The sequence below is a fragment of the Alcaligenes sp. EGD-AK7 genome (assembly GCF_000465875.3).
GTDB classification, from domain to species: Bacteria; Pseudomonadota; Gammaproteobacteria; order Burkholderiales; family Burkholderiaceae_B; genus Alcaligenes; species Alcaligenes phenolicus.
Genome location: NZ_AVOG02000056.1, coordinates 1 through 115343, shown reverse-complemented (window position 1 = coordinate 115343; position 115343 = coordinate 1). Strand labels below are relative to the sequence as shown.

Here is a 115343-nt window from a genome sequence, read left to right as displayed (position 1 = left end):
GCGCAAACAGACGCACCCAAAAACGGTACGCCCCCATCCAGGCCGCGGCCTTGTTGCCAAAGGTTCTGATCTTGAAATACAGCAACACCCAGGCCAGTCCCAGCTCCAGGGCCAGAAACAGCAGCATGAAGCCCAGGCTAAGGAAAAACTGGGCATGAGACAGAGAAAGGGCGGAGTGCGTCATAATGAGCGCTAGTGTAGGGTGAATTAGCCTGCAAACGCCACCATACTACCCCAAGTTCTTCCCTGATTTTTTAGAACCCGTTCATGGGGTAAATACCCCTCTAAAACAAGAACGTGGCAAAATGGTCGATTAGTCTGTCGGCTTCTTTATTTCAAACGTGTATGACCTCTGACACCACTCCCGCTCCCGTATCTAATTTTCTGCGCACGATCATCGACCAGGATCTGAGCGCTGGCCGTTACGCACAAAAATCCTGGGCCGGTCAGCCAGGCCCGGCCAGTACCCAGGAAGGGGCGGCTGTTGATGCCGCGCGTATCCGTACGCGCTTTCCCCCCGAGCCCAACGGCTATCTGCACATTGGGCACGCTAAAAGTATCTGTTTGAACTTCGGACTGGCCAGCGACTACCAAGGTGCCTGCCACCTGCGCTTTGACGACACCAATCCTGAAAAAGAAGAACAGGAGTACGTGGACGCCATTATCGACATGGTGAAATGGCTGGGCTTTGACTGGACCTTCAATAAAGAAGAGAACCTGTACTTTGCCAGCGACTACTTCGACTATATGTACCAGTTTGCCGAAGCCCTGGTGAACGCGGGCCATGCCTACGTTGACGAGCAAAGCGCTGAAGAAATGCGTGCCAATCGTGGCACCCTGACTGAAAAAGGCGTGAACTCGCCCTGGCGCGACCGCCCTGCCCAGGAGTCCATCAAGCTGCTGCGCGAAATGCGCGACGGCAAGCACCCCGATGGCAGCATGGCCCTGCGCGCCAAGATCGATATGGGCTCGCCCAATATCAATATGCGCGACCCGGTCATGTACCGTATCCGCCATGCCGAACACCATCGCACTGGCGACAAATGGTGCATCTACCCCATGTACAGCTGGGCGCACCCCGTGGAAGACGCGCTCGAGCGCATCACCCACAGTCTGTGTACCCTGGAATTTGAAGACCAGCGTCCCTTCTATAACTGGATTCTGGAACGCCTGGTCGAACTGGGTCAGTTGTCCGACCCGCTGCCCAGGCAGTACGAGTTCTCACGTCTGAACCTGTCCTACGTGGTCACCAGCAAGCGCAAGTTGCGCCAGCTGGTTCAGGAAAACCACGTATCGGGCTGGGACGATCCGCGCATGCCTACCCTGGCCGGTTTGCGCCGCCGTGGTTACAGCGCTGGTGCCATCCGCCTGTTCACCGACCGCCTGGGTGTGTCCAAGGCAGCCCAACACGTGGACTACAGCCTGCTGGAACAAGCCCTGCGCGATGATCTGGACCCGGTGGCCGACCGTAGCGTTGCCATTCTGGACCCGATCGAACTGATCATTACCAATTACCCGGAAGGCCAAAGCGAGCTGTGCCACGCACCGCGCAATCCGCACAATCCGGAAGCCGGTCAGCGCGAGTTCCCCTTCTCCGGGCGCCTGTACATCGAGCGCGAGGACTTCAAGGAAGAGCCACCCAAAAAGTACTTCCGCCTGTTCCCCGGCAATACCGTGCGTCTGAAATACGGCTATGTCGTGCGTTGCACCGGCTGCGTCAAGGACGAGCAAGGCAATGTCACCCAGGTTTTGGCGGAATACCTGCCCGACACCAAGAGCGGCACGCCCGGCGCAGACTCGGTCAAGGTCAAGGGCAATATCACCTGGATCAGCGCCGAGCACGCGATTGCCGCCGAGATTCGTCTGTATGACCGTCTCTTTGCCCACCCTCAGCCCGATGCAGCCGACCAGGACTTCCTGGAGCACATCAACCCGAACTCGCTGCGCGTGATTCAAGGTTGGCTGGAACCCGGCACCAAGGCCACGCCCGATGCCCGCTGGCAGTTTGAACGCCTGGGCTACTTTGTGGCGGACCGTGTGGACTCCACGCCAGAAAAACCCGTTCTTAACCGTACTACGACTCTGAAAGACACTTGGGTCTAAGGCTATTGACGTGAACGATCAGACTCATGCCAAAGGGCCGCAGGCCCTGGATTTCAAAAGCGCCACGCTGTACGCCGTACGGGTGGTGCTGCGTTCGGCTGACACGGCCGAGCAGTTAGCCGCTCTGTCTCAACGCATGAAAGACGCTGGCTCCTTCTTTGAGGACGAACCCGTCGTCATTGATGCCAGCGCGATTGATGCGCCGGTGGATTGGGCCACCCTGGTTGCCGCTTTGCGTGAGCACAAGCTGCACCCGGTGGGTATCATTGCCCACCCTGACCATGCCGATAACGCCATCGACAGCGGCTTGCCGCATGTGGAGTTGTCCAACCCACCAGCCCGCCCCCAAACCCAGGCCGCACCGGACAAGGAAGTGCCCGTGTTGTCGCAAGCCTCCCAGCAAGAAGCACCAGCGGCGGTCGCCCCGCCACCGCCCGCTATTGCTCCGGCTGCGCTCATCATCAACCGTCAGCTGCGTTCAGGCCAGCGCATCTACGCGCGCCACACGGATCTGATCGTGATCGGGGCGGTCAGCCAGGGTGCAGAAGTGGTAGCCGATGGCAATATCCACGTCTACGGTCCACTGCGCGGCAAGGCCATGGCTGGTGCCCGTGGCGATGCAAAAGCACGCATCTTCACCACCGAGCTGGACCCGGAACTGATTGCCATTGCCGGTGTGTATCGCATTATTGAAACGCGACTGGATGCACAGCTACGCAACAAGCCCGTTGTCGTCACGCTGGAAGAAGATACGCTCAGATTTGATCCTCTGAGCTCCTAACAGTACAAGGCGCCGGCTTTTGCCGGCGCTTTTTATAGAGGCTTGCACTGAGAGCCCGCATGAGAGCAAGCAAGTGCAAGCGCAACCGTGTAAGCTGACACGGAACAAAGCAATTGATATGTTTTGTTTCTAAGCAGTAGGCTAAGTGGCAGAACGGATGTCAAAATTAGGCCCGTTATGCTTTACGATTATGTGACTTGAAAAACAAAGGAATCCGATTGTCATGGCGCGTATAGTTGTAGTGACCTCCGGCAAGGGTGGTGTGGGCAAAACCACCACCAGTGCCAGTTTTGCATCTGGTCTTGCGATGCGCGGTCACAAGACCGTGGTCATCGACTTTGACGTTGGCTTGCGCAACCTGGACTTGATCATGGGTTGCGAGCGACGCGTGGTGTATGACTTCGTCAACGTGATCCAGGGCGAAGCCACATTGAACCAGGCCCTGATCCGTGACAAGCAGCTGGAAAATCTGTTCATCCTGCCCGCTTCCCAGACGCGTGACAAAGACGCGCTGACCCGCGAAGGTGTGGAGAAAGTACTGGAAGAGCTCAAGGGCATGGGTTTTGAATACATTGTGTGCGACTCGCCCGCAGGTATCGAAACCGGCGCCTTGATGGCCTCCTACTTCGCAGATGATGCGCTGGTTGTGACCAACCCCGAAGTGTCCTCGGTTCGTGACTCGGACCGCATCCTGGGCATTCTGGCCGCCAAATCGCGACGTGGTGAACAGGGCAAAGAGCCCATCAAAGAATATTTGTTGTTGACCCGTTATAGCCCCAAACGCGTGTCGGACGGCGAGATGCTGTCCTTGCAAGACGTTGAAGATATCTTGCGCATCAAGCTGATCGGTGTCACCCCCGAGTCGGAAACCGTGCTGCAAGCATCCAACCAAGGAGTACCCGTTATCCATATCAAGGAAAGTGATGTGTCCCAGGCCTATCAGGACATCGTAGATCGTTACCTGGGTGGCGAAAAACCATTGCGTTTTGTGGATTACGAAAAGCCAGGTCTGTTCAAGCGCCTGTTCGGAGGAAAGTAATATGTCTTTCCTGTCCTTCCTGCTCGGTCACAAGAAAACGTCGGCAACAGTTGCCAAGGACCGTCTGCAACTGATCCTTATTAACGAACGTGGCCAAGGGGGTGTTGCTCCGGACTACTTGCCCCGCTTGCAAAAAGAGCTGGTCGAAGTGATCTCGCGCTACGTGAAGATTAATCCCGATGACATCAAGGTGAACCTTGATCGCCAGGACTCGCTGGAAGTGCTGGAAGTTAAAATCGAAATGCCGCAAATTGATGCCAGCACGCTGGAAAACAAGTAAAGCGTTGCTGACAGAAAAAATTTGCTGCTTGAAATGGCCATCCGCAAGGGATGGCCATTTTCATGGCTACTCCCTATACCAAAAGCAAGCCGCAAAACACCTGCAACGAGCAGCGCAATGCGGCTAGGCGGCTAATAGATCAGGTACAATTTTCCCTTGGTAATCGGCCCGTTCCGATTTTTCTTCGCGCCAGAGATGGCAAGTAGTGCCATCGATGTCCCCTGAGGCCTGGCTTATTGACCCATGCGGAGGGAATCATGACCGAGCTCGGTCAGATGGCACGTCTTGTGCCCGCTCACCCCCAGCTTCCTGTTAGCGCCTATTTCGACCACGCTCTGTTCGAGCGCGAACAAGAGCGTATTTTTCAGCAGTCGGCCTTGTACGTCGGCAATGAAAAACTTGTTCCCGAACCCGGCGACTGGCGCACCTTGATCCAGGAAAACGCTGCCCGTACTCTGATACGCAGCCAACACGGCGTAGAACTGCTCTCGAACGTCTGCAGGCATCGTCAGGCCCTGATGCTTGGTGGCATGCCCGGCCAGCCCAATCAGGCCAACCACGGCTCCCTGAGCAGCACAGGCGGCAATATTGTCTGCCCCCTGCACAACTGGACTTATAACGCGCAAGGCGACTTGCTGGCGGCTCCCCGTTTCAAGGACAAGCCCTGTCTGAACCTGGAACGCTACCCCTTGCGCGATTGCCATGGCCTGCTGTTTGAAGGCCCGCGCGATCCAGCCCAGGATATGGCCGCCTTGTTCAGCCGCCCTGAATTCGACTTTCAGGACTATGTGCTTGATCACGTCGAAATCCACCAGTGCAACTACAACTGGAAAACCTTTATCGAGGTCTATCTGGAGGACTATCACGTCGCTCCCTTTCACCCTGGTCTGGGTCAGTTCGTAACCTGTGACGATCTGGAGTGGGAGTTCAGCGACTGGTATAGCCTGCAACGAGTCGGCGTGCATCAGGCCCTGGCCAATCCAGGCTCACCCACCTATCGCCAATGGCATGACAATCTGCTGGCCTACCGCCAGGGCGAAGCACCGGATTTCGGTGCCGTCTGGGTAACCTACTTCCCCACCCACATGATCGAGATCTACCCGCATGTGCTGGTGCTCTCCACGCTGTACCCCAAGGGGCCGCAGGAAACCATGAATGTGGTGGAGTTCTACTACCCGGAAGACATCGTGGCCTTCGAGCGTGACTTTGTGCAAGCACAACGCGCCGCCTATATGGAAACGGCCATAGAAGATGATGAGATTGCCGAACGTATGGATGCCGGCCGCCGCGCCTTGATGGAGCGTGGGGTCTGCGAGGTAGGCCCCTACCAGTCACCGCTGGAAGACGGCATGAAGCACTTTCACGAATGGTATCGCTCCATGATGGACGAGCGGCACCACCCGTAAGACATCACCGCAAGCCTGCTTACTGCCCTAAGCAAGAAAAAAGCCTCAAAGCCGGGAGGGATCTCCCAGGCTTTGAGGCTTTTAATCCGATGAGCGTTTCAGCTCAATCAGAGAATTTGAATTTAGCGGTTCTTGCCGATCTGATCGCCGATCACGCCACCAATCGCTGCGCCACCGACCGTACCCAGAACGCCACCATTAGTGATGACTGCACCAGCCACACCACCCAGACCAGCGCCGGTTACGGCACCCTTTTGACGTTTGCTCATACCATCCCAGGAAGAGCAGCCCGCCATCACGACGGCCAGAACCGTGGCCATACCCACTTTAGTGATAGTCGTCATTTTCATCCGTAAACCTCCGTGAAGTATCCGTGCTCAACACGGCATTAAAGTCTATCTTCACCCTACGGAGCCAATTAGTCCAGACCCTATTGTTAGGCAACGCAACAGATGTAATTCAGCTTTTGTTCAGTTTATTTGATCAGGGCCAGAACCTGCTTGAATACGGGGTTAGCCGGCGTTTCCAACCATTCAAACATGGCCATTTCGGCGCTAACGCGCTCCAATCCATGCATCGCCCAGCGATCCCAGGCAGCTTGTCGGGACTCGGGATGGCGCGAGCCTACGCAGTCCCCGACCAGCACAGGTTCATAACCACGCTCCATCAAACCCAGGCCAGTTTGTAACACACACACGTGAGACTCTGTACCCAGTAACAAGACTCGTGTGCGCCCTACCGGCAAGGCAGGCAAAAAATCGGCTTCGCGCGTGGCATCGAAGTGGGTTTTATGCAGCACTTTATCAATATGTGGTAACAAAGAAGCATCGGTTGGGCCGATTTTCTCGGCCCAATGCTCGGTTGCCAGCACCGGCACCCCTAAAAGACGCGCCGCCTGTGCCAGCTTCCCGGCCCGTTCGACCAAGGCTTGGTGGTCTGCAATGGCGGGCAGGAGCCCCGTTTGCATATCCACAATCAGGACGAAAGACTGGTGAGCATTGAGCACAGGCATGGCACTTTCCTTATTTCAGGGACTTGTAGCGGATACGACGAGGTTTGGCAGCATCTTCGCCCAGACGCTTCTTCTTGTCTGCTTCGTATTCCTGATAGTTGCCATCAAAGAATACGACCTGCGAATCACCCTCAAAAGCCAGAATGTGGGTGGCGATACGGTCCAGGAACCAGCGATCGTGACTGATCACCATGACCGAGCCGGCAAACTCCAGCAGGGCATCTTCCAGAGCACGCAGGGTTTCCACGTCCAGGTCGTTGGATGGTTCGTCCAGCAGCAAGACGTTGCCGCCTGCGATCAGGGTCTTGGCCAGGTGCAGACGACCACGCTCCCCGCCAGACAGATTGCCCACGATCTTGTTCTGATCCGCACCCTTGAAGTTGAAGCGGCCCAGGTACGCACGCGATGGCATTTCAAAGCGGCCCACGGTCAGCAGGTCTGCGCCATCGGCAATCGCGTCAAAGACGGTCTTTTCATTAGCCAGGGCATCGCGCGACTGATCCACATAAGCCAGCTTGACGGTTTGGCCCAGTTTGACCGTACCGGAATCAGGCTGCTCTTTACCGGCCAGCATGCGGAACAAGGTGGACTTACCTGCACCGTTAGGACCAATAATCCCGACGATGGCACCAGCTGGCACCTTGAAGCTCAAGTTGTCGATCAGCAGACGATCGCCATAGCCCTTGCTGACGTTTTCAAACTCAATAACTTCATTACCCAAACGCTCGGCCACAGGAATGAAGATTTCCTGGGTCTCGTTGCGCTTCTGGTATTCGTGCGAGGACAGTTCCTCGAAACGGGCCAGACGGGCCTTGGCTTTGGCCTGACGTCCCTTGGGGTTCTGGCGCACCCACTCCAGCTCTTTCTTGATGGTGCGCTGACGAGCACTTTCCGACGCCTCTTCCTGCTTCAGACGGTCGTCTTTCTGCTCCAGCCAGGAGCTGTAGTTGCCCTTCCAGGGAATACCGTGGCCACGGTCCAGTTCCAGAATCCACTCGGCGGCGTTGTCCAGGAAGTAACGGTCGTGAGTGACTGCTACGACGGTGCCGGGGAACTGGCGCAGGAACACTTCCAGCCAATCCACACTTTCCGCGTCCAGGTGGTTGGTGGGCTCATCCAGCAGCAACATATCAGGCTTGGACAGCAGCAACTGGCACAAGGCCACGCGACGCTTTTCACCACCGGACAGGTTGGCAATGGAGGCATCCCAAGGTGGCAGACGCAGCGCATCGGCCGCGATTTCCATTTGGGTTTCGATATCGTCCGCACCGCTGGTCGCGGCGGCGGCAATGATGGATTCCAGTTCGGCCTGTTCGGCGGCCAGAGCGTCAAAATCTGCGTCGGGCTCGGCGTATTCGGCGTAGACCTGTTCCAGACGCTGACGCGCCTCGAACACTTGGCCCAAACCGGCCTGCACGGCTTCGCGCACGCTGTGTTCGGGATTCAGCTGAGGTTCTTGTGGCAGGTAACCGATCTTGATCCCCGCCATGGGGACGGCTTCGCCCTCGATCTCGGTATCTACCCCGGCCATGATCTTGAGCAAGGTGGATTTACCCGAGCCGTTCAGGCCCAGCACACCAATCTTGGCACCTGGAAAAAAAGACAAGGAGATATTGCGCAGAATCTGCCGCTTGGGCGGCACAATCTTGCCCACGCGGTTCATCGAATAAACGTATTGAGCCATATAAACCTAAAAAGGAAAAACAGGTCGTGTTCGGAAAACTGGGATTGTAGGCGTTTGGCGCCCGAAAGGTGCGCTTCTGTCAGGTTCAGAACGAAACACCCGGCCTGAGTGCAGGCCTGTCTCAGGTAATATACTCACTTTTGCTGACAATCCAAAAACGCCATGCCCACACCTGACGCCCCTGAACTTGTATTTACCACCGAAGAGATCGAAACCCTGGGCCGCACCGCCGATGCGCTGAGTGCCTACCTGGGTCGTGCCGTCCTGGCCGAGATCGTGGGAGCGGAAGAAACCGGCTTTGAATGGGTCATCTTTGCCATGCCCCTGGACAAGAATGAAGACGAAAGCGAATTCACGATTGTGCAGGTAGGCGGCGAACAGGCCCGCATCGTGGGCAACCGCGGCGGCTTGGACCCCAAGGACACGGCGGTCTACGCCTGCCGTTACCTGTGGGCCATCCAGTTAAGTGATGCCGAGCCTGTGCGCTTTATCAAAGTGGACGAAGAAGGCGAGGAAGTCGCCTGGACCGAGACCCTGGAAGAATTGCTGCCCTTCGCCCTGAGCGAAGATGCCTTCGCCGTCGAGGATGATACGGATGAAGACGACGAGGACGATGATGATGACAGCCCGGAACCGGGCGTGCACGGCCACACCCTGCACTAATTGCGTTCAGGCCCGTCGCTTGTCCCGCAGATATAAAGCGACACCCACCGGCCACATCAAACCCACCAGCAGATAAGACGCCAGGCCTTTCAAGCCATAACCTGCTGGTGGCTTGCGCCCACTGGCACGCAGGTGCAGCCCAAAGCGGGTGTAACGCGCGGCAGCCATCAAGAACGCCTTGGGTTCGTAGCGGAACCAGGGCAGACACTTCACCACCGTATCCTGCGCCAGCAGCCACAAGCCCAGTGCATGTTGCTGGCTGGTTTTGCCTTGCACCGACAAGGAGTCCGGGCTGTCGTGGTAGACACGGAATACGGTGTTCACAAATCGGTTCTTGTAGCCCGCACGGGCAATCGCCCGCCACACCAGGCTTTCTGGCACAAAGCCGTCGATCTGATCGGGAAAGGGAAACTTGCGCAACACAACGGTACTCAAACAGCCGAACTTCTCGCCCCGCACGTGGTAGCGAAAACTCATGTCCAAAGAGCTGGCATCAAAAATATCCTGGGGGAACATATCACCGACGACCTTGCCATCCGGTCGCACACACAGGCCTGTAATGCCCGCATAGCCCGCTCGTTCTGATACGGGGATGTCGGCCCAGATCTGCGCCATATCGTAGAGCGCATTCACCAGCAGGGTGTCATCACTGTCCAAAGCAACGACCAGTTCACCTTGGGCCAGAGCCACGCCGTGATTGAACGCCGCCTTCTTGTGACGATTTTCCTGCCAGGCATAATGAATCGGAAAGGAGGCTTGCTGTTGCCAGCCTTGCACCAGTTCCCTTGTCCCGTCTGTGGAACCATCGTCAATGACAACCCACTCAAAGTCCTGACAGGTTTGCTCGCACAAGGAAAGATACACGCGCTCCAAGGTATGAGCACGGTTATAGCTAGGTGTCAGGACGGTGAACAAATGGCGCCATTCCATACGCGGGTGTCCCCATAAACCACTGTTTTGATTATTGTTACGGGCAGCTACTTAGATCTGCATCAGAATGACATCATCATAAAGCAAGCACGGCGCTGTGCAGCGCACTATCTGCAGGGCTCCAGACAAACCCGAAGCAAAATCAAACGCGCACAAAAAAACCACAGGCAAGCCTGTGGTTTTTTTGCTGCTGGGTGTGATTTCAAGCTGAAAAATCAGGTTTCTGCTTGTACACCGCTCAAGCCAGGCACTTAGACGCGCTTGACCTTTTCCAGCATTTTGAAAACGCCCTTGGGTGCGCGCACAAACAGACGTTTGAATGCTTTACCCAGGCAACGACGCTCCAGCGTGTTGCGGCGAGTGCGTTTGATTTCCGCCATGGTGATCTCCGATCTTAATGTAAGCCCTGCCGGATGATCCCGACAAAAGCGCAATAGCTAACCAGAAATTCTACCGTAATCCGCGTTAAGATACAAAGGCTAGAGTGTGCATCCCTGGCAACACCTTGCTGGCGTGTACCGCTCTCACTGGCGCATGGGGCCTGTTTGACAGGCCTTTTCGCTGCCGCTTCCCTACTCTGCCCTCTCCAGAAAGCCGACCTTGCCATGAGCTCAGAAATTCGCATTTTTGGCGCCCGCCAGAACACTCTGAAAAACCTGAATGTACGTATCAAAACGGGCGAGTTATTGGTTATTACCGGCGTTTCCGGCTCAGGCAAAAGTTCGCTGGCCTTTGACACTCTGTATGCAGAAGGCCAACGACGCTATGTAGAAACCTTCTCCCCCTATGCGCGCCAGTTCCTGGACCGCATGGACAAACCTCAGGTCGATCGCATTGAAGGCATCTTGCCCGCCATTGCCATTGATCAGGTGAACCCGGTACGCAACTCGCGCAGCACCGTGGGCACCATGACGGAGCTGAACGATTACATCAAGCTGCTGTACGCCCGCTTGGGCGAGTTGTATTGCCGCCAGTGCGCCCAGCCTGTGCGCCGCGACAATGCCGACAGCATCGCCAAGCAGATTCGCAAGCTGGCAGAGGACCACGATGACCCACGCCTGGTTCTGACCTTTGCCGTCAAGGTTCCGGCCAACTTCACGCAGCAAGAAATTGAAACCTTGCTGCATCAGCAGGGCTACACCCGCCTGCACCACGAAGAAACACAGACCGTCACAGCCAGCAGCAGCACGAAAAAGGGCAAAAGCAGCAAAGCCGCCCCCACGGAGCAAAAGCTTCTCTATGTGATTCAGGACCGCTTCCGTGCCAGCACGGTAGAGCCGGAACGTTTCATGGAAGCGATCGAAGCGGCCTTGCGCCACGGACAAGGCAAGTTGACGGTGTATGCTTCGGCCAGTGTCGATGGCCCGGAAACCGCCTGGCGTTTCAGCCAGGGCCTGCACTGTGCTCAGTGCGATATTGAATACAGCACGCCCGTAGCCAGCACCTTCTCCTTCAACTCGCCCCTGGGCGCGTGTGAATCCTGCCGTGGCTTTGGCCGCGTGATGGGTATTGATTACGGCCTGGTCGTTCCCGATCCCAGCAAAAGCCTGCTGGAAGGTGCAATCCGCCCTTGGCAGACAGCCAGCTACAAAGAATGTCAGGTCGAGATGGAGCGCTACGCTCCGGCAGCCGGTGTACGCCTGAGCGTGCCCTGGAAAGACTTGAGCCAGGAAGAGCGCGACTGGGTGATTAACGGCACCCCGGACTGGAAAGGCGGCAATCAGGCCTGGAAAACCCAGTGGTACGGCGCGCAACGCTTTTTCGACTGGCTGGAGTCGCGCGCCTACAAGATGCACGTGCGTGTGCTGCTGTCCAAATACCGCAGCTACAACACCTGCCCGGCCTGCGCCGGCTCGCGTCTGAAACCCGAAGGCAGCTTGTGGCGTGTGGGCGATCAGGCGGCCCCCGCCGATTCCCGCTACCCACGTTTCATGCCCGTGCATTCCAACTGGCTGCGCGAGCAACTGGATGCCATGCCCGGCCTGAGCGTTCCGGACCTGATGCGTTTGCCTATAGAGCACGTACGCAGCTTTTTCCAAGGCCTGCACTTTGGCGATGCACGCGATGCGGCCATTGATCTGCTCTTGAAGGAAACCCTGTCCCGCCTGAATTATCTGTGCGATGTGGGCCTGTCCTATTTGTCCCTGGACCGCCAAAGCCGCACCCTGTCTGGCGGAGAAGTGCAGCGTATCAACCTGACCACGGCACTGGGCACCTCGCTGGTGAACACCCTGTTCGTGCTGGACGAGCCCTCGATTGGCCTGCACCCACGCGACATGCACCGCATTATTGAAGTAATGCATCGTCTGCGCGGCAATGGCAACACCTTGGTGGTGGTCGAGCACGACCCGCAAGTGATGGTGGCTGCCGACCGTATTCTGGACATGGGCCCCGGCCCTGGCGAGCGTGGCGGTCAGATTCTGTTTGATGGTTCGCCCCAAGCCTTGCGCGGTGCAGAAACGCTGACAGGCCGCTACCTGAGTGGCGAGCTGAGCATCGAATCGCCCCGCCCTATGCCTGTGGCCGACAACACCCCGCGCCTGCTGCTGGAAGACGTGAGCGCACACAATCTGCGCCATATCTCCGTCTCCATTCCGCTGGGCCGTCTGGTCTGCGTAACGGGCGTCTCCGGCTCGGGTAAGTCCACGCTGATTCAGGACGTGCTCTACCCGGCCATCCTGAAACAACAAGGCAAACCAACGGAAGCCCCTGGCCCTTACGGTGCCTTGCTAGGCGCCGAGCAAATTGCCGAAGTAGTGATGGTGGATCAGACGCCTATCGGCAAAACGGCCCGCTCCAACCCGGCCAGCTATGTCGGTGCCTTTGACCCTATCCGCAAGCTGTTTGCCCAGGCTCCGCTGTCCAAAGAACGCAGCTACACGCCCGGCACCTTCAGCTTCAATAGTGGCGATGGCCGCTGTCCAACGTGCGGCGGCACGGGCTTTGAACATATCGAAATGCAGTTCCTGTCGGACGTGTACCTGCGCTGCCCGGATTGCGATGGCAAACGCTTCCGCCCCGAAGTGCTGGAAGTGCGTATCGAACACTTTGGTCGCAGTGCCTCGATTGACGAGGTGCTGGACATGACCGTGCATCAAGCCATGGAGTTCTTTGAAGGCCTGCGCGATGTGCAAACCGGCCTCGCGCCATTGGCCGATGTAGGTCTGGATTACCTGAAACTGGGCCAACCTGTGCCTACGCTCTCGGGCGGTGAGGCACAACGCTTGAAACTGGCAGCTTATTTGGCCCAGGCTTCGCGCACCCGTCTAAGCCAGGTGAAGGTCGCCAAGAAAGGCAATCTGTTCCTGTTCGACGAGCCCACCACCGGCCTGCACTTTGACGATATTGCCCGCCTGATGCGCGCCTTCCGCAAGCTGCTGGCCGCCGGTCATAGCCTGCTGATCATTGAGCACAATCTGGACCTGATCCGCGCGGCAGACTGGATTATTGATCTGGGTCCCGAAGGTGGCGAGCATGGCGGCCAATTGCTGGGCGCGGGTACGCCTGGCGACATCATGGCGCTGGAGCAGTCACACACTGGCCATGCCCTGAAAGAGTACGAACAAGCCATTCTGGGTAAAGGCTCGGCCCTGTTTCAGGAACCCGAGGTGGACTATCAGGCCAGCTCCGGCGGCAGCAACGATGGCCAGATCGCCATCCTGAATGCGCGCGAACACAACCTGAAGAACATCTCGGTGCACATCCCGCATAACACCTTCACCGTCGTGACGGGTGTATCCGGTTCGGGCAAATCCACCCTGGCCTTCGATATTCTGTTTAACGAAGGCCAACGCCGCTACCTGGAATCCCTGAACGCTTACGCCCGCGCGATTGTGCAGCCTGCCGGTCAGCCCGATGTGGACGCAATCTACGGTATTCCGCCTACCGTTGCCATTGAGCAGCGCACCAGCCGGGGCGGACGCAAGTCCACCGTCGCCACCATGACGGAAATCCACCATTTCCTGCGCTTGCTGTATGTGAAGCTGGCCACCCAATACTGCCCGGACTGCCATGTGCCTGTGGCCCCGCAAACGGCCGAGCAAATCGCCGCGCAATTGCTGCGTGATCATAAGGGTGAGCATATTGGTTTGCTGGCTCCCCTGGTCACCGCTCGCAAGGGCTACTACACCGACCTGGCCAAATGGGCGCAGGGCAAGGGCTACACCCATTTGCGTGTGGATGGCGAGTTCATCCCCGTCAACCCTTGGCCGCGCCTGGACCGTTACAGCGAACACACGCTGGAACTGCCGGTGGCCGACCTGATTATTGACCCTCGCCACGAACTGCAACTGCGCCAAGCCATACGCGAGGCGCTGGAGCTGGGTCACGGCTCCTTCAGTGTGCTGGCTCCCCTGACGCCATCGGGTTCCATGTCGCTGGAGCAACGCCGACAAGGTCAACCGCTGTCCACGGCCAGCCAGCAACACTTCTCCGTCAAGCGGGCTTGCCCGTGCTGCGGCACCAGCTTCCCCGAGCCGGACCCACGCATGTTCTCCTACAACTCCAAGCACGGCTGGTGCAAGGACTGCTTTGGTACGGGCTTGAAGCTGACCGGCTTCGACCAGGAACAAACGGGCGAAGAAAACAGCTGGAATAACGGCTACGAAGGCGAAGCCGTGGAATGCCCAAGCTGTCACGGCCAACGCTTGAACCCGGTCTCTCTGGCTTTTGAATGGCGCGACCAATCCATTGCCAAGCTGGCCGGTTTGCCCGTGGATGAAGCGCAGACCTTTTTTGGCAGCCTGAACATGAGTGGCCGCGAGGCCGATATTGCGCGCGACATTCTGAACGAAATCCGCAGCCGTCTGGACTTCATGCACGAAGTGGGCCTGGGATATCTGGCGCTGGATCGTGCCGCCCCCACCTTGTCGGGTGGGGAAGCCCAGCGTATCCGTCTGGCGGCCCAGTTAGGCTCAAACCTGCAGGGCGTGTGCTATGTGCTGGATGAACCCACGATCGGTCTGCACCCGCGCGACAACCAGATTCTGCTGAACGCCATGGCGCGTCTGGAAGGCAACGGTAATACGCTGGTGGTTGTCGAGCACGATGAAGACACCATACGCCGTGCCCAGCACATTATTGATATGGGCCCCGGTGCGGGCAAACGCGGCGGTGAAGTCATCGCCCAGGGCACACTGGCAGAAATCGAGGCCAACCCCAATTCGCTGACAGGCCGCTATCTGCGCGAGCCGCTCAAGCACCCCATGCAGGCACGCCGTCCCGTCCAGGCCGATGCACCCATGCTGACGGTGCACGATGCCAGCCTGCATAACCTGAACAAGGTCCAGGCCGGTATTCCGCTGGGCAAGCTCAGTCTGGTGACGGGCGTGTCAGGTTCCGGCAAGTCCACCTTTGCCCGCGATGTACTGCTGGATAATTTGCAGCGCGTGGTCGGCAGCAAAGAAAAACCGGTGTGGCAGGGTTGTTCCAGCATCAGCGGCTGGGAAAGCCTGGACCGCGTGCTGGAAGTAGACCAGACCCCCATTGGTAAAACCCCCCGCTCCTGCCCGGCCACCTATATCGGCTTCTGGGACGAGGTGCGCAAACTGTTTGCCAACACCAACGATGCCCGCCTGCGCGGCTGGAGCGCCTCACGCTTCTCCTTTAATACCGGCGATGGCCGTTGCCCCTTGTGCGAAGGCCAAGGCATGCGCACCCTGGAAATGAGCTTCCTGCCGGACGTGAAGGTGCCTTGTGACGCCTGCCACGGCCAGCGCTTCAATCCGGAAACCCTGGCGGTGACCTGGCGCGACGTCTCCGCCGGTCAGCTTTTGCAAATGGATGTAGACGAAGCGGTTGAATACTTTGCCGCACATCCTAAAATATTGCGCCCCCTGCAGCTGATGCAAAGCGTGGGCCTGGGTTATCTGACCCTGGGCCAACCCTCACCCACCCTGTCCGGTGGCGAGGCGCAGCGCGTCAAGCTGGTCAGCGAACTGGTCAAGGCCCGTCTGGACGAAGGTCTGACTCGCACAGGCCGCGCCTACAAGGCTCCGCACACCCTGTACGTGCTGGACGAACCCAGCGTAGGCCTGTCCATGGCGGATGTGGAAAAGCTGATTGTGGTGCTGCACCGACTGGTCGATGCCGGCCATACCGTGCTGGTGATTGAACATAATCTGGATTTGATTGCCGAAGCAGACTGGATTGTCGATCTGGGCCCCGAAGGCGGCTCGGGCGGCGGCAGACTGGTGGTGCAAGGCACGCCGGATCAAGTACAAGCCAACCATGCCTCGCATACCGGCATGGCCCTGGCGGAATTTTTAAAGGAACACGGCGCATGTATGGCCGATTTGAAGACAGACTAAAAGGCTATGCGCTGGAAATGCAGGGCTACCTGGGCCATATCCAGGCTCGTAGCCCTGAGGACTTAAGTACTGCTTTTGAAAAAATCGAACAGGCTCGCCAAGCCGGCCACTGGGTGGCCCTGGCACTGGACTACGAACTGGCCGAGTTGTTCGAACCCCGTCTGTCTGCGCGTGATGCAGCGTCCCATGCGCCCCTGAATGCGCTGGTGTTTGAGCAGGCTCAGGAAGTGGCTTTATGGGATAGTCAGGCAAAGCCCGAATTGAAGGTCAGCCTTCAAATCAGTCAGAAAGACTATCGGGATGCGCTGGCCCAGGTTCAGCAAGGTTTGCAGGCCGGGGATTTTTACCAGATCAACTACACCATGCCCCTGTGCATTCAATCCGGCATGGCACCGCGTGATCTCTATACCGCACTGGCCAGCCGCCACCCTGTAGCCTACGGTGCTTATCTGGATCTGGGTGATCGTCATATCCTGTCGCTGTCACCCGAGCTGTTTCTGGAAAAACGTGGCAACACTGTGCGGACCCGCCCCATGAAAGGCACGCGCCCGCGCGACACCGACCCTGTTCAAGATCAGAAAAACGCCCAGGATCTGCAAAACAGCCTGAAAGACCGGGCCGAGAACCTGATGATTGTGGATTTGCTACGCAATGATCTGGGTCAGGTGGCCCGCACGGGCACGGTGCACACCACCAGTCTGTTCGATGTCGAGCAATATGCCTCGGTCTGGACCATGACCTCCAGCATTCAGGCAGAGGTAGACCCGGACTGCAGCCTGGAGGCCCTGCTACGTGCCCTGTTTCCCTGTGGTTCGATTACCGGCGCCCCCAAGCTGGCCGCCATGCAATGCATACGCCAGCTGGAAACGCAGCGACGCGGTATTTACTGTGGCTCGGTGGGGTATCTCAGCCCCCAGGGCGACTTGTCCCTGAATGTCAGCATCCGCAGTCTGGAGCTGAACAATCATGGACAAGGAACATTTGGCGTGGGCGGTGGCATTGTGCTGGATTCGGACCCGGACCAGGAATGGTTGGAGTGCTTGTGGAAAGCACGTGTCTTGCAGACCCCTGTAACACTGACTTAAAGGCAGCATCATGAGCCAAAGCAAACCTGAATTGATAGAAACCTTGCGGGTAGATGCAGACGGCCAGATCCCCCTGCTGGAACTGCATCTGGAGCGCGTGGCACGCAGCTGCGCGGAACTGGGCTACGACTGGGATGCACAAACCTGGTTGCAGGCCATGCATACGGCGCTGGGCCAGGCTCCGGTCAACACACCCTTACGACTGCGTATCTTGTGGGGTGCCGACGCCAGCGCCCAGGCACAGGCGAACGCACTGCCAGCACTGGAAGGCCCCTTACAGCTATGCCTGTCCCGCACACCCCTGCCCGCTCAGGACCCGCTGCTCTCGCACAAGACGACGCATCGCCCCTGGTATCAAGAGGCCAGCGCCCTGCTGGAAAAGCATCCCCAAATCTTTGATGTGATCTATCTGGATACACAGAACCGGGTTTGTGAAGGCAGTCGCAGCAATATTTATATTCAGGACGAACAGGGCCAGTGGTGGACACCGCCCGCCCAAGGCTGGCTCTTGCCCGGCGTGCAACGGCAGGCGCTTCTCAATAGCAAGCTGGTTCGTGAAACCGAGATTTCCCTGGAGGATTTACTGAACGCCAAGGCAATCCGAGTCTCGAATGCCTTGCGTGGCTGGCAGGACGCCTTACTGGTTCAGTATCCGGTTTAAGGCGTAGTCGGCGGCCTGCATGCCCATGCTGGCCGTCACAGTGACCCCGGAGCCATAACCCGCGCAGGCCAGTCCTTGCAGCGCACCGTCTTCGGCCTGGGTCCAGTTCTGTGGCAGACGCGTTTCCTGCTCGAACCACAGGCAATCCACTCCCATGCGAGGCACACGCTTCAAGGCGCGGCCCTGAGCATCGCTGCCACGCGCAAAGCCATGCTGCTTGCGCAGGATCTGGCGCAGCTTGCCCAGCAAGGCATCATGGCATGCTACCGACAAGTCTCCCCGGCGCAACGTCAGCGGGTCGGTTTTGCCTCCTGCCCCGCCACAGCTCAGCAGGGGCACCTTGCAGCGCCTGGCCTGCAAGATCAGAGCAATCTTGGCACTAGCCTGGTCAGTGCAATCCAGAAACACGTCGGGGCGCTGCTCCATCAGGCTGGCCGCATTATCCTCAGTGACAAAATCTTCAATCAGCTGCAGCTGACACTGAGGATTGATCTGCGCAATGCGCTGGGCCATGGCTTCAATCTTGGCCATGCCCAAGGTGCTGTCCAGGGCAGGCAGTTGGCGGTTGATATTCGATTCGGCAATATTATCCAGATCAATCAGGGTAATCCGGCCCACAGCCGAACGGGCCAGCGCTTCCACCGCCCAGGTTCCCACGCCCCCGATACCCGCCACCATCACATGGGCGGCCGCCAGACGCTCGCGCGCTCCGGCTCCATACAAACGATCCAAACCGCCGAAACGGCGTTCGGCATCCATGTTGTGCTGCTCTGTCATGCAATCTGTCCATCACCGGCCCATGCGGCCAAACCCGTTAATTCTACGTCTAATTGCCCCTGACCAGCCTGTGAAACGGGCCTTATACCCTGGTGGCTTGACTGTGCCCTGCCAAATAGCAACACTCATATAAGCAAATTAGTATTTTTCCTTAGTTATCAGCATCAAAGCCCGCTACAGTGGACTGTGCTTGCTCTACAATTGTCATAGGTTTCAAGCATCTGTGATTTTGGCTTACCACCCCTTTTTGCCGTGAACATCGATTCTATTTCCGCCTCGCCTTCCGCCGTACCCACACCGTGCAGCTTTCGTGTCCTGACTGACGAAGAGCGCAACGCCTCTTTGCGTCAATCCTTGGAAGAGGTGCAGTGGTGTGAAAAACAGGACCTGTGGGTCTATGGTTACGGCTCTCTGATCTGGCGTCCCGATTTTGAATTTGCCGAGCAGCGCCAAGCCTTGCTGCGCGGTTACCACCGGGCGCTGTGCTTGTGGTCACGTATCAACCGCGGTACGCCCGAGCAGCCCGGTCTGGTTTTCGGGCTGGATGTAGGCGGTTCTTGCCGGGGCATGGCTTTTCGTATTCCCGCCGAAAGCGTACCCAAGGTATTTGACGCCCTATGGCTGCGCGAGATGCCCAGCGGTGCCTATATTCCTCGCTGGTTGCGCTGCCGCACCAGCCAGGGCGATATTCGTGCCCTGGTCTTTACCATGAACCGCAAGACCGACGCCTACGTCCCCCGTATGCCGGACGAACAGCTGCGACAAGTGGTGTACTCGGCCCAGGGAACCAACGGCCCTTGCATCGAATACGTCATGGAAACCGCCTCGGCGCTGCAACGCTCTAAAATTCTGGATAAACGCCTGCAATCAGTGGTTCAATTACTACAGAGCCAGACTGCACTGCTTAATCCTCAACAAGCCTGAGAGCGCCCCATGTCCCTTGCCGATTTGCGTAACGAATACGAACGCTTTTCCCTGAGCGAAAACGAACTCTGTGCCGATCCTAGCCAGCAATTTCAACGCTGGCTGGATCAGGCGATTGAGCTGAAGGAAGTCGAACCCACGGCGATGACGCTGGCCACCGTGAACCCGGAAGGTCGCCCATCGGCGCGCATTGTTCTGCTCAAAGGTTACGACGAACAAGGCCTGGTGTTCTTTACGAACTACCAATCTCGCAAGGGTACGGACCTGGACCATAACCCGTGGGCCAGCCTGTCCTTTTTCTGGGCCTCCATGCAACGCCAGGTGCGTTTTGAAGGCCGCATCAGCCGCATCAGTGCGGCCGAGTCCGACGAATACTTTCACAGCCGTCCTCTGGGCTCGCGCATTGGGGCCTGGGCCTCGCCGCAAAGCCAGCCCATCAGCCGCGCAGAGCTGGATGCCCGTGCCAAGCAGTACACTGAAAGCTTAGGTGAACATCCCGCCCGCCCTGAACACTGGGGTGGCTTCCGACTGACTCCAGACCATGTCGAATTCTGGCAAGGCCGTGCCTCGCGCCTGCACGACAGGCTGGTGTTCGACCGCAAGGACACATCTGACTGGCAGGTGAGCCGACTGGCTCCTTAAGCCGTTCCCTTGGGGACGCCTGCCCTCAGCATTGATGCAATGACTGTTTTTTCTTCTACCTTCGATAGCGACTTCTTCCGTTCGGCACTGGGCCGTTTCGCCACTGGCGTGACGGTCGTGACCGGTGCCAACAAAGACCACCCGGATCAGGCCATTGGCCTGACCGTCAGCTCCTTTAACTCTGTTTCCCTGGACCCACCTCTGGTGCTGTGGTCGCTGGCCAAGCGCTCCCAGTCCCTGCCACACTTTGTGGACGGCCAGGGCTACGTGATTCACGTTTTGGGAGCCAGCCAGCTATCGCTGGCCAAGCGCTTTGCCTGGGGCGATCAGGCCGAGCGTTTTCGCGATCACCCCATCAAGCGTTCCCCGCACGGCTTGCTCATGCTGGACGACGAGCGTTGCAGTGCCTGGTTCGAGTGCAAGCCTTATGCCGTGCATGAGGCAGGCGATCACCTGATCTTTATCGGTGAAGTCACCCACTGCGAACGTAGCGCCCATCAGCCCCTGATCTACCATGCGGGCGACTTTGACCTGACTCCCTCCCTGGCGTGACGGGGTGTTGCAACGCGGTCCTGACGACGACAGCATGGCGGGAGTACACTACGCCTTTTGCTCCAACGCGCCAATAAGGTCCTGATTCATGGCAAACGATGTCGATTGCATAGTGCTGGGAGCGGGAGTCGTAGGTTTGGCCTGCGCCCGACAAATGGCCCAGCAAGGCATGGAGGTTCTGCTGATCGAGCAAACCGCCAGCATTGGCAATGGCGTCAGTTCCCGCAATTCAGAGGTTATACACGCGGGCATTTACTACACACCGGGCAGCCTGAAGGCCCGCCTGTGTGTAGAAGGCAAGGCCCGGCTGTATGACTACTGCCAGGAACACCATATAGCCCACGCCCGTTGCGGCAAGCTGATTGTGGCGACCACGCCCGAACAGGAAGCCGATCTGCTCAAGCTGCAGGCCCAGGCGCGCGCTTGTGGCGTGGACGATTTGCAGTGGCTAAATGCCGCCCAGGCCCAGGCTCTGGAGCCGGCCTTGAATTGCAGCGCCGCCCTGCTTTCTCCTTCCACCGGCATTGTAGATACCCATGCCTTGATGCTGGCCTTGCAAGGCGATGCGGAGAACCACGGTGCCCAACTGGTATTCAATACGCCTTTTGTCAGTGCGCGTGTCCTGCCCGGACAAGGTTTTGAAGTGCATGTGGGTGGCGCAGAAGCGTTCAGCCTGACAAGCACCCATCTGATAAACGCGGCTGGTTTGGGCGCTGTGGCCGCTGCACGCCAGATCGAGGGGCTGGATGCCAGCCATATCCCGAACGCTTATCTGTGCAAAGGCAGCTATTTCTCTTTGACGGGTCGCTCGCCCTTCAAGCACCTGATCTACCCCATGCCCAATAAAGCCGGGCTGGGTGTGCATCTGACGCTGGATCTGGCCGGTCAGGCCCGCTTTGGCCCGGACACCGAATGGGTACAGGACGAGAACTACGATATGGACCCGCAACGAGGCCAATCTTTTTACGCCGCTGTGCGTGAATACTGGCCCGCTTTGCCCGATAACAGCCTGAACCCCGCCTATAGCGGTATCCGGCCTAAAATTGTGCCCGCAGGTCATGCGGCAGCCGACTTTGTCTTTTCAGGTCCCGCCGAGCACGGCATACCTGGATTGCTGAATCTGTTCGGCATCGAATCGCCCGGCCTGACCGCGTGTTTAGCGATTGCACAACACAGCCAAGAAACCCTGGCCCAGGCAGCTTAAAAACTTTTCTGAAATCTTTACAATACTGTCGATGAACGATTACATCTTGACCCTATCCTGCCCGGATCGTACCGGCATTGTCCACAGCGTATCGGGCTGGCTGCTTGAGCAGAACGGCAACATTCTTGAGGCACAGCAGTTCGGCGACGCCGCCACCAACCGCTTTTTCCTGCGCATCCAGTTTTCCCTGCCCGAAAAGCAGGACGTCAACGCGCTGCAAACCAGCTTCGCCCCCATTGCTGAAAAATTCAGCATGGACGCCAATATTTATGACGCCCAGCGTAAAGCCCGCCTGCTGATCCTGGTCAGCCGCCAAGGCCACTGCCTGAACGATCTGCTGTTCCGCGCCCATAGCGGCCAACTGCCGGTGGAAATTGCTGCTGTGGCCTCCAACCATACCGACCACGCCGGTCTGGCTTCTTCTTACGGCATCCCCTTCCATCACCTGCCCGTGACACCGGAAACTCGCCCCGAGCAAGAGCAGCAAATCATCGACTTGGCTCGTGATCTGAAGATTGATCTGGTTGTGCTGGCCCGCTACATGCAGATTCTGTCCACCAATCTGTGCCAATCCCTGTCTGGCCGCGCCATCAATATTCACCACAGCTTCCTGCCCAGCTTCAAGGGCGCACGCCCCTACCATCAGGCACATGCTCGCGGGGTGAAGATTATTGGTGCTACCGCCCACTACGTAACAGCTGACCTGGACGAAGGCCCGATCATCGAGCAGGACGTGGAACACGTGACCCACTCGGTCAGCCCAGCCGAACTGACCCAGATCGGTAGCGATGTGGAGTCTCTGGTTCTGGCCCGTGCCGTGCGCGCCCACGTGGAGCACCGTATCTTGCTGAACGATCAGCGCACGGTGGTATTCCGCTAAGCAGCGAGATCAGGCCTACCTTAAGCCTAAAAAAGCCCTCAATGCTGTGGATACAGATCCACGCATTGAGGGCTTTTTAATGGTCTCCCATTTTTCAAAATGCCAGACGATTTGAGCCTGCTAGCTACTTGGCAATCAGCTCTACCAGCCTCAGGCAACGATCGACTGCTGTCTCTGCCAATCTCTGACGAGTATCTGCTTCAAATCGCCAACAGCCTCTCCCGCATACTGACTGCTTCCCCAATTCCACCATACGCTTGCAGCATGTCTCGTCGGCAAGACCCATGTTTACCTCGGGTACACGGCTACAAGCTCTGCTTATTGCCCTAACGCCAAACCTTCACGCCGAGGGTCTACCCCGGCCTCCAGTCCCTCCTGAGTCCAGCGAATCACATGCGTACCGCTAGGAAAAGGCTGCTCACGCACCTCGTGCCCCATTGCCCTCAAGGCCTGCGCCTGTTCCGTCACCGTAGTCCCAGCTTCCAGCTCAGTCGCCCAATTGCGGCTGCCGTAGTGGGGCAGGCTGACTGCCTGTTGAGCATCCAGGTTCCACATCAACATGCCGGTCAGGGCTTGAGCCACGTAAGGAATAATGGCACTGCCACCGGGTGAACCCAGGGCAATGACAGGGCGGCCATCCTGCATCACCATCATCGGTGCCATGGAACTGCGTGGACGCTTGCCGGGTTCCACCCGATTCACGGACAGGCGTCCCATTTCGTCTTTGGGGCTCAAGGCAAAGTCAGTCAGCTGATTGTTCATCAAGAAACCATGCACCATGATCTTGCTACCAAAAGCTGACTCGACCGAAGTGGTCATGGACACCACTTGCCCCTTGGCATCCGCCACGGACAAATGCGTCGTGGAAGGCAGCTCGGGCGTGTTATCGCTGGCAGCTTGTGAGTCGGCCAAGGGCTTACCCGGTTGAGCGTGTCCCATGGATCGGTCTGGCTGAATCAAGGCAGCGCGGGATTTCAGATACTCCGGAGCCAGCAAAGCCTGCTGAGGGACAGACACAAATGCCGGATCGGCCACCCAGGCATCCCGATCCGCGAAGGCCAAACGCCCCGCTTCAGAGAAATAGTGAATCGCTTCCACAGATTGCGGCTTCGCCGCAGCAATGGGCGTGTGCTGCAAGATACCCAGCATCTGCATCACACTGATAGCCCCGGAACTGGGCGGTGCCATGCCACAGAGAGCCACTTGTTGCCAGTCCATACAGAGGGGTTCACGACGCAAGGCGCGGTACTGCGTCAAGTCAGACACGGCCAGATCACCCGCAATGGGGTCGGCGGCAACGGCAGCCACCATATCCTGGGCAAGTTCACCTTGATAAAAAGCCTGTGCGCCCTGTCTGGCCAAAAGGCGCAGCACTCGCGCGTATTCCTTGTTCTGCAAACGATGACCAACAGGCCAGGGCTTGCCTTGCTCGTCCAGAAAATAGGCACGTGTAGCCGCCTTGTCAGCCAGTTCAGGATTATCGGCAATCAAGGTATTCAAGCGTGGGCTGACTTCAAAACCGACCTCAGCAAGCTCAATCGCCGGGTCAAACAAATTCGCCCACGGCAGCACGCCACCGTCTTTATGCATCAACTCCAGGGCACGCAGCAAACCCGGTACGCCTACCGAGCGACCACTATTGACCGCCTGCTTGAAGGACATGGTTTTACCGTCCAGCTCGAAGCGATCCAGACTGCTGGCTGCGGGCACCGTTTCCCGTCCGTCATAGCTCATCAGGCCGGTCTTGGGCTGGAACATCAGCAAGAAGCCGCCACCGCCTATGCCGGAAGACTGTGGTTCCACCAGCCCCAGAACCAACTGAGCCGCAATGGCTGCATCCACCGCACTGCCTCCCTGATCCAGGATGCGCAAACCCGCTTGTGTCGCCAAAGGATGTGCCGTCACCACCATGCTTTTCTGGGTGACAAGCTTGTCCCGCTGCATGACACTGCTGGCGGTTTCCGGGTTCAAATGCTGGTTGGCTGCTTCCCGAGCGTGCGCAGGTAGCGCCAGAGCCAAGGTCAAGGCAGCCGACAACAGAGCCGGTTTCCAGTGCAATCTCATGTGTTCTCCTTTTGGTACTCAAGCAGCCATTGTTCCAGCAAAAGCACCGCTTCGCTGGGCTCATTGGCCGTAGGATAACTAAAAAAATAGGCCTCACTGACAGGCATGGCATGATCCAGCGGCATGATCAGCTCGCCCTGCTCCAGCGCCTGTTGCACCAGAAAACGCGGCATCAAGGCCACGCCCATGTCGGCATGCAATGCTGCCATCACCAGACTGAACAGCTCGTAACGCGGGCCGGAACTGACACGCAAATCAGGCTCCAGACCGGCAGATCGATACCAGTCCGACCAGCTATCGGGGCGCGTGGACATATGCAGGTGAACCAGCTTTTGCCAATCGCCACTGGCGGCCAGCTTGGGCGAGCAGACCGGCACCAGTTCGCCTTCGTCAAACAGCTTGATCCCTTCAGTTTGCGGCCACAACTGCCGTCCATGATAAATGGCAGCATCAAAGGGGTGGTCGCCAAACTGAAACGGAGTGGTACGCACGGACAGGCTGACGGTGATATCCGGATAGCGCTGGGAGAAACGAGCAAGACGCGGCATCAACCACACGGTCGACAAGGTAGGCAACACGGCCAGATGGATGCTGCGGCCCACACCGGCGCGTGCAATCAGGCTGAAAGTATCCTTGCCGATTTGCTCCAGATGGTGACGGATGCGAGCAGCATAATCGCGCCCTGCCGGAGTCAACACCAGACGCCGCCGCACCCGTGTCAGCAAGGTCACACCCAGCCGCTGCTCCAGGCCGCTTACCTGCCGGTACACCGCGCTATGCGTCAAGGACAATTCCTCGGCCGCACGGGAAAAAGTCCCCAAACGGGCCGTGGCCTCAAAGGCCTGTAATGCGCCCAAACTGGGTACGCCTTGTCTCATAGGTCTTCCTCTTAATCATGCCGCCTCAGCCCTCCTCATTCAGTGCAGAGCCGGATCGTTACGCCAGAACACGACATTGTGCAATTTTATCAATTGCCTTGTGCGCTTTATGCACACTATGCTGAGACTTTATATTGATCTCGCTGATCCACAGCCACCTGATGATGCGCTTGCTGCTCATAGTGGCGACTGTCAGCGATACTGAAGCAGCTCTTTTCTATTTTCCAGACTGATGGCGCCCATCCAGGCTCCACCTGACTGACCCTCTTTGATCTTCCCGGAGTACCTCTATGTCTGCCAATCCCTCTTTCCATTGGGACGACCCCCTGCTGTTGAATCAGCAGTTGAGCGATGAAGAGCGCATGGTGCGCGATGCCGCCCACGCCTATGCACAGGAAAAGCTGCTGCCACGCGTACTGGAGGCCTTTCGCCACGAACAGACTGACCCCGCCATCTTTGCCGAGATGGGCTCGCTGGGCCTGTTGGGGGCCACCATTCCCGAAGCCTACGGTGGCGCTGGTCTGAACTATGTCAGCTATGGTTTGATCGCCCGCGAAGTGGAGCGTGTGGATTCAGGCTACCGCTCCATGATGAGCGTGCAATCCTCTCTGGTCATGGTGCCGATTTTTGAATTTGGCAGCGAAGAACAAAAACAGAAATATCTGCCCAAGCTGGCCAGCGGCCAATGGATTGGCTGCTTTGGCCTGACTGAACCCAATCATGGCTCGGACCCCGGCGCCATGGAAAGCCGCGCTGTAAAAGTGGACGGTGGCTATCGTCTGAGCGGCAACAAGACCTGGATTACCAACTCCCCCATCGCCGATGTGCTGGTGGTCTGGGCCAAAGTCGTGGGTGGTGACGACGACGGCAAGATCCGCGGCTTCATTCTGGAAAAAGGCATGAAAGGTCTGTCCACCCCGGCCATTCACGGCAAAGTAGGCTTGCGTGCTTCCCTGACCGGCGAAATCGTCATGGCCGATGTGGAGATTGCAGACAGCCAGATGCTGCCCCATGTCTCGGGTTTGCGTGGCCCTTTCACCTGCCTGAACTCGGCCCGCTTCGGGATTGCCTGGGGTGCCTTGGGCGCCGCCGAATCCTGCTGGCATACCGCCCGCCAGTACACCCTGGACCGCAAGCAGTTTGGTCGCCCCTTGGCGGCCAATCAGCTGATCCAGAAAAAACTGGCTGATATGCAGACCGAAATTACACTGGCGCTGCAAGGCTGCCTGCGTCTGGGACGCATGAAAGACGAAGGAACAGCAGCGGTCGAAATCACCTCCATCATGAAGCGCAACTCCTGCGGCAAGGCACTGGATATTGCCCGACTGGCACGCGACATGCTGGGCGGCAATGGTATTTCTGACGAGTTCGGTATTGCCCGCCACCTGGTCAATCTGGAAGTGGTGAACACTTACGAAGGCACCCACGACGTACATGCCCTGATTCTGGGACGCGCACAAACCGGGATTCAGGCTTTCTTCTAAAGCAAACCAAACAGGGCAAAGCCAAAGGCTTTGCCCTTGTCCGTTTCAACCCGAACAAACTGGTGAATTACATGCTGTAAGGGGATTTCTCTCCCGTCTGCATTTGCGGTTATTACTACCGAAAGACTCGAGGTAAACAGCATCCCTTCATAAGCAGCGGGCAAAAGGTCTGGAATGAAGGCTCTTTCCAGTCGCAGGGCCGTCTCAAGAACAAAGTGGCCGCTGGAAAGTTGGTAAACCAAAACTATGCGGTGGGGGTCTTTTTATTCTTGTTCGGACTTCAACTCAAACATGCTGGTCGCTTCCATTTCCAGCACCAGCTCATCACGCTGATTGAACACATTCCAATTCCAGCGAATGATGCCCAGATCTGAACGGCTGCTGGACACACGCTTGGACACCACCGTGGCCTCCAGACGGATTGAATCACCGGCTCGCACAGGCAAGACCCAGCGCAGACGCTCCAGACCGGGCGAACCAAAGGACTCGGAATCGTGCAAGGCAGAATCCACGGCCATGCGCATGGTTTTGCCACAAGTGAGCCAACCGCTGGCGATCAAACCGCCCCAATGGCCTTCTTCGGCCTGCTTGTCGTCAATATGAAAGGACTGCGGATCGTATTTCTGGGCAAATTCCAGCATTTCTTCGCGAGTCACAGGGACAAGTGGGTGCTTGATGACCATACCCACTTCAAATTCAGCAAATTTCATGTTGTTGTACAACGAAAAAAGCCCCCACGCTGCGCCTTCGGCTTGCTGCCCCCCGAGGGGGAGTTTTTGCCTTGGGGCGGCCCGGCGACAAAAAAAGCCCCCACGCTACGCCTTCGGCTTGCTGCCCCAAGGGGGAGCTTTCACCTTGGGACGGCCCGGCGGCAAAAAAGATCGAGAGCGCCACTCTACCATCTCTGCCAGAATTTGCAGCCCCTGCCCCTACTGCGCCACAAACCGCAGCAAACTGTCCACATCCGGTATCAGGAGAAGCCAGCCTGTGCGTCTTATACCAATCTATGGCATAAAGAGAGTTTCCTAATCACTCGCACGCCCAGCCTGCCCAGGGCTTCTTGATTCAACACCGCTATGACAACACTAGATTCATCTTTGCAATTTGCGAGCCTGATTCAAGGCACACAAGCCATTGAACTGGAATATCAACGCATTTTCCCCGAGCGGGTCGCGGCCCCTTTGCTGGTGTTTCTGCATGAGGGTCTGGGTTCGATTGCCATGTGGAAAGACTGGCCGGCACGGTTATGCGAACAAACCGGCTGTAGCGGTCTGATGTACTCACGTTACGGATATGGCCGCAGTACCCCGCGCCCCGACAATAGCCCCAAAGAGCCCGACTATCTGCACGAACAGGCACTGGACGTACTGCCGCAATTGCTGGAACAAGTGGGCGAGGACGGCCAAAAGCGCCCGATTATGCTGGTCGGCCACAGCGATGGTGGCTCGATTGCCCTGCTGGCAGCCAGCGGCTTTGGCGACAAGCTGCAAGGCATTGTGGTGATGGCCCCGCACCTGTTTGTGGAAGACATTTCCTTGCGCGGCATTCTGGTCGCCCGCGAAGCCTACGAGCAAGGTTTTTTACGCGAGCGACTGGCACGCTATCACGATGATGTGGAGTCCGCCTTCTGGGGCTGGAACGCCACCTGGACGGAACCCCAATTCCGGGACTGGAATATCGAAGAGGACGTCAGCCGCATCACCTGCCCGATTCTGGCCATTCAGGGCGTGGATGATGAATACGGCACGCTGGAGCAAATCCGTCGCATCAAGAAGCTGGTGCCGCACACGGAGCTGCTGGAGCTGGAGCAATGCGGTCACCTGCCCTACCGGGATAAGGAAGCGCAGGTGAACCAGGCAATTGTGGACTTTCTGAAGCGAACAGCCCGCTAAACAGCGAACTCACCCAGTCTCTAAGCTCAGTCCCTAAAGCACACACGCCTACTAAACAGCAGCCTTACTCAAAGGCGGCGGCTGCTCGGCCCAGGCGGTCATTGACCGCCTGCCAGTCTGGCGTATCCGGGCAACGCTGCACCCAAATATGCTGATACTGGCCTTGGTCCAGACGACGCAACATGGCGTACAAATCCTGGGCATAAAGCTGCGCATCCGGGCTGCACACATACCAGTCGTGTACATCCGCCGAAAAAGGCGGCAAAGAGGCAAAGGCAACAATGGCCTGCTTGCCCCCTTCGGCCAAAGCAGCCTGCACCGTTGGCGCACTGCTTTCATCAAATAAGGACAAAGGCGTACGGGGCGCATAATGCGCTTTCAAGCTGCCCGACACTTGCGGGGCTTGTTGATCCGGGCTGGCGGGTTCGTAGCCGATAACCTCGGCAATCATGGCGGCGCTAATGTGGCCAGGCCGCAACAGCACCGCACCCACGCCTTGATGGGTACGCGAGACGTCCACAATGGTGGACTCTATACCCACTTCCGACGGGCCCGCCTCCACAATCAGCAGTTCCTCTGCACTCATGTCCGCAAATTCATCGCGCACATGCTTGGCGGCCGTAGGCGATACCTGACCAAACTTGTTGGCCGAAGGCGCCGCCACACCCGCCTGACCGCTGGGCTTGAGTTCCGCCATGCGCTTGAGCAAGGCTTGAGCCACCGGATGGGAAGGACAACGAATACCAATGCTGCTTTGTCCGCCACTGACCGTATCCGGAATAGCCGGATTGCGCGGCAAGATCAGCGTCAAGGGACCGGGCCAGAAGGCATCCATCAATTGCTGCGCCACGGGCGGAATATCCGTCACCCAGTAACGCAGGTCGGCACCCGGGGCCACGTGCACAATCAAGGGATGATTCGCAGGGCGGCCCTTGGCCTTGTAAATCAGTTGCACTGCAGCCGGGTTTTCTGCATCCGCGCCCAGACCATAGACCGTCTCGGTTGGAAAGGCCACCAGCCCCCCTTGTGCCAGCACACGGGCGGCTTGCTCTATCTGCTGCTCGGAAGGGCTACGGGTGGAATCACTCATGATCAAACGCGATACGCAAGGCAGCGGCGGCTCGGGCAGTGCGTTCACGCACTTGCTGATCCGACTCGCCCACAATATTGACGTGACCCATCTTGCGGCCAACACGGGCCTCGGCCTTGCCGTACAGGTGCAAGGACACGCCAGGCACAGCCAGCAAGGCAGCCCAATCAGGTTCACGCATCTGGCCCTGTTCATCAAACCAGATATCGCCCAGGATGTTGAGCATCATGGAAGGACACAAAGCGCCGGTGTCACCCAGGGGCAAAGCCGCCATCACACGAGCCTGCTGTTCGAACTGGCTAGTGACGCAAGCATTCATGGTGTAGTGACCGCTATTGTGCGGACGGGGAGCCACCTCATTAGCCAACAAACGGCCATCTTCCAGAATGAAGAACTCCACACACAAGACACCCACGTAGTCCAGCGTACGGGCGATAGCGGCAGCCGCCTGACGGGCCTGCTCGGACAAGGCATCATCCTGAAACTGGGCGCTGATGGTGGACACGGCCAAAATGCCATCACGGTGCTCATTACGGGCACATGGGAAGGTTTTGACCTGATCGTCCAGGCCACGAGCCAGGACAACCGAAATTTCGGACTTCAAGGGTTGCAGGGCTTCCAGCACACAGGCCTGAGAACCGAACTCCTTGAAAGCAGCCAGAGCCTGTTCACGGTCTGCTACACGAGCCTGGCCCTTGCCGTCGTAACCAAAGCGTGCCGTCTTCAAGATACCGGGGAACAAGGCGCTGTCAGCGGCTTGCAAATCGTCCAGACTTTCGATGGCCGCATAGGGGGCCACCGGCACACCGGCCTGCGCGATAAAGGCTTTTTCACGAATACGATCCTGCACAATGCCTACGGCATCACCAGACGGTGTGACTCGTGTGTGCTGGGCCAAGGTCAGCAAGGACTGCGCCGGGACGTTCTCGAACTCGGTACTGACGGCTTGGCACAAGTCCCCCAGACGGGAAAGCGCTTGTGCGTCATCGTAGGCCGCACAGATATGCAGATCCGCCACTGCGCCTGCAGGGCTAAGGGTGTCCGGGTCCAGCACGGCCACCTTGTAGCCCAGGCTTTGGGCGCTATGGCAGAACATGCGGCCCAGTTGGCCGCCTCCAATCATGCCCAGCCAGGAGCCAGGGACCAGAAGGGCAACATCAGTCATGGGGGTCATCATCACAAAATAAAATCAGGCAGTAGCAGGAGGAACACGCATAGCTCGGGCGGCCTCGGTCTGGCGGGCACGGTACGCAATCAGTTTTTCAGTCAGCACAGCATCGTTGACCGCCAGATTGGCAATCACGTGCAGCGCGGCATTGGCAGCACCAGCCTCGCCAATGGCGAAGGTGGCAACCGGCACGCCCTTGGGCATTTGCACAATCGACAGCAGGGAATCTTCACCGCGCAGGTAGCGCGAAGGTACAGGTACGCCAAACACGGGCAAGTGCGTCAGGGCAGCCAGCATGCCGGGCAAGTGAGCCGCGCCGCCTGCACCGGCAATAATGGCTTTCAGGCCACGGGCCGGAGCCTGGGCACCATAGTCCACCATATCAATCGGCATGCGGTGGGCAGAAACCACACGGCACTCATAGGACACGCCAAATTCGTCCAGAATGGCCACAGCCTGGCTCATGACATCCCAGTCGCTGGAGGAACCCATCACAATGCCCACTGTGGGGGCCGCAGGAGTTTGTACGCTCATTAGAGATACGCCCTAAAAGGAAGAAGGCGCCATGCTGCCGGGCGCCTTGGTAAATAGAAAAACAGCAGGGTCCATCCAATGATGGGTTTTCCGGCGAGGCAGACTTTGCTCTGCCCATCGCCCTCCCCCAAAGCCCGGCTCGCTGTGGCGAAGTCGTCCAAGGACATGCAGCCGCTTGGCACCCTGCGAAGGACGAGCAGGCAACTCGTTTACGGCGAGCGCCTGTCCGGGCTGTAAACCGTTCACGCTGTCAGGCGTTCCAGGGCTTCGCGGTATTTGTCAGCCGTACGCTCGGCCACCTCAGCAGGCAAGCGAGGAGCGGGTGGCGTCTTGTCCCAAACCTGGGTTTCCAGCCAATCGCGCACAAATTGCTTGTCGTAAGACGGTGGGCTGATGCCTTCAGCATAGCTGTCGGCTGGCCAGAAACGCGAGGAATCCGGGGTCAGCACTTCGTCCATCAAATGCAGCTGGCCTTGATCGTCCAGGCCAAACTCAAATTTGGTATCGGCAATCAGAATGCCACGGCTGGCCGCGTAGTCGGCAGCTTCGGTGTACAGACGCAAGGTCACGTCACGGATCTGCTCGGCCAGTTCCTGACCCACTTCCTTGACCACGTGGGCGAAATCCACGTTCTCGTCGTGCGAGCCCATTTCGGCTTTGGCAGCCGGGGTAAACAACACGTGGGGCAGCTTGGCCGCTTGCTTCAAACCAGCCGGCAAGGTGATGCCACATACCGCGCCGGTAGCCTGGTAGTCTTTCCAGCCCGAACCAATCAGATAACCACGAGCCACCGCTTCCACCATGATGGGCTTCAAGCGCTTGACCACCATGGAGCGGCCTTCCACTTGGGCGCGCTCTTCAGGCGCCACCACATCAACCGGGTTCACGCCAGTGGTGTGATTAGGGATGATGTGCGCCAGCTTGTTCAGCCAGAACTCGGTCATCTGCGTCAAGACAGCGCCCTTGCCGGGAATGGGGTCGTCCAGAATCACATCGAATGCCGAAATGCGATCACTGGCCACAATCAACAACTTGTCCTCACCCACCGCATACATGTCCCGAACTTTGCCGCGCGCGAGTAGCGGCAGGGAGCTCAGGCTGGATTGATGTAAGGGCTCTTGCACGATTTCATCCTTAAAACGAAAACATCCCGCTGACTATGGATGCAGGCGGGACGACAATCCCGGCGCCTGCGGCACCGGGCAAAGACGCGGAGACCGGGGCGGGCAGTCGTGCTGCCCACTCCTGCTCCGCCTGACAAAATTACTGAACGATCTGGGACAACTCGCCGGTGCTGTACTGGCGGGCGATTTCCTGCAAAGGAATGGCCTTGATCTTGGAGGCCTGACCGGCGGCACCAAACTGCTGGTAGCGGGCCACGCACACTTTCTTGGCAGCTTCGCGAGCAGGTTTCAGGTATTCGCGTGGGTCGAATTTCTCCGGGTTTTCGAACAGGAAACGACGGATGGCAGCGGTCATGGCCAAACGGATATCGGTGTCGATATTGACCTTGCGCACACCGTACTTGATGGCTTCCTGAATTTCTTCCACAGGCACGCCGTAGGTTTCTTTCATGTTGCCACCGAACTGGCGGATTTCAGCCAGCAGTTCCTGAGGCACGCTGGAGCTGCCGTGCATGACCAGGTGAGTATTGGGCAAACGACGGTGAATTTCTTTCACGCGCTCGATGGACAAAATGTCGCCGGTAGGCTTGCGGGTGAACTTGTAAGCACCGTGGCTGGTACCGATGGCGATGGCCAGTGCATCCAGTTGAGTGCGTGTCACAAACTCAGCGGCCTGCTCGGGGTCGGTCAACAATTGGTCCAGAGTCAGAACGCCGTCAGCACCGTGACCGTCTTCCTTGTCGCCCTGCATGGTTTCCAGGGAACCCAGGCAGCCCAGTTCGCCTTCAACGGTCACGCCCAGCTTGTGAGCCATTTCGACCACTTTGCGGGTAACTTCCACGTTGTATTCAAAATCGGCAATGGTCTTGCCGTCGGGCAGCAAGGAGCCGTCCATCATCACACTGGAGAAACCCAGTTCGATGGCGCCTTTGCAAATCTCGGGGGACTGGCCGTGGTCCTGGTGCATCACCACAGGGATGTTGGGGTAGGACTCGACAGCAGCTTCGATCAGGTGACGCAGAAACGCTTCGCCTGCGTATTTACGGGCGCCGGCCGATGCCTGCATGATGACGGGGCTATCCGTCTCCGAGGCGGCTTCCATAATAGCCTGGACCTGCTCCAGGTTATTGACGTTGAACGCTGGAATACCATAACCGTGCTCGGCCGCGTGATCGAGCAGCTGGCGCATGGAAACTAGGGCCATGAGAAGACCTCCTGAAGACTAAAATAATTGAAAAACTTGGCCGGGCACGGTTCCGTGCACAGCCGATTGTTTGTAAGCGTATTAACTGGCGGTCCGACGCGCCGACTTGGGGCGGAACGCATTGACCACATGCTCGTGAGTTTGTGCGTAAGGTCCACCAATCAGGTCGATGCAATACGGGACTGCTGCAAAAATACCCGGCACCAATACTTGTCCGGTTTCTGAATCCCGTAATCCTTCCAGAGTTTCCTGAATGGCTTTGGGCTGCCCAGGCAGATTGATAATCAGAGCAGCGTGGTCCTGAATTTCTCGGATGACCGCAACTTGCCGCGACAAAATCGCTGTTGGTACGAATTTTAAACTGATTTGACGCATCTGTTCACCGAAACCGGGCATTTCGCGCGTTCCAGCGTCCAGAGTGGCCTCCGGCGTCACGTCGCGACGCGCCGGACCAGTGCCACCGGTAGTCAAAATCAGGTCGCAACCCGCTTCCACCAAGTCGACCAGGGTGTCAGTAATCTGGGCACGCTCGTCGGGAATCAGCCGTTCCATATAGGCAGGCGCTACCGTCAAGGCGGAGTCCAGCCAGCGGCGCAGCGCCGGTATGCCTTGATCCTGGTACTGTCCGCTGGAGGCGCGATCTGAAACCGACACCAAGCCGATACGCAATTGATCCGGATGCTCGCGGGGAGACTGTCGATTGAATGTCATGCTTTTCCTTGGAAGCGAAATAAACTACAGGCCCTGAACGGGCCTGCCAATAGCACGATTGTAACGAATCGCAGTGGGGCTTAAATACAACGGCCGCCGTCTACTTCGATGCAAGTGCCTGTAATGAACTCGGCCTCGTCCGAGGCCAGATACAGCGCTGCCGCTGCCACGTCCTTGGGTGTGCAAAAACGTCCCAGCGGAATTCCCGCCAAGAAACGGCTGCGGTTTTCCGGCGTATCGGGCATGCCCATGAACTGTTCCAGCAACGCCGTGTCACCAATCACCGGATTAATGCAGTTCACCCGGATATTATCCGGCCCCAACTCGGCCGCCATACCCTTGCTGATCGTTACCACCGCGCCCTTGGTGCCGTTGTACCAGACCAGTCCGGGGCGCGGACGCAAGGCGGCGGTAGACGCAATATTGATGAAAGAGCCCGAGCCCTGGGCGCGCAGATACGGCACAAAGTGTTTGGCGGTCCAGTAAATGCTTTTCACGTTGACGGCATAGACCAGATCGAACTCGCTTTCGCTGACCTCCAGCAACGGTTTATTGCGATGCGTGGTGCCCGCATTGTTCACCACAATATGCAGCCCACCGCATTCGCGCAGGGCAATATCCAACAGGGCATGAACTTCGTCCCCTTGCGAGACATCGCAAGCGGCAAAAATGGCCTGACCACCCTGTGCCTGAATCTGGGCCGCTGCGGCCTGCCCTTGCTCTGCATTCAGGTCGGCAATCAGTACACGCGCTCCTTCGCGTGCAAAGCGCTGTGCAATGCCCAGGCCAAAACCCGATGCACCGCCCGTCACGATAGCCACTTTGTCTTGCAATCGCATGTTTGTCTCCTTCTGCTTTTTATATAGAAATGGCGGCATTGCGCCGCCATTGGTGAAACCTGTTTAGCGTTCAGCTGCCATGCTGCCAGAAAACCGGAGCCGCCACAGCCGCGCTAACCCCTAAATACCCTACGATCAGCTGGCCGCATGACGTAGCGCAACCGTTTTCAGGGAAGTCAGGGCGTACAAGGCTTCAAAGCCCTTCTCGCGGCCTATGCCGGACTGACCGGTTCCACCAAAAGGCAGTTCCACCCCACCTGCCGCACCGTAATTATTCACAAAGACCTGCCCGGCTCGCAGTTGTCGGGCCATACGCACTTGACGAGCCCCGTCGCGGGTCCAGACCCCGGCCACCAGACTGTAAGGCGTGCCATTGGCCATGGCGATGGCTTCTTCCTCTGTACCGAAGGGCTGGGCCACCAGAACAGGACCGAAGATTTCCTCCTGCGCCAGACGATGTTCAACAGGCACATGGCCCAATAAAACAGGCACTTGGTAAAAACCGCCTGCGGGGGCCTTGGAGTCCAGCTTGCCTTGCGCCAGCACCACAATGCCGTCCTGGTCCAGATTTTCCAGATAGGAACGCACCCGCGCTTGCTGCTGCGCGCTGATCAGGGGACCGCAATCCAGATTGTCGCTGGCCGCCCCGGTCAGCAGCGCCTTGAAGGCTTCGGCCAGACGCTCGGTAAAGTCGCCATAAATAGCGCGCTGAATCAGCACTCGACTCCCTGCCGAGCAGGTCTGCCCGGCGTTCTGCACAATCGCATTGACCACGACCGGCAAAGCGGCATCCAGATCCGCATCCGAGAACACGATTTGTGGAGACTTGCCGCCCAGCTCCAAGGTGACCGGCACAAAATTCTGCGCTGCTTGCAAGGCCACCTGACGGCCTGTGTCGGGAGAGCCAGTAAAGGAAATGTGATTGATATCCGGATGAGCAGACAAAGCCTGCCCGGCTTCACTACCCAGCCCCGTGCAGATATTCAGCACTCCCGCTGGCAAACCCGCTTCGTGCAACAACTCGGCCACGCGCAGCAAGGACAGGCTGGCATCCTCTGCCGGTTTCACCACGCAGGTATTACCCGCAGCCAGGGACGCGGCTACGCTGCGCCCGAAGATCTGCAAGGGGTAATTCCAGGGGATGATGTGCGCGGTAACTCCCAAGGGTTCACGCAAGGTGAACGCCGTCATCTCCCAGCCCAGCGGGATGGTTTGACCATGCAGCTTGTCCACCGCGCCCGCATAGAACTCAAAATAGCGGACAATGGCAGCAGCATCGGACTGGGCCTGACGCAAAGGCTTGCCGGTATCGCGAGATTCCAGCCGCGCCAGCTCCTCTCGGGCATCAGACAGAGTTCGAGCGCAACGCAGCAATAACTGGCTGCGTTGGGCGGCCGTCAGACGGCTCCACGGCCCCTGGCTGGCACGTCGGGCGGCCTGTACGGCCCAATCAATATCCACCTCGGACGATTGCGCCAAGCGGGCGAAGGTCTCGCCTGTGGAGGGGTCGATAACCGGTAGCAAACCACCGCCCTCCGCGCCAAGTTGCTGTCCGTCAATCCAATTGCGACACTCCATGACCGCCTCCAATGCTATTGTTATCTCAGCCAATCGAGCTTTGCTCGAGATCATTCTACTCAAGGACCTGCTGCTTTGGACTCTCGACAACGTACTTTGCTCTTAGCGGGCGCTGGCGATCTGGGCACCCGCACCGGGATGCTGGCCCGCCATCACGAATGGCCGGTGATCGGCCTGCGCCGTCATGTTCCCCTGGACGATCACAGCGGGATCGAATGGGTGGAAGCTGATCTGAGCGAGCCCACCTCCCTGCGCCTGAAGCACCGTAAAATCACCCACGTACTTTACGCCGTCTCTCCCGACCAGCGTAGCCAGGCTGCTTATGAGCGGGTATTTCTGCACGGTCTGGAAAACCTGCTCAACGAGCTGGACCTGAAAGCCCTGAAACGCTTTGTCTTTGTATCGTCCAGCGCCGTCTACGGGCCGAGCACTGAATGGGTGGACGAGAACTCGCCCACAGAGCCTACGCAATTCAATGGCCGAGTACTGCTGGAGGCCGAGCAGCTGCTGCACCACCGCATCCCGGCCCAAGCCGTCGTCATCCGCCCCAGCGGCCTGTACGGGCCAGGGCGTACCCAATTGCTGGACCGCCTGCGTGAAGGCCGTGCCACCGTGCCGGACGACCCGGAGCACTGGGCCAACCGCCTGCATATTGAAGACGCCGCGCGCGCCTGCTGGCACCTGCTGCGCACTCCCGCGCCCTTCCCTTGCTATATAGGTACGGACAGCCGACCTTACCGGATTACTGAGCTTTACGACGGACTGGCGGATCTGCTGGAAGTAGCCCACCCCGAACGGCGTCAGTCCAATGAAGGTGGCAAGCGCCTGAGCAACCAGCGACTGCTGGACAGCGGCTTTCAGCTGGACTGGCCCGACGCCCTACAGGGGTATGCACAGTTGATTAAAGATGGGGCGTAAACTTTCAGATCCAACAAAAAAGCCAGCCAACGTTCGTTGACTGGCTTTTTCTGACGAAGCAAAGACTGGCTTAAGCCTTGTCTTCCAACGCAGCCACGGCCGGCAAGCGCTTGCCTTCCAGGAATTCCAGGAAGGCACCGCCGCCCGTGGAGATGTAATCCACGTCTTCACCAATATTGAACTGGGCAATCGCTGCCAGGGTGTCACCACCGCCCGCAATCGAGAAAGCCTTGGAGCCTGCAATCGCACGCGACAGGGTTTCCGTGCCTTGTGCGAAGGCGGGGAATTCGAACACGCCCAGAGGGCCGTTCCAGACCACGGTGCCAGCCTTGGCAATGATGTCAGCGATCTGCTGAGCCGTTTGCGGGCCCACGTCCAGAATCATGTCATCGTCCTGGACCTGATCAGCAGCCTTGATTTCAGCCGCTGCATCGGCAGCAAAGGACTTGGCGCACACCACATCCACAGGGATAGGCACTTCTGCGCCGCGCTCTTTCATGATGCGGATCACTTCACGGGCTTCTTCCAACTGGCTTTCTTCCACCAGGGATTTGCCCACGGACAGGCCACTAGCCATCATGAAGGTATTGGCAATGCCGCCACCGACCACCAGTTGGTCAACTTTTTCAGCCAAAGCGCGCAGAATGGACAGTTTGGTGGACACCTTGGCACCACCCACAATCGCGACCAGAGGACGGGCAGGCTGGTTCAGGGCACGTCCCAGGGCCTTCAACTCGGCTTCCAGCAAAGGACCGGCACAAGCCACGGGAGCAAAGCGGGCGATACCTTCGGTAGTCGCTTCAGCACGGTGAGCCGTACCGAAGGCGTCGTTTACGTAAACGTCACACAAGGCTGCCATTTTGCGAGCCAACTCGGGATCGTTCTTCTTTTCCCCCACGTTGCAGCGGCAGTTCTCCAGCAAGACCACCTGACCGGGCGACACTTGCACGCCATCCAGCCAATTGCGACGCAGCTCAACGGGCATGCCCAGCAACTCGGACAAACGTTGCACCACGGGTTCCAGCGAATCCACAGGCTGGCACTCGCCTTCTTTGGGGCGACCCAGATGAGACGTGACCATTACTGCTGCGCCGGCATCCAGCGCCATGCGAATGGCAGGCACCGAGGCACGTACGCGCGTATCTTCGGTAATACGTCCGTCTTGCAGGGGGACATTCAGATCAGAGCGGATAAATACCCGCTTGCCTCGCAGCGCGTCCGTTTCGGCCAGCGCAGACAAGGTCTTGATGCTTGTAGACATGATTTTTTGTTCTGGGAATTAACGTGACAGGGGCGGGAAATCCCGCCCCTGCTATTCAGATCTTACTTGGCCGACATCAGTGCGATGGTGCTGTCGAGCATACGAATGGAGAAAGCCCATTCGTTGTCGTACCAGGCAGCCACTTTGACCATATTGCCGCCAGTCACTTTGGTCAGCAGGGAATCAACCGTGCTGGAAGCGGTGGTGTGGTTGAAGTCGATGGAAACCAGAGGTTCGGTGCAGTAATCCAGAATGCCCTTCATGGCGCCTTCCGAAGCGGCTTTCAGAATGCCATTCACTTCCTCAACGCTGGTGTTGCGGCTGGCCACAAAGGTCAGGTCAACCATGGACACGTTGATGGTGGGAACGCGCACGGCGTAACCGTCCAGCTTGCCATTCAGTTCTGGCAGCACCAGACCCACGGCAGCCGCTGCGCCGGTCTTGGTGGGGATCATGCTGCTGGTGGCCGAACGGGCACGGCGCATGTCCTTGTGACGCACGTCGGTCAGAACCTGGTCGTTGGTGTAAGCGTGGATGGTGGTCATCAGACCGCTGACCACACCCAGTTCCTTGTGCAAAGGAGCAACCAGGGGAGCCAAACAGTTGGTGGTGCACGATGCGTTGGAGATAACGGTATCGGTGCTCTTCAGAATGTCGTGGTTCACGCCGTACACGATGGTGGCGTCCACATCCTTGCCACCGGGGGCCGAGATGATGACTTTCTTGGCACCGGCTTGAATGTGCTCACCAGCCTTTTCCTTGGTGGTGAAAGCGCCGGTACATTCCAGCACTACGTCCACACCCAGCTCAGCCCAAGGCAGGGTCAGCGCATCGCGCTGGCTCAGCAGGCGGATACGGTCGCCGTTGACCACCAGATGATCGCCATCCAGCGACACATCAGCGTTGAAACGGCCATGCACGGAGTCATAGCGAGTCAGGTGTTCGTTGATCTCGGCACCGCCCGAGGCGTTGATGGCCACGATCTCGATATCGTGTTTTTTGCCGTACTCGTAGTGGGCACGCAAGATCATGCGGCCGATACGACCATAACCATTGATTGCGACGCGAATCGTCATGTCAGACTCCAATTACAAAATTTCTTGAACGGCCGCAGCGACCTTCTCTGCTGTCAGACCAAAATGCTTGAACAGGACGCCAGCCGGGGCGGATTCGCCGTAGGTATCGATACCCACTACAGCGCCTTCCAGGCCCACGTACTTGAACCACAGACCTGTGGTACCGGCTTCAACCGCAACACGCGGGATGCCGGGTGTCAGGACCTGATCACGCCACTGCTTGTCCTGCGCGTCGAACAGGTTGGTACAAGGCATGGACACCACACGGGTCGCAATACCTTGCTGAGCCAGCTGCTCCTGTGCTTGCAGCGCCAAACCCACTTCCGAGCCAGTTGCCATGATGATGGCGCGCGCATCTTGCGCATCACGCAGCACGTAGCCACCACGACGGATGTTCTGGATGGTTTGCGCATCGCGCTCGACGAAAGGCAGATTCTGGCGCGACAAGAGCAAGGCGCTAGGACCACCGTCCTGTACGTCCATACCGATGCTGGTAGGACGCTCGACCGAGCAAGCCCAGGCCACAGCCGTTTCCGTGGTGTCGCAAGGACGCCAGACGTGCAGGTTGGGGATCAAACGCAGGCTGTTGGCGTGCTCGATGGACTGGTGTGTCGGACCGTCTTCGCCCAGACCGATGGAGTCGTGGGTGAACACGTGCACAACACGCTGCTTCATCAAGGCAGCCATACGGATGGCGTTGCGCGAGTAGTCGGAGAAAGTCAGGAAGGTGCCGCCAAAAGGCAGGTAACCACCGTGCAGAGCCAGACCATTCATGATGGCGGCCATACCGAATTCACGTACACCGTAGTTGATGTGGCGACCGAAATGCACACCGTCGGCGTGGGCACGTACGGCTTCGGCACCCTTCCAGTCGGTGAAGTTCGAGCCGGTCAGGTCAGCCGAGCCACCCAGCATTTCTGGCAGCACATTGACCAAAGCGCTAATGGCCAATTGCGAGGCTTTACGCGACGCAATGGTTTCGGCTTTCTGAGCGGTTTCTTCAATAAAGGCCTGTACTTTGGCGCTGTAGCCGGCAGGCAGCTCGCCTTTCAGACGGCGAGCCAGTTCTGCGGCCAGTTCAGGGTAAGCCTGGCTGTAAGCGTCAAAGCGCTTTTGCCATTCCGCTTGCTGGGCGCCGCCTTTTTCGCGGCAATCCCAACCTTGGTAGACTTCCTGAGGAATTTCAAACGGTCCGTGGTTCCAGTCCAGTGCTGCACGGGTGGCGGCAATTTCATCAGCGCCCAGTGGGGCACCGTGAACCTTCTCGGAACCAGCGGCGTTAGGAGCACCCTTGCCGATCACGGTACGGCAGCAAATCAGGGTAGGACCCGTGCCCTCTTTCGCGTTGCGGCGAGCCTGTTCAATCGCGCTATTGATCGAAGCGGCATCGTGGCCGTCAACCGCGCGTATCACGTTCCAGCCGTAGCTTTCAAAACGGGCGGGCGTATCGTCACCAAACCAGTTCTCGACCTTACCGTCGATGGAGATGCCGTTATCGTCGTACATCACGACCAGCTTGGACAGTTTCCAGGTACCGGCCAAGGAGCAAGCCTCGTGCGAGATACCTTCCATCAAACAGCCGTCGCCAGCGAAAACCCAGGTCAGGTGGTCGACCACATCGTGGCCTTCGCGGTTGAACTCGCGCGCCAACAAGGCTTCAGCCAATGCGAAGCCAACAGCATTGCCCAAACCCTGGCCCAAAGGACCTGTGGTGGTTTCCACGCCCGCGGTAATACCCACTTCAGGGTGGCCGGGAGTGCGTGAATGCATCTGACGGAAGTTGCGCAGCTCGTCCATGGGCAGGTCGTAGCCACTAAGGTGCAACAAAGCGTAGATCAGCATGGAACCGTGGCCGTTTGACAACACAAAACGGTCGCGATCAAACCAGGCAGGGTCGGCAGGGTTGTGTTTCAGGTGCCGGGTCCAGAGAACCTGGGCGATATCGGCCATGCCCATGGGCGCACCGGGGTGGCCCGAATTAGCTTGTTGCACGGCATCCATAGACAAGGCACGGATGGCATTGGCTAGGGTTTTATCAGAGGCTGACGCAATATCCATTAGAAGCTCATTGGGGCAGCGGCGCGACAATTCCGACAGGCGGACGGCTCACGGCCCTGATTAGTTTATAAAACGCGCTATTTTAGCATTGCTGGCGCTAAATCGCCCCCACTTGAGCTGGGGCCTTGCGCTTTCTCCCCGAAGCCTGGGTACGGTATGCTTGTGCGGTTTTTTATGCTTGATGGTGTCTTGATATGGCAGCTCCCCGTTTCTACCACCCCCTGGACTTGACGGCCCAGACCGAGATCGCCCTGCCCGAGGCTCTGGCGCATCACGCTATCCGGGTGCTGCGTTTGAAGGACGGTCAGGACATTGTCCTGTTTGACGGGCGCGGAACCCAGTATCCCGCCACCTTGCGCATTGATGGCAAAAAGGGCTTTGCCAGCCTGGGCGATGCCCAAACACCTGTCCGCGAGCTGGCCGGTCGCATAACGGTGCTGCAAGGCATTGCCTCCAGCGACAAGATGGACTGGATTATTGAAAAAGCCGTGGAAATGGGCGTCAGCCGCTTTGTGCCGATTCGCGCGCAACGTAGCGTGCTGCAACTGAACGCGGAGCGGCAGGCCAAGCGCATGGGCCATTGGCAAAGAGTGATTGAGTCGGCCAGCGAGCAGTGTGGTCGCAACCGCTTGATGGAACTGTCAGCGCCGCTGACATTGGCCGAATACTTCCGCGAGGCGGAAACTGGCCTGCATCTGTTCTGTGATCCCGATGCGCCCCAGCAATTGGCGCAGGCCATTGGACCGCAAGATCAGGCCATGACTATCTTGATTGGCCCCGAAGGCGGGTGGTCGCCCGAAGAGCAGAAGGTGGCACTGGGAGCCCAGGCTCAGGCGATTCGTTTCGGGCACCGCGTGCTGCGAACCGAAACCGCCGCCTTGGCGCTGACAGCAGCGATCAGCGCCTTGCAAGGCTGGGAATAAGGCTTATTCTTCGTCCTGGCTGGAGTAGGAAGCAGGGGTCTCACCCGGTTCAGGGTCAGGATGCTTGCCAGCGTGCAGAACGACACATACAAAACGGCGCTCGTTATTCGAGGCCCAGGCATGCACATCTTCACACACGCCCAAAATAGCCTGGGCGTCTTTTTCCAATGCAGGATCACCACTGTGCAGATTGTCCAGCCACAGTGCCAGGCCTGCTTTCTGATCCAGCACGGTGTCACACAGGCAATCGTAGAGCGCATCCAGATTGCCACCAAAAAACTCAGGGTAATCGACAGCCTTGGCGACTGCTCGCAGCACAGCGGAACGATTGCGCGCACGATCGCAACTTACTTCCAGGGCGGTAAGCCCCTGGTCCTGTGCCTGCTCCAGAAAATCAGCAGCCGTCAGGCCCGTTGCGTCGAGCACACCGCCTTGTTGCAAAGCTTCTTGCAAAGTCAGGGATTGGCTCATCAGGACGCTTCCTTAAAAAACGCTAACACTTCTTCACGACGACTCATGGTATCGGTCTTTCCTAACTCGATCAGCTCTTGGGTGTAGCCGGACTCGAATAACAAATATGAAATTAATGCACCGCCTGTGGTCGGACCGGACTTTGAAGATACACCAAGTACTCGAAATAGGGTACGTGCAGCAGTTGGCATCTGATGAATATGCCGAGTGGCAATTTCATCCAGCGAGCGGCTGGGGGTGATGGCAAACGTGCTGACAGGACGCAGCGATTGGCTTTGTAATACATTTGCAGGCATATAGGCAAGCAATGTATTGATGCGTTCCATACGCTCAATATCCGTTGACACACTATCAAGGAATATGTTGGATAAAGCATAGCCACTGATCTGCGCCAAAGAGGGGTATGGCGGATCCCTGGATTCCTGCTCGTGATAGGTGTTGTCGGCGTATCCGGTACCCACAATCAGCACCTTGTGCGCTCCCAGATGAATGGCCGGACTGATGGGTGCCAACTGACGCATCGTCCCGTCCCCGCACCACTGGGTTTGCTTGCCCACTTGCAGAGACTGAGCCGGAAACATGAAGGGAATGGCGCTGGAAGCCATCAGGTGGTCCACCCCGATGACACCGGGGATGGCACGGCGCAGATTGCGCGTCCAGGGGCGAATACGCTCGTCAGACTGATAGAAAGTCAGGTGCTCACCGGTGGTGTAGGCCGCTGCCGTAATCGCCAGCGCGCCCACATGCTGCTGGGCCAGATTGCGCTGCAAACGGTCGAAGTCCAGGCTCTCTTCCAGCAGGTCGCGCAGGGGCGAATTATCCAGCATGGAGTGCGGCACATGGTCACGCAGACGCGGCGCCAGCCAGCCCAAGGCCAGCGTGGCCACCCAGTGCACACTGGTCGCCAGCAACTGCAAAGGGTCAGCATGAAAGATATCGTTGGTGCGCAACGAGCCCCACAGCTGTTGTATATGGTCTACAGCCTCATGAGGCCTGTCGGCGCGGCACGCCAATCCGGCAGCGTTGATGGAGCCTGCCGAAGAGCCACAAATAATATCGAAGGGATTGCGAAACTGAGGGTTGCGATCAGGATCCAGCAGCTCCAGCAAACCGGCCAGCACCCCGGCCTGATACGCACCGCGCGCCCCGCCCCCATTCAGGACCAATGCCACAGGAGCGGGAGAGCGCTGGATCATGGTAGGTATCAGCCTTCAGTAGCGACGTTGGCATCCACTACCGTGACCGCCGTCATATTGACGATACGGCGCACCGAAGAAGTGGACGTCATGATGTGAACCGGTGCTCGTGTCCCCAACAGGAAGGGGCCGATTGCCACGTTACCACCGGCAGCCGTCTTGAGCAGGTTGTAGGCAATATTGCCTGCCTCCACGTTCGGGCACACCAGCAAGTTCGCCTCGCCAGTCAGGGCCGAGGTGGGCAGGATTTGATGGCGGGCCTTTTCATCCAGCGCACAATCGCCGTGCATTTCCCCGTCCACTTCCAGACTGGGGTCCAGCTTGCGCACACGCTCCAGCGCACCCCGCATGGTGACGGCGGCAGGCGAATCATTGGTGCCGAAGTTGGAGCTGGACAGCAAGGCCACCTTGGGTTCGATATTGAACTGACGCATCTTGCGAGCTGCCGCCAAGGTGATCTCGGCTACCTGATCCGAATCGGGATCGTGGTTCACGTGCGTGTCCGTCAAGGCCACGGTACGCTCGCTAAGCAGCAGAATATTCATGGCCGCATACGTTTCCACGCCGGGTGCCTTGCCAATCACCTGATCGACCAGCTCCAGATGGTTCTCGTAACGGCCCACCGTGCCACAGATCATGCCATCAGCATCACCCAGGTGCAGCATCATGGCACCGATCAAGGTTGGGCGACGACGCATTTCCACACGCGCCATCTCTTTACTGATACCGCGACGGGACATGATTTCCCAATAGCTGGTCCAGTAACGGTGGAAACGATCATCCTGTTCGGGGTTGGTCACTTCCACATCAATGCCCAAACGCAGGCGCAGGCCATAGCGTTCAATACGCTGCTGCAGGACAGCCGGACGCCCCACCAGAATCGGGCTGGCCAAACCTTCATCCACAATAATCTGCACGGCGCGCAGCACACGCTCGTCCTCGCCCTCGGTAAAGACCACACGAGACTTGGCGCCGTCCTGCACCAGGCCACGGGCCAGCGAATAGATGGGCTTCATGAAGGAGCCGGACTTGTAAACGAACTGACGCAGCTGATAGATATAGCTTTTCAGGTCCGCAATCGGACGCGTCGCCACGCCTTCCTCCATCGCTGCCTTGGCAACGGCAGGAGCAATGCGGACGATCAGGCGCGAGTCAAAAGGACGGGGAATAAAGAAGGAGGGCCCAAAAGACACTTCCTCCAGCCCATAGGCAGCCGCAACCCCTTCGTCCTGCTCTTCGCGTGCCAGCTGACAAATGGCCAGCACAGCGGCTTTTTCCATGCCGCGTGTAATCGTGGTGGCGCCTACGTCCAGCGCGCCACGGAAGATATAGGGGAAGCACAGCACGTTGTTGACCTGGTTCGGGTAATCCGAACGGCCAGTTGCCATGACCACGTCGTCGCGCACGGCGTGAGCGTCTTCGGGCAGAATCTCGGGGTTAGGATTGGCCAGGGCCAGAATCAATGGCCGGGCGGCCATCTTCTTCAACATTTCGGGCTTGAGCACACCACCAGCGGACAGGCCCAGAAAGACATCGGCCCCATCAATCACATCATTCAGGGTACGGGCATCGGTCTGTTTCGCGAAGCGGGCCAGCTCGGGTACGGGATTGCCGGGGCGGCCTTCGTACAGCACACCATCAATATCCGTCACCCAGATATTTTCCAGCGGCAAACCCATATCAATCATCAGGTCCAGGCAAGCCAGCGCGGCCGCACCGGCCCCAGAAGTCACCACCTTGACCTGCTTGATGTCTTTTTCAACAACGCTCAAGCCATTCAAGAAGGCTGCTGTCACACAAATGGCGGTGCCATGCTGGTCATCGTGAAAGACAGGAATGCTCATGCGCTGGCGCAGCTTGCGCTCCACCTCGAAACACTCGGGTGCTTTAATGTCTTCCAGATTGATGCCGCCAAAGGTCGGCTCCAGACCTGCAATAATGTCCACCAGCTTGTCTGGGTCGGTTTCATTGATCTCGATATCAAAGACATCCAGACCCGCAAAACTCTTGAACAGCACGGCCTTGCCTTCCATGACCGGCTTGGAGGCCAGCGCGCCAATATTGCCCAGCCCCAGCACCGCCGTGCCGTTGGAAATCACCCCGACCAGATTGCCCCGACCGGTATAGCGGAAGACATTTTGCGGGTCGTTGACGATTTCCTCGCACGCGGCCGCCACACCGGGCGAATAGGCCAGTGCCAGATCGCGCTGGTTGGAGAGTTGCTTGGTCGGCGTGACCGATAACTTTCCGGGCCTGCCCTGTTCGTGATATTCCAGGGCTGCTTTCCGAAAATTGGCGTCCATGCTTATACCTACCCAAAAATCCATTCAAAACGGACCGGGATCGCCAGAGCGTCGCCATTGCCTGTCAACGTGAATTCAAACAAGCGCGTGGCTTGATACGCTGAATGCTGTTCTCGTCTCCGAAACCCCGGTCACCTTGCCTGGCCCTCAAGGCCAAAGCAAGGACCATTCTAGCCCTTGAGTTACAACATGGGTCAAGCACAGGCCAGGACAAACTTATAGCGTTTGGCCCGGATAGGAAAATCGGTCCGCTGGATCAAACAGCGCTTTGATGCGGCTATCCACATCCTGAGCTTGCCAGGGCTGCTCCTGATTCGGCCAGGACCAGTCTTGCGGGTCCGAGCCGCTTAAAACGGCATCATCCAGCACCAGCCATTCCACCCAGGCCAAATCACCGCCGTGGCCCAGCATCAGATGAGCCAGATTGATGCCCTCGCCCTCAAGCGGCTCCAGCGCATCCAACCTATAGCGGCAAGGCCATTGTTCCTGTCTCAAGGCCTGCGTTTCGGATTCGCCCATCAATTGGAACAGGGCCGGAATCAACTGCTGCATGCGCAGGCTATCAAGCGGGTTGCGGTTTTCCTGACCAAAGGGACCCAAGGCTGCCTGCGTGTTGTCAGCCAGAATGACCGAGCAGTGCAATACGCCCGACAAGGCAGTGCGACCTGTGGGCCAATCATGCTGGCGTCGATCCGCCAGCCAGGCGGCCACGGTCATCCCGGCAGGCGCATTGGCCAGTCCTTGAAAACCTTTGGCTTCCATTTCACCCAGCAGACAGCCAGGCTGAACAAACCAGCGATTGGAGTTGGGTTCCAGACGGTCGCAGCGGGCCATCTGTCGGCCCGGTGCCAGAACAATCAAGGGTCCATCGGTTTCACTGGCCTGCGGCACACCTTCCAGACACACCGTCACACCGTACTCGGCGGCCAGCGTCAACACCATATGGACATCCGCGCTGGAGGCAGGCTCCAGACGAGCCTGCTCGTGATCCGGTTCCGCACTGAGTTCTGACCACTCACCTTGAACCCGAGCTTTCAGACGTGAGCAAAATGTCTGCCACGCTGTTTGGGGAGGACGACGTCCCATCAAAAATGCACGCCGCGACGAAGAAACCATAGACTTTTCCTGCAACAAACCTAAACTTGAGTCTCACTGGCCCGACGGTTTGTACCCCTACAGGGCACACGCACATGCCACAGCCACCTGACGCCCTTTTGAGCAAGGTCCTACAATACACTTTTTACCCGAGATTTGCCGTATGTCCCGCCTCGCCAGTCGTACCGAACATGTTCTTCCTTTTCATGCTGTTGAACTCTTCAAACAGGCTAATGCCCTGAAGGCCACGGGCCGCGACATTATCAGCCTGGGCATAGGCGAACCGGACTTCACCGCCCCGCAAGCCGTGGTCGATGCGCTGCATCAGGCCAGTAATCAAGGCTTGAGTCAGTACACCGCCCCTGCCGGTCTGACGGCTTTACGTGAACGCATCGCCCTGTATTACGAGCAGCAGTTCCAGGCCCGTGTCGACCCTTCGCGTATTGTGGTCACGGCCGGCGCATCCGGTGCCCTGTCTCTGGCTACGCTGGCTCTGATCAATCCTGGTGACGAAGTGCTGATGCCCGATCCGTCCTACCCGGCCAACCAGAACTTCATCATGGCAGCCGGTGGTACGGCCCGCCTGATCCCGGCCTCGGCGGAGGAACGCTTTCAACTAAGTGCCCAGCATATTCGCGAGCACTGGGGCCCCAAGACCCGCGGCGTTCTGATTGCGTCGCCCAACAATCCCACCGGCGCAACGATTTCCCGCCTTGCCCTGCAAGAACTGATCAAGGAAGTGCGCGCCCGTGACGGCTTCATCATCATGGACGAGATTTATCTGGGTCTGTTTTATGAAGAAGCACCGCTCAGCGCCCTGACCCTGGATCAGGACATTATTGTTATCAATAGCTTTTCCAAGTACTTCCACATGACGGGCTGGCGTCTGGGCTGGTTGATCCTGCCCACCTGGATGACAGAGGCTTGCGAGCGCATGGCTGCCAGTCTGGCAATTTGCGCTCCCTCCCTGGCCCAACATGCCGCCCTGGCCTGCTTCGAGCCTGAAACCATGGCGATTTATGAAGAGCGTCGCCTGGCCTTCAAGCAGCGTCGTGATTATCTGCTGCCCGAGCTGGAGCGTCTGGGCCTGCGCGTGCCCGTCCGCCCTGACGGCGCTTTCTATATTTATACGGATATTCGTGAATACAGTCAGGACAGCGATGCCTTCTCGCAGCAACTGCTGCACGAGGCCGGAGTGGCCGCTGTGCCGGGCCGGGACTTCGGTACGGCCCACGCACCTTATACCTTGCGCCTGTCCTACGCCACTGGCATGGACCGCTTGCAGGAAGCGATCAGTCGTCTGGGACAATTTCTGGGCCGCTAAACCCGGCATCGTTTCAGTCTGCCGGGCAGTGCAGCCCGACACCAGTAAAGTATTTCGGGCCGCAAGGCCCGATTTCTTTTTCCATTCAGACCACTTAGCGTGCCCGGATCGGAATGCCCGAGGCCAAGGCAATACGGCGACGTTCAGCCAGCACCTTCGCGCCATAGCCGCCATCGCTAGGCCCGGTTGCGCCCACATAACAGGCCAGGCCACCTTCAAGAGACCCTCGGCGGCGAATACAGTCCGACAGAATCTGCGCACCCACCCGAATATTTGCCTCGGGGCTCAGCACCGCCAACGTCCCTTCCATATAGATATCGAACTTCTCTTTATGGACTTTGGTCATCACCTGCATCAGGCCCTGCGCACCTACATGACTTTCCGCATAGGGGTTGTAGCGTGACTCAATGGCGATCACCGCCAGAATCAGTTGCGGGTCCAGGTTCTTTTCCTTGCCAACAATAAAAGCGGTGTGGATCAAGGCCCCCGCCACCGAATAGGCAATCTTGTACTTGCGCGCCAAATAGCTGCGCAAGGCCTGCTGCTGAGCCGCCGTGACGCCCGCAATGGGCTGCCCGGTGACCGAAGCACGCAGGTTCTTCATAAAGCCCTGATAAGTAGAGACAGCTTGCTGCTGTTCTGTCTGGCTCAAGTCCTCGCCCTCTTCGGACAGGTTGGGCTGTGTCTTGTCCGCTGGCCAGACCGCCTGGCTGTACGCATCGTATTTCACCGCCTCGGGGCGCAGGGTTTGCACGAGACCGGTATAAAGCTGGTTAAACTGAGCGCGCATCGACGGCACAACCACACAGGCTGCAATCGTCACCAGTACGGCAATGCCCAGGTACATGGCACACACGTGCACAAACTCACCGATGCGATACGTCAGGGTGCGGGCCGAGCGACTAAGTACATAGTCCATATCTTGGAAGCCCATGGGATCATCCTTAGTATTGCTAACTGCCCGATGTTAACCTTAGAACCTGTTCAAGGTCTTAACCAAAAATATCTGCAAGCGGAGCCCCGTTCTTCTGTGAAATACCGTGACTTGAGAGACTTTATTGCCCAGCTGGAAGCCAAGGGCGATCTGAAGCGGATTACGCAGCCAGTTTCCACCTCGCTGGAAATGACTGAAATCAGTGACCGGGTACTGCGTGCCGGTGGACCGGCGCTTTTGTTTGAAAACGCCCAGCATCAAGGCTCCAAAGCCGCCATGCCTGTCCTGGCCAATTTGTTCGGCACGCCACAACGCGTCGCCTGGGGCATGGGTGCACAGGATGTGTCGGCATTACGCGACACTGGCGAACTGCTGGCCAATCTGAAAGAGCCACAGGCCCCCACCGGAATGCGTGATGCACTGTCCAAAGTGTCCATGCTCAAGTCCGCCCTGTGGGATATGAGCCCCAAGAATGTCCGCTCTCCCGCGTGCCAGGAAGTAGTGCTGGAAGGCAAGGACGTGGACCTGAACCAGATCCCCTTGCAGCTGTGCTGGCCCGGCGACGTGGCTCCTTTGCTGACCTGGGGCTTGGTGATTACCAAAGGCCCTCATGCCAAGCGTCAGAACCTGGGTATTTACCGTCAGCAGCTGATTGGCCGTAACAAGCTCATCATGCGCTGGTTGTCCCACCGTGGCGGTGCCTTGGACTTCCGCGATCATGCACTGACCAACCCCGGCAAACCTTTCCCGCTTGCCGTTGCCCTGGGCACCGACCCCGCCACCATTCTGGGTGCGGTCACCCCCGTGCCCGATAGTCTGTCCGAATACCAGTTTGCCGGTTTGCTGCGCGGCTCGCGCACCGAAGTGGCCAAAGCCCTGGGTAGCGACTTGTCTGTCCCCGCCTGGGCCGAGATTGTGCTGGAAGGCCATATCCTGCCCAGCAATCACCCGGATGCCCTGGCCCCCGAGGTGCCTGAAGGGATGAAGCCGCCCGCAGACAGCAGCTACGAAATGGCACTGGAAGGCCCTTACGGCGACCACACCGGCTACTACAACGAGCAGGACTGGTTCCCGGTCTTTACTGTCGAGCGCATCACCATGCGCCGCAACCCGATTTACCACAGCACCTACACCGGCAAGCCGCCCGATGAGCCTGCCGTTCTGGGCGTTGCGCTGAACGAAGTCTTTGTGCCCCTGCTGCGTAAACAGTTGCCTGAAATTGTGGACTTCTACCTGCCTCCCGAGGGCTGCAGCTACCGCCTGGCCGTGGTGTCAATTCGCAAGCAATACGCAGGCCATGCCAAGCGCGTGATGTTTGGTGTCTGGAGCATCTTGCGCCAGTTCATGTACACCAAGTTCATCGTGGTGGTGGACGAGGATGTGAACACGCGCGACTGGAAAGAAGTGATCTGGGCCATGACTACCCGTATGGACCCGGTACGCGATACCGTGCTGGTGGAAAACACGCCTATCGACTATCTGGACTTTGCCTCGCCCGTTTCGGGACTGGGCGGCAAGATGGGCATGGATGCCACCAATAAATGGCCCGGAGAAACCCAGCGCGAATGGGGTACGCCTATCCAGATGGATGAGTCCACCAAGAAGAAAGTGGACGATATGTGGAGTTCGCTGGGGCTGTAAGCCAGAACGCGCCTTCATATGGCGCATTCCAAAAACAAACAAAGACCATCACCGCAACGGTGCATGGTCTTTGTTTTATTCTGCTCTTCAATGCGGGCCAGTCAACGCTACGCCCGAGGCCAGTATCAGGTCGGCGAGGCCAAAGGCTCCACCAGTTCAATCAGGTACTCATCCGGGTCAAACACAAAGGCAATCGTGCGTTTACCGTGATTCATCTGCTTGGGAGGCGTCTTGATCCTGACGCCCTGCTCCTCCAGATAACGCACCGCCTGATACACATCCTGGACCATCAAGGCCAGATGACCAAAGGCCCCGCCCTTTTCATACGGTTCTTTTTGATCCCAGTTCCAGGTCAACTCCAGACTGAACTGCGTGCTCTGATCAAAGCTGAGAAACACATTGGTAAAGCGGCCGGACTCATAGTCCGTGTGGCGCACCACATGCATGCCCAGAATATCGCGGTAGAACGCCAGGGATCGCTCCAGATCCAGGACGCGCAACATGACATGATCAAGGCCAAACTGTATTTGGGAAGTGCTCATAGCAAGGGGTAGAGGGTTGAAAATTGCAATGTAGCAAAACCGCCATCCTTGCATCATGACCGCTCATCAAGGGTCCATGAGAAATACTCAAGCCTTACGCACTGGCTGCCATCAGCTCCGACGAGATGGTCTGAATGAATAAAGGCACACAGGGATTGGCATTGCTTTCCTGCCACATGATGTTGATGAAGGACTGCGGATGCTGGCCCGACAAGTCCAGATCAATCGCCACCAGATCACGGTGTACGTACTTGCGCAAGGACTGCGACAAAACGGCAATGCCGATATTGGCCGCCACCATGCTCATGATGCCGGTAATGGTGCTGGCTTCCTGTACGGAATTGGGATGGAAACCGGCATGTCGACACAGGGAATAGAAATAACGCCGCCAGACCTGCCAATGCGTCTTGCTGCCCACCACAAAACGCTCATTGGCCAGTTCCACCAAGGGAATGGATTTTTCCTTTGCCAAAGGATGATCGCTCTGCAAAAGAACGATGGGATCATCACGACATACCGGCTTCCACAGCACGCCCAGTTCCTCGGGGTCATCAGAGAAAGCAAAGCCAAAGCCCAGATCCAGACTGCCCTGCTGCAAGCCCTGTATTTGCTGCTGCGTGGGCATATATAACAAATCGGTTGTGATGTTCGAATACTGCTGCTTGAAGTGTTCCAGCGTTCTGGGCAGCACGTCCTGCACCGCATAGTCGTTATAGGCAATGATCAGGTGTCCGATATCGCCAAACTTGGCTTTCTGAGCCAGCTCGATCCCGCGCTCCAGATGCACAAAAACCTGTTCGATTTCCTGCAGCAATAAAAAGCCTGCCGCTGTGAGCTTGACCTGGCGGGTGCTGCGTTCAAACAGGTCCACCTGCAAATCATCTTCCAGTTTTTTGATGATGCGCGTCAGGCCCGGTTGCGTGATATGCAGCAGCTCCGCCGCCTTCTTGAAATGCAACTGTTCGGCCACCGTTTTAAAGGCGCGCAGGTGATGCAAATCCAGGCGTGCGGGAATCATGGTTTCGCTCATATTTTAGATTGATAACATCGCGATCAATAATAGTGCGCGAATAGTGAATGGACAAGCAATTTGCAGAGGATTAGCTTATCTAGCACGCACTGGATGGCGCTTTGCAAGCATGCCAGGACCGGATGCCCAGCCCCACGGAAAGGAGGAACTCATCCTGTTGCAGCCGATGCTCTAGCCGAGCTCTCAACCAATACCAAGAAAAGATAGACACGTAGAAATAATAAAAAAACCAGCTACCCCCACAGGGTTTGATTTCAAAAAACAGATAGTCCCAATACTTGAGGAGACATAAGTATGCAAAGGGAAAGCACCGTGGCCGAATCGGAACATACCGATACGGGTCACATCAAGAAAGTAATGATGGGTTCAGCGGCCGGTACGATCGTTGAATGGTTTGACTTTGCCTTGTTCGGCTATATGGCCGTCTACATCGCACAAAACTTCTTCCCCTCGGAAGACAAGATGGCGGGCCTGCTGGCCACCTTTGCCGTATTTCTGGTGTCCTTTATTGTTCGCCCCCTGGGCGGCATCTACTTTGGCAGGCTGGGCGACCGCATTGGCCGCAAGAAGATTCTGGCCCTGACTGTCTTGCTGATGTCCGGGTCCACCGCCGCCATTGGTCTGATTCCAACCTATGAAAGCATTGGCATCTGGGCTCCGGTTCTGCTGATCATCATCCGCTGTATTCAGGGGCTGTCGGCCGGTGGCGAATATACGGGCGCCACCATCTACACCGTTGAACACAGCCCCATGAACAAACGCAACTCCTACGCCTGGGCCATGTCCGGTGCTACATACTTTGCGTTTGCACTGGCAGCAGGGATCAGCGCCGGCCTGGCCGCGATTGTCGGTACCGAGGCCATGGGCGATTGGGGCTGGCGCACCATCTTCCTGCTGGCCGTTCCCATGGGCATTGTGGCCTTCTTCATTCGGGATCATCTGGCCGAGTCGCCCGAGTTCCAGCAAATGCGTGCGGAGAAAAAAGGCCAGCTCAGCTACAGCGCGTCCCAGGTCTTCAAGGCAGAGGGTTCCAATATTGTGAAGCTGGGCGGCTTTATCGTGCTGTACGCCCTGTCCTTCTACATTTTCTCCACCTACATGAACACCTTCCTGCGCACGGTCATTGGCTTGTCCTCCGTCCAGTCCCTGACTGCGAACATGGTTGCCCTGCTGTTTGTCACCGCCCTGACCCCGCTTGCCGGTGTGATCTCGGACCGGGTGGGCCGCCGTCGCATGATGCAATTTGCCGCTGTCTGGCATGCGCTGTTCACCATTCCGGCCTATATGATCGTCAGCAAGGGAGCTTCGTTGGAGGCCGCCATTTTCGGCATGCTGATTATCGGTATTGGTCAGGTGGCAGCCAGCGTGGTGGCCGTCACCCTGCTCTCGGAGATGTTCCCGACCGACATGCGCTATACCGCTTCGAGCATGTGCTACAACATCACCTTCGCAATTTTTGGTGGCACCGCACCTTACCTGGCTATCTGGCTGACGGCGCAAACAGGCAGCTATCTGGCTCCCGCGTTTTACGTCACGGTGGTCGCGGTTCTGTGCTTTTTCTGGGTGACTGTGCTGATGCCCGAAACCGCCAACAAGCCTTTGCGCCGCTACCACACCGAACCGGCTCATGATGCCAAACCGGCTGTCAGCATGGGCAAGGCAGGCGCCAGTTAAGCCTTCTTTATTCCCGCTGGTTTTCCGCAATCAACAGCCCTGTAAAACAGGGCTGTTTTTTTATGGAAAAAGAGCATTGATTTACATTAAAAGCAATTCACATAAAGCTGATTCTGCCCATACAGAAACAGTATTCCCATACCGGCTTCTATAGAATAGCCTTCTATAGCCCGCGTCAAATATAGACTCACCTCCTGCCTTAAGCAGACTGAAGAATGCGCTTGCACTGCCCAAGGGATTTGCACCATGACCACCATCAGCCTTACCGACGTAACCGTAAGCAGCGACGCCGCCTCGCATGCCCAAGGGTGGCTGACGGTTCAATTCAGCAATGGCTACCGCATCCAGGCCTCCTGCCCCGAGAGTAATGACAACTGGGCTCAGGGAACCCGGCAGTTGTGCAAGCCAGAACATCACGACGGTCTGGCTCCCACGCAGGTGGACGAGCTGCTGATGCAAGCGGCTGACGATGGCAGCTATGTCGTCTTGCAGGCCACTTTACCCAAGACCTCCATTCCCATGACTTACGCCCGGCCCGCTGACGAGCACGTTTATATGGAGCTGTCCCATAAACAGCAAAGCGTTTTCAGCGCAGATTTTCTGGCCATTGCCGCGATTATTTTCGGGGCCTTGTATGGTTTGAAATGGCTCTTTGAAAAGTACCTGCTGCCCAAACTATAAAAACGCAGCCCAAAAAAAACGTCCTGTAAAAACAGGACGCTTAAAAGAAAAAAGAAAACTACACCGCCAGAACTGAGCTGCTGTTTAAAAAGCGCTGCTGCAACTGACGCGCCTGTAAAAGCAAAACATCATCCTGGTGCGGCTTTCCAATCAACTGCAAACCCATAGGCAATTTCTGGAAATACCCCAAAGGCAGGGACACCACCGGCAAACCCAGCAACTGCCAGGCACGACTCATGAAGGGTGCCCCTGTTCCTTCGGTTTTATAAGGCGCAACACCGGCTGCCGCAGGTGCCAGAATGAAATCCGCCCCACTATCTGCAAACCACTGCAGCATTGCCTGTTTGAGCGTGTCGGCTCTTTGCAAGGCAGCGATGTACTCCTTGTAGGGAAAAGCCAGACCCGTGCTCATCAAGGACTGCATATGGGCGCTCAAGGTTTCATGCTGCTGTTGCTCGTACACCAGATTCCGGGCCACTTCATAAGCCATGATCTGAGCATGCAAGGCCGTCAATTCAACAAGGGCGTCCTGCAAGGGAAAATCCACCAGCGTATGCTCCTGTTCCGACAAATCCTGCTGGCACGCCTGCAAGGTCTCCAGCATCTTGCCCTGAACTTCACCCAATGCCTGCCCGGAGAAAACACCGAACACACAAGCCGCCTGCGCTCCCGGCGAGCTCAGACTCAAGGGCTTGTGCAGCAGAATATTGCGCAGCAAGAGCGTGTCGAGCACGTCATTGCTGAGTATGCCCAGGGAGTCCAGAGACTGAGCCAGCGGCTGAATATTGCGCAAGGAAAACTCGTTCTTGCTACCTACATAGCCAATGCAGCCACAGTAGGACGCTGGCCGTATGACCGATGCCGCCGTCTGGGTCCCGAAGGCGACTGGCACCATGAAATCAGCCACGGCGGCAGCAGAGCCGCTGGAGGAGCCGCCGGGGGTGCGTTCGGCATCATGCGGGTTATTTGTCTTGCCAGCCTGAAAATAAGCGAACTCGGTCGTGACCGTCTTGCCCATCAAAATGCCGCCTGCCGCTTTCATCGCGGTAACGCAGGAGGCATCCATATCCGGAATCCGATCCTGATGAATAGCCGAGCCCATTGTGGTGGGAATACCGGCCGTATCAATGACGTCCTTGACCGCAAAGGGCAGACCCATCAAGGGCGAGGCCTTGTAAAAATCACTGCGGCTTTCGTACTCGGCCAGATAGTCGTCCTGATCAATCAGATACTGCCAGGCACCAATCTTGTCATCGCGTATGGCAATGCGCTCATAAAAGGAGGCCACGATCTCCGGCAGACTGGCTTCGCCCGTATGCAGAGCATGCAGCAATTGATGCAAAGGCAGCTTAAACCACTGTCGTTTCATGCTGCCACTCCTTGAGAGCTTGCAATAAAGAGGCATCCACCGTCGCCACCCCACCACCAACACGGCCACGTTCTCCGGCACCGTCAATCATGCCCAGCAGCACCAACGGCCCGGTATTGTTGGCAATCACTTGCGCAAAATTGCTAATACCATTGCGCCCGGCCAGAAAGGGCAAGCGGGTTTTCAGGAACTTGTTTTGACGCGTCAGGTAGTCCGAGGGTAGAAAGGCGTGCAGATTCCTGGCACTCATTCCCGCCAGATCCAGACACTGGCCACCCAGCCCTACGAAATCCACGACAGCACTATCGCCCAGGGCACCCAGTGCTTTTGCCTGCTCATTACCGGGCTCTTTATTGCCAGCAATAACAGGAGCGTCCGTAACCAGCCAAGTTGTGGAACTGGCCAATTGCAAACCAAAGCGCAAGCCATTACCGCCAACTTTAACGATGGCATCCGCGCCATCAGCAGGAGCCTGATTTGCCAGAATCAAGGCACTGGCGGCCATCCAGTAATTCAAGGCCCAGGCCATCGCGCCATATAGAAAGCTTTGGCTGGCGTCGTCATTAATGCCCCAGGAGACAATAATGTCGGCCAACTGCCGGGAGCCATGCAGGGTACGAGCATGACCATCATCACCATTGAGCAGGGAAGCCTGAACAATAGGAGCCAGATCTACCGGTCCCTGAAACTGTGCAGCCAGCCGCGCACCCAAACCCTGATGCAACCAACGCAGATGCGGCACCATTTCATCGGCAAAAATACCCAGGCGGGTACACCATTGCATGCCTTCATTCAGCACCGAGTACTTCTTGTTTTCGGGCTGATTACTGTCGCTGACCTCAATCAGATACATGGACGGCGTGACCACTCCGGCCAATGGCACCACCACGCCGTAATCCTGCGCGGGAGCCAGTTGCACGCCCCCTGCGTCCAGCAAGGCTTGCGCCTCTTGTTTGCTAGCTGCCCAGCCCTCATACAGAATGCCGATCAAAGCCGAATTTCGGATTGCGGCAGGCAACTCCTGTGCATCCCGAAACGGTGGCCCGGCATGCAGGACCAGGCGGCCTTGCGAGGGCAAAATGGATTGCAGAGGCCGGACCCCTGTCCAGGCGGGCATCACGGCCTGCGTCTCTACATGCTGAGCCATATCGTCTCCTTACGCCACGCGCACCCAGGTTTCGCTGTTCGCCAGGCTGGCGGACTGCGCACGCGAGCCGTTAAAGTCCCGCTCTATGGTGTTGCCCGGCAAGGCCGTGCCATTGATCAGCACCCTGGCTTGCTGCGCCGGATGGAACACGCACATCATTTCGTGCTTCTGGGTTTGGGTCTGACTTTGCGGCAGGTCCACACAAATCGCTGGCTGCGTCATGTGATGCCATTGCAATTCCACCGTCAGACCTGCACTGGCGGAGGTGACAGATTCGCTGACCAGCTCAGGGAAACGGTTCACTGTCTGGAAAACGCCGTCACTCAAGACCTGCAACTTGTCCAGCGCCACCGCCTTGCGAAACAGGCCAAAATGGCGCACGAAGTCCCGTACCAGATACTCGGCCAAGGGCTTGTTATCCGTGATCAGCAAACGCGCGTCGCTGTCCTGCCCGTCTTCGTAAGGCTTGTCCAACACCAGGATGGCCTGGCCGCTGCCATACGCCGAGCTGGCGATGCGAAAGTACAGGGACAAGGACGACCAGTCCTGTTCAGGGTCAGTCTTCAAGTAAATAAAAGGGTTGTCACCCGTCCAATCCAAGGTGCCGGTTTTAATTCCCGTCATGCTCAAGTCTCCGTGTTCAATGTAGTCGTCATGGGTGCCTGGGCGTTTCACGCCAGGTCTTTTTCCACCGCGTATTCCTGGCGCAGTAGCTGGAAGTCCGTGCTTGGTTGCCAGCCCAGAATTTCCTTGGCCGCATGGCTGCTGAAAATGGAGGCACGGGGATTGTTCTGATACCAGCGCGGGTTCTTGATTTCAGGCACAGGGCCGATAATCTGCTGATACCAGTCCGTGGTTGCCAGGGGGTGGGAGCTATCGTCTGCGCTAATGAAAAACACGCCGTAGCGTAAACCTTGCAGATTCACGGCGGCCTCAAAGGCACGCGCCAGATCCGCAGCCCAGATGTAATAGAACAGCCAGTTACGCTGCGGGCTGTCAACGAACTGGATGTACTCGGCAATGGTTTCCGGCAGCACCACGGCCAGCGGACGCAGACAGATCACTTCCATATCGCTGGCATCGCTAAAGCTTTTTGCCATCTGCTCCATGATGATCTTGCTGACGCTGTAGGCCTGATAAGGCTTGTTTTCATGGGCCTCGTCCACAGGCAGATACTGGGGTTTCCAATCAGCTCGCATCTCGGACAGACCGCAAGCGGAAATGCTGGAACACAGCACCACTTTCTTGACACCGTTTTCGCGACAGGCTTGCAGCACATGCCAGGTGCCGCGCACATTGACGTTGATGTACTGCTCCTCAGCAGCCTTCCAGTCGAAATCAATCGCCGCCAGGTGAATCACGGCATCGGCATCTTTGGTGGCCGCACGCACGGCCTCCAGATCCATCACATCCGTTTGAATAAAGGAAACCTGATGCTGGCTGGGTTTCAGATCCGCCACGACCACATCCATGGTCTGCATCAATTGCTGTACGACGTACGAGCCCACACGACCCGAGCCGCCTGTAACCACCACTTTTTTCATGGTGTTTCTCCTGTTTATTGTTATAGATCCAAAACCAGTTCGGCCGACAAGGCGCGCGACACGCAGATCATCATGGTTTCATTCAGCTGCCGTTCTTCTGGCGACAGCACAAAATCCCGATGCTCCGGCAAGCCGGAAATGACCACGGTTTCGCAGGTGCCGCAGGTGCCGTTCTGGCATGAGCACTTGACCCGTATGCCCTCCCGTTTCAAGGCGGCCAGAATCGTTTCATCCCCCGCTACCGCGATGCTTTTGCCCGACTTTTGCAAAGTCACGGTAAAGCCCTTGCCTTGCAGCAGGGCCGGGTCGGTCTCTACCGAGAAACGCTCCAGCACCAACTGCCAACCAATATCGGCCTGTTCCTGTTGATAGTTTTCCAAGGCGGTCAGCAATGGTTGCGGACCGCAGGAATAGACGACGGTTTGTGCATCCAGCGTTTTCAATAAGCCTTGCAGATCAAACAGCCCGTCCTGATTGGAGGCATGCGTGGTGATACGCGCAGCATCCACTTGTTGCAGCTCTTGCAGAAAAATAAAATCCGCTGCGTTTCTTGCCAGATACAGCAAGTGCCAGTCCAGGCCGGCTGCCGCAGCGGCCTGGATCATGGGCACGATAGGCGTGATGCCTATGCCCCCGGCCACAAAAAAGCACTTCTTGTTTGCAGCAAAGGGAAAGTGATTTTTCGGCACGCTGACAGCCAGCGCATCACCTTCCTGCAACACCTCATGGATATACGCAGAGCCGCCCCGCCCGGCTTCTTCTTTCAGAACGGCAATTTGCCATTCACGAGTATTGGCCTGCTGGCCACACAAGGAATATTGACGGTAAAGCGGTTCGGTCTGCGACACCGCCAGTTCCAGTTCAATATGCGCCCCCGGCTCCCAGACGGGGAACGCGCCCCCGTTTTGCAAACCCAGGGTCAGGCCCACAACGCGCTCTGACAGCCTGGTTTTCTTCAGCACGCGTGTTTGCAAAGTTTGCTGCATGATGCTGCTCCTGCTCCCTTAGGCAATCGCTCGGATCGGCAATACCCGGCTTTGCTCGTCCACACGGCGCTCTTCTGCGCGGTACAGATCAATCAGCCAGTTTTGCAAACGCTTGATGACCAGCTCTTCATTGGTCAAACGACCACGGGAGGCAAAGTTGGATTGCATGCCCTGATGCGAACGACGCCAGGCAAACAGGTCCTCAATCATCACGGGGTACAGATCATCGTGTTCCTGATCGAACTTCTCTTTGTGGTCCTCGCGCTCCAACGTTTCCTGCGGGTACATCCAGGACACGCCATAGGTGGACTGCTTGGCGCTCTTGGGCAGCCACATGAAGTACTTCACCTTGTCGGGCATGGCCACCAGCAAAAGGTTGGGAGCCACGGTCACGTAAGAAAGCTGGGTCCGCTCCTGGTCAGTCAAGCCCTTCATGGGCGGCTGCAAGATAGAGCCGGTATGCGTGGGGGCTGCGTCTTTGTGGGTGGAGATCAGGTTGTAGGAGACAATGCCATTGGCCACGTCATTGAAGACAGCGGTTTCATCCACACGATCCGGATTGGTTTCGTACATGCCGCCCCAGGACGAAGCGTGCAGAAAGCTGCAGTGGTAGCACTCGTCATTGAAGATCTTCCAGTTCCAGTCGAAACCTTCCATCTTCAGGGGTTCCGAAGACTTCAGCTCGGACATGCGATAGTTCGCCAGCTGCTTGCCCAAATTGCCCAGGCGGGTGTGCAAGGCCGGTGCCGTGGCGTCGTAGTTGATGAAGATAAAGCCTTCCCAAACCTCGGCGCGGATCTTGGGCAAACAGACGCTCTTGGGGTCAAAGCTGGCACCGGTATCGGTCAGACCTGGGGCGGAAACCAGCTCGCCTTCCATGTTGTAGACCCAGGCGTGCAAGGGGCAGCTGATGCGGCGTACATTGCCTGCCCCTTCCAGCAACAACATATTGCGGTGACGACAGACATTGGACAGTACATTGATGCCACCTTCACGAGTGCGGATGGCAAACAGCGCATCATTGCCTACATCGAAGGTGAAGAAGTCACCGGCATTGGGGATGTCAGTGGCACGGCCCACACAGAACCACTGCTTTTTCCAGACGGCATTCAGCTCAAACTGGAAAAACTCTTCCGAGGTAAAGCACTCGGGGGGCAAGGCGAAAACCTCGTCGGTTTCCTGCTGAAAGTAGCTGCGGTCAAATTCTTCAATCGCAATGGGCGAGCGTAGAGCGGTATTCATCTCAGTATCTCCTCTGGTTTGCATAAGCACCATGAATGGCTTTTATTAGGTCAGGCCAATCATGCGACAGGGAGCGACGCTTGAAAATTGAGCAAATTTGACGGAACGATGAGTTTTTTTTGTTGTTGAATCGGGATGAAGAGAAAGCGGTGGATCGCAATCACCGCAAAATGAGGCCGTTCTCGGCGACGTAAAGCCCGATTGAGGGCTGCGTGTCAGCCATTTGGAACCAGGGATGAGCGGTGTGAGAACTAGGCGGAGCTTGATAAAACCTCCAGCCACGCGCATCAGGTCGGGGTTCCACACCCTGATCGATGAGAAATGAGAAATGAGAAATGAGCAATGAACGATGTGCGATGTGCGATGTGCGATGTGCGATGTGCGATGTGCATCCAGCCTGGTTCAGGCAAGCCGATACATAAAAAACCTGCAAATATGCAGGTTTTTTTAAAGACGCAGAGACAGAGACACGGTCAGCAAAGAGCGAAAAAAGCCCGGTCACCGAGCACAACACATGGGGACCATCAAGTAACTACCGCCTAGCGGATTGCAATCGACGCGACCCAATCCACAAACTCCTGCTCCTGTCGGCTAAGGTTCGCCTCCTTGGGGTAGGCCAGAAAATAGGCGTACTCTTCCAGGCAAACATCGAACAGCTGGACAATTTCCTTCTTGTCGATCAAAGGCTGTAACAAGGCCGGACAGCCCAACATGACCCCTTGGCCGTTCAACACAGCATTCATGCGCACATTGGTGTCATCAATGTGAAAGCTCTTCTTGGCCGTCAGTTCCTGCCCCGCCGCCTTGCGCAACCACTGCTCCCAGCACAGCTGATTTTCTTCATGAATCAGCACATGTAGGTTCAGATCTTGCGGGGACATAATCTGGCCATGCGCCTGCAGGTAAGACGGCGCACAAACAGGCGTCAAATTGCCGGGGATGATACGCAAGGTTTGCAACTGCGGCCAATCGCCCTGCTTGCCCCAGACGATAGCAAAATTGATGTTGTCCCTGAAAAAATCCGGAGCCTGCAGCCTGTGCAACAAGTTGATTTCAATGTCTGGATGCTTCAGCCAGAAGTCTCCCAACTGCCCGGTAAACCACATGCTGGACACAAAGGGCCGCAAGGATAGATTGATGCGGCTCTTGCCGTGCGGCATGCGCAATTCGCTCAAAGCCTGATTGATCTCGTAAAACGGCCGTTGCAAACGGTCGAATAGAAACTGACCCTGATCCGTTAGTTCCAGAGATCGGTTCTTGCGCAGAAACAGCTTGCAAGCCAAATACTCCTCCAGCACCTTGATCTGGTGGCTGACTGCCGAGGGAGAGACCAGCAGGTCTTCTGCCGCCTTGGTGAAGTTCAACCTTTGCGCCGACACCGTAAAGGTTCTTAAGGCATTCAGTAATGGCACCTGCATGACGGGCTATGTCTCCTGACGTGGGTAGCTTTGTTCTGGAATTATTTATTATCGGAGCATAAGCCTTGCCGCCTTCAAAAACCAGTCAGGCAGAACGCCGAGCTTGCGGCAGGCAAAAAAAAACCGGCCCGGGCCGGTTTTCAAACAGACAAGCAGACTTACTCGTCCACATCGGTTTTGCGTCGTACCGGAACCAGTACATTGCGTGCTTTCTCACGTGCCGACCTGGAAGAATCAAACAGCTTCCAGGCTCCCAGAGCCAAAGCCCCGATACGCATCCAGCGCCCGCCAAAACTGCTCAGCACGGCAGAAGCACCGGACAACAGGAACGGATAACGGCGCGACAAGGACAGCGCGCTGGTGACTACACCGCCCATGCTCAAACCCGACGGCTTGACGCTGTTCCACAAATTGCCGGGGCTTAAATCTTCGCCCAGGGAGTGGATCTGGGACGACATGGTCTGCCGCTCCAACGAGGCGCGGACTCGCAACAGTTCAATACGCACAGCCCGCTCCTGGGCGGACATGCTCTCTTGCTTCGTGCTCATTTGCCGTCTCCCTCGGAATCCCTCAAGCGCTCAATAAACGCGACATCGCGACGCAACTCGGACAAGGTGGCCGAAAAAGGAATCGGGCCTGTAGTCAGACGACGGCGTACGGCCAGGAAAAGACCCACTCCCAAACCGGCATACAGAACGACCAGCACTCCCAAAGCCCAGTAACGATAATCCGTAGGCCAGAAGTACAAGGCCAGCAACAAGCTGAAAACCAGCACCGCCAGAGTGGAGAACAGCAGTGCGCCAAACACCATGCTGAAGATGGTTATCAGGCTTGCCTTTTGCTGACCGGCTTCCAGAGCGAACAGCTCCAGCCTGGTACTGACAGCCCCTATCAAGGTAGAACCAAGCTGACTGATAGTTTGCCTAAGCGCCATGATTTATCCCTGCTCTGCGACATCCTGCCATTGCATGCAATGGCAAGAGCCTGATTTCTAAGAGGCTGCCGATCTGGACCGCAAAGTCCAGATCGGCAGGGCTGCTTTTTATGCTGCTGCAACCCCGCAAAGGGCCCGCAGCGCAGAGCAAAGACAGATTAACGACGGCTGATCAGCATACCGAACATCAGGCCCACAATACCGGCCACGCCAATGGCTTGCCAGGGCTTGTCGTGGACATAGTTGTCGGTTGCCTTGGCGGCACGCACACTGTGCTCGACCACGGCTTCCTGAGCATCGTGCAGGGAATCCCGGGTCACACGCAGAGAGCGCAGCGCCTTCTCACGCAGCTCACCGGCCTTGTCGCCCGTGGCTTCAGCGGCCTCACGCATCAGTTTTTCAGCTTCATCCAAGCTCGCTTTCACTTCTTCGATGAATTTGTCTCCGCTGTTTTCCACACTTTTCTTGGTAGCCATAAATAACTCCTTGCAGTTGAAAGGGACACGCGACAAATACGTATCGCCAAGTGAATGGCGCCATAGCAGCGCCGCACAAAATTCTTTAACCCGCTGTTTTCAGGATAAAGATACTCGATGTACCTGAGACCAGTCAGTCGCAGGTTTACTTCAGTTGCGTCACATCCACCGTGGACGGGACACCGTTCTGAATACTTTCCTGCTTCATCACCATCTGCACATCCGGGCAATACCAATCCGTAACCTGGGAGTTGATGCCCGGTATGGGCAGACTGATGCCACTGAAACTGGCCTGAGTAGGCTCGATCTCGCGTTGATAACGAATAGGCCAACATTGGTAATTGCCCAATGCGGTCTGTACCGATTGTTGAGCTCCAACCGTCTTGGCACCAGTATGAATGCGCAAGACATTGGCGTTGGACTGGGAGCGCTTGTCCAGATTGATCTGGAAATCCTGGCGCGGGAAGGTTTGCCCTTCCTGCAGCCCACCGTGTTCGTAGGAAAACAGGCCCAGCAGGCGCAGGTCAAACGAACCTTGAACGGCTTCCAGACCACCACGGCCATCATCGCGCTGGAAACGGGTGCGGCCATCGCGCACCGTCATCACGTAGTCAATATTGGGCTTGCTGGCCGGCAAACCGGCCAGGGCTACACTGGCCTTGCCCTGTACACGCGCCTGGCACTGATCACCGCCCTGCTTTTTCACGTCAGAAAAAGCCAGATCAGCGCCCAAGGCCAGAAAGCCCGAGCCAGTCAGTTGTATCTGCCCACCGTCACGCATGAAAGGCACGTCACACAAACCAGCCTGAGCCGAGCTCAGGCCCAACATGACCAACAGCGGTGCAGCCATCCAAGCATTCAGTTTCATGTACATCCTGATTCAGTGAAACTTAGATTCGACTCTTTATTATGCCTATCCCCTCTGGCGTACTGGCAAGGGATTGTAAAAAAGCACGACAAGTTCTGGACTTAGAGTTCGCCGTCCTGAACCTTCTGGCGAGTACCAAAAATACGGTCGCCCGCATCACCCAGCCCCGGCACGATATAACCATGCTCGTCCAGATGCTGATCAATGGACGCGGTATAGATATGGACATCAGGGTGATGTTTTTCAAGAGTGGCAATGCCTTCCGGAGCCGCCACCAACACCAAAGCGCGAATATTCTTGCAGCCTGCTTTTTTCAGCAGATCAATCGTGGCGACCATGGAACCACCTGTTGCCAGCATGGGGTCGATAATCAGGGCCAAACGCTGATCCAGCTCGCCGACCAGACGCTCCAGATAGGTCTGGGCTTCAAAGGTTTCTTCGTTGCGAGCAATACCGATCACGCTGACTTTGGCGCCAGGAATCAAGCTCAACACCCCGTCCAGCATGCCAATACCAGCGCGCAAGATGGGCACAACTGTCACTTTCTTGCCAGCCAGCTTTTCCACTTCCACATTGCCACACCAACCCTCAATGGTGGTGGGTTCCAGGGGCAGATCCTTGCACGCCTCGTAGGTCAGCAAAGAGGCGATTTCCTGGGACATTTCGCGGAAATTTTTCGTGCTCAGATCTGCCTTGCGCATCAAGCCCAGCTTATGGCGGATCAAAGGGTGGCGTATTTCGTGTATGGGCATGATTGCTTCATCAAATTAGGGACTAACTAAAAACAGGGCTGCAGCACAGCAGCCCGCACTATCGTGATCGTCAACGTACTGCCAGCCACTTCACCACCGCATCAAAAAAGGGTCGGGCAGAGGCAGAACGTTCGTCATTGACCATCATGACGACAATATACCGCTTTCCGCTGGCTCCCAGCACGTAACCGGCCAAGGCACGACTATCGCGCAGCGTGCCGGTTTTCAAGTGGGCACGGCCCTGAACCTCGTCATCGCGCAAGCGCGAACGCACCGTGCCGTCCACACCGGAGATCGCAAAGGACGAAATGTACTCGGGCATCCAGTTCGAGCGCCAGGCGACTTTCAGCATGTCAGCCATGCCGCCCGCCGTGACGCGGGCATTGCGTGACAGGCCCGAGCCGTTGTCCACGGTCCAGCCTGCGGTATTCACGCCCTGGCGACCCAGCACGTTCATGACGGCGCGCTCGCCGGTGGCCACCGTGGCACCGGGACCATTCATTTCTGCGCCCACGGTCAGCAAGATGGTACGGGCCATCACATTGTTGCTTTGCTTATTAATAAGACGGATCAGGTCAGACAGGGACTGCGAGTCATGCCAGGTAATCGCCTGCGCACGAGCCGGCACACGGCCTGCTTTGATGTCGCGGGCCAGGGTGCCGCCCAGATCGCGCCACAGGCTGCGGAACAGCTTGTCGAAAAACTCGGTTTGGGAATGAACCAGACGGTAAACGCTGAACTCACCGCAAGAAGCGGCGGCCTTGCCACTGACACGGACCACCATGCCACCGGCTTCAGGCTGAATCTGGGTACCAACAACAGGCGAACCAGGGCAGGTCGCCGTCGACCACTCGACTTCACCCTGTACGCGCACTCCGGGCAAAGGCGGGTCAATAATCGCAATCCATTTGCGCGCCTGTGTATCTGGCTGGAACACCAGCCGGGAAGCGCCTAGCCCCACCATCATGGCATCCGGGCTGGCGTTATAGGGACGGTCACCCGCATTATCGAAATCACCCGGATTGATGGTGACGTTGCCGAAGATGGAACGATCCACAATAACTTCGGTCAGATTCTTCACCCCACGCAAGCGGAGCTCGCGCAACATGTCCCATAACTGCGGCACGGTCAAAAACGGATCGCCCCCCGCCTTGATGTACAGAGGCCCTTTCAAAGTGCCTTGTTCGTCCACCTGCAGGCCGTCCTGGGCCATTAACGTCGTACGCCAGGTATATTCTGGCCCCAGAGCGGACAAACCGGCCCAGGTACTGACCAGTTTCATTACCGATGCGGGGTTACGGGGCTCCTGGGGATTGACGCCGATCAGGCGCGGACCGTCCACCTCGTCTACCACGATGGACAGAGACGATTGCGGCAAGCGGCTGGCGTTCCATACCGAAGCCAGCTCGGGCGGCAAGGCCTGGGCCAGGGCTAGTGATGCGCCTTGCACCATGAGCAAGGTGGCCAGAGCCACGTGCTTGCAACGACTCAAAACAGGCTTTGCCTTTAAAACGCCCATGCCCTCGTCTCCAACAGATCAATTCAGGAAAGACCCAAGCATACCGAAAGAAAAACACCACGGATATGGCCGTTTCAGCAATCTGGCGGCAAAGCGTTAAAATAGTCGGTTACCCCATCAGGCCCGGCCTTCTGGCCAGTGGCCCTTTACGACAAACCATGAGCATCGACCCCTCTTTAACTATCGCCCAGTTCGACTACGAGCTTCCCCCTGATCTGATCGCTCAAAGCCCGCCGGCCCAGCGCCAGGGCAGCCGTCTGCTGCATCTGGACGGTGCCAGCCAATTGCATGACCGCCAGTTCACCGACCTGCCCAGCCTGCTGCGCAAGGGTGACCTGCTGGTCTTTAACGATACGCGCGTCATCAAGGCCCGCCTGCATGGCCAGAAAAGCAGCGGCGGCAAGGTGGAAGTGCTGATCGAGCGCGTAACCGGCCCCGATACGGCTCTGGCCCATATCCGCGCCAGCAAGTCCCCCAAACCTGGCACGTTGCTGGAACTGGCCGACGGCAAGGTACTGGCCGATTGCACCGGGCGGGAAGACGCCCTGTTTGCGCTGCGCTTTCACGAGCCTGTGCTGGACATGCTGGAGCAATACGGCGCCACGCCTTTGCCACCCTACATTACCCACGCAGCGGACGAGGAAGACGACTCGCGCTACCAGACTGTTTACGCCCGTCACCCCGGTGCCGTGGCCGCCCCGACGGCTGGCCTGCACTTTACCGACGACATGCTGAACACCTTGCGCGAGCAAGGCGTGGACCAGGCCTTTGTGACCTTGCACGTGGGTGCAGGCACTTTTCAGCCTGTGCGTGTGGACAATATCAGCGAACACGTCATGCACGCCGAGCGTTACCATGTGCCCGCCGCCACCCTGGCCAAGATCGAAGCCACCCGCGCTGCCGGTGGCCGCGTCATTGCCGTGGGCACCACCAGTGTGCGTTCGCTGGAGTCTGCCGCCAGCAAAGAGCCCGGCATGAACCAGCGCTGCACCGATGGCAGCATTGAAGGCGACACGCGCCTGTTCATTACCCCCGGCTTCCAGTACCAGTGGGTGGATGCACTGATCACCAATTTCCATTTGCCCCAGTCCACCTTGCTGATGCTGGTATCGGCCCTGGCGGGGATCGAACCCATACAACGTGCCTACCAGCACGCCGTCCAATCCCGGTATCGCTTCTTTAGTTACGGCGATGCTATGTTCATTGAGCCTCCTACCCCATGAGTGGACTGAAGTTTGACCTCTTAAGCACCGATGGCGCCGCTCGCCGTGGCCAGATCACCCTGAACCACGGTGTGGTGCAAACCCCCATTTTCATGCCGGTAGGCACCTATGGCAGCGTCAAGGCCATGATGCCGCACGAGCTGAACGAGATTGGCTCACAGATCATATTGGGCAATACCTTTCACCTGTGGCTGCGTCCGGGCACGGAGGTCATGGACAAGTACCAGGGTCTGCATAATTTCATGCAATGGGACAAGCCCATCCTGACGGACTCGGGCGGTTTTCAGGTGTTCAGCCTGAAAGGCATGCGCAAGATTACCGAGGAAGGGGTGAAGTTTGCCTCCCCCATCACCGGCGAGCGCCTGTTTCTGACGCCTGAAGTGTCGATGCAAATCCAGTACTCCTTGAACTCCGATATTTCCATGGTGTTCGATGAATGCACGCCCTACTTGATTGACGACCGTCCCGCCACGCATATCGAAGCGGCTAAATCCATGCGCATGTCCTTGCGCTGGGCTCGCCGTTCACGCGAGGAATTCAAGCGTCTGAATAACCCCAATGCCCTGTTTGGCATTGTGCAAGGCGGCATGTACGAGGACCTGCGCGACGAATCCCTGGCTGGTCTGACCGAAATCGGCTTTGAAGGCTATGCCATTGGCGGCCTGTCCGTAGGCGAGCCCAAAGAAGACATGATGCGCATTCTGGCGCACACCACCCCGAAACTGCCCACGCATGCCCCCCGCTATCTAATGGGTGTGGGTACACCGGAAGATCTGGTCGAAGGGGTCAGCCAGGGCGTGGACATGTTTGACTGCGTCATGCCCACCCGCAATGCGCGCAATGGCTGGCTGTTTACCCGTTACGGCGACATCAAGATACGCAATGCCCGTTACCGCGACGATACCCGCCCGCTGGATCCCAGCTGCACCTGCCATACCTGCAAGCATTTCTCGCGTGGCTACTTGCATCATTTGCAGCGTTCCAATGAAATTACCGGCTCGCGTTTGAATACCTTGCACAATCTGCATTTCTATTTGCAGATCATGCAAGAGATGCGCGATGCTATCGAGCAAAAGCGTTTCGCGGCCTGGCGGGAGCAGTTCCACCAGGATCGGGCGCGCGGTATTGAATGACACGCTGTTTGTGATACCGCAATAAAGTGCCGCTACAATACACCGTTAGTTTTTGACAACCCACACAAAAAAATCCTCAGGAGCCCCACATGTCCGCTGTTGACATTCTGACTCTCATCCCCGCCCAGGCAGCTGCCGGCGGCGAAAATGCCTTGATGGGCATGCTGCCCATCATCTTGATGTTCGTTGTGCTGTACTTCTTGATGATTCGTCCTCAAATGAAGCGTCAGAAAGAGCACCGCAACCTGGTATCCAACCTGGCCAAAGGCGACGAAGTAATCACCTCCGGCGGTCTGCTGGGCAAAGTCAGCAAAGTTCACGACAACTACCTGACCGTTGAAGTGGCCAACTTGACCGACAAGCCTGTTGAAGTTCTGGTCCAACGCGTGGCCGTTACGACTGTTCTGCCCAAAGGCACGATCAAGTCGCTGTAATGCCTCCGACCCCGGACCTCGGTCCGGGGTTGCCATTTCTGCACCCGTCGTAGATATCCCATGAATCGTTATCCTCTCTGGAAATATGTCATCGTCTTGGTCGCGCTGGCGATCGGCCTGATCTATACCTTGCCCAATCTGTTTGGTGAGTCTCCTGCTGTCCAGGTTTCCAGCGCCAAATCCACGGTCCGGCTTGAAACCAACCTGATCAGTCACGTTGAAGAGCTGCTCAAGAAAAACAATATTCCTACGACGGGCTCGTATTTTGAACAAAACGGACCTAGCGCCACTGCGCGTTTCCGTTTTGAGTCCACCGATGTTCAGCTCAAGGCCAAAGACCTGATCGAGCGCGAACTGAACAAGGACTCCACAGCTACCGCCCCCGACTACACCGTCGCCCTGAACCTGGTGTCTGCGTCGCCTGCCTGGCTGACCGCACTGGGCGCCCACCCCATGCACCTGGGCCTGGACTTGCGCGGTGGCGTGCACTTCCTGCTGCAAGTGGATATGCAAGGCGCGCTTCAAGCCCGCTACGACTCCATGGTGGCAGATGCCCGCAGCGTGCTGCGCGAAGCCAAAGTGCCTGTTGGCGGCATCGAGCGTGATGGTCACTCGCTGCGCATGAGCTTTGCCTCGGCAGACGATCGCGACCGCGCTCAATCGGAAATGCGTCGCGCCATGCCTGATCTGGCTTTCACCCCCGCCGGTGACAGCGGTCTGACAGCCCGTTTGACCGAAGCCGCCACCATTCAGGTGCAATCGAACGCCCTCAAGCAAAACATCACCACCTTGCATAACCGAATCAATGAGCTGGGCGTAGCCGAGCCTGTGATTCAACAGCAAGGGTCCGATCGCATCGTGGTTCAACTGCCCGGCGTGCAGGATGTAGCCAAAGCCAAGGAAATTCTGGGTCGTACGGCCACACTGGAACTGCGCATGGTGGAAGACTCGCCTGCTGCCGTTGCGGCCTTGAACTCGGGTACCGTGCCCTTTGGTCTGGAGCGCTACACCGAGCGTGGTGGTGCCCCCCTGCTGCTGCGTCGCCAGGTCATCCTGACAGGTGAAAACCTGCAGGACGCCCAGCCCGGTCGTGATTCGCAAACCCAGCAACCCACCGTCAACCTGACGCTGGACAATAAGGGCTCGCGCATTTTCCGCGACATTACCCGCAACAACATCAACAAGCGCATGGCGATTGTGCTGTTTGAAAATGGCGTGGGTGAAGTGGTGACGGCTCCGGTTATCCGTAGCGAAATTCCTAACGGCCAGGTACAGATCAGCGGCAGCATGAATGCTCAGGAAGCCGCCGATATTTCCCTGCTGCTGCGTGCCGGTTCGCTGGCCGCCCCCATGAGCATCATTGAAGAGCGCACCATTGGCCCTAGCCTGGGTGCCGACAATATTCGCCAAGGCTTTAACGCCACGCTGTACGGCTTTATTGCGATCGCCATCTTCATCATGCTGTACTACCACCTGATTGGTCTGTTCTCCACCATTGGCCTGACCTTCAACGTGCTCTTGCTGCTGGCTGTCTTGTCCATGCTGCAAGCCACCCTGACCTTGCCGGGTATTGCAGCTATCGCCCTGACCCTGGGTATGGCCATTGACGCCAACGTGCTGATCAACGAGCGTATCCGCGAGGAGCTACGCAATGGTGCCTCGCCGCAACAAGCCATTCACCTGGGTTTTGATCGTGCCTGGGCCACTATTTTCGACTCCAACCTGACCAGTCTGATTGTGGGTGTCGCTTTGCTGGCCTTCGGTTCCGGTCCTATCCGTGGTTTTGCGGTCGTCCACGTGATCGGTATTCTGACCTCCATGTTCTCTTCGGTGGTTGGGGTTCGTGCCCTGGTCAACCTCTGGTATGGCAACCGTCGTCGCCTGCAGGGTATTTCCATTGGTCAGGTCTGGAAACCACAGGACAAGAAGTAAAGTGCCGGGGCCGGTGCAAACCGGCCAGGCCCAACTACAGGCATAAAGCATCATGGAATTTTTTCGTATTCACCGCACTATCCCGTTCATGCGCCATGCGTTGGTGCTGAACCTGATCAGTTTTCTGACATTTATTGCAGCGGTCGTCTTCATTATTGTGCGCGGCTTTCACCTGTCCATCGAATTTACCGGTGGTACGGTCATGGAAGTGCACTATCAGCAAACCGTGCAGGTAGAAGATGTGCGCGGCTCGATTCAGTCGCTGGGCTATACCGACTTCCAGGTACAGAACTTCGGCACGTCGCAGGACATCATGATCCGCTTGCCCGTTCTGGACGGACAAGACTCTACCCAGCAAAGCGAACAAGTACTCCAGGCCTTGAAGCAGCAGCACTCGGACGTGGAGCTGCGCCGTGTGGAGTTCGTGGGCCCACAGGTGGGGCAGGAACTGCTGCATAACGGTTTGATGGCCCTGGCCTTTGTGGTCGCGGGTATCTTGCTGTATCTGGGTTTCCGCTTTGAGTGGAAGCTGGCACTGGCTTGTGCGATTGCCAACTTGCACGACGTGGTCATCATTCTGGGCTTTTTCGCATTCTTCCAGTGGGAGTTCTCGCTGTCGGTGCTGGCTGGTGTCCTGGCTGTGCTGGGTTACTCCGTGAACGAATCCGTTGTGGTGATGGACCGTATCCGTGAGAACTTCCGCAAGCAGCGCAAGATGTCGGTGTCGGACATTATTGATCTGTCCATCACCCAGAACATCTCGCGTACCATCATCACCCACGGTTCTACCCAGATGATGGTACTGTCGATTTTCTTCTTCGGTGGCCCAACGCTGCACAACTTCTCGCTGGCGCTGACCATCGGTATCTGGTTCGGTATTTACTCCTCCGTGTTCGTGGCCGCCGCCATTTCCATGTGGCTGGGCGTGAAACGTGAGGATCTGGTCAAGCCGATCAAGAAAGACGAAGGCGGCGAGGTTGTAGAAGGCTAAGTTGCTTCTTGGCTCGCTGTTAACGAAAGCCCGACATTAAAACAATGTCGGGCTTTTTTGTTTCTAAGGCTGCTGGATTGCGAGTAATAGGGTGGCAGGCGTTTGTTTTATTGAGGGCCGGGGCAGGTCGGCTTGGCGGGTCATTCGCCCGTGCTGCGCACGGGTTCCCTTGTCAGGGGCCAGATGCGGGCGGGTCGTGAACTCGGAGCGCGGTTTGTCCCCCGGACAAACCGCAAGCGTGCTCCTCAAACAGCACGCCCCTTGCACCCCGCATCTGGCCCCTGCCCGCGGCGAATAACCTGACTCGCCCGCCGACCTGCCCCGGCCCTCAATAAAACAAAAAGAGGCTTACTGCTGCCACCCTATATTTATCTGAAGGGATACTTCGGCACGACGGTTAGACAACGGGCAATACTGCCATCACGATATGACGGGATCTCGCAGCTGTGGCAGCATCAACGAGGTTTACAGAAAATCTCATTTCCATCGGGCTGAAATAACTTGCTGCTGTCGTTTTCAGTGCACAAGCTGCAATGACTGGATGACACACTACAAGCCATAAGTAATGCAAGGGAGGGACGACCAACTACGTAATTAATTCGGGATGGTTTCATCAGGCCGTAAGGTCAATACGCGCACACCACTGTCTGTCACCGCTACCGTGTGCTCAAACTGTGCTGACAGCAAGCCATCGCAAGTGCGCACGGTCCAGCCATCTTTCCCGGTTTGCACCGCAGGGCCACCTTGATTCAGCATGGGTTCAATCGTGAACACCATGCCCTCTTTCAATCGCAGTCCTGTGCGCGGCATGCCCCAGTGCAAAACTTCAGGCGCTTCGTGCATTTCCCGCCCGATGCCGTGCCCACAGTAATCACGTACAACGGAATACCCATTCTTGCGTGCGTACTGGGAGATGGCAAACCCCACATCACCCAAAGTCGCGCCGGGGCGTACGGCTTGTATACCTTTCCACATCGCCATATAGCAGGCATCGACCAGTTTTTGCGCAGCAGGAGTCACCTGCCCCACCGTGTAGGTTTTGCTGGAATCCGCAATAAAACCGTTCTTCTCCAGGGTGATGTCGAAATTCACGATATCCCCCTCTTTCAGTACATCCGTCGTGGACGGCATACCGTGACACACGACTTGATTAGGCGATGAGTTCAGAACATAGGCATAACCGTACTGCCCTTTGCTGGCGGGCCGGGCTTGCAGCTCATGGACGATGTAGCTCTCGACCAGATCATTGATCTGCATGGTGTTCATGCCAATCAGATCTAACTGATCCAGGCGCGTGAACACTTGAGCCAGCAAACGGCCCGACTCGGCCATCAAGGCAATTTCATCTGCCATCTTGATCATGCTGACTCCACCTGATCCAGAGGCACGGCAGGCTCACCCAAACCAGCCGCCTTCATTTCACGGGCGACAATCTCGTTAAAACTCATGGTCGGGTTCAGTTCGCACAACAACCCCATACGTATCCAGAAAGCCGCCTGCGCATTGATGGAGCGACATGAAACCGTACTCGCCTTGCGTAGCTGGTCGTGCAGCTCGTCATCAATATTCACGATACCCATTTTTCAATCCTTATATGATCCATATACGAATCATATAATCCGCAAAATCAGGACGCAAGTAGAAGCTGACTGAAAATCCTGATCCAGCTTCATGCCCCCACAAGACTATTTCCAGCCTTCTCACCCCAAAGGGCGGCCTGTCTGCAACAAGTCCTCCCACATGATCCCAGCTTGCTTGTGGCTCACGGGAGGCTGGGCGTTATAATGCCCGATTCCTCATTTTCAATGGCCCGCGGGATATACACCCGTCACGGCTCCTTCTATGACCGACACCACAATCTCTACCCCCGCCAGCGCGGATGCTGCTACCAAGCCTGCCCGCAAGCTCTTCATTCGCACCTTTGGCTGCCAGATGAACGAGTACGACTCCGAAAAAATGGCCGATATCCTGAATCAGGATCGCCCCGTGGAGTTGACCACCAACCCCGAAGAAGCAGACATCATCCTGTTCAATACCTGTTCGGTACGCGAGAAAGCACAAGAAAAGGTGTTCTCGGATCTGGGCCGGGTTCAGCATTTGAAAGCGCTCAATCCCGATCTGGTCATTGGCGTAGGTGGCTGTGTGGCCAGTCAGGAAGGCGACACGATTATTCGTCGTGCTCCCTACGTGGATGTGGTGTTCGGACCACAAACCTTGCACCGCCTGCCCGAGCTGATCGTCAAGCGCCGCAACAGCGGCCGCTCGCAAGTGGATATCAGTTTTCCTGAAATCGAAAAATTCGACGCCCTGCCTCCCGCACGCGTGGAGGGTTATTCCGCCTTTGTGTCCATCATGGAAGGCTGCAGCAAGTACTGCAGCTTCTGTGTAGTGCCCTACACCCGTGGCCCCGAAGTCTCCCGTCCCTTTGACGACGTACTGATGGAAGTGGCTGACCTGGCCGACCAGGGTGTGCGGGAAGTGACGCTGCTGGGCCAGAACGTGAACGCCTACCGTGGCCCGACCGACGTCGCTGGCGAGATTGCCGACTTTGCCATGCTGCTGGAGTACGTGCACGAGATCCCTGGTATCGAGCGCATTCGCTACACCACCTCGCACCCCAAGGAAATGACCTCGCGCCTGATCGCCGCCCACGGCAATCTGCCCAAGCTGGTCCCCTTTCTGCACTTGCCCGTACAGGCCGGCAGCGACCGTATTCTGGCTGCAATGAAACGCGGCTACACTGCGCTGGAGTTCAAATCCATCGTGCGCCGCCTGCGTGAAGCGCGTCCCGACATCGTCTTGTCCTCGGACTTTATTGTGGGCTTTCCCGGTGAGACGGAAGAGGATTTCCAGAAGACACTGAAGCTGATTCGCGATGTGAATTTCGACCAGTCTTTCTCTTTTGTGTATTCGCGTCGCCCCGGCACACCGGCCGCCGACCTGGAAGACAACACCAGCAAAGAAGAAAAGCTGGACCGCCTGCACCGCCTGCAAGCGCAAATCAACGAGCAGGCCCAGGCCATCAGCCAGGCCATGGTCGGCAGCGTACAACGCATTCTGGTCGAAGGCACCTCGCGCAAAGACGACTCGGAACTGAAAGGCCGTACCGAAAACAACCGCATCATCAACTTCCCCGGCGACCCTCGCCTGATCGGACAAATTGTGGATGTGCACGTGACCCAAGTACTGACCAATACCTTGCGCGGAGAAATCGTGACCCATGACCGGGTTGCAGGAGCCTGATCCATGACTAGCCAACGCCGCCGCATGCCCACTTCCTTGCGCCTGGACGGGGACAATACCCATCTGGCCAATATGTGTGGCCCCTTGGACGAGAACATCAAGCAGATTGCCATTGCCTATGACGTCACCCTGCGTCGGCGTGGCAGTCATGTTTCGATTGAAGGCGAGCGCGCGGAGGAGGCTGCCAAAGCCATTGACTGGTTCCATTCGCGCGCCGTGCACCGTGCGCTGAATATCGACGATATTCAGTTGGGCCTGGTTGAGCTGGGCGCCAGCCGCCGCCACGAAAAAGAGGAAAAGCCCGAGCCCCTGCCCGAGCTGCCCCCCGTAGGCCAGGAAGAAATTTCCCTGCGTACCGCCAAACGCGACCTGCGTCCTCGCACACCCGGTCAGCGCGAATACCTGCGCAATATCCTGAACAATGACATCAACTTCGGCGTAGGCCCGGCCGGGACTGGCAAGACCTGGTTGGCAGTGGCCTGCGCCATCGATGCGCTGGAGCGCGAATCCGTCCATCGCTTGGTGCTGACACGTCCTGCTGTCGAGGCGGGTGAGCGCCTGGGCTTTTTGCCAGGCGATCTGGCCCAGAAGGTAGATCCCTATCTGCGCCCTTTGTACGATGCTTTGTATGACTTGATGGGTGTGGAGAAGGTACAGCGCCTGTTCGAAAAACAAATCATCGAAATCGCACCGCTGGCCTATATGCGCGGCCGCACGCTGAACCATGCTTTCGTGATCCTGGACGAAGCCCAGAACACCACGCCGGAACAAATGAAAATGTTCCTGACGCGCATCGGTTTTGGCAGCAAGGCGGTGATTACCGGCGACCCCACTCAGGTGGACTTGCCCAAAGGCCAGCGCAGCGGCTTGAATCATGCCGTCAAGGTGCTGGAAAACGTGCAGGGTATTTCCTGCTCGCGCTTTAGCAGCCGTGATGTCGTGCGCCACCCGCTGGTTGCGCGAATTGTGGACGCCTACGAACGAGCCGGTGATGCCTGATCTGTCCCTGAGCGTCCAGTACGCTGTTGATTGCCCCGAGCTGAGCCGCTCCCGTATCCGCCGCTGGATGCAGCGCACGATTGATATGGCAGTCGAACGCATCCACCCCGAAGATCGCTTCACCGCCCTTTCCGCCACCTTGCGTATTGTGGACGCCGAAGAAGGCCAGAGCCTGAACCTGAGCTACCGGGAACGCGACTACGCCACCAATGTGCTGACCTTTGAATATGGTCAGGACGAGGACGGCGTGGTCCACGGCGATATCGTCTTGTGCCTGCCCGTGCTGGAGCGTGAAGCCCAGGAACAGCAAAAGCCATTTCTGCACCATGCCGCTCATCTGGTGGTGCACGGCTGTCTGCATTCCCTGGGTTACGACCACATTGAAGAGGACGAAGCCCAGGACATGGAAGCGCTGGAAACCGCTGTTCTGGCCAGTTTGCGCATCCCTGATCCCTACCAGGAGCGCTAGCTCGCCCACTTGTCACAAAGGGCCTCCCATCCCTGACAAAGCTGCGCCAATCCTCACTTGCCTTCCCGCATTCCGAATGATGACAGGTACATACCTTGTCATCATTTTTCGGTTATGCTTGTTTCTTCCTTAACTCGTCCTTCGGACAATGTCAGACTCTGCTCCCGACCCCGAGCCCCGCCCTTCCAAGGCCAGCTCAAACAATCCCATCTCTCGCTTAAGTGCTTTTTTCAATCGGCGTCACGAACCCGAAGACCGAGAAGACCTTAAGTCTGTCCTGGTTGCGGCCCACGCCCGCAAAGTTATCGACGACGAATCGCTGTCCATGATCGCCGGAACACTGGATATGGCCAACAAAACAGTGGCCGATATCATGGTGCCCCGATCCAAGATCGATATGCTGGACATCGCCAAACCGTTGACCGAGATGCTGCCCATCATTATTGAAACGGGCCACAGCCGCTTTCCGATCTACGAGACGGAGCGCGACAATATCATCGGTATCTTGCTGGCCAAGGACCTGCTGCTCTCGATCGCCAATCCCACGCTGGATTTGCGCCCGCTGATTCGCCCTGCGGTATTCATTCCCGAGACCAAGCGCCTGAACGTCTTGCTGCACGAGTTCCGTGGCAGCCGCAATCACCTGGCCGTCGTTATTGACGAGCACGGTGGTACAGCAGGCCTGGTCACCATGGAAGACGTGCTGGAACAAATTGTGGGCGACATCGAAGACGAATACGATGAAGACGCCGAGCAGACCATTTTCCAGGCCGGCCCCGACAGCTGGCGTGTCATGGCACTGACTGAAATCCCCGATTTCAACGAAGCCTTCCAGACCCACCTCCCTAACGACGACTTTGACACCGTAGGTGGTTGGCTGGCGTCCGAATTGGGACATATCCCTCGCCGGGGCGATGTGGCCCAGCTTGATGGCATCAGCCTCACGGTTGTCCGTGCGGATGCCAAACGAGCCCTTTGGTTGCACGTTCAGCGAGCCACACCCGCCGAGCCTAATCTTGAACAAGCCTGATTCCAAACCTTTACCCCAGGCGCTTGGCGTCGCTTTACTGCTGGTCCTGGGGGGCTTGCATGCCCTGTCCTTTTCCATTGGCCCGCTGCCATCCTGGATTTTGCCTTTCTACCAGATCACCCTGCTGGCCATTGCCTGCTCGCAGATCATGGGTTCGACGTCCGTGCGCCAGGCCTTTGGTCGCAGTTATCTGTTTGGGCTGGGGCATTTTGGCGTAGGGATTTACTGGCTGTACATCAGCATGCACCAGTATGGTGGCATGCCCTCCTGGATGGCCGCCCTGGGCGTTTTGCTACTGGCTGCCGCCCTGGCCCTCTTTCCTGCTCTTGCTTCAGCGGTTTGGCAAAAACTGCGCCCCAAGCACGATAGTGATTCCTGGCTACCACGATTATTGTTATCAGCAGGCTGGGCAAGCTGCTGGGCATTAAGCGAATGGCTGCGCGGCAATTTGCTGACTGGCTTTCCTTGGTTGAATATCGGCTACGCCCACGCAGAAGGGATGTTTACCGGCTGGGCACCCGTTGTGGGTGTGTATGGCCTGGCCTGGCTGTCGGCTTTCAGCGCCGCCGTGATTGCCCAGTTTGCCGCCTCCAAAGACAAGAACCAAAGCCCTTCCAGCGCGATCGGCATTGGTATCGCCATGATTTTTGGCCTGATCGGGATCAGTCTGCCGCATATTGCCTGGGTCCAGCCCCATGGCGCGCCCTTTATTGCCCGCCTGGTGCAAGGCAATATCGATCAAAGCGCCAAGTTCGGCCCCAATATGAGCGAAGGCATAGAGCGTTATTACGAGCTGGCAAACCTGCCGGCCAAGACCCCCGAAGACGCGCCGCGCCTGATTGTTCTGCCTGAAACCGTTATCCCCGTATTGCAAAACCGCCTGGAAACCAGCTTCTGGTTGCGCTGGACGGAACTGGCACAGCGCCATCAAGCCAATCTGGTGCTGGGTGTCCCCATGGACCGTGGCACGGTCAACGGCAAGCTGAGCTACACCAACAGCGCCTTGCTGATCAGCCCCGAGACTCAGCCCCAGGACATCATCAATAGCACGGCCAGCTACTACGACAAGCATCATCTGGTGCCTTTCGGCGAATTCATCCCCACCGGCTTTCAATGGTTTGTGGACATGATGAATATCCCGCTGGGGGACTTCCATCGTGGCGCCTTGCCGCAAGCGCCCTTCAAGATGGCAGAGGGGCGTGTTGCCCCCAACATCTGCTATGAAGACGTGTTTGGTGAAGAGATCATCCAGGCCGTGCAAGGCAGTCCTGGCCAGGAAGGCGCTACCTTGCTGTTGAACATCAGCAATCTGGGCTGGTTTGGCGATTCCTGGGCCTTGAGCCAGCACTTGCAGATCTCACGTATGCGGGCTCTGGAAACAGGCCGTCCCATGCTGCGTGCCACCAATACCGGCATGACAGCCGCCATTGATCCTTATGGGCGTGTTCGTGCAGCTCTGCCGCCCCTGACGCCGGGTGTGCTGGATGTGGAAGTTCAAGGCACAACAGGCCTGACTCCCTACGTGAAATACGGCAATCTGCCCTTCTTGATCTGGGCAGGCCTGCTTCTGATTATTTTTGCCTGGCGCTCTCGTCGTCAGGACTAAGCACCAACAAACTCACCACAGGCTTTGCGGTAGCGGAGACTCCCTGAAAGGATTCTGCTATTGCAAAGCCTGCGGTGCATTCGGGTACAAGCGCGCGGCAAAACCACCGGCACGCTCCCGATTCCAGGTCTTGCACCAGTCCACGAACTCATCCGCCGGGATAGGCGTAGAGCACAAGTAGCCCTGCATATAGTCGCAACCGGCGTTGTTCAACAAATCCAGTTGCTCGTGACTGGTCACACCTTCTGCCACTACCCGCAAGCCCAGCTTTTGCGCCATGACAATCATGGCCTGAGTCAGCACCAGATCCTCGCTGCTCAGGGCCAGATTGCGGATATAGCACTGATCAATCTTGAGCACATTGATGGAAAACCGCTTCAGGTGCGACAGAGAGGAGTAGCCGGTGCCAAAATCATCCAACGCCACACTCATGCCGTACTCACGCAAGGAGCGCAACTGCTGCAAGGCTTGCCCCTGATCGTCCAGCAACAAGCGCTCGGTAATTTCCACCACCAGCGCATCACCCGGAATGCCTTGGGTTTGCAGATACTCCACCCACTCGCGCGCGCAGGAGCCATTGAGCTTGAACTGCGCGGGCGAGACATTCAGGCTGACCCGGAAACCGGGGTCCAGCTCGTTGCGTAGTTTCACCGCGGCCTGGGCAGCCGTCTCGAACACCCATTCGCCAATCAGCACAATCAGACCGGAATCTTCGGAAAACGGAATGAATTCTGAAGGGGGCACCAAGCCCAACTGCGGGTGTTCCCAGCGTATCAAGGCCTCGGCACGGGTGACCTGCCCTGTACGCAAATCCACAATCGGCTGGTAATACAGCTGGAACTGCTGCTCGCTCAGGGCCTTTTGCAAATCCTGCGAAAAACGCAAGCGCGCTTCCACGGCTTCGCTCATGGCAGGCAGGAAGCGACAGTATTGATTGCGGCCGCAAGCCTTGGCGGCGTACATGGCCATATCCGCATTCTTCAAAAGCTGGCCGGCATCATCGCCATCTTCGGGGAACAGCGTGATTCCCAAACTGGCGGAAACAGACACCGAGTTCTTGCCCAACTGGAAAGGCTCTTCAATCGTGTCCAGCAAACAGCGACAAGTGCGCTCCACAATCGAGGTATCGCTGATATCCGAGATGATGACGGTAAACTCGTCACCACCAATACGGGCCACGGTATCCGTTACCCGCACACAGCGCTGCAAACGCTGGGCGACTTCCTGCAGCAGGACGTCGCCCTTCTCGTGCCCCAAGGAGTCGTTCACATCCTTGAAAAAATCCAGATCCATAAAGATCAGCGCGAAAGGCAAGCCTGTGCGACGCGACTGCTCGCGCGCTTGCTGCAAGCGATCCTGGAACATCTGCCGATTGGGCAAGCCCGTCAAATGATCGTAATGCGCCTGCTTCCACATCTGCGCTTCACGCTTCTTATGGCTGGTGATGTCGGTGAACAAGCCAATATGGCGATACACCGTGCCATCCGGGTTCCAGGCAGTGCTGATGGTCAAACGCTCGGCAAAATCCTCGCCGTTCTTGCGTCGATTCCAGATATCGCCCTGCCACCGCCCGGTTTCCGAAATCTCGCGCCACATTTTGCGGTAGAACTCCGTGTCCTGACGTCCCGAGTTCAGGATAGACAAGGTGCGGCCCCGCACTTCGTCCAGCTCGTAGCCGGTGATGCGGCTAAACGCCGGGTTGGCATCTACCACATGGCCAAAACGATCCGTCACAACAATGGCTTCGCAAGTGTTCTCGTACACCACGGCCGCCAAACGACCCGTCACTTCGTTGCGCACCCGCGTGGTGATGTCCTGCACTACTGCCACCATGCCCATACGACCCTCGAGCTCGATGGGAATGGCACAGATTTCGACATCAATGGATTTGCCGTCATAACGCAATGCCCGCGTTTCATAGCGCAAACTGCTGCCACCAGAACGCGAATCGGCCACCACTTGAGTCAAAGAAGGAAATCGCGGCGACAGAAAGACTTGATCAACCGTGAACTCCTGGCGCAATTGTGCACGGCTATATCCCAATGTCTCTGCCAGCTTTTTATTGACGAAATCAAAGCGGCCATCGCGGGATAAATAAACTCCCAATAAAGGGTTGTGGCTCAAACTGCGGCATATGGCGTTGAGCTGGGATAAATTGCGCTGCTGAATAGAAAGCTGCGCATCCAGCTGTTGAATCTGCAAACCGCAGTAATTCAAAATCTGCGACAAATAACGCGTTTCACTAGTGCCTGAACTGGTGCTTTTCGCACGGTAATTGCCGCCAGTAAAAGCCTGGCCTTGAGCCACCAGCTGTCGCAAGGGATCGGCTGCCCAGGCACGCAACATGAAGTAGGACAGACACAGCGCGATCAAATCCAGACCCAGCATGAAGAACACCGTCCAGCGGTGCTGCGAGCGGATACTTTCACGCGAGGCATCAAACGCATCCAGCAATTGCTGGGTGTTATGACGAAACAACGAGTCTTCCGCGTTCAGGCTGGCCGCTGGCAGGAGCACTTGCTCGGAGCTGACCGGAAAATCCAGACGCATCAAGCGCCGCTGCCATTCATTACTTAGTTGGGAGACCAGCCCCAGCAAGGGCTTGTCCAGCGGGACCAGGACCACACCATCGACTACTCCGCCATCGCGTAACAACTGCACTACCCCTTGGAACTGCTGATCCAAGTGGCGCAAACGGGCAGGCGTCGAACTGGAAGGCGCGGCCAGCGCCACGGAATAGCTGATATCAGAGAGCTGGCGCAGGAGGCCGCTACTTGCCTGCAGGCGAATTTCTGCCTGGTTTTGCTTGTAAATGACAGTAACCGTTGCGGAGATCAACAACAGCCAGACCAACAGCACCCAAATCAGCAAAGCACTCAAACTGATTCGTCTTTGTGCATCCACTGGAACAGGCAGAGGTGATGATATGCACTGCTTTGCTGACATAGCGCCATTAAATAAAAAAATGCAGGCTAAGTGAGGGGCCTACAAAACGTAATTATTGCAGGTGAAATGTTACTCAACGAAGCATACCATCATTAGATTACAGAGCAGCGCAAATTTCTCACAAACCCTGCATTTATGCGCCTAAGAAGGGAATTAGACGAGCCTGAAAGGGACAAAAAAACGACGCTAATAGTTGAAAGCATTTCCTTCTATTGAGCCACAAATGAAATGTTATGACACAAAGAAGATACAAAACTCCGTATAAAACAAAAAGATACACGCCCATTTCAGGCACGCCCTTAGCCCTGTTTTCGGCTTCCGCACGCCGGGGGTATCGCCTCCTCTGCCTGCCCCCTGCCCCCCCTCTGGCAGCACCTCTGAAGTTTTTTCACTTTATTCTGGTTTTTTTCTTCAAAAGACTTGCACAAAGACGAAAACACCTTCATAATCTCAATTCTTCGTTGGTGGTCGACAAAAAGAACACCGAAATGGGGGTATAGCTCAGCTGGGAGAGCGCTTGCATGGCATGCAAGAGGTCAGCGGTTCGATCCCGCTTACCTCCACCAAAAAACGAAGATTAGCTGTAGAGTCCTGTCCCCTTCGTCTAGAGGCCTAGGACACCACCCTTTCACGGTGGGTACAGGGGTTCGAATCCCCTAGGGGACGCCAAGATTCTTGGCACCGCTGCGGAGCGGTAGTTCAGTTGGTTAGAATACCGGCCTGTCACGCCGGGGGTCGCGGGTTCGAGTCCCGTCCGCTCCGCCAAAAAATTTAAAAATCAGTCCTGGACTGGTTTTAGCAGTTTGAAGTGGCAAGCCTCGTCAAGCCTGACACTTATTTCGATACTTCGGTTTTTTGACGCAGTTAAAAAACGAAGTAAAGAAAATTGGGGGTATAGCTCAGCTGGGAGAGCGCTTGCATGGCATGCAAGAGGTCAGCGGTTCGATCCCGCTTACCTCCACCAAAACGACGATTTAGTTGTAAGTCCTGTCCCCTTCGTCTAGAGGCCTAGGACACCACCCTTTCACGGTGGGTACAGGGGTTCGAATCCCCTAGGGGACGCCAAGATTCTTGGCACCGCTGCGGAGCGGTAGTTCAGTTGGTTAGAATACCGGCCTGTCACGCCGGGGGTCGCGGGTTCGAGCCCCGTCCGCTCCGCCAAAAAATTCAAAAAGCCTGATAGATTTCGATCTGTCAGGCTTTTTTCATTGGTGGACTCCCGGCCTGCAAGCATGCGCACCAGAACACCTCTCTCAGCCTCTGGTGCCTATCGCTCGTCTACGAATACCGTGCAAAGAAAAACCGATAAGCACTAATGCCCCTCCAAACAGGCATACCGCATGCCACCCACCCAGACGCCAGGCAATACCAGCCCGACCAGCAAAACCACCGCCTGCCCCAGAATCAATTTTCTACGGTCAATCCGGTCTCCAAGAGGGACCAGAAAAAACAGGCCGCAAACAAACCCCAACTGGGTCGCCATCGGGGCCAGATTAATCAGCCCTCTTTCCTGCGAGAATGCCTGTTGCAACAGTTCCAGAAGCGGCTGGTTGTAATAGACATTCGAGACAAATACGCCAGGCATCTCCCATCCGAACAACCATACGCATCAGCCACCTTGCAAAAAGCGCTATCCCTGGCACGCTCTCAACAAGCCAAAGCCTGGAAGGTCAGACTCAAAGCATGATCCCATCCTGCGGATGCCCTGCTGCCTGCTCAAGCCATCGGCTGATCTAAAAGGTTTGCCTGTCAAGAAGAGTCCCATCAAGCAAAAAAACGGGATATGTGGCCTCAATTTACTTGCCGCGGCTTAACAAGGAAGTTAATGTATTGCGTTATCGTTACTTCAACATTCAACTTCTATGCCAGCCAGTACCCTGGGCCAGCGTGGTCCGACCGAGCATCATCGCCGCGAACAGATCATTGAGCAGGCCAATACGCATTTCCGGCTCTACGGGTATCGCAAGACCTCTGTTGCCAGCCTGGCCAAATCCATAGGCGTGTCCAGCGCTTATCTCTATCGTTTTTTCGACTCCAAGCAGGCTATCGGCCAGGCGATCTGCCACTCTGTGCTCAAAGGCATGCACGTGCAGCTGCAACAGATTGTGGAGGGCGACTTGCCCCCTATCGAACGTCTGCGCCACTTCATTGAAACCGCCTGCACGCTAAGCCTGGAGCTGTTCTTGCAGGAAGGCCGCATGCAAGAAGTGGTCATTGAAGCGCTGCAAAACAATTGGACAACAGTGGACCAGCACAGAGAAGATTTGCTGACCCAAATCACCGCCCTGGTGCGCGCGGGCCGTGAAAGCGGCGACTTTGAACGCCGCACGCCCTTGGACGAGGTGGTTCAAGGCATCCTGTTTGCCTTGACCGCCTGTCTACACCCTGTCTTGCTGGAAATACATCCGCCTGAAAAAACCCGCCAAGGTTTGCTGGTGGTAACGCAGCTTATCCTGCGTAGCCTGATGCCTTGAACGTCACGTCCCAAGTTACAGTTCATCCAACTATTTACCTACCCGGAGTCCTGCATGGCTCTTTTTCGCTCTCTTAGCCCTGTCTTGAGTTTGTCCGCCGCCCTTGTACTGATGGGGTGCAGCCAGCAGACACAGGAGGCCGACCCTCGCACTCAGGCTCCTTTGGTCATTCAAAGCGTGATTCAGCCCAAGGCCGATCAGCAACGACGTTTCCTGGGGCTGGTCAGCGCACGGGTGGAAAGCCCGCTGGCATTTCGGGTAGGCGGCAAGATTGATACGCGCAAAGTTCAAAACGGCGAGCACGTTGAAAAAGGCCAGCTCTTGATGACGCTGGACCCCAAGGATCTGCAACTGGATTACCGCGCCCGTCTGGCTGCCGTGCAGGCCGCCCAGGCTCAGGCCGAACAAGCCCAGTCAGATTACAAACGCTTGTCCCTGCTGGTGGAGCAAGGCGGTGTTTCCCGTCAGGCGCATGAACAAAGCCAGAAGGCACTGCGTAGCGCACAGGCAAATCTGAAGTCCGCCCAAGCACAAGCTGAAATAGCCCGCAACGCCGACCAATACAGTTCCCTGAAAGCAGAAGCCAGCGGCATCATTACCGCCCAGATTGCGGATGTTGGCCAAGTTGTCAGCCCGGGGCAAGCCGTGCTGCGCCTGGCCCAGGACGGCCCACGTGATGTCATTGTCAGCCTGCCCGAACAATGGGATATCCCGCTGGGTACTCGCGCCACCATTGAACTAACGGACTCCCAGGAAAGCCTGCCCGCCCAACTGCGCGAGTTGGCCCAATCCTCTGACCCTGCAACCCGCAGCTATCAGGCCCGCTTTTCCTTCGAGGGCGAGAATGTCACCGCAAGACTGGGTTCCAGCGCCATTGTGCATTTGACGCCCCCGGATGCAGACGCCTTGAATCAAGTGCCGCTGACTGCAATTTACGATGCGGGTAAAGGGCCCGGTGTGTGGGTAATTGATGATCAGAAAACCGTGCACTGGCAGCCCGTGACCATTGCCAAGCTTGCCCAGGAACACGCTTACCTGTCCCAAGGCCCTGAAGCCGGTACGGCCATCGTGGCGTTGGGCGCTAACCTTTTGCATGAAGGCCAGGAAGTTCGTCCTGAAACACGCGAGGTCAAGCAATGACAGGCCGCTTCAATCTCTCCGCTCTGGCGGTGCGTGAACGGGCCATCACGCTGTTTCTGATCATTGCTCTGGCAGCGTCCGGCATTTACTCCTTCGTGAAACTGGGGCGAGCCGAAGACCCGGCTTTTACCGTGAAAGTGCTGACCGTCACCGCCATGTGGCCCGGAGCCACTGCCCAGGAAATGCAGGATCTGGTGGCCGAGCCCATGGAAAAGCGCATGCAGGAACTGCGCTGGTTTGACAAGGTAGAGACGGTTACTCGTCCCGGCACAGCCTTGATGGTGGTGACCCTGAAAGACACCATGCCGCCCGCGGACGTTCAGAGCGAGTTCTATCAGCTCCGCAAGAAGCTGCAGGATCAGGCTCCGCGCTTGCCCAAAGGCGTGCAGGGGCCGTTTGTGAACGACGAATACTCGGACGTGTCCTTCAGCCTGTTCGCGCTGCAAGCCCCCGGTCTGCCACCGCGCCTGCTGACTCGCGAGGCCGAGAAAGTACGCAGCCAGCTACTGCAAGTCCCCGGCGTCAAGAAGGTGAATATTCTGGGCGAGCAAAGCGAGCGTATTTTTGTCGATCTGGACGAAGCCAAGCTGCACAATCTGCAGCTCAATCCTCAACAGATTCTGGAAGCCTTGTCCAAGCGCAGTGCCATGACAGCCAGTGGTGCCATCAGCACCGATGGCCCGCGTATTCACATGCGCCTTAGCGCCGGGCTGGAGGATGTGGAGGCCATCAGCAATACCTATATCTACGTGCAGGGTCATAATCTGCGCTTGGGCGACATTGCCACTATCAGCCGTGGTTACGAGGACCCACCCAGCTTCGAGATTCACCACAACGCACAATTTGCCATGTTGCTGGATGTGGTGATGCAGGAGGGCTACAACGGCCTGTATCTGGGCAAGGATCTGGAAAAGGCACGGGAAGATATTGCCGCTGCCCTGCCCCTGGGCTTCTCCCTGGAGACCGTCACCAACCAGTCGGTGAACATTGCCTCCGCCGTAGGCGAGTTCATGTTCAAGTTCTTCGCGGCGCTGAGCGTGGTGCTGCTGGTGTGTCTGGTCAGCATGGGCTGGCGGGTCGGGATTGTAGTGGCTGCCGCTGTGCCCCTGACGCTGGCCATGGTGTTCGTCATCATGATGATGACAGGCAAGGTGTTTGATCGGGTAACGCTGGGCGCGCTGATTATCTCGCTGGGCCTGCTGGTGGACGACGCCATTATTGCGATCGAGATCATGATCGTGAAAATGGAAGAAGGCATGGACCGCCTGAAAGCCGCCGCCTATGCCTGGAACCATACGGCAGCCCCCATGCTGTCCGGCACCCTGGTGACGATTATCGGCTTTCTGCCGGTGGGTTTTGCCCGTTCCTCTGCCGGGGAGTACGCCGGCAATATCTTCTGGATTCTGGCCGCTGCCCTGCTGACCTCCTGGCTGGTTGCGGTGGCCTTCACTCCCTATATGGGCGTGAAATTGCTGCCCGCCATTCCAGCCCGTCCCGGCGGCCATCAGGCCATTTACGACACCCCCAATTACATGCGCCTGCGCCGCATGATTGCCTGGTCGGTACACCACAAGTTTCTGGTGGCCGGAATTGTGGTGGCGGCCTTCGTGCTGGCGGTTGTAGGCATGGGTTTCGTCAAACAGCAATTCTTCCCCACCTCCGACCGACCCGAGCTGCTGGTAGAAGTGCAGTTACCCGAGGGCAGCAGTATTCAGTCCACGCAAGCCGTTACTCGCAAGGTGGAGAGCTGGTTGCGCGAGCAGCCCGAAACCAAGCTGGTCACCAGCTATGCCGGGCAAGGCGCACCGCGCTTTTTCCTGTCCTACAACCCTGAACTGCCTGATCCCTCCTTTGCTCGTCTGGTGGTGCTGACGGCTGATCACCACGACCGCGATGCGCTGCTGCAACGCTTCCGCCAAGTGGTGGCCGATGGCCTGACACCAGAAGCGCGTGTCCGTGCCACTCAGCTAGTGTTCGGGCCATCCACCAAATACCCGGTGGAGTTCCTGGTACGTGGCCCTGATCTGGACAAGCTACGTGATATTTCCGAGCAGGCCATGGCGGTGATGCGGGCCGACAAGGACATGCGTCAGGTGAACGTGGACTGGGGTTCGCGCGTACCCGTCCTGAAGCTGGACGTAGACCCACAACGTCTGCAAGCCTTGGGTTTGAATCGCCAGAGTCTGGCCGAACAAATCCAGTTGCAGCTGGATGGCACAACCGTTGCGGAATACCGCGAGGACCTGCGTAATGTGCTGGTTGTGGCGCGCAGCTCGGCCAGCAACCGCCATGACCCAACTCGCCTGTCCGGCCTGACCGTCATGAATGATCAGGGCCAGAACCTGCCCTTGGAGCAAGTCGGCAAGCTGGAAATCATGCAGGAAGAACCCAAGCTGGCCCGTCGCAACCGCCTGCCCACCATGACCGTGCGAGGGGATATTGCTCCGCACGTGCAACCGGCAGAAGTGGCCAACCGGGTGATGAAGGAGTTTGCCTCCTTGCAGGCTTCCCTGCCCCCTGGCTACCTGATCGAGATGAGCGGCATCACCGCCGAGGCCAAGAAGTCCAATGACGCGCTGCTGCCCGTCTTCCCGGTCATGATTGCCTTGATGCTGCTGGTCATCGTGATTCAGGTACGTTCGCTCTCGAACATGATCATGGTGTTCCTGACCGCCCCCTTGGGCTTGATTGGCAGCGTGCCCGCCTTGCTGATTTTCCAGCAACCCTTTGGTTTTACCGCGATTCTGGGGCTGATCGGTCTGGCGGGGATCCTGATGCGCAATACCTTGATTCTGATTGAGCAGATCAAGACCAACCGGGCTGAAGGTACCTCACCCTACGATGCCGTGATTGAAGCCACTGTGCAGCGTGCCCGCCCCGTCATTCTGACGGCGCTGGCGGCGGTACTGGCCTTCATTCCGCTGTCCTTCTCCGTGTTCTGGGGCTCCATGGCCCTGACGCTGATCGGCGGTACAGCCATTGGCACCATCCTGACGCTCTTGTTCTTGCCCAGCTTGTATTCGATCTGGAATCGAATCCAGGATCCACGCGCCTCATAACTTGCTTGAAGGCTGAAACTGTGTAAATAATGGATGCATGGTTTGAACACAAACAAACCATGCATCCCACTGCCAGTCTTGTGGGTCCAGAGAACAGAACGACGCAAGATAGCTTATGTCTACACAGAAAGACCTGCCCGCCGCCCTGTCTCACGCTTTCGAGAAGGCGATCTACCGTATACACAGCCCAAAGGGCGATATGGACGTGCGCATCGGCCAGCTCAACCGCCCTCTGAATCAATTACTGGAACAAGAAAACAGCCGTGGGGCGGCAATTTTGACCGCCTGCAATCCAGGCGCGCAAATTTGCAGCCGTGCCTTTAACGATGCGGTTCAGGAAAGCTTGCTGCGCGATTTGCAGAAACTGGATCTGCGCTGGTGGCCCGCCGTGAATCTGGACCCCAAGGGCAAATGGCCGGATGAACCCAGCCTGCTGGTGCTGGACATCAGCCTGCAACAGGCACGCTGGCAAGCACGCCTGTTCAAGCAATTGGCTTTTGTCTATATACCGCTCAATGGCAAGCCGCAGCTGCATCAAGTGCAGCAGCGCCTGCCGGTGTCTGATCAAGCCGCTTCAAACAGCCCCGTTCCCTTCTAAGCGCTGACGAAAGTCTTCAGCAATGGCGGCACCTTTCAGCCGCCCTTCCGGCAAGACCTGCGCCCAGGCGCGCCACTCGTGGCCGGTTGCTACCAGCACACCGTCCATATTGAAGACTTGATATTCAAGCTTGAAGCGCCGCTCCAGCCATTGAGCCACCTGCACGCAAACGCGAATCTCGCGATCATAGGTAACGGGTGCGCGGAAGTTGGCACCGACATCCACCAAGGGCGTTACCGCATCATATTCCTGGCGCAAGATACGCTGACTCAAGCCTGCCTGCCGCAGCCACGCCTGATACGTGCAGTCAAACCAATAAAAATAATTGGGATAGAAAACAATCCCGGCCTCATCGCAATCACCCCATTCCACAGTGATGCGGCGCTCGAACACGTGCATGTTTATCCTTTTGCAAAATCGCCTGCCAGTTTACCTCGGATAAAAAGGTGGAAACCACGGTAATCAGGCACTGAATCAGCCGCTGAAACATTTTGCAAATACTGCCTTTGAAATAGTTTGTATCCCTCACAATAATTGAAATTAAGCGAAGTTAGCGACAATTTCGTCTAAAAATCACTGAAATAGGCCCCATAGCGAGACAAGCCTCCGGAGCCTGCCAGCCCCAGGAGTCGTCTTTCACAGGCAGAAAACCTAGCATAGCTGCGTCACTGAATAAGGTAGCCTGCCATGTCTGTAAATACCCCCGCACCCTGGACGATTCGTCGCATCATGGAGCTTTACGAGCTGCCCTTTATGGACCTCGTGTTCCAGGCGCAGACCGTACATAGACAGCACCACCCGGCCAATCAAATCCAGCTCTCCAGCCTGCTCTCCATCAAGACAGGCGCCTGTCCCGAAGATTGCTCCTACTGCCCGCAATCGTCCAAATACCAGACCGAGCTGGAACCTGAACCCTTGATGCCCCTGGAACAGGTATTGGAAGCGGCCCGCGCCGCCCAAGCACAGGGTGCTCAGCGTTTTTGCATGGGTGCCGCCTGGCGCTCTCCTACCGAAAAACAATTGGACCAGGTAGTTGAGATGGTCAGCGCCGTCAAAGCGATGGGGCTGGAAACCTGTGTCACCTTGGGCATGCTCAAAGACGGTCAGGCGCAACGCCTGAAAGATGCCGGGCTGGACTACTACAACCACAATCTGGACACCTCCCCCGAGTTCTATGGCCAGATCATCAGCACGCGCACGTACCAGGACCGCCTGGACACGCTGGAACGCGTACGCGCAGCCGGTTTGAACAGTTGCTGCGGCGGGATTATCGGCATGGGTGAAAGCCGTCGCGAGCGTGCTGGCCTGTTGGCTCAGCTGGCCAATATGCGCCCCTACCCCGAGTCCGTACCTATCAACCAATTGGTGAAAGTGCCGGGCACGCCGCTGGACCAGGTCGATGATCTGGACCCCTTCGAGTTTGTACGCACAATTGCCATTGCACGTATCCTGATGCCCACCAGCGCCGTACGCCTGTCGGCGGGACGAGAAACCATGGATGACAGCACTCAAGCCCTTTGCTTTATGGCCGGTGCCAACTCCATTTTCTATGGCGAGCAATTGCTGACTACCGGCAACCCGCAGTTTGTGGCGGACCAGGGTCTGTTTGCCCGCCTGCAACTGGAAGCGGCCAAAACCACGCTGTCCGAACCCCCTTTGTCATTGGAACAAACCCGTCCACGCGCTATGGTCGAGGCCCTCTAACATGCTCACTCTGATCGCCAGCATTCTGTGCAGTGTTGCCGTTTCCATTCTGCTGAAAGTCGCTCGCCAGCGGCAGATCGATGTCGCCCAGGCCATCATGGTTAACTACGGCGTGGCAGTCACCTTGAGTCTGGTATTGCTGCAACCGCATCCCAGCAGCCTGCTGAATCCTGCTACCCCCTGGTGGATTCTGATTGCCTTGGGTGTGCTCTTGCCCAGCGTCTTTCTGTTCATGGCGGCGGCAGTGCGGCAAGCCGGGATTGTGCTGAGCGATGCTGCCCAGCGCCTGTCCCTGTTCATTCCCTTGTTGGCGGCCTTTCTCTTGTTTGGCGAGCAACTGGCTGGTCAGAAACTGCTGGGCATCGCCCTGGCCCTGATTGCCTTGCTGTGCCTGCTGATACGTCCGCGGCAGGCCAGTAGCCAGGAAGCAGGCTGCGGGCATCCTGCCCTGATGCTGCTGGCTGTGTGGCTAGGCTATGGCGTGATCGACATCATGTTCAAGCAGCTCTCCAGAGCCGGTGCAGCTTTCTCCAGCAGTCTGGTGGTGTCCTTCTCGCTGGCCGGTGTGCTGATGCTGTGCTGGCTGCTGGCCAAGCGCACCAGCTGGCATAAAGGCAGCCTTTTAGCCGGTCTGGTGCTGGGCCTGCTGAACTTCGGGAATATTTTCTTTTATATCCGCGCCCACCAGATCTTCCCGGAGAACCCCACTCTGGTGTTCTCGGCCATGAATATTGGCGTGATTGCCATGGGTGCCGTCATCGGCGCGGGCTTCTTCAAGGAAAAGCTCAGCGCGCTCAATATGGTGGGGGTTGCCCTGGCCATTGGCGCTATCGTGGCCCTGATTCCGCGGTGAACAATATCGGGCATGTCTCATACATGCCCGCGTAAACGCACTATACGAGAATTCTTATATTTGACATTTAAAACTTCAGGAACCGCGGCTTTTCATCTCCTGTAGATTAGAAAAAAACGATTTTTACCGACGCCCACGTCGGAGACTACACAGGAGACATGATCATGACCGGATTTACCCGTCGACAGTTACTGCTGGCCGCCGCTTCCGCTGGAGCCGGCGCACTGGCTGCCCCTTGGCTTGGCCGCAGTGTGCTGGCGGCCAACAAACCCGTCGTTGCCGCCCTGTTCTGCGGCCACATTGATGACAACGGCTTCATGCAAGCTGGTTATCAGGGCTTCAAGAAGGCCATGGACCAGTTGCCTATTACCGGCCACTACAAAGATCAGGTGGCTAACGAAACCCAGGCGCAAATTGCCGCTCTGCGCGAACTGGCAACACAATACAAACCGGCCTTGCTGATCGCCCACGGCGGTCAGAACACCGATGCTGCCCTGGCCGTTGCCAAGGAGTTTCCGGATACCCGCTTTGTGATCACGCAAGGTGCCGTCACTGCCAGCAATCTGAGCAGCTATGACGTGCGTCAGGAAGAGTCAGCCTGGCTGGCCGGTGCCTATGCCGCCCTGATGACCAAGACCGGCGTGGTGGCCCACCAGTCCGGCATACGCGTGCCCCCTGGTTTGCGCGCCCGCGCTTCCTATGCCGCTGGCGTCAAGCATGCCAATCCGGATGTGAAGCTGCTGACAAACTTCTCCGGCAACCAGGATGATATTGAGCTGGCCGCGCGGGTCACCCAGGCACAGGCCAAAGCTGGTGCAGACATCATCTACACCATGCTGAACAAAGGCCGTAGCGGCACAACGCAGGCCTGCCGTGAACTGGGCATCAAAGAAATTGGTAATGTGATCGACTGGGTCGCCCGTGAGCCCGACGTATTCGTCGGTTCCGCCTGGGCCGATGTAGGCATTGGCGTATTTGAAGCTTGCAAGGATCTGAGCGAAAACAAGTTCGAGTCCGGCAAGATCTTCAAGGTTGGCCTGCAGCAACCGGATGCGGTGCGCCTGATCATGGCCCCGGACACACCGGATGCCGTGCGCCAGCGTATTGCAGCGCTGCAGCAGGATATTCTGGCTGGCAAGATTGAGGTTGAGGCCGAATTCAACGGGCCTGAGTTCCAGACTTAAGATCCGGGCAGAAATAAAAAACCCAGGCTTGGCCTGGGTTTTTTTATGAGTGAATCATGCTCGTAAACCGCTATGAGAACATGCTCGATTCTGGCGGCGACCTAAGGGGCTGGATCTGAGGGTTTACGTGCTTTCTCTGCGTCTTTCTCAGCGCTCGAGCTTTCCACATCTGCCGCGCTCCCAAAAGCATCCAAGCCTTCAGAATTCACAGAGCTTCCCGAGCTTCCCGAGCTTCCCGAGCTTCCCGAGCTTCCAACAACAGGATCAGCCCGTTTGTCGTCCTCGGCAAGTGTCGCCTCTGCAGCCTCATCTTCCGCCTTGCGCTCCGCAGCCGTGCTTTCCGTCGTTGCGGGCACCCGCTCTTCAACAGGCGGCAGATCCTCGAACACAGGGTCGTGCGACACGTCAGAGCTGATATCTACCCGTGGGTCCAGTGCCACCGCCGCAGCCGAGCTTTGCAAGCTGTCTGGCATAGGCACAAAGGTAGTAGGCGCATCCTGGCTCAAGTGATCGCCCAGTACCTTTTGCGGGCGGACCAGCAGAACCAAAGCCAAGCCACAGGCTGCCACGAAGATGTAGTACAGATTGCTGCCAATATAAGACATCAGGCCGCCGGCAAGCAGCGGCCCCAGACAGGCCCCCAAGCCATAGACCATATACAAAATGGCGCTCAAGCCAACTCGCCGCTCCGGATCCACGTTGTCATTGGCGAAAGCCGCGCCCAAGGGGTACAGCGTAAATTGCAGAATCCCGAACAACGCCGAAAAAATCAGCAGAAACCAGAACGGGGCCTCAAACCAGCCCCACAAAGGAATGGCCAAGGCCAGCAAACAGATCGCGTTAATGCGGATCAGTTTGACGCGATTCATGCGGTCCGCCAGCCAACCCACCGGCCATTGGGCCAGCACACCGGCGGCCACAGACACGGCGACAAACAAGGCAGCCTGCTCATTGCTTAGATGAACGCGCACCGCATACACGGGCGCCAGACCATAAAAGGCCCCGGTCAACATACCGGCGACCAGCAGCACCATCATGGACAAGGGCACGCGGTCCAGGTAATAGCGTGCGTTAATGGGCGCGGGTACTTGCAAGGGTGGGTGACTGCGACGGGTAATCGCCACCGGCACCAGACTGAAGGCCGAACAGATCGCCACAAATACCAGCGGCTCGTAATTCAGATGCGGAAACAGAGTCAGCGACAACTGCCCCAGCACGGTGCCCAGGCTGGAGAACACCATGTAAAAGGCAAAAATGGTGCCGCGTTGACTATTGTCGCTTTGCTCGTTCAGCCAGCTTTCAATCCCCATGAACTGCACCACCATGGCCGCACCCGCCAAAAAGCGCAGCAGCAGCCAGACGTACATGGAATCAACCAGAATCTGAACCAGCACACAGATGGTGACAATAGCAGCACTGGCGGCGTACGCCCGAATATGACCCACGCCCATGATCAGGCGGTGACCCATACGAGCACCAAATACCAGGCCCAGGTAATACACCGCAATCAGCCCGCCAATCCATACCTCTGACACCGAGATGGCCGTCAGGCGCACCCCCATGAAGGTATTGAACAGGCCCGAGCTGAGCAAGAGCATCAGGGTCGCAAAGTACAGGGACGAAAACGCACCCACCGATGACAGCATCCAGACATCCTAAAAAAACCGCGGCACCGGCCCCCAACTCTCGCTACCATCCAGATTCCGGCCTGGGTTTTGCGACAGGAGCACGGTAAAAAAAAGCGCCAGCTTGCCGCCAGCGCCTTGCAATCCTTCTATCCCTCGCCACGCCGGACTGGCGGGGGATCAGATACTTACGACTTTACCTGTTTCAACAGGGTGTCTGCATCCGATGTGTGCAGGCCGCCGTCGTTATCAATGTTCAATTGTTTGACAACACCGTCTTCCAGCAAGGCAGAGAAACGCTTGGAGCGCACACCCAGGCCTTTGGACGTCAGGTCAAATTCCAGACCCAATGCTTTGGTCCAGACAGCACTGCCATCGGCCAGCAGACGTACTTTGCCATTGACGTTCAGGGACTTGCCCCAAGCGCCCATTACGAAAGGATCGTTCACTGCCACGCACCAGATCTCGTCTACGCCGGCAGCCTTGAACTCGTCTGCCTTGGCAATAAAGCCAGGCAAGTGCTGCTCGGAGCAGGTGGGGGTGAAAGCGCCAGGAACGGCGAACACGGCAATTTTCTTGCCTTTAACCAGATCAGCCACCTGAAAGTTGTTGGGGCCCATAGGGCAGCTTTCTGTGGCGGTTTCAATGTACTCGCTAAGGGTCGCGTCTGGAACGCGCGCACCGACTGAAATGGACATAAGGTCTCCGTATGAATAAATACCGCCAGTATGGCGGCCCGAACTACCTATGATACTAATAGACTGGCCTGTCTTAGCAAATAACACTTATCAGTACGTTTCACAGGGCTACAAAACCGCGCGGGGTCTGGACACAAAAAAAGCCCCCACGCTACGCCTTCGGCTTGCTGCCCCCCGAGGGGGAGTTTTTTGTCTTGGGACGGCCCAGCGACAAAAAAAGCCCCCACGCTACGCCTTTTGCTTGCCGCCCCCCGAGGGGGAGCGTTTGCCTTGGGACGGCCCAGCGACAAAAAAAAGGCCGGGCTTTTTGCCCGGCCTTCAAGGTGATTCACGTCTTGCGCAGCTTGCATCAAGCCGTACTGCCACATCAGGGGCTCACCTTGCCCTGCTCGCGGATAGCGATCAGGACTACTACAGCCATCCCATCATGCGGGGCAGCCAAAGCGTAATTTCAGGTACGAAGGTAATCATCAACAGGAAGGCCAAACCAGTCAGCAACCAAGGCAATGTGGACTTGGTAACTTCGGTCAGGCCCAACTTCGATATGCTGGACGCCACATACAGGTTCAAGCCCACTGGTGGTGTCGCCAGCCCAATCTCCATGTTCACCACCAGCATGATGCCAAAGTGAACCGGGTCCATGCCCAGCTTCATGGCGACAGGAAACAGGATGGGAGCCATGATCAGAATCAGTCCCGAGGGCTCCATCACCATACCGATCACCAGCAACAGGACGTTCACGAACAGCAGGAAGGCGATCAGGCCCATGCCTTGCGACACAATCCATTCCGCAATGGCTTGTGGAATCTGCTCGGAGGTCAGAATGAAGGCGAACATGACCGCGTTGGTGATGATGTACAGCAGCATGGCACTCATGGCTGCCGATTCCAGCACGATACGTTTGACCTCGCGCAGCTTCACATCCTTGTAGACCCAGACCGCAATCACAAAGGCGTAAACCGCACTGATAGCTGCTGCTTCGGTAGGCGTGAACACACCGGAGTAAATCCCGCCCATCACGATAACGATCAACATCAGCCCCCAGATGGAGTCCATGAAGGCGCGCCAGCGTTCTTTGTAGGAAGCACGCGGCATACGGGGGTAGCCCAGTTTCCAGGCGCGGAACATGGTCGTGGCACCCAGGAGAAACGCCAGGATCAAACCCGGAACCACACCGGCAATAAACAGCTGACCGATAGAAGCCGTGCCAACTTTGACCCCATCCGGACCTTCAACCATCATGCCGCTGGTTGCCACGGCATACATCACCATCACAATCGAGGGTGGCAGCAAGATGCCCAGACCGCCGGAGGTCGCCACAATGCCAGTCCCGAATTGCACGGGGTAGCCTTGTTTAACCATGGCCGGAATCATGATGGAACCAATAGCCGCCACGGTAGCAGGCGAGGAGCCACTGATCGATGCAAACAGCGCGCAAGCCAGTACAGCAGCCAAACCCATACCGCCGGGCAAGTGGCCGACCATGGAAGCGGCAAAGCGAATCATGCGTTGTGCGACCCCGCCATGCGTGAGGAAGCTACCGGCCAGGATGAAGAACGGAATCGCCATGATCTCGAACTTCTCGATCCCGGTGAACAGCTTGAGCGCAATACTGTCCATAGGAACTTCGGTCATGGTGAACAGGAACCCCATCACCGTCAGACCCAGGGCAATCGATACCGGCATGCCTGTCAGCAACAGGATAGCCAGCAAGGCAAAAATAATCAGGGCGGTCATGCGCGCGCTCCTTCGGATTCAGACACACCGCGCTCTGTTTCAGCGATCAGATCCGCCGCAGGCTCGTGATGAGGCAAATGGCCCGTCTGGATAAAGTTCATCAAGGCTTGCAGGAAGCGGAAGCACATCAGCAAGGAGCCCGCAGGTACCGCCAGATACACAATCCACACTGGCACTTCCAGGTCAGCCGACACCTGGGCTGTCTGGGCAATGCCGTAGACAAAGCGGCCACCAATCCAGGCAACAATGGCTGTGAACAAGGCACCGGCGAACAGGGAAATCACCACCAGCAGATGACGCCAGCGTGGGCCCACAGCGTTCACCAGCACGTCCACACCCACGTGGATACCAACACGAACGCCGTAAGCGGCGCCGAATTTGGCCATCCAGACAAACAGGTAAATGCACAGTTCCTGTGCCCAGAGCAAATTGACGCCGGCCACGCTTCGATAGGTAGAACGGGCCATGGCGGTAATGGACTCATAACCCTGAGCCCGCGACCAGGACACCAGATCCGCCAGCAGGCTGACCGAGTAGCGCTGGCAGACCGCTACAAAAATAATCACTACGGCCGCCACCATCAGAAATGAGATGAAAATTTCCTCAAAGCGGTCCAGAAATCGTAAAAACATGGGTAGCTCCAGACTACAGTCTGCCCGCCCGGGGGCCGGGCAGACACAAGCATGTAGCGGGAAGAAAAGAAGAACAGGTCTGAATCAGACCTGTACAAGACAATCAGATGAAGCAGGCTTTATTCGGTAGCCTTGTAGAAGGCGTCGATCACGTCCTGGCCGATACGCGAAGCCATTTCCTTGTGCACGGGACGCAGCTGCTTGACCCATTCCTGACGCTCGGCATCGCTCAGTTGGTAGAACTGGGTCTTGCCGAACTCTTCCATGGCCTTCATGGAATCGTTGTTCTCTTGCTCTGCAATGTCGTTGGCGTAAACCGTGGCTTCTTCCATGGCTTTTTCCATGCCTTGGCGAATATCGTCAGGCAGACCTTCCCAGAACTTCTTGTTCACGATCACGGCATAACCCAGGTAACCGTGGTTGGACACGGTGGCGTGCTTTTGCACTTCGTGCATTTTCTGGGTGTACATGTTCGATGGCGGGTTCTCGGTGCCGTCGACCACACCTGTTTGCAGAGCCTGGTATACCTCGGAGAAGGCCATCACCTGAGGCACAGCGTCCAGTGCCTTGAACTGGGCTTCCAGAACCTTGGAGGACTGGATGCGCATCTTCAGACCCAGGAAATCATCCACGCTTTTCAGGGGCGTGTTGGCGCTCATGACCTTGAAGCCGTTATCCCAGTAGGACAGACCCTTGATGCCCTTGGGCTCCAGCTTGTCCAGCAGCATGCGGCCCACAGGACCTTCGGTCACCTTACGCAGGTCCTCACGGTTCTGAAAAATGAAAGGCAGGTCGAACACTTCAAATTCGCGTACGCCCAGAGGGCCAAACTTGGCCAGCGACGGAGCCAGCATGTGCACGGCGCCCAGTTGCAGGGCTTCCAGTTCTTCCTTGTCCTTGTAAAGCTGCGAGTTCGGGTAGACCTCGACAACCACCTTGCCCTCGGTGTACTTTTCGGCCAGTTCCTTAAAGCGCACGGCACCCTTGCCCTTAGGTGTATCTGGCGATACAACGTGGCTGAACTTGATGATCATGGGGTTAGCCAGAACAGGCGCGGACAAGAATACGGACGCCAGCAAGCTGGCCACAAGGGTCTTTTTCATGTTTGCCTCCGGTCGGTTAAGAGCCGACACGTTTTATTGATTGATGTGCTTGAAAGCGTGTAGCTTAAAAAAGCGGCCCCGAATTATCTATTGTGGAAATCCGAAACCTTTTGTCATGATGCGTCTTGCCCGTCCGTCCGGATTCATACGCCAAGCGGCCTCGCGCACTCTGGCGGCCTACCCGATCAGCACCTATGTGCCTATTTTGGCCATCCTGATTATTGTGCTGCTGATGGGCGTGTTTGCCTGGGCGGTCAATAAGGAACGGGATGAGGAGCAGTCCAACGAGCTGATACGCAATGCCTTGTGGGTGGAGCAATCCCTGTCCTTTCAGCTGCGCTCGCACGAGAACAATTTAAGCCGCATTGCCAGCGAAATTGAAGTCCAGTCCCAGCCCGTCACGACCCAGACCGCGCTGACGCAATTACAGCACTTCAAGACCATCCACCCGGATCTGCTGAAAGTGGCCGTGCAGGATCGATTTGGCACCACCTTGCTGGTGCGCCCGCCCGGTGCTGATACGCGGATTGCAGCCCACGTCAGCACGCCGCGCACGTCCACCTGGCTACCGGCCTATTACTCCAATGAACACCAGGAAAGCGTGCTGGATCTGGTGGTTCCCATTTACGAAGACAACGATATTGTCGGCACCTTGCGCGCCACCTTTTCGCTGGCCACCATCCTGATGGAAAACGTGCCCTGGTGGATTGCCGAGCAATATCACGTCTCCCTGATCGACCAAAGCGACCAGACGCTGGCCACACGCTCCAAAGGCGAGCCGGGCGAAAGCCAGTTGCGCTACGCCATGTCGGTAGACCCGCCCTTGCATGGTGTGCGTTTACTGATGACGCCTTACCCGCAAAAGAACATCCCCACCTTCACCTTGCTACTGACCGTGATTGCGGGCCTGGCCCTGCTGGCTGTGGTGAACCTGGCCATGCAACATCACTACGTCCGCAAGCGCCGTGAAGCCGAGCTGGCCCTGATGCAGGAGCAGGCCTTTCGCAGCGCAATCGAAAACTCCATGGTGACTGGCATGCGCGCCCGCGATCTGGACGGCAAGGTGCTGTATGTGAACCCGGCGTTTTGCGAACTGGTGGGCCGCAGCAGCGAAGAAATTATTGGTCTGGCCCCACCCATGCCCTGGTGGGTGCCGGAAATGATGGATGAAACACTGGAGCGTCGAGATCGACTGAAATCCTCCCGCTCGGTGCAAGTTTTTGACACCCTGTTCCAGCGCCCGGACGGCTCACGTGTCGATGTGCAGGTCTTTGAATCCCCGCTGATTGACGCGCAAAAACGGCACGTGGGCTGGATCAGTTCCATCATCGATATCAGCTCGCGCAAGCAGGCCGAAGCCCTGGCCAGTTCCCAATCCGAACAGCTACACCACACGGCCAAGCTCATTACCATGGGTGAAATGGCCTCCACACTGGCCCACGAGCTGAACCAGCCGCTCTCGGCCATTGCCAGCTATGCGGCTGGTTCCCTGAACCTGCTGGGTAATGAACCGCTGGACCCGAAACAGCTGCGTCGCGGTCTGGAAAGCCTGGCGGAACAAACCCGCCGCGCAGGGCAAATCATCCACCGCATTCACGACTTTGTGCGCAAGCGCGATCCGCAGCTTAGCCCTCTGAATTTGCCCGATGCCTTGCAAGGCGCCTTGGCCATGGCCAAGGCAGGTCTGCGCCATCACCAGATTCAATTGATTGTGCCCTCCCACCCTGAAAACCTGCCTGTAATGGGCGACAAGGTACTGCTGGAACAACTGATTTTCAACCTGCTGCGCAATGCCGCCGAAGCCATGTCGGGCCTGGAGCCAGAACGCCGGGTACTGGAAGTGACCATGCAAGCCAGCAATGGTGTCGTGCTGGTGATGGTGGCCGACCAGGGCCCCGGCGTGGCAGCAACGATCATGGCAGAAGTGTTCCAGGCCTTTACCACCACCAAAGCCCAAGGTCTGGGTATTGGCTTGAACATTTGCCGCTCCATCGTGGAGTTGCACCATGGCAAACTCTGGTTTGAAAACGGGGTTTCTCACGGTGCTACCTTCCTGTTTTCCCTACCCTTGATCGAACATGACTAAGCGCGCCCCTTTGGTCCACATCGTGGACGACGACCCGGCCATCCGCGATGCCCTGTCCTGGCTGTTCTCCACCCGGCAGGTCAATACCGAACTCTGGGAAAGCGGCGAGGCTTTTCTGAATGCCCTGAGCCCCGAAACGCAGGGCTGCATCCTGCTCGACATACGTATGGATGGTCTGTCCGGCCTGGAAGTGTTCGAGCAATTGCGCGAGCGCCAATCCCGTCTGCCCGTTATTTTCCTGACCGGCCACGGCGACCTGCCGCTGGCCGTGACCGCGCTGAAACAAGGCGCGGCGGATTTCATCGAAAAGCCCTTTAACGATAACGATCTGGTGGACCGGGTACTGGATGTGCTGCGCAGCTACGAGGCCAGTCAGGAAGAACGGGACAACGAGCAGGCACTGGAAGAGCGGCTGGACACCCTGTCGCAGCGCGAGCGCGAAGTGCTGGCCCTGGCCCTGGAGGGACGGCTGAACAAGCAGATTGCCCAGGACCTGAGCATCACCATGCGCACCGTGGAAGTGCACCGCGCTCGGGCACTTGAAAAAATGCAGGCTCGCACCCTGATCGAACTGGCCCGACTGCTGGACCCGGCCCGCTTGCGGGAAGACCGCAACCCGCCGGGGCCTTAGCCAGAGCCACCGCGCCGGGTGTATATAATGCAACCATAAACAATTAGAACCGCGCACTAGGCCCGGTCCCGGAGCGATCATGAGCACCACTACCGAAAACACAGATTTGCACCTTTCCCATCTGGATGAAGATGGAAAAGTTCAGATGGTCGATGTCAGCCACAAATCCGCCACCTCCCGCTCGGCCACGGCCCGCGCCGTGGTGCGTTTGAGTCCCGCTGCTTACCAATTGCTGTCCGCTCAGCACAATGCCAAGGGCGAAGTGCTGAACACCGCACGCGTGGCCGGTGTGCTGGCCGCCAAGCGCTGTGCCGAGCTGATTCCCATGTGCCACAGCCTGCCCCTGGATTTTGTCGGCATTGATTTTGAAAGCGACGCCGCAGCAGGCACCATTGCCGTGCTGGCCACCTGCCGCACCCGCTACACCACCGGCGTCGAGATGGAAGCCATGACGGCCTGCTCCATTGCCGCCCTGACCATTTACGATATGTGCAAAGCGGCCGACAAAGGCATTGTGATCGAACAGACCCGTTTGCTGGAGAAAACCGGCGGCAAAAGCGGAACCTGGACTGCCCAGCTCTAAGCCCTTTCACGGAGATAGCATGACAAGCCCTTTGACATTGCGCGTCCTGTACTTCGCCCAAGTGGCCGAACGCACAGGCCAGCGCCAGGAAAACTGGGAATGGCCCCAGGAAGGCACCGTTCAGCAATGGACCGAGGCCCTGCTGCAACGCCACCCGAATTTAAGCGATATGGCCGGCCGCCTGCATGTGGCCGTCAACCAGTTTCACGCCAAGCCTACCGACCCTGTCCGCCCCGGCGATGAAGTGGCTGTGTTCGAGCCCGTCACCGGAGGTTGAGATGGTTCGCATCCAGACTGAAGACTTTGATGTCGCGGCCCTGAACGCGGAGCTGCGCGCCACGGCTGGCGGCAAGGCCGGTGCCATGGTGACATTTACCGGCTATGTGCGCGATCAGGCCGATGGCACCGCCACCGAATCCCTGTTCCTGGAACACTACCCCGGCATGTGCGAGCGCGAGATTGAAGCGGTTTGCGACCAGGCCCGTCAACGCTGGCTCATACTGGATACGCTGGTCGTACACCGCGTGGGCGAGTTGCACCTGACCGAGCAGATTGTGTATGTTGGCGTCACCAGTGCCCACCGTGGCGACGCTTTTCGCGCCTGCGAATTCATCATGGACGTGCTGAAAACCCGCGCCCCTTTCTGGAAGCGCGAAACCCTGGCTGACGGCAAGCGTTTCTGGGTACAGCAGCGCGACAGCGACGCCCAGAAAACCGATTCCTGGAATACCTCTGCGGACACCGACAAGCATGTCTAAAGCCAAGACCGACCGCCCCGCCGCACGTTTGAACGCGGCTGTTCTGACGATTTCAGACCGCCGGGGCCCCGACGAGGACAGCTCGGGTGATTACCTGGCCGCCAGCTTGACGGAAAGCGGCCATTACTGTGTGCAGCGCGCCATCAGCAAGGACAATATTTACGCTATCCGTGCGCTCTTGAGCCAATGGATTGTGGATCCTGACATTCACGTCATCATCTGCAATGGCGGCACCGGCTTCAGCCACAAGAAATCCACGATTGCGGCCGTCACCCCCTTGCTGGATCAGGTCATTACCGGCTTTGGAGAACAATTCCGCTACTTGTCCTATCAGGACATTGGCTCCTCGGCGCTGCAGTCCGATGCGCTGGCAGGAACGGCCAACCGTACCTTGCTGTTCTGCATTCCCGGTTCGGGCGGCGCCTGCAAGCTGGCCTGGGAAAAGATCCTGAAAGAGCAGCTGGACAGCCGACATCGGCCCTGCAATTTTGCCTCGGAATATCTGGAGCCACCCGCCCCTTCAGCCCAGGCTTGACCCCACATGCAACGGTACAGAGCAGCTTGCACGCACGGTGACGACCACACGGCCATCACTCGCTCCAAACCAGAACCCAGTTTTATCGAGTTTCCCCAAACCTATGATCGAATTTGACGTAGCTCAGCAGCGACTGGCCCAGGCAGGGCAAGTCCCCACCCAAACCGAAACCTGCGACTTGTCGCAAGCTTTGGGACGCATTCTGGCCCAGGATATTCAAGCGCAATTGGACATGCCGCCCGCCGACAATAGCGCCATGGACGGCTATGCTCTGCGCCTGGCTGACATTGCCGACGGCAAGGTACTGCCCATTCAGCAGCGCTGCTATGCCGGCGATATTCCTGAAACGCTGAAAGAGAACATGGCGATCCGTATCTTTACCGGCAGCATGTTGCCACCCGGGGCGGATACCGTGGTTATTCAGGAAAACTGCCAGGAAGACGAAGCAGGTGTGCGCATTCTGGAAATGCCCGAGGCTGGTGTGAACATCCGCCGCCGAGGCGAGGACATGCGCATTGGTGAAGTGCTGATCACCACAGGCACCAAGCTGACGGCGGCCCATATTGCCCAACTGGCTGCGCAAGGCCACGCTCAGCTGCAGGTCTACCCGCTGCTGACCGTCGGTATTCTGACCACCGGCGACGAGCTGACCCCTGCCGGCCAGCCTTTGAAAGCCGGCCAGATCTACAACTCCAACGCCCCCATGCTGCGTGCACAACTGCAAGCGCTAGGGGTTGAAACAGTCCACGCGGTTCATGCCAAGGACACGCTGGAAGCCATTCAGGACGCCCTGAAAGAGCTGCTGCAACGCTGCGACCTAGTGCTGACCGTAGGCGGTGTCTCGGTCGGTGAAAAAGACTTTGTGAAACCTGCCATCGAAGGCATAGGCGGCCAGCTGGATCTGTGGAAAGTGCGCATGAAACCCGGCAAGCCGCTGGCGCTGGCCTACATTGATCAGAAACCACTGGTGTGCCTGCCCGGCAATCCGGTGTCGTCCTACGCCGTGTTCTCCTTGATGGTCTCTCCCCTGATTCGTCGTCTGCAAGGTCGCCAGCAAGTCCTGCCCACCACACGCTACGGCATCCTGCAGGGCGAGCGTCACTTTGAAGGTGACCGCGAAGAGTTCATTCGTGTTCAGGTAGATAACGACGAGCAGGGCCGCCTGCTGGTTCGCCCCTTCGATAATCAGGGTTCAGGCGTGATCAGCTCCTTGCCTTGGGCACAGGCGCTGGCCCGCCTCCCTGCCGATACCCACACTGCCCCCGGCGACGTTGTGCGTCTGTATGAATACAGCCAGTGGCAGGCATAAGTTCAGACACTGATCCAAGCTTTGGCCTTGCCATAAGAAACCGCCCTGATCAGGGCGGTTTTTTTTGCTTGAACGAACAGTTCCAGGCTCTTGCCCGCCTGCCCGGCAGCTTCATTTTTTGCTGCGACATCGTCACGTTTAATTACCTGTCATTGCCCCTCTGAGCGTTCAACGGCTCTTACCTATACTGGCCGGCTGCCTGTCGGTCAGCCATTCACTCTGGCTGTCACTGACTATCCCTTCTTATCAATGTCTCACCCCGGTAGCAGCCAATGAATAACACCTATCGCCTTATCTTTAATCGCCGTCTCGGACTTTGGCAGGTCGTCAGTGAATTGGCTAAAGGGCATGGGAAAGGCCGGGGCCAATCAAGCACGGTATCAGCAACATCCTCAGGTACAAGGCTGCCCATCCAGGAGCGTCAAGCAACATGGCTGCACCATACGCTCAGGGCAGCCCTGCTTGCCATGGCCCTGTCAGGTCAGGCACATGCCGATAGCTTCCACACGGGAGAGATCTTGTGGGACCGTCAAAACCTCTTTGTGGGCAAAACTGGCACGGGTGCTCAACGCATCGAAACCGTCAATTATGGTACCGCTTACCACGAGAGTCGCAGCGTCATCCTGGGCCATGAGATCAGCGGCATTGGCACTATCAGCGTCTCGGGGCTCAACTCCTCCTACCACATACAACCACCCGCCCCCCACCAGCCCACCGTACTAACCGTGGGCAACGCTGGAACGGGAGCAGTCAACCTGATGCAGTCAGGCGGCCTGAAAACTTACGGTAGCAAGATGATCCTGGGCGCCCAGTCCACAGGCCAGGGCACGCTCACTATCGGTGCCGCTCCCGGAGCGGAGCCCGTTGCCGCCGGTTACCTGGAGGCTGGCAGTGTTGAATTCGGATCGGGCAAGGGGACCGTCAACTTCAACACTTCCGATACCCATCTGTTTGCAAGCCCACTGGTGAGCCTGCCCGGCTCGGGACAGCATGACATCAATCAACTCGCCGGCGTTACCATCCTGACGGCTGACAGCCAGCACTACAAGGGCAAGACCACCGTCTCAGGCGGCACGCTGCTTATCAGAGGCACGCTAAGCGGTGATATGCAGGTAAACGGCGGCACCTTGCAGTTTGGAGATAAAACAGCGGGCCTTCATAACCTCGTCAACAGTGTGAGCGTTCAGGGCTCAGGAAGTACTCTGGCGATAGACTCATCGGCCCAGCTAAGCGTTGATCAGACCCTTGAGCTGGCGAGCAATACCATCCTGGACCTGGGTGTCGCGCAGTCGGGCCAATCCCTCTCTGCCAAACAGCTCAAGATCGGGCAAGGCGTCACACTTGAGCTGAACAATGTCGCCAATGTGGGCGAGAGCGTGCGCACTCTCATCCAGACCAGTGATGGCATTAACGGCGAGTTTTCAACCATCAATGTGGTGGATACCTCCCCCGACAAGGTGGATTACAAGACAGTACAAGTTACCAAGTCCGACGATAGCGCTCGCTTGCTGGCCGCCTCTATCCTTAGCTGGAATGCCAACACTACGGTGGCACATGGCACGTTCACCCTGGCCAAAGCTTCAGACAAATTTACGGTTTCCACAAACCTGAAAGACCAGTCTGGCAACAGCGCCACGAACTGGGACGGCCGCAGCTTGACCAAAGCCGGGCCAGGAACCCTGGTTCTCGCTGGTATCAATACGTATACCGGCGGCACCGTGCTGACAGGCGGGACCCTGGAGGTCGAGCGCGACGAAAATCTGGGTGCAGCCAGTGGCTCACTGTCTTTCAATCAAGCCACCTTGGCCACGACGGCCTCTTTTGACAGCAACCGAAAGGTCACACTCAATCAGGCTGGCGAATTCAACGTTGCCTCCAACACAACACTGGGCCTGAACAACACCATATCCGGTACAGGGGCGCTGACTAAAAGCGGAAATGGCATCCTCGTGCTGAACGCTCAAAACAGTTATGAGGGCGGCACGATCCTGAACGCTGGCACGGTGCAGGTTCAAAACGATGGCAACCTGGGAGGCAGCAGCACAACCCTCACTTTCCAAGGGGGTTCGCTGAAGACGACTGGCTCGTTTAACAGCATGCGGAGCATCACCCTTGCGAATGCAGGAAGAATAGACACGGCCACAAACACAAGTGTCAACTTGCAAGGCACCCTCTCCGGGCCTGGCGATCTGATCAAAGCGGGTGATGGCACGCTGCGCTTGAGCGGTAACGCCAACGCCTACGGTAATACTTATATTCGAGCGGGCACACTGATCGGCAACACCAGCTCCATTTCTGGCCAAGTCTCCAACCTGGGCAAGCTGGTCTTTGATCAAGTCGCCAATGGCCGCTTTGACCAGGTCATTTCCGGCTCGGGCTCGGTGCACAAACAAGGCACAGGCACCCTGGAGCTGAATGCAGTCAATCTTTACAGCGGCGACACAAGGGTTTCCGAAGGCACGCTGAGCATCAAACACAACAACAACCTGGGCAGTGCCACGTCCAAATTGATCATGGATGGCGGCACCTTGGCCACCCAACAAGATCTCCACCTGGGACGCTTGGTCCAATTGGATCAGGACAGCCAGTTCAATATTGCTTCTGGCGGTACTCTGCACCTGAACCAAATCGTCTCGGGCACCGGAGCCCTGATCCTGCAAGGTGCAGGCATCCTGGAGTTGAACGCGGCGAACAGCTATAGCGGCGGCACTGAATTGCAAGGCGGGCAACTGCATGTCGCCCGCGATGCCGCCTTGGGGAATGCCACAGGCGGACTCAAGCTGAACGGGGGCACGCTGGTCGCAACACAGACGTTTGATAGCTCACGCGATGTACAGCTGGCGCAAACAGGGCAAATCGAGGTGCGTGCCGACAAAAACCTGGGGCTGAACGGCGTACTCGCCGGCTCGGGCAGCTTGTCCAAGCTAGGCTCGGGCACACTGACCCTAAGCGGTGACAACAGCTTTAGCGGCGGTCTGAACCTGTTGGAAGGCACCGTGAGCATTGATCGCGACGCTAACCTGGGAGACGGCCAAGGGGGGCTGCTCTTTAACGGCGGCGTACTGGCCACAAGCGCCTCTTTTAACTCGGCTCGCGCAGCCGAGTTCAAGCAAGATGCACAGTGGAACATATCCGATCAGTCACAACTGCACTTGAGTGGCACACTCAGCGGCACAGGCGCCTTGCTGAAAACAGGCAATGGCACGCTACGTCTGAGCGGTCAAAACCAGTACCTGGGCGGCACAGCCATTCATGAGGGCACCCTGGAAGTGGCGCAAGACGCCAATCTAGGGGATGCCAGCGGCAGCATCCGCTTGCATGGTGGGACTTTGCACGCCACGAACTCCTTTACGAGCGCCCGCCAAATAGAGCTGGACCAACAAGAGACCATTACGGTCAGCTCGGGTGCCACCCTGGCTCTGACGGGCTCCATTGAGGGCACGGGTGCGCTCCATCAAAAGGGCGGCGGTACGATGGTGCTGAGTGGCGATAATAGCTATCAAGGCGGCACCACCTTGCATGAAGGACGACTAGTCGTCAGCCAGGACAGCAATTTAGGCTCCGGCGCACTGAGCTTTCAGGGCGGCGAACTCGCCAGCACAGCCTCTTTTGACATGAACCGCCAGATCACCCTGAGCCAAACCGCTAATCTGGATGTGGCAGACAACACCGTACTGGGGCTGAACGGAAAAATCAGTGGTAGCGGCAAGCTGGTTAAAGAAGGCGCGGGCACTCTCCGACTGTCCAACACTGCCAACCACTATGAAGGCGGCACAACACTGGCCGACGGTCGCCTGGAAGTGTCCCAGGACGCGAACCTGGGCGCCGCCAGCGGTGAGTTACGTTTTCAGGGCGGCACTCTGGTCGCCACGGACTCCTTCAGTACTGCTCGCGATATCGTCCTGCTGGATGCTGGAAAGTTTGAGATCAGCCAGGACAACTCGCTGGATCTGAACGGAACGGTATCAGGGGCGGCTGAGCTCATCAAAGACGGCATTGGAACACTGGCGCTGAGCGGTAACAATAACTACCAAGGCGACACCGTGCTCAAGCAAGGCACAGTACAAGTCGCTCGCGACGCCAACCTGGGGGATAGCAACAGCAAGCTGGTCTTCAAGGGTGGCACGCTGGCCACCACCGACTCCTTTAGCTCGGCTCGCGCGGCCAGCTTCCTGGAAGATGCAAGCTGGAAGGTAGCCGATGGCACCACGCTGAGCTTGAGCGGCACCTTAAGCGGCACCGGTGCCTTGAACAAGAGCGGTGCCGGCACCCTGGTACTGAGTGGGCAAAATAGCTACCAAGGTGGCACCCACGTCACTGATGGCACGGTGCAGGTCAGCCAAGACGCTAATTTGGGCGCTCTCCAGGGACAAGTCAGCCTGAAAAATGGCACCTTGGCGGTGACTGACTCTTTTGCCAGCACCCGTCAGATTGAGCTGGAACAAACCGGCACGATCGCCGTTAACGCCAACACCAGCCTGAGCCTGAACGGAGCCATCACGGGCACTGGCTCACTGGAAAAAACCGGCACAGGAACGATGATCTTGGCCGGCACCAATACCTATGTAGGCGGTACCGCCCTGCATGAAGGGCGAGTCGTCGTCAGCCAGGACAGCAATTTAGGCTCGGGCGCACTGGACTTCCAGGGCGGCACCTTAGCCACGACGGACTCTTTTGGCATGAGCCGCCAGATCACCCTGAGCCAAACCGCTCATCTGGATGTGGCGGACAACACCGAACTGGGCCTGAGCGGCCAAATCGGCGGGAGCGGCGATCTGATTAAAGAAGGCGCAGGTACTCTGCGCCTGTCCAACACCGCCAACCGCTATGGCGACACACAGATTCTGGCGGGCACTCTGATTGGCAATGCCAGTTCCCTGTCGGGCAATGTGCTCAACCAGGGTACGCTAGTATTCGAGCAAGCCTCGGCCGGACAATTCCAGAGCGAACTGTCGGGGGCTGGCTCTCTGCTCAAGACCGGCGCGGGAGCCCTGACGCTATCAGGTAACAATAGCGGCTATACCGGCCACAGCACGGTGTCCGAGGGCACGCTGACCGTACTGGGGCAGCTCGGTGGTTCGGCCAGCGTCAAGAACGGCACCCTGCAGTTTGGTAACGGCGTGAACGGAGCCGCCAGCCACCTGGTGGGTGACCTGAATATCGAAGGGGCAGACAGCACCTTATCCGTGCAAGGACCCGCTACCCTCCACGTGGACGGCACCGTCAATTTGCACGACAACACGGTATTGGACATTGCCGCTGGTCCCAACAGCCCCGCACTGGTAGCGGACAGCGTGATCCTGGGAGACCAGGTTGCCTTCACACTGGGTGGCATCAGTCACGAAGGCCAGCTGGACAAAGTGCTGGTGACTACACGTGACGGCATACAAGGCGACTTCGCCTCCATTCAGGTGGGCGGCTTCAATGGCACGGTGGACTATCTCAACCTGAACACACACAAGTCCGCTGACCAAACTCAACTACTGGCCAGCTATGGCCTGAGCTGGACCGCCAACAACAATCTGGCCCACGGCACCTTCACCTTGACCGATGCCAGTAATCGGTTCGTCGTCGGCACGGACTTGAAGGACCAGACAAGCAACAGCGCCACGGGCTGGGATGGCAGCAGCTTGCACAAGGCAGGCGCGGGCACCCTGGTGCTGAGCGGTCAGAACAGCTACACCGGCGGCACAACACTGGCCGACGGCCGCCTGGAAGTGTCCCAGGACGCGAACCTGGGCGCCGCCAGCGGTGAGTTACGTTTTCAGGGCGGCACTCTGGTCGCCACGGACTCCTTCAGTACTGCTCGCGATATCGCCCTGCTGGATGCAGGAAAGTTTGAGATCAGCCAGGACAACGCACTGGATCTGAACGGAACGGTATCAGGGGCGGCTGAACTCATCAAAGATGGCAATGGCACACTGACACTGAGCGGCAGCAATAGCTATCAAGGTGACACCGTGCTCAAGCAAGGCACAGTACAAGTCGCTCGCGACGCCAACCTGGGGGATAGCAGCAGCACACTGGTCTTCAAGGGCGGCACACTGGCCACCACCGACTCCTTTAGCTCGGCTCGCTCTGCCAGCTTCCTGGAAGATGCAAGCTGGCAGGTGGCCGATGGCACCACGCTGAGCTTGAGCGGCACCATAAGCGGCATCGGCGCCTTGAACAAGAGCGGTGCCGGCACCCTGGTACTGAGTGGGCAAAATAGCTACCAAGGTGGCACCCACGTCACTGATGGCACGGTGCAGGTCAGTCAAGACGCCAACTTGGGCGATCTCCAGGGACAAGTCAGCCTGAACAATGGCACCTTGGCAGTGACTGACTCTTTTGCCAGCGCTCGTCAGATTGAGCTGGAACAAACCGGCACGATCGCCGTTAACGCCAACACCAGCCTGAGCCTGAACGGAGCCATCACAGGCACCGGCTCACTGGAAAAAACCGGCACAGGGACGGTCGTCTTGGCGGGCACCAATACCTATGAAGGCGGTACCACCCTGCATGAAGGGCGCGTCGTCGTCAGCCAGGACAGCAATTTAGGCTCCGGTGCACTGAACTTCCAGGGCGGCACCTTAGCCACGACGGACTCTTTTGACAGCACACGCCAGATCACACTGAATCAAGCCGGCCATCTGGATGTGGCGGCCAACACGGTACTGGGCTTGAGCGGGCAAATCAGCGGGAGCGGCAATCTGATTAAAGAAGGCGAGGGTACTCTGCGCCTGTCCAACACCGCCAACCGCTATGGCGACACACAAATCCTGGCGGGCACCCTGATTGGCAATGCCAGTTCCCTGTCGGGCAATGTGCTCAACCAGGGTACGCTCGTATTCGAGCAGTCCTCGGCCGGACAATTCCAGGGCGAACTGTCGGGTGCAGGCTCTCTGCTCAAGACCGGCGCTGGCACCCTGGTGCTGAGTGGTCAGAACAGCTACACCGGCGGCACAACACTGGCCGACGGTCGCCTGGAAGTGTCTCAGGACGCGAACCTGGGTGCAGTCAGCAGTGAGTTACGTTTCCAGGGCGGCACCCTGGTCGCCACGGACTCCTTCAGTACTGCTCGTGATATCGCCCTGCTGGATGCAGGACAGTTTGAGATCAACGATGACAGCACGCTGGATCTGAACGGAACGGTATCAGGGACGGCTGAACTCATCAAAGACGGCAATGGCACACTGGCGCTGAGCGGCAACAATAGCTACCAAGGCGACACCGTGCTCAAGCAAGGTACGGTACAAGTCGCTCGCGATGCCAATCTGGGGGATAGCAGCAGCAAGCTGGTCTTCAAGGGCGGCACACTGGCCACCTCCGACTCCTTTAGCTCGGCTCGCGCGGCCAGCTTCCTGGTAGATGCAAGCTGGAAGGTTGCCGATAGCACCGCGCTGAATTTGAGCGGCACTTTAAGCGGCACCGGTGCCTTGAACAAGAGCGGTGCCGGCACCCTGGTACTGAGTGGGCAAAATAGCTACCAAGGCGGCACCAGTATCACTGATGGCACGGTGCAGGTCAGTCAAGACGCTAATTTGGGCGATATCCAGGGACAAGTCAGCCTGAACAATGGCACCCTGGCGGTGACTGACTCTTTCGCCAGCGCTCGTCAAATTGAGCTGGAACAAACCGGCACGATCGCCGTTAACGCCAACACCAGCCTGAGCCTGAACGGAGCCATCACGGGCATCGGCTCACTGGAAAAAACCGGCACAGGGACGGTCATCCTGGCGGGCACCAATACCTATGTAGGCGGTACCG

Annotated in this window: 98 protein-coding genes, 6 tRNA genes and 1 pseudogene (1 of these 105 running past the window's edge); 54 read left to right on the top strand and 51 right to left on the bottom strand. The window is 57.5% G+C overall.

Translation table 11 applies throughout. The features are described from left to right. Positions 1–184: the beginning of a cytochrome ubiquinol oxidase subunit I gene (locus N879_RS16245; protein ID WP_009455071.1), read on the bottom strand. It extends 1157 nt beyond the left edge of the window; only the first 184 of its 1341 coding nucleotides appear in the window; the start codon lies at positions 182–184; its stop codon lies beyond the left edge, outside the window. 161 nt (positions 185–345) lie between these two features. On the opposite strand from N879_RS16245, the gene N879_RS16240 reads away from it, so the two are divergent. The 5 genes from N879_RS16240 (at position 346) to N879_RS16220 (ending at position 5609) form a co-directional block, all read left to right on the top strand. After that, a complete protein-coding gene (locus N879_RS16240; RefSeq protein WP_009455073.1) occupies positions 346–2103 on the top strand; it encodes a glutamine--tRNA ligase/YqeY domain fusion protein in 1758 nt (585 codons plus the stop codon). Between the two features lie 10 nt (positions 2104–2113). Further along, positions 2114–2884 carry a septum site-determining protein MinC gene (minC, locus tag N879_RS16235; protein WP_009455075.1) on the top strand — a complete coding sequence of 257 codons (771 nt, stop codon included), beginning with the start codon at positions 2114–2116 and terminating at the stop codon, positions 2882–2884. Between the two features lie 223 nt (positions 2885–3107). Next, positions 3108–3923: a septum site-determining protein MinD gene (minD, locus tag N879_RS16230; protein ID WP_009455077.1), complete on the top strand. Its 816-nt coding sequence runs from the start codon at positions 3108–3110 to the stop codon at positions 3921–3923. 1 nt (position 3924) lies between these two features. Then, positions 3925–4203 carry a cell division topological specificity factor MinE gene (gene minE, locus N879_RS16225; RefSeq protein ID WP_009455079.1) on the top strand — a complete coding sequence of 93 codons (279 nt, stop codon included), beginning with the start codon at positions 3925–3927 and terminating at the stop codon, positions 4201–4203. 257 nt (positions 4204–4460) lie between these two features. Further along, positions 4461–5609, top strand: coding sequence for an aromatic ring-hydroxylating oxygenase subunit alpha (locus N879_RS16220; protein WP_009455081.1), 1149 nt, complete (start codon positions 4461–4463; stop codon positions 5607–5609). A 122-nt stretch (positions 5610–5731) separates the two neighbouring features. Here N879_RS16220 and N879_RS16215 read toward each other — a convergent pair whose 3' ends face one another. The 3 genes from N879_RS16215 to ettA all read right to left on the bottom strand — a co-directional run bounded on the left by N879_RS16215 (position 5732) and on the right by ettA (position 8305). Further along, positions 5732–5959 carry a glycine zipper 2TM domain-containing protein gene (locus N879_RS16215; protein WP_009455083.1) on the bottom strand — a complete coding sequence of 76 codons (228 nt, stop codon included), beginning with the start codon at positions 5957–5959 and terminating at the stop codon, positions 5732–5734. A gap of 125 nt (positions 5960–6084) precedes the next feature. Beyond that, positions 6085–6621, bottom strand: coding sequence for an isochorismatase family protein (locus N879_RS16210; protein ID WP_009455085.1), 537 nt, complete (start codon positions 6619–6621; stop codon positions 6085–6087). A 10-nt stretch (positions 6622–6631) separates the two neighbouring features. Then, a complete protein-coding gene (gene ettA, locus N879_RS16205) occupies positions 6632–8305 on the bottom strand; it encodes an energy-dependent translational throttle protein EttA (protein ID WP_009455087.1) in 1674 nt (557 codons plus the stop codon). A 162-nt stretch (positions 8306–8467) separates the two neighbouring features. Between ettA and N879_RS16200 the strand changes: the two genes are divergently transcribed. Then, entirely contained in the window at positions 8468–8968 is a 501-nt protein-coding gene (locus tag N879_RS16200) for a hypothetical protein (RefSeq protein ID WP_022983445.1), read from the top strand. A 6-nt stretch (positions 8969–8974) separates the two neighbouring features. On the opposite strand, the gene N879_RS16195 is transcribed toward N879_RS16200, so the two are convergent. Together N879_RS16195 and N879_RS20875 are read right to left on the bottom strand one after the other, a co-directional pair. Beyond that, positions 8975–9898 (bottom strand): glycosyltransferase family 2 protein, encoded by a 924-nt coding sequence (locus N879_RS16195; RefSeq protein ID WP_009455091.1) that lies wholly within the window; start codon positions 9896–9898, stop codon positions 8975–8977. A 251-nt stretch (positions 9899–10149) separates the two neighbouring features. Then, positions 10150–10278 (bottom strand): hypothetical protein, encoded by a 129-nt coding sequence (locus N879_RS20875; RefSeq protein WP_003803595.1) that lies wholly within the window; start codon positions 10276–10278, stop codon positions 10150–10152. Positions 10279–10503: 225 nt separating this feature from the next. Here N879_RS20875 and uvrA point away from each other — a divergent pair, with 225 nt between their 5' ends. The 3 genes from uvrA to N879_RS16180 are packed head-to-tail and all read left to right on the top strand — an operon-like array spanning position 10504 to position 17952. Beyond that, positions 10504–16206, top strand: a complete 5703-nt coding sequence (gene uvrA / locus N879_RS16190) for an excinuclease ABC subunit UvrA (protein WP_022983444.1) — start codon at positions 10504–10506, stop codon at positions 16204–16206. Beyond that, a complete protein-coding gene (gene pabB, locus N879_RS16185; RefSeq protein WP_009455096.1) occupies positions 16179–17291 on the top strand; it encodes an aminodeoxychorismate synthase component I in 1113 nt (370 codons plus the stop codon). Before uvrA ends, pabB begins: the two co-directional genes overlap by 28 nt. Positions 17292–17301: 10 nt before the next feature. After that, positions 17302–17952: an aminotransferase class IV gene (locus tag N879_RS16180; RefSeq protein WP_009455099.1), complete on the top strand. Its 651-nt coding sequence runs from the start codon at positions 17302–17304 to the stop codon at positions 17950–17952. Here N879_RS16180 and N879_RS16175 read toward each other — a convergent pair. Next, positions 17929–18729 (bottom strand): tRNA threonylcarbamoyladenosine dehydratase, encoded by an 801-nt coding sequence (locus N879_RS16175; RefSeq protein WP_009455101.1) that lies wholly within the window; start codon positions 18727–18729, stop codon positions 17929–17931. The genes N879_RS16180 and N879_RS16175 overlap by 24 nt on opposite strands. A gap of 252 nt (positions 18730–18981) precedes the next feature. On the opposite strand from N879_RS16175, the gene N879_RS16170 reads away from it, so the two are divergent. The 5 genes from N879_RS16170 to purU all read left to right on the top strand — a co-directional run bounded on the left by N879_RS16170 (position 18982) and on the right by purU (position 22931). Next, positions 18982–19653 (top strand): gamma-glutamylcyclotransferase, encoded by a 672-nt coding sequence (locus tag N879_RS16170; RefSeq protein WP_009455103.1) that lies wholly within the window; start codon positions 18982–18984, stop codon positions 19651–19653. A gap of 9 nt (positions 19654–19662) precedes the next feature. After that, positions 19663–20295: a pyridoxamine 5'-phosphate oxidase gene (gene pdxH / locus N879_RS16165; RefSeq protein ID WP_009455105.1), complete on the top strand. Its 633-nt coding sequence runs from the start codon at positions 19663–19665 to the stop codon at positions 20293–20295. A 39-nt stretch (positions 20296–20334) separates the two neighbouring features. Then, the gene (locus tag N879_RS16160) at positions 20335–20847 is read left to right on the top strand and encodes a flavin reductase family protein (protein ID WP_009455106.1); all 513 of its coding nucleotides are present in this window, start codon (positions 20335–20337) and stop codon (positions 20845–20847) included. An 88-nt stretch (positions 20848–20935) separates the two neighbouring features. Then, the gene (locus tag N879_RS16155) at positions 20936–22051 is read left to right on the top strand and encodes an NAD(P)/FAD-dependent oxidoreductase (protein WP_031232982.1); all 1116 of its coding nucleotides are present in this window, start codon (positions 20936–20938) and stop codon (positions 22049–22051) included. Positions 22052–22076: 25 nt separating this feature from the next. Beyond that, complete coding sequence (purU, locus tag N879_RS16150) at positions 22077–22931, top strand: formyltetrahydrofolate deformylase (RefSeq protein ID WP_164837966.1); 855 nt, start codon at positions 22077–22079, stop codon at positions 22929–22931. A 318-nt stretch (positions 22932–23249) separates the two neighbouring features. Here the strand turns inward: purU and ggt are convergent, their stop codons facing one another. Continuing rightward, complete coding sequence (gene ggt, locus N879_RS16145; protein ID WP_009455113.1) at positions 23250–24995, bottom strand: gamma-glutamyltransferase; 1746 nt, start codon at positions 24993–24995, stop codon at positions 23250–23252. Next, positions 24992–25873, bottom strand: a complete 882-nt coding sequence (locus N879_RS16140; protein WP_009455118.1) for a LysR substrate-binding domain-containing protein — start codon at positions 25871–25873, stop codon at positions 24992–24994. The genes ggt and N879_RS16140 overlap by 4 nt, the downstream gene beginning before the upstream one ends. A 290-nt stretch (positions 25874–26163) precedes the next feature. On the opposite strand from N879_RS16140, the gene N879_RS16135 reads away from it, so the two are divergent. Next, on the top strand, positions 26164–27357 hold the full coding sequence (locus N879_RS16135) for an acyl-CoA dehydrogenase (protein ID WP_022983442.1): 1194 nt from the start codon (positions 26164–26166) through the stop codon (positions 27355–27357). Between the two features lie 263 nt (positions 27358–27620). Here the strand turns inward: N879_RS16135 and N879_RS16125 are convergent, their stop codons facing one another. Next, a complete protein-coding gene (locus N879_RS16125; RefSeq protein ID WP_022983440.1) occupies positions 27621–28067 on the bottom strand; it encodes a MaoC/PaaZ C-terminal domain-containing protein in 447 nt (148 codons plus the stop codon). A gap of 366 nt (positions 28068–28433) precedes the next feature. Between N879_RS16125 and N879_RS16120 the strand changes: the two genes are divergently transcribed. Then, the gene (locus N879_RS16120) at positions 28434–29249 is read left to right on the top strand and encodes an alpha/beta fold hydrolase (protein ID WP_031232981.1); all 816 of its coding nucleotides are present in this window, start codon (positions 28434–28436) and stop codon (positions 29247–29249) included. Between the two features lie 64 nt (positions 29250–29313). On the opposite strand, the gene N879_RS16115 is transcribed toward N879_RS16120, so the two are convergent. The 8 genes from N879_RS16115 to N879_RS16080 form a co-directional block, all read right to left on the bottom strand. After that, positions 29314–30339, bottom strand: coding sequence for an L-threonylcarbamoyladenylate synthase (locus N879_RS16115; RefSeq protein ID WP_009455124.1), 1026 nt, complete (start codon positions 30337–30339; stop codon positions 29314–29316). Beyond that, positions 30332–31513, bottom strand: a complete 1182-nt coding sequence (locus N879_RS16110) for a 5-(carboxyamino)imidazole ribonucleotide synthase (RefSeq protein WP_031232980.1) — start codon at positions 31511–31513, stop codon at positions 30332–30334. Before N879_RS16110 ends, N879_RS16115 begins: the two co-directional genes overlap by 8 nt. Before the next feature lie 15 nt (positions 31514–31528). Then, complete coding sequence (gene purE, locus N879_RS16105) at positions 31529–32041, bottom strand: 5-(carboxyamino)imidazole ribonucleotide mutase (protein ID WP_009455126.1); 513 nt, start codon at positions 32039–32041, stop codon at positions 31529–31531. 242 nt (positions 32042–32283) lie between these two features. After that, positions 32284–33165 carry a phosphoribosylaminoimidazolesuccinocarboxamide synthase gene (locus N879_RS16100; RefSeq protein ID WP_009455127.1) on the bottom strand — a complete coding sequence of 294 codons (882 nt, stop codon included), beginning with the start codon at positions 33163–33165 and terminating at the stop codon, positions 32284–32286. A 139-nt stretch (positions 33166–33304) separates the two neighbouring features. Beyond that, positions 33305–34369, bottom strand: coding sequence for a class II fructose-bisphosphate aldolase (gene fba, locus N879_RS16095; RefSeq protein ID WP_009455128.1), 1065 nt, complete (start codon positions 34367–34369; stop codon positions 33305–33307). An 81-nt stretch (positions 34370–34450) separates the two neighbouring features. After that, positions 34451–35080, bottom strand: coding sequence for a molybdopterin adenylyltransferase (mog, locus tag N879_RS16090; RefSeq protein WP_009455129.1), 630 nt, complete (start codon positions 35078–35080; stop codon positions 34451–34453). 80 nt (positions 35081–35160) lie between these two features. Beyond that, entirely contained in the window at positions 35161–35919 is a 759-nt protein-coding gene (locus tag N879_RS16085; protein ID WP_009455130.1) for an SDR family oxidoreductase, read from the bottom strand. 135 nt (positions 35920–36054) lie between these two features. Continuing rightward, positions 36055–37497 (bottom strand): aldehyde dehydrogenase family protein, encoded by a 1443-nt coding sequence (locus N879_RS16080; RefSeq protein ID WP_022983437.1) that lies wholly within the window; start codon positions 37495–37497, stop codon positions 36055–36057. A gap of 75 nt (positions 37498–37572) precedes the next feature. Between N879_RS16080 and N879_RS16075 the strand changes: the two genes are divergently transcribed. Then, on the top strand, positions 37573–38415 hold the full coding sequence (locus N879_RS16075; protein WP_022983436.1) for an NAD-dependent epimerase/dehydratase family protein: 843 nt from the start codon (positions 37573–37575) through the stop codon (positions 38413–38415). A 70-nt stretch (positions 38416–38485) separates the two neighbouring features. Here N879_RS16075 and N879_RS16070 read toward each other — a convergent pair whose 3' ends face one another. The 3 genes from N879_RS16070 to tkt form a co-directional block, all read right to left on the bottom strand. Continuing rightward, a complete protein-coding gene (locus N879_RS16070; RefSeq protein ID WP_022983435.1) occupies positions 38486–39676 on the bottom strand; it encodes a phosphoglycerate kinase in 1191 nt (396 codons plus the stop codon). Between the two features lie 62 nt (positions 39677–39738). Beyond that, positions 39739–40752, bottom strand: coding sequence for a type I glyceraldehyde-3-phosphate dehydrogenase (gene gap / locus N879_RS16065; protein ID WP_009455139.1), 1014 nt, complete (start codon positions 40750–40752; stop codon positions 39739–39741). Between the two features lie 12 nt (positions 40753–40764). After that, positions 40765–42810, bottom strand: coding sequence for a transketolase (gene tkt / locus N879_RS16060; RefSeq protein ID WP_009455140.1), 2046 nt, complete (start codon positions 42808–42810; stop codon positions 40765–40767). A 194-nt stretch (positions 42811–43004) separates the two neighbouring features. Here tkt and N879_RS16055 point away from each other — a divergent pair, with 194 nt between their 5' ends. Further along, a complete protein-coding gene (locus N879_RS16055; RefSeq protein ID WP_009455141.1) occupies positions 43005–43733 on the top strand; it encodes a 16S rRNA (uracil(1498)-N(3))-methyltransferase in 729 nt (242 codons plus the stop codon). Positions 43734–43736: 3 nt separating this feature from the next. Here the strand turns inward: N879_RS16055 and N879_RS16050 are convergent, their stop codons facing one another. The 4 genes from N879_RS16050 to N879_RS16035 form a co-directional block, all read right to left on the bottom strand. Continuing rightward, positions 43737–44204: a barstar family protein gene (locus tag N879_RS16050; protein WP_009455142.1), complete on the bottom strand. Its 468-nt coding sequence runs from the start codon at positions 44202–44204 to the stop codon at positions 43737–43739. After that, the gene (locus N879_RS16045; protein WP_009455143.1) at positions 44204–45400 is read right to left on the bottom strand and encodes a patatin-like phospholipase family protein; all 1197 of its coding nucleotides are present in this window, start codon (positions 45398–45400) and stop codon (positions 44204–44206) included. Before N879_RS16045 ends, N879_RS16050 begins: the two co-directional genes overlap by 1 nt. Positions 45401–45408: 8 nt before the next feature. Continuing rightward, entirely contained in the window at positions 45409–47703 is a 2295-nt protein-coding gene (locus N879_RS16040; RefSeq protein ID WP_022983434.1) for an NADP-dependent malic enzyme, read from the bottom strand. Positions 47704–47919: 216 nt separating this feature from the next. Continuing rightward, on the bottom strand, positions 47920–48819 hold the full coding sequence (locus N879_RS16035; protein ID WP_009455144.1) for a hypothetical protein: 900 nt from the start codon (positions 48817–48819) through the stop codon (positions 47920–47922). 142 nt (positions 48820–48961) lie between these two features. On the opposite strand from N879_RS16035, the gene N879_RS16030 reads away from it, so the two are divergent. Then, positions 48962–50122, top strand: coding sequence for a pyridoxal phosphate-dependent aminotransferase (locus N879_RS16030; RefSeq protein ID WP_022983433.1), 1161 nt, complete (start codon positions 48962–48964; stop codon positions 50120–50122). Between the two features lie 94 nt (positions 50123–50216). Here N879_RS16030 and N879_RS16025 read toward each other — a convergent pair whose 3' ends face one another. Next, positions 50217–51056, bottom strand: a complete 840-nt coding sequence (locus N879_RS16025; RefSeq protein ID WP_009455145.1) for a lytic transglycosylase domain-containing protein — start codon at positions 51054–51056, stop codon at positions 50217–50219. Between the two features lie 96 nt (positions 51057–51152). On the opposite strand from N879_RS16025, the gene N879_RS16020 reads away from it, so the two are divergent. Beyond that, positions 51153–52697, top strand: coding sequence for a UbiD family decarboxylase (locus N879_RS16020; protein WP_031232977.1), 1545 nt, complete (start codon positions 51153–51155; stop codon positions 52695–52697). A 125-nt stretch (positions 52698–52822) separates the two neighbouring features. Here N879_RS16020 and gloA read toward each other — a convergent pair whose 3' ends face one another. Together gloA and N879_RS16010 are read right to left on the bottom strand one after the other, a co-directional pair. Then, positions 52823–53239: a lactoylglutathione lyase gene (gene gloA / locus N879_RS16015; RefSeq protein ID WP_031232976.1), complete on the bottom strand. Its 417-nt coding sequence runs from the start codon at positions 53237–53239 to the stop codon at positions 52823–52825. Between the two features lie 94 nt (positions 53240–53333). Next, positions 53334–54257: a LysR family transcriptional regulator gene (locus N879_RS16010; RefSeq protein ID WP_230940579.1), complete on the bottom strand. Its 924-nt coding sequence runs from the start codon at positions 54255–54257 to the stop codon at positions 53334–53336. A 306-nt stretch (positions 54258–54563) separates the two neighbouring features. On the opposite strand from N879_RS16010, the gene N879_RS16005 reads away from it, so the two are divergent. Continuing rightward, the gene (locus N879_RS16005) at positions 54564–55943 is read left to right on the top strand and encodes an MFS transporter (RefSeq protein ID WP_022983431.1); all 1380 of its coding nucleotides are present in this window, start codon (positions 54564–54566) and stop codon (positions 55941–55943) included. Positions 55944–56189: 246 nt separating this feature from the next. After that, positions 56190–56624: a hypothetical protein gene (locus tag N879_RS16000; protein WP_009455149.1), complete on the top strand. Its 435-nt coding sequence runs from the start codon at positions 56190–56192 to the stop codon at positions 56622–56624. 58 nt (positions 56625–56682) lie between these two features. On the opposite strand, the gene N879_RS15995 is transcribed toward N879_RS16000, so the two are convergent. The 13 genes from N879_RS15995 to dacB form a co-directional block, all read right to left on the bottom strand. Continuing rightward, positions 56683–57993 carry an amidase gene (locus tag N879_RS15995; RefSeq protein WP_022983430.1) on the bottom strand — a complete coding sequence of 437 codons (1311 nt, stop codon included), beginning with the start codon at positions 57991–57993 and terminating at the stop codon, positions 56683–56685. Beyond that, complete coding sequence (locus N879_RS15990) at positions 57974–59140, bottom strand: oxamate carbamoyltransferase subunit AllG family protein (protein ID WP_009455155.1); 1167 nt, start codon at positions 59138–59140, stop codon at positions 57974–57976. Before N879_RS15990 ends, N879_RS15995 begins: the two co-directional genes overlap by 20 nt. Positions 59141–59149: 9 nt before the next feature. Then, positions 59150–59764, bottom strand: a complete 615-nt coding sequence (locus N879_RS15985) for a hypothetical protein (protein ID WP_031232974.1) — start codon at positions 59762–59764, stop codon at positions 59150–59152. A gap of 47 nt (positions 59765–59811) precedes the next feature. Continuing rightward, positions 59812–60684 (bottom strand): NAD-dependent epimerase/dehydratase family protein, encoded by an 873-nt coding sequence (locus tag N879_RS15980; protein ID WP_022983428.1) that lies wholly within the window; start codon positions 60682–60684, stop codon positions 59812–59814. A 20-nt stretch (positions 60685–60704) separates the two neighbouring features. Beyond that, on the bottom strand, positions 60705–61670 hold the full coding sequence (locus N879_RS15975; protein WP_009455159.1) for a PDR/VanB family oxidoreductase: 966 nt from the start codon (positions 61668–61670) through the stop codon (positions 60705–60707). 18 nt (positions 61671–61688) lie between these two features. After that, positions 61689–62912 carry an aromatic ring-hydroxylating oxygenase subunit alpha gene (locus N879_RS15970; protein ID WP_022983427.1) on the bottom strand — a complete coding sequence of 408 codons (1224 nt, stop codon included), beginning with the start codon at positions 62910–62912 and terminating at the stop codon, positions 61689–61691. 539 nt (positions 62913–63451) lie between these two features. Further along, entirely contained in the window at positions 63452–64330 is an 879-nt protein-coding gene (locus tag N879_RS15965) for a LysR substrate-binding domain-containing protein (protein ID WP_009455162.1), read from the bottom strand. Positions 64331–64488: 158 nt separating this feature from the next. Further along, a complete protein-coding gene (locus N879_RS15960; protein WP_009455163.1) occupies positions 64489–64878 on the bottom strand; it encodes a hypothetical protein in 390 nt (129 codons plus the stop codon). Beyond that, positions 64875–65264, bottom strand: a complete 390-nt coding sequence (locus N879_RS15955; RefSeq protein ID WP_009455164.1) for a phage holin family protein — start codon at positions 65262–65264, stop codon at positions 64875–64877. The genes N879_RS15960 and N879_RS15955 overlap by 4 nt, the downstream gene beginning before the upstream one ends. Before the next feature lie 158 nt (positions 65265–65422). Next, positions 65423–65740 (bottom strand): DUF883 family protein, encoded by a 318-nt coding sequence (locus N879_RS15950; RefSeq protein ID WP_009455165.1) that lies wholly within the window; start codon positions 65738–65740, stop codon positions 65423–65425. 145 nt (positions 65741–65885) lie between these two features. Continuing rightward, a complete protein-coding gene (locus N879_RS15945) occupies positions 65886–66608 on the bottom strand; it encodes a hypothetical protein (RefSeq protein ID WP_009455166.1) in 723 nt (240 codons plus the stop codon). Positions 66609–66709: 101 nt separating this feature from the next. Next, positions 66710–67360, bottom strand: coding sequence for a uracil phosphoribosyltransferase (gene upp / locus N879_RS15940; protein ID WP_009455167.1), 651 nt, complete (start codon positions 67358–67360; stop codon positions 66710–66712). A 70-nt stretch (positions 67361–67430) separates the two neighbouring features. Next, entirely contained in the window at positions 67431–68879 is a 1449-nt protein-coding gene (gene dacB / locus N879_RS15935) for a D-alanyl-D-alanine carboxypeptidase/D-alanyl-D-alanine endopeptidase (RefSeq protein ID WP_022983426.1), read from the bottom strand. Between the two features lie 158 nt (positions 68880–69037). Between dacB and queA the strand changes: the two genes are divergently transcribed. From queA to secF, 5 genes are all read left to right on the top strand, one after another. Then, positions 69038–70102 (top strand): tRNA preQ1(34) S-adenosylmethionine ribosyltransferase-isomerase QueA, encoded by a 1065-nt coding sequence (gene queA / locus N879_RS15930; RefSeq protein WP_009463844.1) that lies wholly within the window; start codon positions 69038–69040, stop codon positions 70100–70102. Then, on the top strand, positions 70099–71235 hold the full coding sequence (gene tgt, locus N879_RS15925; RefSeq protein ID WP_009463845.1) for a tRNA guanosine(34) transglycosylase Tgt: 1137 nt from the start codon (positions 70099–70101) through the stop codon (positions 71233–71235). Before queA ends, tgt begins: the two co-directional genes overlap by 4 nt. A gap of 89 nt (positions 71236–71324) precedes the next feature. Beyond that, positions 71325–71669 carry a preprotein translocase subunit YajC gene (gene yajC, locus N879_RS15920; protein WP_003803689.1) on the top strand — a complete coding sequence of 115 codons (345 nt, stop codon included), beginning with the start codon at positions 71325–71327 and terminating at the stop codon, positions 71667–71669. A 60-nt stretch (positions 71670–71729) separates the two neighbouring features. Then, positions 71730–73601 carry a protein translocase subunit SecD gene (gene secD / locus N879_RS15915; RefSeq protein ID WP_022983425.1) on the top strand — a complete coding sequence of 624 codons (1872 nt, stop codon included), beginning with the start codon at positions 71730–71732 and terminating at the stop codon, positions 73599–73601. 52 nt (positions 73602–73653) lie between these two features. After that, positions 73654–74592, top strand: a complete 939-nt coding sequence (gene secF, locus N879_RS15910; RefSeq protein ID WP_009463846.1) for a protein translocase subunit SecF — start codon at positions 73654–73656, stop codon at positions 74590–74592. A 594-nt stretch (positions 74593–75186) separates the two neighbouring features. Here secF and map read toward each other — a convergent pair. Beyond that, positions 75187–75954, bottom strand: coding sequence for a type I methionyl aminopeptidase (gene map, locus N879_RS15905; RefSeq protein ID WP_009463847.1), 768 nt, complete (start codon positions 75952–75954; stop codon positions 75187–75189). Then, positions 75951–76172, bottom strand: coding sequence for a ParD-like family protein (locus tag N879_RS15900; protein WP_009463848.1), 222 nt, complete (start codon positions 76170–76172; stop codon positions 75951–75953). The genes map and N879_RS15900 overlap by 4 nt, the downstream gene beginning before the upstream one ends. A gap of 262 nt (positions 76173–76434) precedes the next feature. Here N879_RS15900 and miaB point away from each other — a divergent pair, with 262 nt between their 5' ends. The 5 genes from miaB to lnt all read left to right on the top strand — a co-directional run bounded on the left by miaB (position 76435) and on the right by lnt (position 81939). Next, positions 76435–77835, top strand: coding sequence for a tRNA (N6-isopentenyl adenosine(37)-C2)-methylthiotransferase MiaB (gene miaB / locus N879_RS15895; protein WP_009463849.1), 1401 nt, complete (start codon positions 76435–76437; stop codon positions 77833–77835). 3 nt (positions 77836–77838) lie between these two features. Then, the gene (locus N879_RS15890; RefSeq protein ID WP_009463850.1) at positions 77839–78834 is read left to right on the top strand and encodes a PhoH family protein; all 996 of its coding nucleotides are present in this window, start codon (positions 77839–77841) and stop codon (positions 78832–78834) included. After that, a complete protein-coding gene (gene ybeY, locus N879_RS15885) occupies positions 78827–79303 on the top strand; it encodes an rRNA maturation RNase YbeY (protein WP_022983424.1) in 477 nt (158 codons plus the stop codon). Before N879_RS15890 ends, ybeY begins: the two co-directional genes overlap by 8 nt. 148 nt (positions 79304–79451) lie before the next feature. Beyond that, the gene (locus N879_RS15880; RefSeq protein WP_009463852.1) at positions 79452–80333 is read left to right on the top strand and encodes an HlyC/CorC family transporter; all 882 of its coding nucleotides are present in this window, start codon (positions 79452–79454) and stop codon (positions 80331–80333) included. After that, positions 80320–81939: an apolipoprotein N-acyltransferase gene (gene lnt, locus N879_RS15875; protein ID WP_009463854.1), complete on the top strand. Its 1620-nt coding sequence runs from the start codon at positions 80320–80322 to the stop codon at positions 81937–81939. Before N879_RS15880 ends, lnt begins: the two co-directional genes overlap by 14 nt. Before the next feature lie 57 nt (positions 81940–81996). On the opposite strand, the gene N879_RS15870 is transcribed toward lnt, so the two are convergent. After that, complete coding sequence (locus tag N879_RS15870; protein WP_009463855.1) at positions 81997–84819, bottom strand: EAL domain-containing protein; 2823 nt, start codon at positions 84817–84819, stop codon at positions 81997–81999. A 556-nt stretch (positions 84820–85375) separates the two neighbouring features. Here N879_RS15870 and N879_RS15865 point away from each other — a divergent pair. From N879_RS15865 to N879_RS15840, 6 genes are all read left to right on the top strand, one after another. Continuing rightward, a tRNA-Ala gene (locus tag N879_RS15865) sits at positions 85376–85451 on the top strand. Between the two features lie 27 nt (positions 85452–85478). Further along, positions 85479–85554: transfer RNA gene (locus N879_RS15860), tRNA-Glu, on the top strand. 19 nt (positions 85555–85573) lie between these two features. Next, positions 85574–85650: transfer RNA gene (locus N879_RS15855), tRNA-Asp, on the top strand. A gap of 123 nt (positions 85651–85773) precedes the next feature. Then, a tRNA-Ala gene (locus N879_RS15850) sits at positions 85774–85849 on the top strand. Positions 85850–85874: 25 nt separating this feature from the next. After that, positions 85875–85950, top strand: a tRNA-Glu gene (locus N879_RS15845). A 19-nt stretch (positions 85951–85969) separates the two neighbouring features. Then, a tRNA-Asp gene (locus N879_RS15840) sits at positions 85970–86046 on the top strand. Between the two features lie 151 nt (positions 86047–86197). Here N879_RS15840 and N879_RS15835 read toward each other — a convergent pair. After that, positions 86198–86470, bottom strand: coding sequence for a hypothetical protein (locus N879_RS15835; RefSeq protein WP_009463856.1), 273 nt, complete (start codon positions 86468–86470; stop codon positions 86198–86200). A gap of 277 nt (positions 86471–86747) precedes the next feature. Between N879_RS15835 and N879_RS15830 the strand changes: the two genes are divergently transcribed. The 4 genes from N879_RS15830 (at position 86748) to N879_RS15815 (ending at position 92156) form a co-directional block, all read left to right on the top strand. Then, complete coding sequence (locus N879_RS15830; protein ID WP_009463857.1) at positions 86748–87359, top strand: TetR/AcrR family transcriptional regulator; 612 nt, start codon at positions 86748–86750, stop codon at positions 87357–87359. Between the two features lie 54 nt (positions 87360–87413). Beyond that, positions 87414–88499 (top strand): efflux RND transporter periplasmic adaptor subunit, encoded by a 1086-nt coding sequence (locus tag N879_RS15825; RefSeq protein WP_009463858.1) that lies wholly within the window; start codon positions 87414–87416, stop codon positions 88497–88499. Further along, positions 88496–91558, top strand: a complete 3063-nt coding sequence (locus tag N879_RS15820) for an efflux RND transporter permease subunit (protein WP_009463859.1) — start codon at positions 88496–88498, stop codon at positions 91556–91558. Before N879_RS15825 ends, N879_RS15820 begins: the two co-directional genes overlap by 4 nt. 115 nt (positions 91559–91673) lie before the next feature. After that, positions 91674–92156, top strand: a complete 483-nt coding sequence (locus N879_RS15815) for a DUF3293 domain-containing protein (protein ID WP_009463860.1) — start codon at positions 91674–91676, stop codon at positions 92154–92156. Here the strand turns inward: N879_RS15815 and N879_RS15810 are convergent. Next, positions 92133–92555 (bottom strand): acyl-CoA thioesterase, encoded by a 423-nt coding sequence (locus tag N879_RS15810; RefSeq protein ID WP_009463861.1) that lies wholly within the window; start codon positions 92553–92555, stop codon positions 92133–92135. The two genes, N879_RS15815 and N879_RS15810, sit on opposite strands and share 24 nt — an antisense overlap. A gap of 288 nt (positions 92556–92843) precedes the next feature. Here N879_RS15810 and bioB point away from each other — a divergent pair, with 288 nt between their 5' ends. The 3 genes from bioB to N879_RS15795 all read left to right on the top strand — a co-directional run bounded on the left by bioB (position 92844) and on the right by N879_RS15795 (position 95897). Further along, positions 92844–93860, top strand: a complete 1017-nt coding sequence (gene bioB, locus N879_RS15805) for a biotin synthase BioB (protein WP_009463862.1) — start codon at positions 92844–92846, stop codon at positions 93858–93860. A gap of 1 nt (position 93861) precedes the next feature. Next, complete coding sequence (locus N879_RS15800) at positions 93862–94713, top strand: EamA family transporter (RefSeq protein ID WP_022983422.1); 852 nt, start codon at positions 93862–93864, stop codon at positions 94711–94713. A 164-nt stretch (positions 94714–94877) separates the two neighbouring features. After that, positions 94878–95897, top strand: coding sequence for a BMP family protein (locus tag N879_RS15795; RefSeq protein WP_031232971.1), 1020 nt, complete (start codon positions 94878–94880; stop codon positions 95895–95897). A gap of 101 nt (positions 95898–95998) precedes the next feature. On the opposite strand, the gene N879_RS15790 is transcribed toward N879_RS15795, so the two are convergent. The 5 genes from N879_RS15790 to N879_RS15770 all read right to left on the bottom strand — a co-directional run bounded on the left by N879_RS15790 (position 95999) and on the right by N879_RS15770 (position 101692). Further along, positions 95999–97543 carry an MFS transporter gene (locus N879_RS15790; protein WP_009463865.1) on the bottom strand — a complete coding sequence of 515 codons (1545 nt, stop codon included), beginning with the start codon at positions 97541–97543 and terminating at the stop codon, positions 95999–96001. Positions 97544–97710: 167 nt separating this feature from the next. Beyond that, entirely contained in the window at positions 97711–98220 is a 510-nt protein-coding gene (locus tag N879_RS15785; RefSeq protein WP_009463866.1) for a peroxiredoxin, read from the bottom strand. Positions 98221–98631: 411 nt separating this feature from the next. Continuing rightward, complete coding sequence (locus N879_RS15780) at positions 98632–99957, bottom strand: TRAP transporter large permease (RefSeq protein ID WP_022983420.1); 1326 nt, start codon at positions 99955–99957, stop codon at positions 98632–98634. Beyond that, positions 99954–100589 (bottom strand): TRAP transporter small permease, encoded by a 636-nt coding sequence (locus tag N879_RS15775; protein ID WP_009463869.1) that lies wholly within the window; start codon positions 100587–100589, stop codon positions 99954–99956. Before N879_RS15775 ends, N879_RS15780 begins: the two co-directional genes overlap by 4 nt. 119 nt (positions 100590–100708) lie before the next feature. Beyond that, entirely contained in the window at positions 100709–101692 is a 984-nt protein-coding gene (locus N879_RS15770; RefSeq protein WP_009463870.1) for a TRAP transporter substrate-binding protein, read from the bottom strand. 115 nt (positions 101693–101807) lie between these two features. Here N879_RS15770 and N879_RS15765 point away from each other — a divergent pair, with 115 nt between their 5' ends. The 9 genes and pseudogenes from N879_RS15765 to N879_RS20500 form a co-directional block, all read left to right on the top strand. Next, complete coding sequence (locus N879_RS15765) at positions 101808–103778, top strand: PAS domain S-box protein (protein ID WP_022983419.1); 1971 nt, start codon at positions 101808–101810, stop codon at positions 103776–103778. Further along, on the top strand, positions 103771–104409 hold the full coding sequence (locus N879_RS15760; protein ID WP_009463871.1) for a response regulator transcription factor: 639 nt from the start codon (positions 103771–103773) through the stop codon (positions 104407–104409). The genes N879_RS15765 and N879_RS15760 overlap by 8 nt, the downstream gene beginning before the upstream one ends. A gap of 79 nt (positions 104410–104488) precedes the next feature. After that, entirely contained in the window at positions 104489–104992 is a 504-nt protein-coding gene (gene moaC / locus N879_RS15755) for a cyclic pyranopterin monophosphate synthase MoaC (RefSeq protein WP_009463872.1), read from the top strand. 19 nt (positions 104993–105011) lie between these two features. Further along, positions 105012–105269, top strand: a complete 258-nt coding sequence (gene moaD / locus N879_RS15750; protein WP_009463873.1) for a molybdopterin converting factor subunit 1 — start codon at positions 105012–105014, stop codon at positions 105267–105269. 1 nt (position 105270) lies between these two features. Then, positions 105271–105750 carry a molybdenum cofactor biosynthesis protein MoaE gene (locus tag N879_RS15745; protein WP_009463874.1) on the top strand — a complete coding sequence of 160 codons (480 nt, stop codon included), beginning with the start codon at positions 105271–105273 and terminating at the stop codon, positions 105748–105750. Continuing rightward, on the top strand, positions 105743–106285 hold the full coding sequence (moaB, locus tag N879_RS15740; RefSeq protein WP_009463875.1) for a molybdenum cofactor biosynthesis protein B: 543 nt from the start codon (positions 105743–105745) through the stop codon (positions 106283–106285). The genes N879_RS15745 and moaB overlap by 8 nt, the downstream gene beginning before the upstream one ends. 103 nt (positions 106286–106388) lie before the next feature. After that, positions 106389–107594 (top strand): molybdopterin molybdotransferase MoeA, encoded by a 1206-nt coding sequence (locus N879_RS15735; protein WP_009463876.1) that lies wholly within the window; start codon positions 106389–106391, stop codon positions 107592–107594. A gap of 272 nt (positions 107595–107866) precedes the next feature. After that, positions 107867–107986 (top strand): annotated as a pseudogene (locus N879_RS20990) (ESPR domain-containing protein); the annotation flags it as partial. 75 nt (positions 107987–108061) lie between these two features. Next, positions 108062–115343: autotransporter-associated beta strand repeat-containing protein (locus N879_RS20500; protein ID WP_022983418.1), on the top strand; the 7282-nt coding region annotated here is incomplete at its 3' end.

What these genes read in the sequence shown, in the direction of transcription:
- pdxH (WP_009455105.1), top strand. Translation starts at nt 19,663, where the DNA reads ATGTCCCTTGCCGATTTGCGTAACGAATACGAACGCTTTTCCCTGAGC.
- tkt (WP_009455140.1), bottom strand. Translation starts at nt 42,810, where the DNA reads ATGGATATTGCGTCAGCCTCTGATAAAACCCTAGCCAATGCCATCCGT.
- N879_RS16040 (WP_022983434.1), bottom strand. Translation starts at nt 47,703, where the DNA reads ATGGACGCCAATTTTCGGAAAGCAGCCCTGGAATATCACGAACAGGGC.
- uvrA (WP_022983444.1), top strand. Translation starts at nt 10,504, where the DNA reads ATGAGCTCAGAAATTCGCATTTTTGGCGCCCGCCAGAACACTCTGAAA.
- pabB (WP_009455096.1), top strand. Translation starts at nt 16,179, where the DNA reads ATGTATGGCCGATTTGAAGACAGACTAAAAGGCTATGCGCTGGAAATG.
- N879_RS16200 (WP_022983445.1), top strand. Translation starts at nt 8,468, where the DNA reads ATGCCCACACCTGACGCCCCTGAACTTGTATTTACCACCGAAGAGATC.
- N879_RS16055 (WP_009455141.1), top strand. Translation starts at nt 43,005, where the DNA reads ATGGCAGCTCCCCGTTTCTACCACCCCCTGGACTTGACGGCCCAGACC.
- N879_RS15800 (WP_022983422.1), top strand. Translation starts at nt 93,862, where the DNA reads ATGCTCACTCTGATCGCCAGCATTCTGTGCAGTGTTGCCGTTTCCATT.
- N879_RS15795 (WP_031232971.1), top strand. Translation starts at nt 94,878, where the DNA reads ATGACCGGATTTACCCGTCGACAGTTACTGCTGGCCGCCGCTTCCGCT.
- minE (WP_009455079.1), top strand. Translation starts at nt 3,925, where the DNA reads ATGTCTTTCCTGTCCTTCCTGCTCGGTCACAAGAAAACGTCGGCAACA.
- N879_RS15820 (WP_009463859.1), top strand. Translation starts at nt 88,496, where the DNA reads ATGACAGGCCGCTTCAATCTCTCCGCTCTGGCGGTGCGTGAACGGGCC.
- minD (WP_009455077.1), top strand. Translation starts at nt 3,108, where the DNA reads ATGGCGCGTATAGTTGTAGTGACCTCCGGCAAGGGTGGTGTGGGCAAA.
- N879_RS16025 (WP_009455145.1), bottom strand. Translation starts at nt 51,056, where the DNA reads ATGGGCTTCCAAGATATGGACTATGTACTTAGTCGCTCGGCCCGCACC.
- purE (WP_009455126.1), bottom strand. Translation starts at nt 32,041, where the DNA reads ATGAGCGTACAAACTCCTGCGGCCCCCACAGTGGGCATTGTGATGGGT.
- N879_RS16010 (WP_230940579.1), bottom strand. Translation starts at nt 54,257, where the DNA reads ATGATTCCCGCACGCCTGGATTTGCATCACCTGCGCGCCTTTAAAACG.
- N879_RS15950 (WP_009455165.1), bottom strand. Translation starts at nt 65,740, where the DNA reads ATGGCTACCAAGAAAAGTGTGGAAAACAGCGGAGACAAATTCATCGAA.
- gap (WP_009455139.1), bottom strand. Translation starts at nt 40,752, where the DNA reads ATGACGATTCGCGTCGCAATCAATGGTTATGGTCGTATCGGCCGCATG.
- ettA (WP_009455087.1), bottom strand. Translation starts at nt 8,305, where the DNA reads ATGGCTCAATACGTTTATTCGATGAACCGCGTGGGCAAGATTGTGCCG.
- N879_RS15785 (WP_009463866.1), bottom strand. Translation starts at nt 98,220, where the DNA reads ATGTCCATTTCAGTCGGTGCGCGCGTTCCAGACGCGACCCTTAGCGAG.
- N879_RS15955 (WP_009455164.1), bottom strand. Translation starts at nt 65,264, where the DNA reads ATGGCGCTTAGGCAAACTATCAGTCAGCTTGGTTCTACCTTGATAGGG.
- N879_RS15830 (WP_009463857.1), top strand. Translation starts at nt 86,748, where the DNA reads ATGCCAGCCAGTACCCTGGGCCAGCGTGGTCCGACCGAGCATCATCGC.
- N879_RS16140 (WP_009455118.1), bottom strand. Translation starts at nt 25,873, where the DNA reads ATGAGACAAGGCGTACCCAGTTTGGGCGCATTACAGGCCTTTGAGGCC.
- N879_RS16000 (WP_009455149.1), top strand. Translation starts at nt 56,190, where the DNA reads ATGACCACCATCAGCCTTACCGACGTAACCGTAAGCAGCGACGCCGCC.
- N879_RS15780 (WP_022983420.1), bottom strand. Translation starts at nt 99,957, where the DNA reads ATGACCGCCCTGATTATTTTTGCCTTGCTGGCTATCCTGTTGCTGACA.
- N879_RS15745 (WP_009463874.1), top strand. Translation starts at nt 105,271, where the DNA reads ATGGTTCGCATCCAGACTGAAGACTTTGATGTCGCGGCCCTGAACGCG.
- N879_RS15985 (WP_031232974.1), bottom strand. Translation starts at nt 59,764, where the DNA reads ATGACGGGAATTAAAACCGGCACCTTGGATTGGACGGGTGACAACCCT.
- N879_RS16210 (WP_009455085.1), bottom strand. Translation starts at nt 6,621, where the DNA reads ATGCCTGTGCTCAATGCTCACCAGTCTTTCGTCCTGATTGTGGATATG.
- N879_RS15770 (WP_009463870.1), bottom strand. Translation starts at nt 101,692, where the DNA reads ATGAAAAAGACCCTTGTGGCCAGCTTGCTGGCGTCCGTATTCTTGTCC.
- N879_RS15975 (WP_009455159.1), bottom strand. Translation starts at nt 61,670, where the DNA reads ATGCAGCAAACTTTGCAAACACGCGTGCTGAAGAAAACCAGGCTGTCA.
- N879_RS16005 (WP_022983431.1), top strand. Translation starts at nt 54,564, where the DNA reads ATGCAAAGGGAAAGCACCGTGGCCGAATCGGAACATACCGATACGGGT.
- N879_RS16035 (WP_009455144.1), bottom strand. Translation starts at nt 48,819, where the DNA reads ATGGTTTCTTCGTCGCGGCGTGCATTTTTGATGGGACGTCGTCCTCCC.
- upp (WP_009455167.1), bottom strand. Translation starts at nt 67,360, where the DNA reads ATGCCCATACACGAAATACGCCACCCTTTGATCCGCCATAAGCTGGGC.
- N879_RS15990 (WP_009455155.1), bottom strand. Translation starts at nt 59,140, where the DNA reads ATGGCTCAGCATGTAGAGACGCAGGCCGTGATGCCCGCCTGGACAGGG.
- N879_RS15900 (WP_009463848.1), bottom strand. Translation starts at nt 76,172, where the DNA reads ATGGGTATCGTGAATATTGATGACGAGCTGCACGACCAGCTACGCAAG.
- N879_RS15735 (WP_009463876.1), top strand. Translation starts at nt 106,389, where the DNA reads ATGATCGAATTTGACGTAGCTCAGCAGCGACTGGCCCAGGCAGGGCAA.
- N879_RS16050 (WP_009455142.1), bottom strand. Translation starts at nt 44,204, where the DNA reads ATGAGCCAATCCCTGACTTTGCAAGAAGCTTTGCAACAAGGCGGTGTG.
- N879_RS15815 (WP_009463860.1), top strand. Translation starts at nt 91,674, where the DNA reads ATGTCTACACAGAAAGACCTGCCCGCCGCCCTGTCTCACGCTTTCGAG.
- N879_RS16240 (WP_009455073.1), top strand. Translation starts at nt 346, where the DNA reads ATGACCTCTGACACCACTCCCGCTCCCGTATCTAATTTTCTGCGCACG.
- N879_RS16215 (WP_009455083.1), bottom strand. Translation starts at nt 5,959, where the DNA reads ATGAAAATGACGACTATCACTAAAGTGGGTATGGCCACGGTTCTGGCC.
- N879_RS15980 (WP_022983428.1), bottom strand. Translation starts at nt 60,684, where the DNA reads ATGAAAAAAGTGGTGGTTACAGGCGGCTCGGGTCGTGTGGGCTCGTAC.
- N879_RS15965 (WP_009455162.1), bottom strand. Translation starts at nt 64,330, where the DNA reads ATGCAGGTGCCATTACTGAATGCCTTAAGAACCTTTACGGTGTCGGCG.
- N879_RS20875 (WP_003803595.1), bottom strand. Translation starts at nt 10,278, where the DNA reads ATGGCGGAAATCAAACGCACTCGCCGCAACACGCTGGAGCGTCGTTGC.
- moaC (WP_009463872.1), top strand. Translation starts at nt 104,489, where the DNA reads ATGAGCACCACTACCGAAAACACAGATTTGCACCTTTCCCATCTGGAT.
- N879_RS15960 (WP_009455163.1), bottom strand. Translation starts at nt 64,878, where the DNA reads ATGAGCACGAAGCAAGAGAGCATGTCCGCCCAGGAGCGGGCTGTGCGT.
- N879_RS16135 (WP_022983442.1), top strand. Translation starts at nt 26,164, where the DNA reads ATGTCTGCCAATCCCTCTTTCCATTGGGACGACCCCCTGCTGTTGAAT.
- N879_RS15825 (WP_009463858.1), top strand. Translation starts at nt 87,414, where the DNA reads ATGGCTCTTTTTCGCTCTCTTAGCCCTGTCTTGAGTTTGTCCGCCGCC.
- N879_RS15995 (WP_022983430.1), bottom strand. Translation starts at nt 57,993, where the DNA reads ATGAAACGACAGTGGTTTAAGCTGCCTTTGCATCAATTGCTGCATGCT.
- mog (WP_009455129.1), bottom strand. Translation starts at nt 35,080, where the DNA reads ATGACATTCAATCGACAGTCTCCCCGCGAGCATCCGGATCAATTGCGT.
- N879_RS15790 (WP_009463865.1), bottom strand. Translation starts at nt 97,543, where the DNA reads ATGCTGTCATCGGTGGGTGCGTTTTCGTCCCTGTACTTTGCGACCCTG.
- map (WP_009463847.1), bottom strand. Translation starts at nt 75,954, where the DNA reads ATGATCAAGATGGCAGATGAAATTGCCTTGATGGCCGAGTCGGGCCGT.
- N879_RS16155 (WP_031232982.1), top strand. Translation starts at nt 20,936, where the DNA reads ATGGCAAACGATGTCGATTGCATAGTGCTGGGAGCGGGAGTCGTAGGT.
- tgt (WP_009463845.1), top strand. Translation starts at nt 70,099, where the DNA reads ATGAGTGGACTGAAGTTTGACCTCTTAAGCACCGATGGCGCCGCTCGC.
- ggt (WP_009455113.1), bottom strand. Translation starts at nt 24,995, where the DNA reads ATGAGATTGCACTGGAAACCGGCTCTGTTGTCGGCTGCCTTGACCTTG.
- fba (WP_009455128.1), bottom strand. Translation starts at nt 34,369, where the DNA reads ATGGCCCTAGTTTCCATGCGCCAGCTGCTCGATCACGCGGCCGAGCAC.
- N879_RS16120 (WP_031232981.1), top strand. Translation starts at nt 28,434, where the DNA reads ATGACAACACTAGATTCATCTTTGCAATTTGCGAGCCTGATTCAAGGC.
- N879_RS16195 (WP_009455091.1), bottom strand. Translation starts at nt 9,898, where the DNA reads ATGGAATGGCGCCATTTGTTCACCGTCCTGACACCTAGCTATAACCGT.
- N879_RS15890 (WP_009463850.1), top strand. Translation starts at nt 77,839, where the DNA reads ATGACTAGCCAACGCCGCCGCATGCCCACTTCCTTGCGCCTGGACGGG.
- N879_RS16085 (WP_009455130.1), bottom strand. Translation starts at nt 35,919, where the DNA reads ATGCGATTGCAAGACAAAGTGGCTATCGTGACGGGCGGTGCATCGGGT.
- N879_RS16080 (WP_022983437.1), bottom strand. Translation starts at nt 37,497, where the DNA reads ATGGAGTGTCGCAATTGGATTGACGGACAGCAACTTGGCGCGGAGGGC.
- N879_RS16115 (WP_009455124.1), bottom strand. Translation starts at nt 30,339, where the DNA reads ATGAGTGATTCCACCCGTAGCCCTTCCGAGCAGCAGATAGAGCAAGCC.
- secD (WP_022983425.1), top strand. Translation starts at nt 71,730, where the DNA reads ATGAATCGTTATCCTCTCTGGAAATATGTCATCGTCTTGGTCGCGCTG.
- N879_RS15810 (WP_009463861.1), bottom strand. Translation starts at nt 92,555, where the DNA reads ATGCACGTGTTCGAGCGCCGCATCACTGTGGAATGGGGTGATTGCGAT.
- N879_RS15945 (WP_009455166.1), bottom strand. Translation starts at nt 66,608, where the DNA reads ATGAAACTGAATGCTTGGATGGCTGCACCGCTGTTGGTCATGTTGGGC.
- N879_RS16175 (WP_009455101.1), bottom strand. Translation starts at nt 18,729, where the DNA reads ATGACAGAGCAGCACAACATGGATGCCGAACGCCGTTTCGGCGGTTTG.
- secF (WP_009463846.1), top strand. Translation starts at nt 73,654, where the DNA reads ATGGAATTTTTTCGTATTCACCGCACTATCCCGTTCATGCGCCATGCG.
- queA (WP_009463844.1), top strand. Translation starts at nt 69,038, where the DNA reads ATGAGCATCGACCCCTCTTTAACTATCGCCCAGTTCGACTACGAGCTT.
- dacB (WP_022983426.1), bottom strand. Translation starts at nt 68,879, where the DNA reads ATGGGCGTTTTAAAGGCAAAGCCTGTTTTGAGTCGTTGCAAGCACGTG.
- N879_RS16030 (WP_022983433.1), top strand. Translation starts at nt 48,962, where the DNA reads ATGTCCCGCCTCGCCAGTCGTACCGAACATGTTCTTCCTTTTCATGCT.
- N879_RS16110 (WP_031232980.1), bottom strand. Translation starts at nt 31,513, where the DNA reads ATGACCCCCATGACTGATGTTGCCCTTCTGGTCCCTGGCTCCTGGCTG.
- N879_RS15970 (WP_022983427.1), bottom strand. Translation starts at nt 62,912, where the DNA reads ATGAATACCGCTCTACGCTCGCCCATTGCGATTGAAGAATTTGACCGC.
- gloA (WP_031232976.1), bottom strand. Translation starts at nt 53,239, where the DNA reads ATGAGCACTTCCCAAATACAGTTTGGCCTTGATCATGTCATGTTGCGC.
- moaD (WP_009463873.1), top strand. Translation starts at nt 105,012, where the DNA reads ATGACAAGCCCTTTGACATTGCGCGTCCTGTACTTCGCCCAAGTGGCC.
- yajC (WP_003803689.1), top strand. Translation starts at nt 71,325, where the DNA reads ATGTCCGCTGTTGACATTCTGACTCTCATCCCCGCCCAGGCAGCTGCC.
- moaB (WP_009463875.1), top strand. Translation starts at nt 105,743, where the DNA reads ATGTCTAAAGCCAAGACCGACCGCCCCGCCGCACGTTTGAACGCGGCT.
- N879_RS15765 (WP_022983419.1), top strand. Translation starts at nt 101,808, where the DNA reads ATGATGCGTCTTGCCCGTCCGTCCGGATTCATACGCCAAGCGGCCTCG.
- N879_RS15880 (WP_009463852.1), top strand. Translation starts at nt 79,452, where the DNA reads ATGTCAGACTCTGCTCCCGACCCCGAGCCCCGCCCTTCCAAGGCCAGC.
- N879_RS16180 (WP_009455099.1), top strand. Translation starts at nt 17,302, where the DNA reads ATGAGCCAAAGCAAACCTGAATTGATAGAAACCTTGCGGGTAGATGCA.
- N879_RS16070 (WP_022983435.1), bottom strand. Translation starts at nt 39,676, where the DNA reads ATGTCTACAAGCATCAAGACCTTGTCTGCGCTGGCCGAAACGGACGCG.
- N879_RS16125 (WP_022983440.1), bottom strand. Translation starts at nt 28,067, where the DNA reads ATGAAATTTGCTGAATTTGAAGTGGGTATGGTCATCAAGCACCCACTT.
- N879_RS16045 (WP_009455143.1), bottom strand. Translation starts at nt 45,400, where the DNA reads ATGATCCAGCGCTCTCCCGCTCCTGTGGCATTGGTCCTGAATGGGGGC.
- N879_RS15760 (WP_009463871.1), top strand. Translation starts at nt 103,771, where the DNA reads ATGACTAAGCGCGCCCCTTTGGTCCACATCGTGGACGACGACCCGGCC.
- N879_RS15835 (WP_009463856.1), bottom strand. Translation starts at nt 86,470, where the DNA reads ATGCCTGGCGTATTTGTCTCGAATGTCTATTACAACCAGCCGCTTCTG.
- N879_RS16160 (WP_009455106.1), top strand. Translation starts at nt 20,335, where the DNA reads ATGACTGTTTTTTCTTCTACCTTCGATAGCGACTTCTTCCGTTCGGCA.
- N879_RS15775 (WP_009463869.1), bottom strand. Translation starts at nt 100,589, where the DNA reads ATGTTTTTACGATTTCTGGACCGCTTTGAGGAAATTTTCATCTCATTT.
- ybeY (WP_022983424.1), top strand. Translation starts at nt 78,827, where the DNA reads ATGCCTGATCTGTCCCTGAGCGTCCAGTACGCTGTTGATTGCCCCGAG.
- bioB (WP_009463862.1), top strand. Translation starts at nt 92,844, where the DNA reads ATGTCTGTAAATACCCCCGCACCCTGGACGATTCGTCGCATCATGGAG.
- N879_RS16220 (WP_009455081.1), top strand. Translation starts at nt 4,461, where the DNA reads ATGACCGAGCTCGGTCAGATGGCACGTCTTGTGCCCGCTCACCCCCAG.
- miaB (WP_009463849.1), top strand. Translation starts at nt 76,435, where the DNA reads ATGACCGACACCACAATCTCTACCCCCGCCAGCGCGGATGCTGCTACC.